Here is a 115,343-nt window from a genome sequence, read left to right on the forward strand (position 1 = left end):
AAATGCGCGGACGGAATCCAACGGAAGTAGTTTAGACACCACCGTATCCATCGGCAGTGAATCCCGGACCTCCGAAAGGTAGGTCGGAGACAACAGAGTGTCTACAGGAATGCGTGAAAACCCCGGGTCACCAAGCCAAGCAGCTGCGTCGGTGCGTGCTTTCCGAATCGCTGTGGCCACCGTATGAATATAATCCGGTGTCAATAAACCCTTTCCTTGAATGTCATACGGTTCAAGCAGCTTCAGTGTTTCCAGCAGAATTAATCCTCCTCCTGCTGGCGGGGATGTCGTTACTATCTCATAGTCGCGATATCTAACGCGAAGCGGTTTCCGTTCTACTGGTGCATATCGATTTAGATCGGACTCAGACACAAACCCACCATGGGACTTGACGGCACTTGATACTTGAGCGGATACAGGAGGAAAGTAGAAACTCTCAAGGCGTGTATGTGACAGGAACTTGAGCAATGCGCTTAACTTCGGTTGAGTCACGCGAAATCCTGCAGGCGGCGGCAAGCCCTCATCAAGAAAGACACGTGCAAGATTTGAGTCTGAGGAAAGCGTCTCGAGATTGTCAAGAATGATGGAGCTTTGTTTCTCCGAAACCAAGTAACCAGAATCGGCGACTGCTACTGCGTCCGCAAACAGCTCAGCCAGAGTCTTCGTGCCGAACCGGCGATGCAAGGTTTGCCATCCAGCAGGTGCACCCGGAACAAGAACGGACGTCCCACCTGTGCGTTGCGCCAATCGCAACGTGTCAAGCGGATTGAAATAGACCGACCTGCTCATTCTTGCCGGCGCAGTCTCTCGATAATCCAAGAGGAAAGTTGAGTCGGCTGCCGCGTCATAGTATAAAGCGAAACCGCCGCCACCTAACCCACTTGCATGAGGCTCGGTAACATTGAGCATTGCCAACGCAGCCAGCGCGGCATCTACGGCATTTCCACCGGACTCCAGCACACGCTTACCAGCGGCAGCAGCAAGCGGATGTGCACAGACCACCATTCCATTGTTAAACGCTGATAAATCTGCGCGGACGAAATTCGTATCCAGCGGCGCAGGCAAAGGCTCGACAACTGCCGGGGGCTTTGTCGAGGCGCAACCTAAGACGAGCAGGACGCAAGTGGCACCAAGCAGCTGGAAAATTATTCTTTTCCAAGCATTTGTGGGGATAAAATGGAGACATGACATAGGCCTTAAATGAACAAAAATCAAATGCTAAAAGCAAGGAATTCTGTGTCTCTCGGAACGTGCTTCAAGTGGCAGCAAGCCTCCAGAAAATTCAGTGAAACATCGCGAAGTTAACAAAAACAATATCTTACATTTGAAACAATATTTGACTATTTCAAGTTTCACGCTTACATTGTCCGACCTTACATAAATCATTTGAACTCTGTTTGAGGGTTTGCTTTGAATTATAATCCGGATGAAATTTTCCCCTTCTGGGTCAACAGGACGGCTTTCATTTTTCGGGCACTTTTTGAACAAAGAGCCGAGCCGTTCGGCCTGAAGTGGCTCGAGGGAGTAATTCTCCTCAAGCTCGGCATGGGTCATGATACCCTTGCCGATCTGGCCCGAAATCTCGACCAGTCCCACCCTGCTATCCTCCGTCATCTCGACAAACTCGAGGAATTGGGCTTAGTTGAACGAACCAACCATCCTGAGGACAGACGAGTCAAGATTCTCGTGTTGACCAAAGCAGGGAAGTCCCGTGTTGCGGAGCTACAGGACATGACCAGCAGACTCTCGAATGAGTTCCGCGCGAGATTTGGCAGCGATCGGATCGCTCAGGCCATCACACTAATGAAAGAGGTGGTAGCGGCATACGCTGAAGACGGTCTTCAGAGTTGCCCAATTGACGAAGAACATCATGACTCAGATAAGCAGGCAGGACATGCGTAACTTCTACTTACTCTCGCTTGGCATGGCGCTTCTGGCTGGAGGGTGCGGATATGTTCAAAGGCATAATGCACCACAAATCGCTGACTTACCTTCAAACTATCACACCAGCTCGGAACTGAGCGAGTTTCGCGATGAAGCATGGTGGGTCGAGTTTGGAGATGAGACTCTAAATCAGCTCATGAATGAAGCAATTTCAAATAGTCCGAGTCTCGAGGCAGCCTTGGCGCGACTGCAACAGTTCCGTGCCCAGAGCAGAGCGACGCGGGCGAGCCTCTTCCCAACTCTGACCGCTTCCGGATCCTATCAAGACGGCGAGCGCGCATTCGGAGGTTTTGGGAAAATCGAGCTGGGATACTACGACGTTAACATAACAGCTCAATATGAGATTGACTTATGGGGAAAGCTGTCGGCTCGGCGGAGGGCCGCATTTGGCGATTTATTGGCTTCGGAAAACGACGCGCGTGCGGCCTTGCTGACATTGACGTCACAGATTGCGCGGACGTATTTTCAAATTCTTGATCTTCGCGAGCAGCAGCGACTGATTGACCAGACCATCGCTGCAAATCAGAGCGCTTTTGATCTTGTGAAGAGTCGCTATGCATTGGGCATCGTCACGTCCCTCGATGTCTATCAATCGGAGTCCAGCCTGGCACAATCACGCGCACAGAGATCAACTATAGAGGCTTCGCTGGCCGCGATGGAGCATTTGCTGTCCGTCTTGCTCGGGCGCTACCCTGAAGCCGGAATTGCAGGTAATATGATTTCTCTCCCGCCGGCGGTCGTAGACATCGGGACGGGATTGCCTTCTGACTTGCTTGAGCGCAGACCCGATATACGATCTGCACGGGCACGGCTGCTCGCTTCGGATGCGCGTTGGGCATCTGCAAATGCCGCCCTCCTCCCGAGTTTTACGCTTACCGGATCTTATGGGAACATTAACAAGAACCTGGAAGACGCGCTTGACCCCGAGAACTTGCTTTGGAATCTTGTTGCGGGCTTAACGGCACCGATTTTTCAGGGCGGTCGATTGGTAGGAGAAGCGCAGCGATCTGAAGCTGTTTTCTATGAAACTGCTGCAAACTACAAAGCGGTCGTGCTGAATGCTTTTAGGGAGGTTGAAGACGCGCTGGTCCGGGGTGAAAAACAGAAGGAACGCATTCTCGAGCTGGAAAGGCAAACTGCCGCTGCCGGTAACTCACTCCGAGTCGCGGAAGATCAGTATCGGCAAGGCGTCATTAACTACCTGCAAGTGCTGATTGCACAAAACTCTTACTATCAAGCTCAAAGTGCCCTAATCAGCGCGCGGCGAGAACTTATTCAGAATCGAATTGACTTAGCGTCCGCGCTCGGCGGCTCGTGGACGGACGAAATACTGGGGAACCGTGAGCCGTCGCCGAAACTGCATACGGAGGTTCGTTGAACATGACTGCCGAGAAAAAGAAGTTCAAAATACTTTTGCCTGTCTTAATCATCGTGGGTGGCTTCCTCCTCATGATGGGACTGATTGCGAGCCGCAAGAAGCCGGAGTCGAGCATTCCGAGCTTTGCCGGCGTGCTGGTTGAAGTGCAATCAGTATCGAAAGAATCCCACCGCGCAACGGTCAGCGGTAGTGGAACCGTGCGAGCTAAGCAAGAAGTCTCTCTATCTCCTCAAGTAGGAGGGAAGGTGGAATGGGTAAGTGAGCAGTGCGCCGCCGGCGGCGAGTTTCGCAAGGGCGATATCCTATTCCGGATTGAGTCGATTGACTACGAGCTTGCGGTTGAGCAAGCTCGGGCACGAGTCGCGCAATCGGAATATCAGCTTGCAGTCGAACAGGCACAGGCGGACGTCGCCAAGCGGGAGTGGAATCGAATGGAGGAAAGCAAAGCCGCTGTCGCCGACACACCAACTTCACTCGTCCTGCGCGAACCCCAACTAAAGCAAGCGGAGTCCAATCTTGCGTCTGCAAAGGCCGCTCTCGAGCAAGCCGAACTCGCGCTCGAGAGGACAAGAGTTCGTGCTCCTTTTTCAGGACGAATACGTCGTGAATCCGTTGATGTGGGCCAGATGGTCTCGCCGGGTATGCCGGTGGGCAGTCTGTACTCGACTGATGTCGTGGAAATTGAGGTCGGATTGCCTGTTGAAGAACAGAGGTGGCTTGAGATTCCGGGTTCACCTGCGACAGTGACATTGAAAGTTGATAGAAACGACTTCACCTGGAGTGGCAAAGTTGTGCGTTGGGTCGGTGCGCTGGACAGCGTGGGGCGACTTGCACGTGTGATAGTGGACGTTGCAGCACCTTATGCAGAAAGAGAAGACGGCGGGCCGGTCCTTGCGGTCGGCAGTTTTGTGAACGTGGATATCCTTGGAAGAGAGATGCCCGATGTTGTACAACTTCCGCGTTCAGCCGTTCACAGCAACGACATCGTCTGGATCGCAAGGCCGGATAACACTCTCGAGTTGAGGCCCACCACGTGCATTCTAAGAACCCGCAACTTTGTCTATCTCAGCCAAGGGCTTGATGCGGGCGAACGTGTTATACTGACCAGTATTTCCGGCGCAGCGGACGGTATGAAGCTACGCATTGCAAACGGAGGCTCGAACGGATGAACAGCTGGATAAAGTGGATGGCCAGCAATCAAGTTGCGGCAAACATCCTTATGCTAACCTTCATCGTCGGCGGCTTCCTGCTGGCTCCTCAGATCAAGCAAGAGGTTTTTCCCGAAATTCAACTGGACCAGATTCGGGTCGCTGTGACTTTTCCGGGGGCCGGGCCTCTGGAAGTCGAGGATGGAATCGTCAGGCCGATTGAACAAGCCGTCTCGGGTGTCGATAACGTTAAGCGAATTCGCGGTTCAGCTACGGAAGGCCGCGGCACGGTGACCATTGAATTGCTGGACGGTGCCGATGCCGACGTTGCGCTGAACGACATCAAGTCTGAAATCGATCGAATCACGACTTTCCCCGAACAAGCTGAAGAGCCGGTCGTCAGTAAATTGACGAATCGGCAGGAAGCTATTTCTTTCATGATCTACGGGGAGGCCTCGGAGCTTGCGCTGCGACAACATGCAGAACGGATTCGTGACGAATTGCTGTCAATGCCGGAGATTTCCCAGGTTGAACTTGCTGCCGTGCGACCGTACGAGATTTCAGTGGAAATTTCGGAAGCTACTCTGCGCGCCTACAACCTGACTCTCGCCGACGTTGCGGCGTCTATTCGGCGCTCCTCGCTCGACCTGCCCGGCGGCACGGTCAAGACGGAGGGTGGCGAAGTGCTCATTCGCACGCAAGAGAAGAAATACACTGGCAATGAGTTTGGCCGCGTTGTCGTGGTCACGCGGCCCGACGGCACGGAGATCACACTTGACCAGATTGCTAAAATCAAGGATGAATTTGAGGAGACTGACCAACAGGCATTCTACGATGGGAAGCCTGCGGTTATGCTCAAGGTTTTCCGGGTCGGAAAACAGAAGCCGACCGAAGTAGCACGTGTTGTTCGCGAATTCATAGAAACCTATCGCGCACAATTGCCGCCTTCCATCTCCATTGACGTCTGGCAGGACTGGTCCGTCATCTTTCAGCAGCGCATGGATCTCTTGCGCCGCAACGGTATCATGGGTTTGATCCTCGTAGTAGCGATTCTTGCCATGTTCCTCGAGCTGCGGCTGGCCTTCTGGGTCTCCATGGGAATCCCGACGTCATTTCTTGGCGCGTTGATGTTTATGCCTGCTTGGGATGTTTCCGTAAACATGCTTTCGCTATTCGCGTTCATCCTCGTACTCGGTATGGTAGTTGACGATGCGATTGTGGTCGGCGAGAATATCTTCCGGCATCGAATGATGGGTAAGTCATACTATCAGGCTTCGGTGGACGGTGCGACCGAAGTGGCAGGACCCGTGCTGTTCTCCGTTTTAACTACTGTAGCGGCGTTCCTCCCGTTGATGTTCGTGACCGGAATGATGGGTAAGTTCATGTTCGTGATACCGGCGATCGTCATTTCTGTGTTGGCGATTTCCGTAATTGAAGGATTCTTTGTGATTCCCGCACACTTGTCCGGCAAGTTAAGTCAGAGCAAGGCGCAATTCTGGACGAAGATTGAACGTGTTCGTCAGCACTTTGATGAGTGGCTGCAGACGTTCATTGACAAAGTCTATGTCAAGCATCTCGCGTGGGCAACGCATCATCGCTATGTCACTTTCGCCATGGCAACCGCAGTGCTTTTGCTAACGGTCGGCGTGATCGCCGGCGGTTACATCAAGTTCGAATTCATGCCTTCCATTGATGCGGATGTGATCAATGTCCAAGTGACCATGCCCCCGGGAACTCCGATCGAAGAAACGAGAAAGGTCACGGAGCAAGTGCGACTTGCCGGCTTACGCGCCATTGAGTCTTCAAATAGAAACCAGAAGGACGGTGCGTCTAATCTCAAACACGTGTTCATGGCCACCGGTTTTCAGGTGTTTGAAGGAGGGCCGGGCGGAGTGAGAGAAGTCGTCGGCGCGAATCTCGGACAGTTGCGCATGCTGCTGATTGATCCCGAGTTTCGAAGCATGCGAACGCCCGACATTGTTAATCTGTGGCGGAAAGAAGTCGGTGAGATTCCCGGCGTCGAGCAAATCCAGTTTCAGGCGGACTTGATCGCCTCAGGCGCAGACATCGGCATTGAGCTATCGCACGAGGACTTTGATGCTCTTCTCGCTTCGGTTGATCGACTGAAATCCCATCTTGCTTCCTATAACGGCGTTTACGATATCTCGGACAGCCATCTTGAAGGCAAGCGCGAGCTTCAACTGAAATTAAAACCGGATGCTCGGACGTTGGGTGTTTCCGAGAGCGACTTGGGGATGCAGGTGCGCTCCGCGTTCTTTGGCGCCGAGGCCTTGCGCCTGCAGCGCGGACGGGATGAGGTAAAGGTTATGGTCCGCTATCCAGAGGAAGAACGCAAGTCGCTCTCGAACGTGGACAATATGATGATTCGAACGCGAACCGGCGGAGAAATTCCGTTTCACGCCGCGGCAAGCGTGGTGGACGCCGTCGGTTACAGCGGTGTCTCGAGAACAGATCAAAAGCGCGTGATCGTGGTCAACGCGTCTGTCGATGATGCCACTGCCAACGCCAGCGAGATAACCGCTTCACTGGAGGCGGGCATCCTGAAACAGCTCAAGAGTGACTATCCGGGTCTACAGTTTGCCTACGAAGGACAGTCATTAGACAGACAGGAGTCAATGCAGAGTCTTGCGGTTGGATTCCTGTTCGCCTTGTTCCTGATTTTTGGTCTAATCGCCATCCCGCTGCGCAGTTTCACGCAGCCAATGATCATCATGAGCGTGATTCCCTTCGGGTTCGTGGGTGCCATTCTTGGACATCTGGTCTTCGGCTTCAATATGAGTCTCATGTCCATGTTCGGTTTTGTGGCGCTGACCGGCGTGGTGGTAAACGGCGGAATCGTGATGATCGACTTTATCAATCGCGCACGCGAGGAAGGCATGTCGGCACGGGAAGCCATTCTGCAGTCCGGTGTGCGGCGGTTTCGTGCGATCATGCTGACATCGTTTACAACCTTTTTTGGACTATTCCCTTTGATCCTTGAGAAAGAGATGCAGGCACAGTTTCTCGTGCCGATGGCTATCAGTCTCGGTTTCGGCGTCCTGTTCAGTGGATTCTTCATCACGCTAATCGTCTTGCCGACGATGTACATGATCCTCGAAGATATCCACGACCTCTTTGGCGCGAAGAGCCGTCACATGCAGGGTGAAGGCAGCGATGTGTTTGAAGAGGAGATGAATCCTTCACCCGTCAAGGCGTAGAGTTCTTGATTGTACCGTAACGCTGCGGGCGGCCATTGGCCGCCCGCAAGTGTTTAGAATTCGGGGCTAACGGATCAGCTGCATCCGCTCGTGCTGCCGCACGTCGTGCACTTCAGACAAGTACCGTTGCGCACCATTGTGAAACTGCCGCATTCACTGCACGCGTCGCCTTCATAGCCTTGGCGGCGGGCGAGTTCAATCAGCTGCGACTTGCTCTGTCCTGCTACGTGTCCGTTCGTGTGGTGGTTTTCGCCGTAGGAAGCGGTTTCGTGAGATTGCGTCTGGGATTGAGCTTCTTCCACTGTTGAAGCAGAAGCAGTTGCGTAAGCCTGCGTCGAGGGGGAGTCTTCTTCACGGTCCGCTTTCTCCTCTATGGTGTCGTGGGCGATCGGAACGACGGCGACTTCGCCTTCGGGAAGGCGCCGGCTGCCGTTGATTGCGTCACTTCGCGAAGTTTCGGTTTGTGCGTCCACCACGTGCGCGAGATCATGGCGTTCAAGATAGCTGATCGCCAGTTCGCGGAACACGTAGTCAATCACCGACGTCGCATACTTGATGTGGTCATTACCTCCGACCGGACCATTGGGATCGAATCTCGTAAACACAAACGCGTCTACATACTCTTCAAGCGGAACGCCGTGCTGCAGACCAAGGCTCACCGCGATCGCAAAACAGTTCATCAGGCTGCGGAACGACGCGCCTTCCTTGTGCATGTCCAAAAAGATCTCGCCGAGCATTCCGTCTTCATACTCGCCCGTGCGCAGATAGATCTTGTGACCGCCGATACGCGCCTTCTGTGTATACCCGTAGCGGCGATCCGGCAGACGGCGGCGGCGGGTAGTCGTGACAATCTTCTGCACGGTCTCTGCAACCACATCGCGTTCAGCTGACTCTTCCTCCAGCCCGAGTGAGGCGATGCCAAAGTCGTCGGCGGTGGCATTCAACGGCTGGGAGAGTTTTGAGCCGTCACGATAGAGCGCCACAGCCTTCAACATCATGCGCCAACTCTGGTAGTACGCATCCTTGATGCTCTCCACAGATGCGTGACGCGGCAGGTTAATTGTCTTGGAGATTGCTCCGCTGATGAACGGCTGTGCGGCACCCATCATCTTGAGGTGCGCCAGCGGCTGTATGTATCTTTGGCCGTAGGCCCCGCATTTGTTAGCGCAGTCGAATACGGGAAGATGCTCCGGCTTCAAGTGCGGCGCACCTTCAATCGTCATCCTTCCACACACATAGTCATTGGCCTGACGGATTTGCTCTTTGGTGTAACCCAGAGCCGTCAGCAAGTCTCCGCCCGCGACCCGCAAGTCGCTGTCAGATATTTTCAAACGGTCGCGAACGACATCCGCCCCGATTATCCACGGTGCAACCGCGAAATTCAGGCTGATCGCACCCTTAATCTGCTCCTCAATTTTGTCAATGGAAGCATCCGGCAGCCCTTTGGCGCGCAAGCTCTCACGGTTGATGTGTGGCGCGCCGTCAAGCGTGCTCATTCCTGACACGTACTGAGTAATCTGGCGGATTTCTGCCTCGCCGTAGCCGAGGTTTTCAAGGGCGATCGGAACGCTACTATTGATGATTCGGAAGTAGCCGCCTCCGGCCAGTTTCTTGTATTTCACCAGCGCATAGTCGGGCTCGATGCCTGTCGTGTCGCAGTCCATAACAAGTCCGATCGTACCCGTCGGCGCCACAACGGTCGCCTGCGCGTTTCGATATCCGTTCTGAACACCGAGCGCAAGTGCTTCATCCCAGACGTCGCGAGCGGCGTCTGCGAGATACTCGGGGCAATGCGCAACGTCAAGCGGGATGGGCGGGACGCTCAGCCCTTCGTACCCGTCCAAGGTTCCACCGTATGCCGCGCGCCGATGGTTGCGAATGACGCGCAGCATGGGCTCATGATTGCGCTGGTAGGCAGGGAAGGCGCCTATCTGACCCGCCATTTCAGCCGACGTGCGATACGATTCGCCCGTCAGAATTGCCGTGAGCGCCGCGCACCACGCGCGGGCATCTATGCTGTCGTAGGGAATGCCCATGACCATGGCGAGCGTGCCAAGATTGGCATATCCCAAACCCAGCGTGCGATACTCGTAGGAGCGACGGGCAATATTCCGTGACGGGAATTGCGCCATCTCGACCGAGATATCGAGCACGGTCGTCCAAATCCGAATGGCATGGCGATACGATACGACATCGAACGTTCGGCTGGCCGGATTGAGAAACTTCATCAAATTCAGGCTTGCCAGATTGCACGCCGTATCGTCAAGGAACATGTACTCACTACAAGGATTCGACGCTTCAATTCGACCGTCCACCGGGCAGGTATTCCACTCGTTGATCGTCGTGTCGAACTGCAATCCCGGATCGGCGGAGGCCCAAGCGGCTTCCGAAATCTGTTCCCACAAGTCGCGGGCGCGCAGCGATTTGGTGACGCGGCCATCAATACGGGCTTTCAAGTCCCACTTTTCGTCACGCTCAACTGCGCGCATAAACTTGTTGGTCAGGCGAACCGAGTTGTTCGAGTTCTGGCCGGACACCGTTTGATAGGCGGCGTTGTTCCAATCCGTGTCGTACGTGTCTATCCGCATCGCGGTATAGCCCTGAGCGGCGAACTGGAGTGTTCTGTGAATATAGGGATCAGGAATGAAATCCCTGCGGGCGCGCGTTATGGCTTGAGCAAGCCTAAGATTCTGTTTGGGATTCAGACGGGATTCCTGCGACAACGCTGGGTCATGTGCTGCGGCAAGAATTTCGTTGAGGCGGGCTTCACATACTCTGGAGCCGGCAACGAGTGCGGCGACTTTCTGCTCTTCTACGACTTTCCAGCTAATAAACTCTTCAATATCCGGGTGGTCTGCGTCGAGGCAAACCATCTTTGCGGCGCGGCGCGTCGTGCCGCCCGACTTAATTGCGCCTGCGGCGCGATCACCAATCTTTAGAAAGCTCATCAATCCGCTCGAGACGCCGCCGCCGGAGAGTATTTCGTCTTCGCCACGCACCTTGGAGAAGTTGGTACCCGTCCCCGAGCCATATTTGAAGAGCCGAGCTTCGCGCACCCAGAGATCCATGATCCCGCCTTCGTTGACGAGATCGTCTTCGACAGACTGAATGAAGCAGGCATGCGGCTGCGGCCGCTCGTAAGCGTTTTGCGAGCGCTCAAGCTCACCGGTCCGGGAGTTCACAAAGTAGTGGCCCTGCGCGTGTCCCTCGATGGAGTAGGCCCAATGCAGACCGGTATTGAACCACTGCGGGCTGTTGGGAGCGCAGAATTGGGCGGCCAGCATATACTGCAGCTCGTCGAAGAAAACCCGGGCATCGTGTTCACTGTCAAAGTAGCCCGATTTCCAGCCCCAATAGGTCCAACAACCGGCCAAACGCCGGAACACTTGCCGCGAATCGCGCTCACCACCGAAGCGGCTGCTTTCGGGCATCTTGTCCAGAATCGACCAATCCGGTTCATGGCGAAGCAACCATTCCGGTACGCCCTCTTCCCAAACCGGCCGGGTGGCCATAGGGACGCCCGCTTTGCGCAGGTACTTTTGAGCGAGCACATCCACCGCCACCTGCGACCACGTTTCAGGCGCGTAAACGTCTTTTGCTTCAAACAGAACCTTACCTTCTGGGGACGTCAGCTTGGACATCCAAGGGATGAACCGAAGGCCCGTATAGGCCTCTTGCCCCTCAATTGTATGGAAACGAGAAAACTTCAAGCGCGGCTCCTTGAACCCGGTGTGAACAATCCTTCTCCCTGCACCAGACGCTACCCTTGTTCATCCGCGCACGCCTCTCGCACATACTTATCATACTGTATCTATACATTCTCTAACTCGAAACCACAATATCTGGTATTACGTAGCTGGGGCCGTAATATAGGCGTGAGCCGGCAGTCAGTCAAGGGATATAACACTATTTCGCAAAATGTTTTTGGCTTAACAAGTACACAAATCACAATATATTCCACTCGTGATTGAGGAAAATCAATAGGATGAGGGTGAGGTGTTAGTTAATTTGAGGTGGATTCTGACTTTGCGAGCTAAGATCATGTAACATTTTGCAAGATATGTCTTTACTGTGCATATGAGCAAACCTCTCTACTTAGCATTTGCTAACACTTTCAGGGGAGAGTATACGAGTTTTTGTTCATATGTGCAACTCCTTCGGACAAGATTTTCGAGAAAAACACATGCTAATGACCCACATCTTTCTGCACTTGGAGCTTGACAATATCAGGTAGGTGCCGTATATTTCGGAGCTTTGGCATACAGGGTCCTGAGAGGGCCGCTTCGAGATCATACCAAATTTTTCGCAATCCTCATGGCAAAGATTCGCACTAACCTGTCCCGGAAGCCGTCGTACCTGGCGGAGCACGGAATCAAGCATATTGACTACAAGGATATCAAGCTGCTGCAGCGGTTTATTGCCCCGAACGGCCGCATCCTGCCCCGCCGCTTGACACGACTCACCCGTCAGGAACAGCGCGTGATGACGCTGGCGATCAAGCGTGCCCGCCATATTGCTCTGTTGCCGTTTGTACAGGACGCGGAAGCGTACTGAGTTCCGGACCGAATTTAAAACACCTATTTGAATCATGTCTCGAGTTTGCCCAATAACAGGACGCCGCCGCCATAAGGCACATAATGTCAGCCATGCGAACAACAAGAGTCGCAAGTGGCAATATCCGAATCTGCGTACGAAGCGCTTCTTTGACGAAGCGACCGGTCAGTGGATTCGCGTACGCGTATCGGCGCGCGGTCTGAAGACGCTGACGAAGAATGGCCTGCCCGCCGAGTGGCGCAAGGTCCTTGAGATGCACGCCCAGCTGCAGGGCTAAGGAGTAAGAAGATGGCGAAGAAAGCAAAAGAAGGCCGCATCATCGTTACGATCGAGTGCACAGAAGCGCGGGGACAAGGCCTGACGCCGAGCCGCTACAGCACGATGAAGAATCGTAAGAATACGCCGGATCGTCTGGAGTTGATGAAGTACAATCCGAACCTCCGCAAGATGACGCTGCACCGCGAAGTGCGCTGATTCATCGGAATAGACGGAGACACACGTTTGAACGGGCCGACTTTTGTCGGCCCGTTTTCATTTCAATGCAAAGCCCCCGACACTTTGATGTCGGGGGCTTTATAGTCAAGGCAAATTAACAGACGCCGCTACTTGCACCGACTTAGCTTTTGGCCGGTCGTTCTACTTGTCGCGTAACGGGACCTGTGCGGGACGGCAGCCACGTTATTGTCGAACCCGTTATGGTGAAGCGAGCTACTTCGATAGTCTCGCCATTATTGATTGTCCGGGCGTAGGTTCTCGTATTGCCTCTCACGACCGTACGGACGTTGATTGACTGTGATGCGATACCATTCCCACAGTCGGAGTACCAGTCCACTTCGACTTTGTATTCTCCCGCAGGCGGAGACGTCGTCCAATAGATATTCTCGGGACGGCCGTTCTCGTAGTTTCCACAAAGGTTGTCGCGATCCAGAATTCCACCGGTGCTTGATGGGTTGTTTCCATAATAGCACATCACGCCTGTGGGGTCTGTCACCCAGAGGTCAAGGTCGAGCGAGAGGACGTTAAACCATGTGAGTGTGACTTGAATGTCTCCTGTTCCAACCGGCGTGGTCGCAGTGGGGATGCACGCGCAGCGACCGGTATCCGCACCAACGAAGTCACTGGACAGCAGATCAACGCAGTCCGGCGAGTTATAGTGCCAAGCGTTTGCAATGGTAATTGGTTCAGTGAAGCGATGATGATACTGGCCCGGATTTAAGGGATCCTGACGCTGCAGGCAGAACGTATAGGTTCCTTGAGCGAGATACCAGTTACCGCGATTGGTCCAGCCGATTTCACCGGGAGGTGCATAGAGAACACCCTGTCCAACTTCCGGAATCCAATCGGCCTGATAGGGATACTCCAGCTCGTAGGTCTCGACACAGAGATAGAGCCAAGTGTTGCCGATGTTGTTGACTTCCAAACAACCGCTGGCATCATCCACCAAGCCTCGGCCCGTGATGTACCACGGGGAGAGTTGATAGGTCTGTGCCTTGACCGTACGCGTCTCAGGATCGTATTCCGTGCCGAAATACTCAGGCTGTCCGGTGGTCGGGTTCTGTCTCCACAAGCTTAGCTCACCGGGGTCACCGTCGCCGGGCACCGGAATGGCGATTTCCACCGGTCGCGCGAAGGTGAAGCCCTCAGGGCCGAAAATGTACACGTCTGAGAGTCTGTTCAGATTCTGAGGCGGAGTTACTTGCACGTCATTGTTCCGCTCGATTGAAAAGACAACCGAGGCAGGATCCCCGTTGGCCATTGGCGGCACGGCTCCCACAGGCACGACGATGCGGGCGCCCGCAGGTGTCTCGATCGTGCCGGATGTCGTACTGGTTACCGTTCCGCTCGCATTCTCGGTCTGCGGCTGCGGGTTATTATTGTTGTCTTCATCGTCGTCGCTGGGGCATCCAAGGATCAGCAATAGTGATGTCAAAAAAATTGCGAGATACCACTTCGTCTTCATCAGGCACCTCCGTCATAAAAGTTATTAGGATAAAATGAAGTTGTTCTTCGCTACTATAATTTAATCCGTAGAATGGCGTAGACAAGAGGCCGGATTGTGTCCTATTGAGCGTATAGGAGTTTGTTTGAGACGAACAGACAATTATGGAGAGCGATTGTGCGTCCTCGTAATTGACGGGAAATGATTGTTTGTCACATATCATTTCTGGAAGCGATGCCAAAGAAAAAGGGGCGGCCATTTGGCCGCCCCTCGAGCGAGTTTGTCTGTCAATCCTATTGGGTCGGGCCGGTCGCCGCCTTTTTAGGGAACGGCGGCATCGGAGGATACTCCATCGGGTTGTTCTTGATCTGGTCGCGGCACCACTTAATTGCATAATCGAGTTGGTCGTCCTTGCCTTCCAAAAGGTTCTTGGGAAGATTCTCGACTTCAACAGTCGGGTCAACGCCCGGTCCCTCGATTAGCCATTTCCCGTCAGCTCCCCAGCCAGTGAACTCGGGCTGAGTAGAACCGCCGCCATCAATAAACGGCTTGCCTCCGCGAATTCCAACCCATCCACCCCACGTGCGCATTCCGACCAGTGGTCCTAAGCCAAGTCGCTTCCAACCTTCCGAAAACGTCTCGCCATCCGAACCGGTTTGCTCGTCACAGAGGGCAATTTTATGTCCGAAGAACGAAGTGTAGGGATCGTGATCAACGGCACCGTTGCGAGCCATCCCCCATGTCCAGATCTTCCGGTCAATCTGAGACAGTATCCAGCGAGCGATGTTGCCTCCTCCGTTGTTACGCACGTCAAAGATGAAAGCCTTCTTTCCGTAGACTTGCGGATAATATTCGCGCATGAACTGCTCCATGCCAGCGCCGCCCATGTCCGACAAGTGAAGATACGCGATGTCGTCGCCACCGTGTTTCTTCACGTAGTCCATTCGACCCTTTACCCAGTCCCAGTAGCGTAAATCGCCTTCACTGCGCATCGTCCGCACGACATACTCGCGTGCACCATCCAGCGAGGGTTTGTCGTTCACGGATACCATCACGAGCTTGCCGCCTTTGTTCGAGAGCAGTTCGAAATAGTTCTTGACCGAATTCACCGGTTTACGATCGATGGCAACAAGGTAGTCACCCGCTTTGACATTGATGCCCGGCTGCATAAGCGGGCTGGAGCGATCTTTGTCCCAGGGATCTGGAGCGAGGATGCGGTCGATTTTGTAATAGCCATTAGATTCGCGGGTGACATCAATCCCGAGCAATCCGACACTTATCCCACGAGCAGATTCGCGGTCACCACCCATAATGTATGCGTGTCCGGCATTCAGTTCACCGAAGAGCTGGCCGAGCACGTCATTCAATTCATCGCGATTTGAGATACGATCCAGGAGCTTGGCATAGTGTTCACCCTGTTTCTTCCAGTCCACGCCGTGCATTCCGGGATCGTAGAAGAAGTCGCGCTGCAGGCGCCAAGCTTCCCAATAGATTTGCCTCCACTCAGCCTGCGGGTCAACGTCATGCGTCCATTCGTCGAGCTTTAGACCTTTGTCCTTGTCATCCTTGTCCGGCTCAGGCTCCTTTGTGTCACCGGCATCCAACATGGTGAATCCGCCCTTTGTGCGAACCACCAGTTTCTTACGGTCGAGCGAGAACGAATACCCGCGCACATCGTCAATGACTTTGTGCTCCTTCTTCTTCTTGATATCAAAACAGCGCAAAGACACAGCGGGATTCTCATCGTGGACGTTGCTCTTCCAGCCGCGTACATCAAACGCCACGTAGTAGAGCTTGCCCTCCACAGCGCCCAACCCTGTGTACCGGCCTGGATCGGCAGGCAACAGAACGATTCGATCAACCAGGCCGTCCCAGTCAATCTTGACCTCTACTTTCTTCTCTTCCTTCTTGTCTTTGTCGTCCTTCTTATCCTTCTTGTCCTTCTTGTCTTCCTTCTTCTCGTCATCCTTTTTCTCGTCGTCTTTCTTGCTTCCCTCTATCGTGTTGTCATCATAGAGATAAGGACTCTTGGTGTCCTTTGACAAGGCAAGGGCGAAGAGCTGGCTTGTGCCCAACGTGATGAAGCTGTAATCATTCTCGCCGGAGTAGGGATTCATGAATCTCTGAGAAACAAAGTAAAGCCACTTGCCGTCCGGATCCCAAGTCGGAGATCCGCTGTCAAACATCGGATCTGTGACCAAGTGGCTGACCTTCTCCTTCATGTCATAAATCTTGACTCCGCCGAACTTATTCGGCAGCGACACACCATAGGCTATATAACGTGAATCGGGGGACCATTCGTATGAACTGATCTCCCAATCCGAGGTATCGATGACGGAGGTGGCGCCGGTTTTCAGATTAATCAGTGCGAGTCTGCGATCCTTATTACCGGCAACCCCCCACTCCCCGTCCGGCGACATCTCGATGCTGAAGTTGTAAGTTGACGGACCGGGTGCGACTTTGCGGGCTTTACCCTTGCCGTCTGCAGGATAAGCCCACAGCGTTTGTTCGCCCTCTTGATCCGTCCACGCGTAGATCTCCTTGCCATCTTTGCTGTAGAAGGGGTTCTTCTCGCGCGCACCCGGAGACTCGGAGACTCGCAGTATTACGCCGCGACGCTCAGTGGAGGCTGTAAACAGTTCTCCTCGGGCACCCAGAACAATCCGCTTGCCGTCGGGCGACAGGCCGAAGTCACTGGTGTAGTCGTCAGGGCTGACGAACTTATCACGGGCCTGTAAACGTTCGCCTGGTAACTGGACTCTGACCAGCGTTTCATTTCCGGAAGCAAGGTCATAAACGTAGATGTCGGGGCCAACGGAGTATGAGATCTTGCCATCGGCGATGCTCGGCCAACGGAGGTCCCAATTCGTGTGCCTCGTAAGCTGCTCGATTCCTGTGCCGTCAGGATTCATGCGATAGAGATTGTCGCGGTCGTCGTTATTGCGAACGTAATAGATCTTATCCCCAAACCACATCGGCGTGGCATCATTTCCCTTCCACGTCGTCACTTTCTTGTAGTCATGGCTCTTCGTGCTGCCAACATATATGTCTTCGGCCCAGCCTCCCTGATAACGCTTCCACGTCCTGAATCCCAATGAGAAGCGGGTATATGCAATCCGGTTGCCTTTTGGCTCGAATGCGATGTGTGCTGCCTCGGGGACTTCCACCTTAACGGGCCAATCCCCATCCACAGATACAGTGAAGATTTCACTGTTGTACTGGCCGTTCAAGAATGCGGTGCGATAAGCAACTTTGCCGTCCGGTGTCCACGCCGCAACCCATTCAGCACCGGGATGATAGGTGAGCCGACGTGGTTCACCGCCGTCAGGTGAGATGACGTAGACGTCGACGTTGCCATCATAGTTCGCGCTGAAGGCGATCCACTTGCCATCGGGTGAGAACATTGCGAAACGCTCTTCACCGCTGGCGGAAGTCAAGCGGCGGGCAACTCCGCCCGAGAGCGGTGCAATCCAGAGATCATTGTCCGCCACGAAGGCGATCTGATTTCCGTACGTGGTTGGCCATCGGTAGTAACCGTCCCACGGCGCGGCGAGCACTGTAAGTGCGGTAACCCAGAGAAAGGCGAGAGAGGCGAGAAGTAACTTCATGGAAATACCTTATTTGCAGGACAAGGAGAAAGGACTATGGGAGCAATCTGTTTCGAGTGAATTGCTTAAGACAAAATGGCCCCCGAAGTATAGGACTCCGGGGGCCAAATTAAGTTGCATCAACCTACTTCAGCAACATCATCTTGCGGACGGTTGTGAAGTCACCGGCCTGCATGCTATAGAAGTAGATTCCTGACGGCAGATTGGCACCGTTAAACGAAGCGGTGTATTCACCTGCAGACAATGGTTCATTTACGAGCACGGCCACTTCCTGACCGAGCATGTTGACCACCGTCAAACGAACATCAGCCTGCACCGGCAGCGAGAAACGGATATCTGTCTGCGGGTTAAAAGGATTCGGATAGTTCTGCTTCAGCGAGAATTCATTCGGAATCGGCAAGTTAATGTCGCGAACAGCGGACGCTGTGGTATCGCCACGACCACGCAGCAGGACCGGGAAGGCCGGGTTGTTTCCTGCATTGCTGTTGATGGTAATGATGCCGTTCCAAGTGCGATGAACCGGCGGGTCGAAAGTAATCGATACATCACGGCTTTGTCCGGCGGCAACTGTGAAACTCGTCGGCGATATTGAATATGCAGGCGCAGTTGAACCCGGGGTAATCGTGATGCTCGTGACGTTAAGCGGATCAACGCCGCCGTTGTTGAAAACGGTCAGAGTCTGCGTCACAGCAGGAGCGGCAGGATGCACGTCACCGAAGTCGACCGTATCGCGATCGGTGTCAATCACGGGGAACGGCGGAACCGCGGAAGAGGTGTCAAAGTAAACCTGCATCAAGAGGTTGCCGCCATCGTCTTCGAAGAACTGTGCACCGTTATTCGAGACTTGGAAGGCAGTCACGCCCATCGCAACATTCTCCGCTGCGTTCGGCGGATCTTCGTCGTAGCCCATCGTGATACCAGTCTGGAACAGGTATGCTGCGGCAATCTTCTGTCCCGGGAACAGCGTGACGTTGGGAGTCACGTTAATGGTGTTCCAACCCTGCACGACAGCGGGAGTTGCGGTCCACAACGGGTTGCCGGCGGGCAGACCGGTCGCGTTGTCGATCATGTAGAAGCGGAAGTCTCCGTTGCCCGGACCGCCAACATTGACACGGAATTGCGTGATCTTCGCAGGATACTCAGCCGGAACGAACTTCAACGCCCAACCTGAGCCAGCGCCAAAGCCAATGTAGCTGTCCGCAGTCTCTTCATTGTCGTCGTAGCGGTACCAGCGGTGATTCCCGCCTACAAAGAAACGCAGCCAAGTCGTATCGTTCTCGGTATTGTTATCTTCACCCGTCAGGACGATAGAGCGGGCGATGTACTCGCCTTCCGCGGCCGGCGTAAAGACATTGCCGGTCGAGAGTGTCGTCGTAGCACCGACGGCGAGTGCGCCGCCGATCAAATCTTCAGAGAAGACTTCGCTGCCACCCGGTCCCGTCACGGAAAGTTCAACCACGTACGCCGTGACAGGCGACGTACCAACATTCGAGATCTCCTGATCAAACAAAACGTCTTCGCCAAGCAGGAAATCGAACGCCGTTTGATTGTTCACATCATTGGATAGGTCCCCTGCAGCCAAGTCCGTGAAGACACCGCCGGAGACGCCGCCGATGCGCAGCATCCAGTCGCCGAGCGTGTTGTTGTACGTTCCGAACTTGCCCTGAGTGGAAATCTGGCTGCGACCCGCCGTATTGGCATTGTCATAGACCGGATTCCAGTTCGTGTCAAACTGTGGACCGCCGGGAACGGGTCCGAACAAGACCCAGAAATCCGAACCGCCCGTTACGGTAACTGAATTATTGAAATTCACATCGATCCAGCCAAAGTTCGGCAGCGGAGCTGCACGAACGGCGACAGCTTGCTCACCACCTGGTGCAGGGGTCGCGGTATACACAATCAACGAGCACGGAGCAGGCGAGCTCGTTCCGTCAATTGCATACATGTATCCGCTCAGGATGGTAAAATCCACCGGTGCGGTGAATCGCACACGGCACCAGTAGTTCAAGGATGTGATGAGTCCGCTTGGCGAATTGTTGTCATAAAGCAACGTATCCGGCTGCGGGTCATCGAGGACTCCGGTGATTTCGATTGAGCGGTCGCCCTGTCCTTCAGGCCAAACGATAGCAGCGTTGTCCGAAGCCATGGCGGACAGCGCGGTAGTCAGGCAGAGGAGCAGGATCCATTGGGTCCAACGCATGGGATGCCTCCAGTTCTTGGTATCTACAAACATAACAACGATTTCCGGGATTAAACCACCTATTGATTGCAGGGAATCAAAATAACGGAATTCTTGAAGATAAGGAATTTGTCAGAAAAAGGGAAGCCCTAATCGTTCGAATAGAGTCTTTGTTCAGCAATATAGTTGCGGACTGCTGCAGGAAGCCATTCTGATGTGTCGCGGCCTGCTCTGATTGCTCGGCGAATGTCTGTTGCTGAGACTGGAATTAGTGGTGTTTCCAGAAGTCTGACGCGGCTCAAATACTTGTTGGGGGCTTCATTTAAGTCAATCCCCGGGCGGCGCAAGACGGCAACTCTTGCATGCGAGAAGAGGTCTTCGGGGTTCTTCCAACGGGGTAGCTCAACCAGCGAATCCGCGCCCACGATTAGCCAAAGGTCGTGTTCGCCGGGAGGAAGGTCCGCTAAGACTCTCCGAATAGTTTCCGTCGTATATGCTGGGCCGCTGACCCGCTCTTCGGTATCAGACAGTTTAAGTGCGGGGAATTCCTGCAAGGCCAGTCGCAGCATTTCCTTGCGATGGCGGTATTCAGTCAGCGGTTTGTGCAACTTATGGGGGGGATGCGGATTGGGCAGCATCCACACTTCGGGCAGGCCAAGTTCGATTCGCGCGGCTTCGACTGTGCGCAGATGACCGTAGTGGACAGGATCAAAGGTGCCGCCGAAAAGTCCGAGGTGAATCATGGAGCTTTTGCTTGCCCGGCATCCGATTCGAGTTGGCGGCCAAGATTACCGACTGCCTGTCGAAACCTTCCCTGCGGAAAGCGGCGATTGTAGTCAGCAACGGCCGCTTGCGCACGCACATTTTCCTTTAGTTTCATCAATGCACGAATCTTATCGTAAGCTGCTTCGTCCGCAAACGACGTATCATAGTAGTCGGCCAGTATAGCATCTGAGTAAATCACCACAGAGGCATACTCTTGCAGCTTCAAGTACAGCTTCAGCCCCGCAAACTGCTTACGGGCAAGTTTCTCACGGCATTTTGAAAGGTAAACATAGGCACTGTCTGTATACTCGTTCTGCGAATACTCCTCAAGAAACCGCTGGAAGCCGCTGAGTGCCTGTTCCGTATAGGTTTGGTCCAGCCTATAATCAGGGGTCAACTCGAACTGGCAGCGCGACTCGTAATAGGCCGCGCCAGCCGCCAGTGGGCTGGAGGGAAACTGTTGCGCGAGTCTGCGAAAGTCGTCCGCAGCGACAATGTAGTCGGCCTGCTCGAAACCGGCAAGCCCGAGATAGAAATACGCCGAGTCGATGATCGACGAACCCGAATAGTTCAGGGTAATGTCCCGGAGCAACTGCTGAGCACGATAGTAACGTTCCCGCGCGAACAGGTCTTTTGCGCGCTCCCAATCCGCATCCACCCCTTTATCGGAGATGAAGCGTGTTTGTTGCGCGCAGCCAAAGACAAGTAAGGTGAGAAGCGTAACGAAGAAGCTGCGACTGGATATGGTCATTGAGGAGGTATGAACGGAATTCTGGAGCGCAACTTCTACCTGCTGCGCGTTGTAAAAAGAAGTATAAACAGTCCGGCGGTGGCCCCGACGATTGCCACCGGCAATATCCAAGTCGTCAGAGCATTCTGCGAAGACAGCCCAATGGTGTCGGCACTCTGAACCACTGAAACTGTATCGCTAACCAAAGAGTCAGGCGCGGTCTGTTCCAATGCCTGAGCAAAAAGCATCTCCGACAGAACGAGGAAGAACGCTGACCGGATTAAAGTCGCCATGCGAGGGTAAACGCAGTATAGCCTTCTACCGGTCTTCCGCTTTCGTAGATTAGAGCTGCGGCAACCGATACGACGTCTTCCGGCATCCGTAAGCGATCCTCTTTGCTTCGAAACCAATTCGCGTCAAGCAGCCCCACTCCTCCGGTTAACGCAGCCCTGCGGCTTCGTGGAAACAGAATTCCGCCCGTACGTAATGCGACGGCCCGCACGGGGCGCCACTCGGCACCAACTCGCGGCTCGAGGAAGCCCAAATCATCCGATTGAGACAGATTCATCAGCTGAAAAGCGATCGAGTATTCCTGCTGCTGGAGTGCGACGGATGCAGTAGTGCCTTGATCAACTCTGCGGTCTAACGGATGGAGCCAGCGCTCACCAGTCGCGGGGTACCGCTGATAGTGTAAACCCACTTGTACCCCCCGAGGTTTCAGGATGATTCCGTAACTGAAACCCTCGCCGTCACCCTTTTGGTCCCGTGAATAGAAGTCGACCCTTCCTCCTACCTGCACACGTTGATGCAACAAAAGCGTGGCCAACAAACTTGTCTGATACTCCGTCAGTGCATATTTGTCGGGCGGTTCGCGGAAACGAGTATGGTCTGATCGTCGCATCACCGGCTCTCCGAGGATGGCCGTAGCGCCGGCCCAGCGAAAGCGAGCCGAAACTGATCGCACAAGCAGGCTCGAAATGTCCCCGATCTGCTGCAGAGAAGAACGTGTGTCGGCTGTTTGGTCGAAGTAATCCTGAAGCTGGAAACATCCGTTTCCATTCAAGACCCCCGCCGCACTGATACGGCGCTTCTGCGGGAAGGCTACAAATCCGGCGGGATTTTGCGAACCAGCGGAGGTTGAGCCATACATCGCTCCGGTGGCTGCGCCCATAGCCAGATCTCGTGACACACCGGGCTGTGGAAGAAGTGCAATCCATTCCACCGCTATCGCTTGAAGAGTGCATAGAAGAACGGCGATGATCAGTCTCATGTCTGATCCGACGCTCCGTACCTGCGAGAGCGCATCCAGAGTGCTGCTACAACTATTGACAGCAAGCCGTAATAGATAACAGGCCACGTTCGAGCCAGACGAACGGCGAGCGTTATGTCATTGCGTGCAGGGAGTTCACCGAGGATGTAACCCGCCTGGTCATATCCAACAGTCGCAAGGTAGCGGCCACTTGGCAGAACAAGTGCGCTTATTCCCGTATTCGCAGCACGGACAATCGCCCGACGAGTTGCCACGGCTCTAAGTCTGGTCAGCGCAAGATGCTGATACGGACCGCTGCTGTGACCATACCACCCGTCGTTGGTGATATGTCCAAAGAACGTTGCTCCTTTCATCACGGCATCCGCCGCAACTTCAGGGAACACGACTTCAAAGCAAATCAGGCACGCGAACGCTGGAAGATCTTTTGCAGGAAAGACAACAACCGAATCCGCAGGTCGAAACTCCGCTTGTCCAAGATGCAGACTTCCCAAAAACGGAAACAGCTTCTGACCGGGAATTCGTTCACCAAATGGAACAAGATGAACTTTCGCAGAACTCTCGAGCTGTAGTGAGTTGGGCCGAATGACAAACGCGGCATTCAGTGGAACCTGTTCGCCGTCGGCATCAATAGTGTAGTCGGTAGCCCCTGTCAAGATCACGGATCCAATTCTCTCTGCGAGGGCGAGAATCGAATCAGCCGCCCAGCCGCGATACCGTAATGGCATCGGTACGGCAGTTTCGGGCCAACTCACGAAATCGACATCCTGGCCCTCTAACTGGCGGGTCAGATCAAGATGATCGTGAAGGATATCCGCGCCGCTCATCTGCCACTTAATTTCGGCTGGAGTATTGGCTTGAACAGCGGCCGCGCGAAAAGTCGATGGCGACCAGTCAGTTTGAGTTGAACGCCATGTCCCAAAAATCACCGGAACAACGATCAGGCATATTGCGATATAGGCAAGATCCCTACGGCGGGCGCTCCAAGAGACAAAGAACAATGCATTGGACGACAGAACCCAAAACGAAAGACCGGGCACGTCGATCCATTCCGCAATCTGAATGGCCGATATCGATGCGGAAAGAGTCAGTCCCCACACCGCCCAAGGGAAACCCATCTCGCCGGTTCCCCAGAAGATCTCCAAAGCAATATAGAGCACGACAAAAAGCGTCGCCGCTTCCACGACGGAAAGTGCCTTGGCAGTTCGATGCACCGCCCAAGCGACCACGCCCCAAATGGTTGCCAGGATGGCCACCATTAACGCGGCAGCGACGGCGGACATAAGCCACGGTGCTCCGGAGTTCAGGCCTACCCAATAGAGGATCCCTGCAAAGAACAGATAGCCTGCTCGCCAAGCGCGGCCAAAGACTTTTGCTTCCGAAGTGTCAGTCGCAGACCACAGGAAGGGAATCAGTGCGACGAACGCCAACGGCCAGAGCGAAACAGGGGGAAAGGCCAGGGCTCCCAGGACGGCCGACAGCCAAAACCCCCACCTGCGATTCATCGCTAACTTTCCGCGCCGATCAGCACTTCGCGGTTTTCGGAGGCGGAACGATACGTTGCCTCAATCACTTCGAGAATATGGGCGGCATCATCCGCTGGTGAGACGAGCTTCGCTTTGCCGTTGATGACATTGTAGAAGTGCTCAAACTCATACTCGAAAGACTTGTTGTACAAAGTTTGCGGCCGAAGCTGCGGGCCTGCTGGCGTTACATTGACCAAGCTGCCGTGAATCTCTTTTGTAATTTTCAAAGGATTCAGCTCTGCGAGTCCTTTGTTTCCGCTAAACACCGTCATTGCCGCAGACTCGTCCGACAAGTAGGCCCACGTCGCGTTAAGTTGCAGTGCCGCGCCATGCTGGAAACAGTAGTAGGCCGAAAACGTGTCTTCAACTCGAAGACTTAGACGATCCTTGGATGTCGTCGCCGTAACACGCTTGATCTTCGGCTTTCCCAACACCCACCAGCACATGTCCAGCAGCTGGAGTCCGAGGTCCATCAGGACTCCGCCGCCCGAGATTCGAGATTCATGCAGCCATGGACTTCGTGACCAAGTTTCTTTGCGCTTCAACCAATTCGCACGCACCACCCGGACGGTTCCCAATTCTCCCCCCTGAACGAACTCGTGGAGCACCATGACGTCAGGACGAAAGCGAAGATTCATTCCGACCATGAGTACACGTCCGGAGTCCTTGGCAGCCTCTGCCATCCGCCTTGCTTCTTCCGACTTACGGGCCATCGGCTTTTCAACCAGCACATGCTTGCCAGCGTAAAGCGCACCGAGGGTCAGGGCGAGGTGGGAATTCGTCGGTGTATTAATATGCACGGCATCAATTTCCGGATCGGCAAACAGCCTCTCTGCGTCACCATAAAACTTGGGAATGCGTTCCCTTTCCGCAATGGCCGCAGCTTTGGCGTAATCGTTATCAGCAATCGCCACGAGGTCAGCGAGACCACTCTTCTTAATAAGTGGAATGTGAAAGAGCTGGCTGACGCCGCCTGCCCCAACGAGTCCGACTCTGAGTTTTTCGGGCATTCTTGGTCTCTGAGTTACTGAGGACTTTCCTCTTCATCCAAAAACGACTGCAGCAGCAATATCGCTGCCGCCATGTCGAGTTTACCGCGTTGTTTGCGCTGCGAAATTCCAATACTGGAGAGCGATGCACTTGCCGAATGCGAAGTGAAGCGTTCGTCATGAAGTTTCACGGGAATGCCCAGCTTTGCAACACTGTCGGCAAATCGGCGAGCCGCCAATGCGGAAGCCCCCTCACTGCCCTTCAGTGAAACGGGCAAACCCACGATGATGAGGTCGATATCTTCCTCACGAATCGTCTTGGCAAGCAATGGATAAAAAGCAGACTCTTCGGCAGGCCAGACTGCAAGTCCAACCGCCAGTCGCCGTGCTTCATCCGAAATCGCAACTCCAATGCGGCGCGTTCCCCAGTCCAATCCGAGAACGCGCGGCATTGCTACAGTTCGCCAGCCGGAATCTGGTCCAGAGGAGTTTTCAGAGACTCCTTGAGCAGCTTGCCCGGTTTGAAATGCGTTTTGCGGCGCGCCGCGACGTAGATGATTTCATTTGTCTTGGGGTTGCGCGCCTTTGGCTTGGGTTTGGTCTTCTTTACCTCGAAGACCCCGAAATCACGGATTTCAATCCGCAATTCCGGCTCGTCTCCCGCCATAATTTCGCGCAGCACGGTAAACGTATCGTTTACCACCTTGGCAACCGTGTCGGGCCGCTCATTGCTCCGCAGGGCTACACGCTCTACCACATCTTTCTTGATGTAAGTTCGCATTCAGCCTCCTCCGCTGATCCTCTGAGAGTTTCTATCTGTTCTCTTGCGCAATATTCAATAAACCTTGCTTACTCGGACTACATCGGCATCATGCCGGACGGAATCTCCTCGTCGAGTCGTTCAACATGGACAACTCCGGGGATGGCCCGCATACGTTTCAACACTCGCTGCAAATGCTGCAGTGATTTCACTTCCAGTACGAACCGGCCAACCGCGAACATGTCTTCCCGCTTCATTTCGATGTACATGATGTTCACATCTTCCTTGGACAACGAAACCGTCAGGTCTCCCAGCAACTGCGAGCGGTCCTCAGCCATGATCCGCACGCGTACGTTGAACTTGGCTTCGCGGTCTGCATCCCATTCAACTTTAATATTGCGCTCGGGATGACGCATCAAAAATGGGACATTCTTGCAATCCACGCGATGCACGACAACGCCCTTGCCGGTGCTGATGAAACCGGTTATCTGGTCGCCCGGCAAAGGCTGGCAGCAGGTGCCGAAACTGATAGCAACCTGGCCCATGCCCTGGATGCGAATGCCGGCTTCGCTTCCCTTTACGCGACGGATGACCTTTGACAACACATTGGCCACCGGACTTGACGGCACCGGCTCGGGCACCAACTTGCGGACGACGTGCTCAAGTGTCAAATCACCCGCTCCAAGTGCTGCGAAGAAGCTGTCCAACGCGTTATGACCGAAGAGCTGAGCCGCTTCCGTCAGCTCCTTATCGGTCTTCTTGTTCCGCAGTCTTGTCAGTTCTCGAGTCAGCATTTCGCGGCCGAGTCGTTCAGACTCTTCAAAGTGCTGCTCCTTGAGCCACTTCTTGATCTTGTTGCGCGCCCGACTTGTCTTGACGAATTGGAGCCAGTCGGGATTAGGTCTTTGATTCGGCGAAACGATGATCTCAACCACGTCACCGGAATGCAATGCCGTTTTGAGCGTCGCAATCTGTCCGTTTATCTTCACCGCCATCGCATGCAGTCCGACATCGGTATGTACTGCGAAAGCAAAGTCCACCGGCGTCGATCCAACGGGCAAAGTCAAGAGTTTTCCGCGCGGGGTGAAGACGAAGATTTCGCCCTCAAACAGATTGATCTTGAGGTCCTCAAGATACTCGCGCGAGTCATTGGCCTCGGACTGATTGTCCAACAAAGAACGTAACCACTCAATTTGGCGATCGAGTTCCTTGCGGCTTTGGTCGCCCTCTTTGTACCGCCAGTGCGCCGCAATTCCGAACTCTGCGCGGCTGTGCATATCGTCCGTGCGAATTTGAATCTCAATCTTGCGCCCGTCCGGTCCGAACACTTTCGTGTGCAGCGACTGATACATGTTGGACTTGGGCGTTGCAATATAGTCCGTGAACTTGTCTTGGATCGGGGTGTATAGCGAGTGCACGATTCCAAGCGCGTAGTAGCACTCTTCGGACTTCGGGACGATAATGCGGATGGCCAGCAAATCGAGAATTTCTTCGAATGAATAGCCGCGCGTCTTAATCTTATTATAGATCGAATAGAGGTGCTTCGGTCTGCCGATTACCTGACCCTTGATCCCTGCTTTCCGCAATTCGGCCTGAATCCGCGCCGTTTCGCGATGAATGATGCGCTCCCGCTCGTTGCGCTTCAGCGAGACTTTTTCGGCGAGCTCATGATAGGCCCGCGGATTAAGAACCTTAAAGGCGAGATCTTCGAGTTCCCATTTGACCTGATAGACTCCGAGCCGGTGCGCAAGGGGAGCGTACACGTCCATCGTCTCGTGCGCGATGCGCTCTTGCTGCTTTCGACTCATGTGGCCGATCGTACGCATATTGTGTAACCGGTCGGCAAACTTGATCAGGATCACCCGCAGGTCATTGACCATCGAAAGCAGCATCTTATGCAGATTCTCCGCCTGCTGCTTCTCTTTCGATTCATATTTCAGCTCGGGGATCTTGGTAACACCGTCCACCATCTTGGCAACGCCGTCACCAAACGCCGCGCGCAGTTGGCTCATCGTGGTTTCCGTGTCTTCCACGACGTCGTGCAGCAAACCGGCGGCAATCACGTCCTCGCGCATATGCAACTCGGCAAGGATCTCCGCGACTGACAAGAGATGCGTGATGTAAGGCTCGCCCGAGAGTCGCCTCTGGTTCTTGTGCGCATCATAGGCGAAATGAAACGCCCGTTCCACCAGGCTGAAATCGGCCTGCGGAAAAACCGTCAGCAGTGCGACGCGAATAGAATCGAGCGCGCGCACAAACTCCGGCTCGATCCGCTCATACTGCGGACCGGCAAGCGGAGGAAGGACAGTCGCACTGTTTTGTGCTTCTGCTTCCACGAGTTTACGCGCGGACTCGGCCATGTTTCGAACAATACTTCCAAATTCAATTAAAACGGCGTGTCATCAATTGGCGGCAGCGAATTATCACCATAATCGGCGCCTCCTTCTGATGCGACTGCTTCGTGTGATACTTCACCCGATTCCAACGGCGCGAACATGGTATACTCTTTCAAGAAAGTCAGCGCCACAGACCCTGTCGGGCCATTTCGATTCTTGGCAACGATAATCTCAGCAAGTCCCTGGATCGGGTAAGAATGACTTCCGATTTCGTAAGTCGGGTCTTTCTTCCCCTTGTAGATATCCTTGTAGTATTCAGGACGGTAAACAAACATGACGACATCCGCGTCCTGCTCGATTGCGCCTGAATCGCGCAAGTCAGACAGCATCGGTTTGCGGTCTCCTCCCCGCGACTCCGGAGCGCGAGAGAGCTGGGAAAGGCAGATAATGGGAATCTTTAGCTCTTTCGCAAGATTCTTCAAAGACGCAGAAACATAAGCGATCCATTGCTGCTGATTATCCGGCATCTTAGGCGGAGAGATCAACTGCAAGTAGTCGATCACTATGAGATTGATTCTGTGCTCAAGCCACAACTGCCGTGCGCGGGCACGGAGGGTACTCATGTCCAAACCTGGCGTATCGTCAAAGAACAACTGATAGTCGGCGAGCCGACCTGCTGACATTGACAGACGGCTGTACTCTTCCCGCGTCATTCGACCTGTCCGCACGCGCTGCAAACTGATGTGCGACTCTCCTGAAAGCATTCGGAGCACCAACTGTCGCACGTCCATTTCAAGGGAGAATATTGCAACGCTGGCATTCCCGCGATGCGCGGCTCCGACCGCGATATTCATGGCAAGTGCAGTCTTCCCCATAGAAGGCCGAGCTGCTATGATAATCAATTCACCAGGGTTAAAACCGGTCGTAAAGTCATCGAGTCTATCAAAGCCCGAAGTCAACCCGTGCAAATGGCCCTCTCGGGTTTTCATCACTTCAATGTGATCGATCGTCGACTTGACGGCATCCCAAGCGCTTATCGCATTGCGACCGCGCCTGCGGCCAATCAGATTCACAAGATCGCTTTGCACTTTTTCAAAGACCACATCGGCTCGCGCAGTGGGATCTGTAGCCGCAGTCGCAGCCTCGGCACTTAACGCGATAACATTTCGCAGGAGCGCCTTTTCATGCACGATTGCCGCATAGTGCTCTATATTCGCCGAAGTCGGCACTTCAGCCGCAAGCTCACTGAGAAACGGGACTCCGCCCACTTCCTCAAGCTTACCAAGTCTCCGCAACTCCTCAGTGACCGTGATTAGGTCGATTGGCTCACGACGAATGTCAAGCTCGCCCATACACTTGAAGAGAGATCTGTGGTGCGGGCGATAGAACGATTCGGGTTCCACCAGATGTGCTATTCGAGCAAACGCAGCGCCGTCGGAGAGCAGGGCACCCAACAGGGCACGTTCCATCTCGGGAGATTGCGGCGGAACCTTCACCCCGGTAAGATCTGGCGCTTGTGCGCGTTCTGAAACAGCGGGATAGGTCACCGCGCAATAACTCCTATCGAAATGACCGGTGAAGCATTACTTTGTCTTTGGATTCACTAAAGGCAAAGTGTTACTCCGGACCGGCAAAAATATTACAACTTGTCGAAGAGTTCGCGCAACATCCTGAAGTCGGCATCCCCATAAAGCTTCTGGGTCATATTGCGCAGATAGTACGCGGGGTGATAGGTCACCAGCAGTTTCATTCCCTGCCACTGCATCACACGACCTCTGAGTTCCTTCATCGGGAGGTCAGTACCAAGCAGCTCGTTTGCCGCATGCTTACCAAGACAAACGATGATATCCGGGCTTATCAGAGAAAGCTGAGTGCGCAAATACGGTCGGCAAGTGGCTTTCTCTTCGGGAAGAGGATCGCGGTTTCCCGGCGGACGGCATTTCAACGTATTGCAGATATAGACGTCCCGGCGATCAAAACCTGCCGCTGCGAGCATCTCATTCAGCAATTGACCGGCCCGCCCGACAAACGGAATGCCGGTTTGATCTTCTTCTTGACCCGGCGCTTCGCCGACGAAAACTATTCGCGCTCGCGGGTTGCCATCGCCAAACACGAACTTGGTTCGCGTATTGCCAAGTGAACAACGAGTGCAGGAGTTTATATTCTTCTCGAATTCCGCAAGAGAGTTGGGAAGAGGAACAACTGCGCCGTCAAGCACTCTCAATTGAAGCAACTCGGGTTCTACGTACTTTCTCAAACTGCTCTCTGGCAAATAGACTTCATCTTCAAAGAGCGAGAGTGTCCTGAGATACTCAATTGCGGCTCGGCCGGAACTCATGCCACAGGTTCAGTCTTGGCAGCCTTCTTCTTGGCTCTCTTTGCAGTCTTCTTCTCCACCCGTTCTGCGACTGCCGGCGTAACCTCTGCCTTCTTTTCCGCCTGAGGTTTGGAGACTTTCTTTGCGGATTTCTCTGGTGCGGCTGTTGGCACGGCCGCCTTCACCAGAGGAACTTCAACAGGCTTTGCGACTTTCTTCTTGTCACGTGGAAGTTTCTTCTTCGGCGACTTTGGCGTTTCAGCCACAACTGGTTTTGGCAAACTTACGACTGTTGATTCCGTCCTGACAGCGCTATCGGGTTGCGGCGTCATCTGCTTTGCGCCCATCGCGGCGGCTTGCCGCTCCCGACGTTCGCGTGCACGGCGGCCGCCTCTGCGCGACTTCTTTTTGCCACCCTGCGCGGGCACAGTCATGTCTGCCTTTGGCGCCACGCCGTTCAAAGGCTTGGCGGTCTCTTCAACCTGTTCTTCAAGATCAAGGCCTGCAAGATCCACAAGTCCCGGTCCGGCGGTTGGCGCAACGTATGTCAATTCTTCAGCGAGGTCGCGGTCAAGTTCGAGATCCTGCTCCGGTTCCGGCAGCGGATTTCGATAGATCTCCATGACCGCGTTCAGAATCTCGCGCGCAACCTCACGCTTGCTTTGAAGCGGCAGATCCTGCACATTGCCCGTTCGATGAATAATGAACACCTGATTTGTTTCGCCCTGAAACCCGCTCCCTTTGGCCAAGGGGTTATTGGCAACCACGATGTCGAGGTGCTTTTCACGCAGCTTGCGCAGCGCGTTCTCCAAGACGTTTTCAGTCTCCAGCGCAAATCCAACGATGATGCGGTTCCCTTTGTTCTGAGACATGCTTTTCAGGATATCTTCAGTTGGCACCAAATGCACGTCAGGATCCGGCTCGCCCTTTTTTATCTTGTTCGTCGCAGTGGAAGCAAATGTGTAATCACTCACAGCTGCCGACATCAAGAGTATGTTGCAGTGCGGAAACTCGCGTTTAACCGTTTGAGCCATTTGTGAGGCTGTCGTAATACGCAGCAATCTGACTCCGCTCGGGGGAATGACATCCGTCGGCCCACAAATGAGCGTGACTTCCGCACCGCGCTCACGGGCTTCTTCAGCGAGTGCGAAGCCCATTCGGCCGGATGCACGGTTTGTTAAAACCCGTACCGGATCCCAGCTCTCTTCGGTTCGCCCGGCAGTGACAAGCACGCGCACACCTCGGAGATCTTGGGGAGCGCTTAGCAAATGATGAACTTCAGCAAAGATCGTCGCTGGCTCAGCCAATCTGCCGACGCCCGGGTCCTCGCCCGGACGTGCCATTTCTCCAGATTCCGGAGGCACGATTCGATAGCCGTGGCGCTTCAGCGTACTGACATTTTCCTGCACTGCGGGATTGGCCCACATGCGCGGATTCATCGCTGGACAGAGAATTCGACGGCGCTCGCAAGCGAGCAGAATTGTAGTCAGAAGGTCATCGCCCAAACCATTCGCGACACGTCCCAGGTGATCGGCTGTCGCGGGCGCAACCACAACGATGTCCGCCCACGTTGAGAGTTCCGTATGCCATGGCGATTCCTGCCCCGGCCCGGGAAACATCTCGACGAAAACGGAGCGTGCGGTAATCGCCTCGAATGAAAGCGGAGCTATGAACTTGGTCGCGGCAGGTGTCATCACAACCTGCACTTTTGCTCCGGCCTGAATAAATAAACGTGCGAGTTCCACCGCTTTGTAAGCGGCAATTCCCGCCGTCACGCCCAGCAGAATCCTCCGACCGGCGAGGTCCCCACTCGGTCTCAGATCCCTCTCAGGGCGGCGGTTACTCTTCATACTTTTTCTGAATCTTTCCGTCTACCATTTCGCGCAGTGAGAGTACAACGGGCTTGTCGAACACGAGTTTCTCGCGTTCAATTTCTTCAATCTCTACAGAATCATCGCCGCTTTCGGCACGCGCTCGCGCCGCAGCCTGCTCGAGCATCTCAGTCTGACCCAGATGGCGATCAACGCGCCGTTTTTGCAGCTCTCCAATTTGGCGTGCGCGGCGCGCAATGATTAACACGGCTTCGTATACATTTTCTGCTTTGCCGACAAACGATTCGGGATGGGTGTCAAGTGAGTAAGGCATGTCTTCCTTGTTTAGTTTCCTGTTGGAGTTCCCCCCCGTTTCCGGGAATCCACCTCTTTTGCTATACCGAGGGCCAACGCGCTTCAATGCAGGTCAGCACGTCAGTAACGGCCTGTTCAACTTCCTGATTTATGACTACACAGTCAAAGCACTTTGCCTGTGCCAATTCCATTTCGGCTCGGGCGAGTCTTCGCTCGATTATGTCTGGTGCATCCGTTCCGCGCCTGACCAATCGTTCCTTGAGGACTTCCAGCGATGGTGGCTGAATGAAAATGGTCAGAGCTTGAGGGTAAAGTCGCTTGATACTTGCAGCTCCCTTGACGTCCAAGTCCAACAGCAATGTCCTACCGCTTTCAAGCGCGTGATCAACGTCAGACTTAAGCGTTCCATAGAGATTGCCGTGCACGTTCTCGTATTCCAGAAACTCACCAGCGGCAATCTTTTCTTCAAACTTCTCCCGAGACAGAAAGTGATAGTCTTCTCCGTCTCTTTCCTCGTCGCGAGGCGGCCTGGTTGTTGCACTGCAAGAGAATTCCCACTCGGGGTGCTTCTGGCGAATATGCCGGATGACAGTGGTTTTACCTCCGCCGGCAGGAGCCGCAAATACGACCAGACGACCCGTTCTATTCAAGATTCTGGACTTGCTCTCGCAACCGCTCGATTTCCTCGCGGATGCTGACCGTCAAGTGTGACACTTCGAGGCTTGACGTCTTTGAAGCGATTGTGTTAGCCTCGCGATTCATCTCCTGCAGCAGGAAGCCCAGCCGCTTACCGACTTGACCCGTTGGACTAGTAAGAGTTTTGCGAAACGCGGTTAAGTGTCCATCAAGCCGGACGCATTCTTCCGTGATGTCGAGGCGATCAGCAATGAGCGCAAGCTCAAGTTCGAGCCGATTTTCATCGTAGGATTCGTTGCTGACCAAGCGCTGGACTCGATCCTTTAGCTTCTCCAAAGTGCGAGTCGGCAATCCCTCCTGCGCCAGCTTAACCTCACTTAACGCGGCCGAAATCAAATCCAGCCTGCCAAGCATGTCCCGCATCAGTACGTCGCCTTCCTGCCGCCGCATCAGTCTAAGATTCTGAATCGCCAGTTCTGTCGCGGCCAAAGATAACTTCAAGAGTCGATCGGTGACTTCCGGCGCATCAACAGGAGTGGTAACCTCCGGGAACTGAAGCAAATGGTCGAGATGCACGGTTTCACTGATGCGAAGTTCTGCACAGAGCTCCTGCAACTGTCCGGAAATCCGCTTTGCCGCATCAATGTCGATGCGTGCAGCTGTGGGCAGTCCACTGCGATTCTCGGTCAAGGTCAGCGAGATCTTTCCGCGCTCTACGCCTTTCCTGCAGAGTTCGCGCAACTCTGCTTCAAAGATCAGCAATGTCCTCGGTGCACGGAATCCAAAGTCAAAGTATCGGTTATTGAGCGTTCTCAGTTCCGCGCCGACTGTCAGTCCGTCTTCAGTGACTTCGCCCCTGCCGAAACCGGTCATCGAGTATATCATGATCTGCGTAATGGCGAAGTGAGGTTGTCCATGGCAAGCTAAAATATCACCCCAACCGAAACGCGATGCGTCAGGCCGAGGTCTTCGTGGTCTTCCAATGCGGCATGTACGGCCAGACTGCCGAAGTGTAACCCTGCGCCAGCCGTAAATCGTTCTCCGTTCATCCCGCCCCGTAGCGCAACGGTGTTCGCAATCAAGTACTCGGCGCCGATGTGCGGCTCGATCGAGACAGGTCCTGCGTCTACGACTTCCGCTTCACCACGACTCTCAAATCGCGTCTCTGCATCAGCTGCAAGAGTGAGTTCCGCGTTCATGGCATGCAACGGAGCAGACCAACTTCCTCCAACTACGAGGCTCGGCAGAATTGACTCTGTTCGACCTGTTGACCAAGCCATCGTCGACGTAGTCACGTCTTTGATTACGGCTCCAATTTCACTGCGATCGCCAACTGTTCGGTGAACGCCAACGTCGAAGCCTAAACCGATTGCGGTCTCACTCGCCACTGTCTTGTTCAAGAGCTTGGCTGTTCCGCCGACGTCCCACCCACGGCCAAGAGTCTTTCCCCCGGAAGCCATCACCGCCCATTCATGATCTCCCGTTTGTCCATCTGCAATTACGCGATTCGCGTCGGAGAGTGGCTGGGTAGGATCTTCAAGCTTCGTGAGCGGAATATCTGTGACCCTTGAATACAGAACTGTCACGGCACCAGCCACATGATTGTGCATCGGGGTGGCGTATGCCAAGTAATCATAAGTAAAAAGGTTGTCAAACTGGGAAGCATGCATGAATTCAACTGAGCGCTTCGACAGTCCGGCAAGGCTTGCGGGATTGTAGTAACCCGCAGTTGCCGGCAATGGGGATGCAGTTGCTGCACCGCCCATAGCAAGTGCGCGTGCACCTGCCCCTAGGTCCAGAAACTCCCCAGCGTAGCGACCGATAACCCATTGCGCACAAGCGGTTTGGGTCATAACCATGAGGGCCACAACAATCCCCCAGCATCGCATGATCAGCATGCCTTGCTCCAATCGTTGCATCTTAAGTCCATCGTCAACACGCGATACACAACGATTACAAACTATCATAATCTTGCATATTGAGCGGTGAAGTACAAAGCTGTGATCAATAATACTGTGGCGGAGTTCGCCGATGGCCCTCCACTTATTTGGCCTATATTCTGTAAAAATAAGGATAAACTGATGGAGAGTCAAGAACTTTTGGACGGCTTTGCACTCTCGCGATTTTCAACTAAACTCTTAATTTCATATAATTTAGCCAGTGCATCGCGAGGAGTTAAGTCATCCAGATTGAGGCTTCGGAGGGCATCCGTTACTCTCTGAGTATCGGATTCAAATAGAGTTAGCTGGACACGGGGAGTGTTTATTGGGGGTGGTTGATTGGACTTGGCGGGGTTTTCTTCCCAGCTTGGAAGCAGTTCCCGCGCTCGCTTGACGACTTCGTCAGGCAATCCGGCCAAACGTGCGACTTCGATTCCATATGAGCGGTCAGTTTCGCCGCGTGAAATCCGATGGAGAAAAACAACGCGATCCCCCCATTCCTCAACGTCCACCCGCGCGTTAAAGATCCGAGGGAAAAACGTGGTCATCTTATTTAATTCGTGATAGTGTGTTGCAAAGAGCGTTTTGCCGGCAACTTCTGAGTGTTCATGAAGATACTCCGTGATTGCCCATGCCAATGAAAGTCCGTCATAGGTAGATGTCCCGCGGCCAACCTCGTCAAGGATCATCAGCGACTTGCGAGTAGCATGCCGCAGAATGTTTGAGACCTCTGACATTTCCACGAGAAAAGTCGACTCACCTCCGGCAAGATTGTCACCTGCTCCGATCCGCGTAAAGATGCGGTCTACTACTCCAATTTCTGCAGACTCAGCCGGAACAAACGATCCCATCTGTGCGAGCAAGACTATCAGAGCGGCTTGACGCAAGTAGGTGGACTTACCTGACATATTCGGTCCAGTGAGGATCATAATCTGCTGTTCGTCCGGATCCAGGTAGAGATCGTTGGGAATAAAACCGCTTCCTTGCGAGACCAAGTGTTCGACGACTGGGTGACGGCCTTTCGTAATACTTAGTTTCACCCCATCTCCCACTCGAGGCCGAACAAATTGACGCTCACGAGCAATCATCGCCAAACTGACAAGAACATCTAACTCTGCAAGCGCGCGTGCGATCTTTGTGAGTTCTTGAGCGCGGCTTACCAGTTCTGCGCGCAAGGATTCCCAGATTTCCTCTTCAATACCGGCGATTTTCTCGTCGGCGTGAAGAATCTTTTCTTCCCATGACTTCAGTTCAGGTGTAACATAGCGCTCGGCGCCTGTCAACGTCTGTTTGCGAATATAGTCCGCCGGTATGCGGTCCTGATGAGCGTTGGTCACTTCAATGTAGTACCCGAAGACCTTGTTGTAACCTATCTTCAGCGATGGTATACCGGTTCTATTGCGCTCCTTGACTTGATGCTCCTGCATCCAAGTCCGTGCTCGTGTTCCAATGGTTCGCAATTCGTCGAGTTCTGCGGAGTAGCCGACTCTGATGGCCTTGCCCTCACCAATCATCGCTGGCGGATCTTCAACAAGGATTGATGAGATCAGACCAGTGATTTCCTGCGGCATGCGAAGCTCGCTTTCCAAACGACACAGAGGAGATCCCGATTGTTTTGTCAAGAGCTTTAAAACAGCCGGAAGTTTCTCAAGCGTGTTTCGAATCGCCACTGCGTCGCGCGGGGACGCACGCCGAGTTGTCAGGCGGGAGAGAAGTCGTTGCAAATCCGACGTATCACGCAACTGGTCGGAGAGCTGATTGGCCAGTTGTGCATCCAGATAAAGCGTCTCTACTGAGTCCAGGCGCAGATTGATCTCAGCAATGTCCGTCAGAGGAGCGAGTAGCCACCGACGAAGAAGTCGTCCGCCAGCCGCTGTGCGTGTGCGATCTATCGCCGCAAGCAGCGTCGCATCGCGCCTGCCGCTAAGTGACTCCACCAGTTCGAGATTCCTTCGTGTGGATGCGTCGAGCACCAGCTCACGGCCGACACTAAACACTCGAAGGTCCGGAAGTAACTCCACCGGGTTCTTATGCTGAGCTCTCAAGTAGTGCAAAAGCGCACCCGCAGCTTGCACGGCAGGAGACATGTCATTCAATCCATAGCCTTTCAGATTCGCAACATTCAGGTGCGTCCGTAAAGCTCGGTCTGCTCCGTCTTCTGCAAAGTGCCAGCGCGGCACAGGCGTGATTGTGCAATCCGGTAGTTCAGTCAGCAACTCGCGCGAGCGTATCTCTTCCTCCGCTGACACGATCAACTCTGCCGGTTCCAACGCCTGCAAGCGAGCTGGAAGCTCGGACAGGGGTAAAATTCCAGCAAAGAACTCCTGCGCGGTTACATCTGCATAGGCCAGACCGCAATGCGCTTCATCCAAATACAAAGCTGCAAGATAGTTGTTTCGCTGCTCTTCTAACTGATTGACCGAAAACGTCGTTCCAGCCGACACAACTTCGGTAACACCACGCTTGACGATACCTTTAGCTTGCCTGGGGTCCTCCAACTGATCGCAGACTGCGACACGGTATCCTGCACGTGTCATTCTGCTAAGATAGTTTTCCAGCTGATGGTGCGGAAATCCCGCAAGTGGAACATCGCCTTCTTTGCCGTTGTTGCGTTTGGTCAGCGTCAACCCAAGCACTTCCGAGGCAGTTCTTGCGTCATCGTAGAAAAGCTCGTAGAAGTCACCCATGCGGTAGAACAGGATCACGTCCGGGTACTGGGACTTGATCTCAGCGTACTGTTTGAGCATGGGTGTTGACATGATATTGAAAATACTTCAGTCGTGAAACGCCGCCCCTCGGGGACGGCGCGGTAAATGAGATAGGTTTCTACTGAGGAGCTAAGGTGAAGTTACCAATACAGCAGGGCAATTGTGCTTCGCTTTGATCTGATCCCCGATTCGGCGAGCAATCTCCTTCTTTGCATACCCACCCACGCGAACTTGCAGCAAGTGATCCTTTGGCACCAGTTCAACTCTATATCCGTCTTTACGAAGTTTCTCGGCAAATTTGTTCGCGTTCTCGTGGTTGCCAAAAGCACCGACCTGGATGTACCACTCTCCTGCATCCGTTGCATCGAAATCAATTGGAGTCGTAGGCTCCGTTAGAACTTGGACATCTGGAGTGACTTCCTGCTGCTGCAGAGCTGCCGGCACGTCTGTTTCGGCGTTCGGCTTGGTCAGCTTCTTCTCGTCCTTCAGACCAGCTGCCTGCAGCTCGTTCACTGATTCCGCGGCTTTCGCATTGTAGTCAAGCGTAAAACCTGATTCTGTTGCCTCGCGTGACTTCGCTTCTAAGGAGTCGGGCTGTTCAGAATGCTGCTCCTCGCGGGCCTGACGCGAGGGATCCAGCCTTTCCACGTTTGACCTTGTGGATTTCGCAATCAGCGGCCTCTCGACCTCATACGCAGAGGGTGAAAAGTTCTCCGGTCCACCGGTCGACTTCCCGGGCGCAGCTTCCAACACGAGCGCCGAAATGTCGATTCCCATGCTTGCGGCTTGCAACAATCTTTCCTGTGCAAACTCGTCGCAGTCGGTACCGGGGAATCGTGCAGAAATCTCTCGATAGATAAAACACGCCTCAATTGCATTAGGCTCACGAAGAGCGTCAAGCAGAAGCTGGTACCGCTCTGGAGCGCCGGACTCTGCGATGATCTGTTGCGCCTCCAGTATGCGGCCCTCACGAAGCAAGTCAACTGGCGACTTTTTCACCGACTGGGCCAGACATGCCGAAGACAGCATGAGCATTGTCAAACAAAGTCTAAACATTGTACGTGTCAACTTTGTGACATTGAGGACACAACCAAATCGGCTCGCGGGAGACATGGCCGCAACTCGAACAGGAATACTCGTAATTCTCCTTCATCACACGCGAAAGCACGTCGCGCGACATGTTCAGTACTCCGTCCACATCATGCACGTCATGATAAAGGCGAATCAAGCGGCGTCGCAGCCAAAGGCTGTCGGGATTCTGCTCCAGCCCATCGCGAAGAACGGTAATCGCTCCACCAGCATCACCTTTCTTGCGCAAAAAGCGCGAAAGAGCCGCGTAAGCATGGACGTTTTGCGGGTAGCTTTGAATCACGCTGCGGTATATCTGCTCGATTTCCGAGAATCTACCCAGGTCGAATAGCTGCGATTCCAGTCGCTCGAACGCCACATAGCTCTGTGCGGGATTCACGTCAATCAATCGACGCCAAATCTTGACGGCATCTTCTATGCGCCCCTCACGAACATAAGAATCGCCCCAGTAGAGATACGGCGCAACCAGCATAGCATCATGCTTAATCGCTTGACGAAATTGGATGCGGCCGTCACGTTCTTTGCCGCCTGAGCAGATTCGCTGGCCTTCGAGAGTCTTGAGAATCGCGAGCCTTCTTGCCGCAGACGATGTACTGAGACCATTGAGCTTTTCGGCGGTCTCATAAGCTTGTTGCCATTGGCCCTGAGATGCAAGCAATTCGCTTTTGTTCTGCAGAGCCCAAGCATCCTTCTTCGAAACACCCAACATCTGATTCACGCACTCAAGAGCGCGTCCGGTATCACCGGCACGAAGATAGTCATCCGTCAGAGCCCGATAGACATCGAGCTTCTGGCGGTCCGAGATATCACCGCGCAACGTCAAGGACCGATGAATCTTTATTGCGCGGGCAAGATCTCCGGATTGAGCGTAGAGTGCTCCAAGCCTCAGGTACGCATCAATATTTTCTGTGTCAGACGTTACGGTTTCGCGCAACTTTTGTATTGCGCGAGCGGTATCGCCGTCCAGCACAGCTTTCAATCCCTCCGCGTAAGGCGTAGTCTGGGAGACGCTGCGACGGACTTTCCAGTCTTTGAAGTAAGTCGCAGCACCAATTCCACCGGCGACCAACAGAAGTAAAAAGAGAAACTCAAAGAAGCTCATGACGGATTGACTCCTGTGCCGGAAGTGTCTTCTTCAAGCGCGAAATTCCGCAGGCGCTCAAGCTCGTTTTGCAGCGCTTGATTTCGTCGCTTTTGCGCAGATATCTCACTTCGTAAGCGCAATTGATTTACAATGGCCACAAGCATGCTGGCCGCGTATCCCACTAATGCGGCCAGAAAGAGCATGAAGGAAAGCGGCAGATCCGGCGATTTCCATCCTATCAGCTCAATATGCACCTTGGGATCGGCATTCTGAGATAGAAAACCGACCAAGAAGAATACTACAATCAGAATTATCAGCCAGCGAAGAATCCACATGGCAATATCTCCATTTGTTGCGCGTCAGGACAGGCGCGCGCCGTGGAAGGTAAAACCCGACAATGCTTCCAATCGCACCTGCACAAGGTCCCCGACGCTCTCGCCATTCATTGAAAGAACTACGGGTCGAAAATCGGGTGTGCGGCCCGCCCACATGTTCTTATCCTTTGGCGCAGTGCCCTCTATCAATACGCTTGTCTGTTTTCCAAGTTGCGCCTCGTTACGCTCACGCGCGATAGACTGCTGCAGAGTGATCAGACTCTCGAGGCGCTCTATCTTAACATTCTCTGAAACATCATCCTTCAAGCGCGAGGCCGCCTTGGTGAGGGGACGTTCCGAGTATTTAAACATGAAGGCCGTATCGTAGCGCACTTCTTGCATCAGTCTAAACGTATCCAGGAACTCGTCGTCGGACTCTGTGGGAAATCCTACTATTACATCCGTTGAAAGCGCGAGATCAGGAATAATCTTTCGTGCCAGCTCAATGATCTCAAGATACCGCTCTCGAGTGTAAGGGCGGTTCATTTCCTTCAACACGCGATTATTCCCTGATTGCACAGGCAGATGCAAATAAGGGCAAATCTTCTCGTGGTCTCCCATGGTACGTAACAATTTCTCGGAAATATCCGAAGGATGCGACGTCATGTAACGCACACGGGAGATACCAGAAATGCCGGCTACTGCAAGGAGGCAGTCCGCAAAATCGCGGCCTTCCCAGCGATAGGAGTCCACGTTTTGACCCAACAGCATGACATCACGAACGCCCTGTTCGACCAAATGTTCGACTTCACGCAGAATGCTGGGCAGAGGGCGGCTGCGTTCGCGTCCACGAGTTCGAGGCACCACACAGAAGCTGCAGAATTTGTCGCAACCTCTGATGATCGTCACGAAGGCTGTCACTCCACCATGATGCCGCGGTAACACATCATCGTAAAGTTCTTCGCGCAGCAACGTGGTTTCCAGCAAGCCTGGAGTTCCGGGCGGGGAGATGAAACGCTCTTCAAGCAGAATCGGTAACCGGCGATATGAGTCCGGGCCGACCACCATGTCCACGTAGGGATGCGACTCCAACACCTCTTTCCGCTTGGCTTGCGCGACACATCCAAGTATCCCTATGACCATTGAAGGATTCTGCTTCTTGAGCGACGAGAGATTTGCAAGCTGTCCCAACGCCCTTACTTCAGCGGTTTCGCGTATCATGCACGTGTTCACGAGCACCACATCGGCCGAATCAGGCGAATCGCAAAAACGATAGCCGGCCTCGCCAAGCATGCTTTCAATCGTCTGCGAGTCCGAAACGTTCATCTGACAGCCGTACGTCTGAATGAAGATGCGCGGGCCATTGCCGTTTACTCCGGCCAACGGGGCTCGTGCCGTCTCGGGCAGGTTGTGGGAAAGCGTAACTAACTCGTGCACGGTTTACAAATCAATTGTGATGGGTTTGTTTAATCTAATTTCCGACTCAGACACGAAAGCTTGCATTGCGAGGAGCTTCACTCCTGTTTGATAAGCATCTCGCAGTGTTGTCCCGTATACCGGATCAATTTCGTCAGCAGGTGAGAATTTTCGCGCGAGGTGGTGCTGTACAACGTAGAGCATGTAGGCTTCGCGGCCCGACAAGACAAACTCCATGAGTTCATGCAGGTGTCGCGTTCCGCGCTCGGTCACGCTGTCGGGAAACTGAGCAATTCCATCTTCGACCAAAGTCACGTTCTTGACTTCAAGCAGCGCGTCCTCGTCGCCCAACATGAAGTCGATCCGAGATCCGCTTGGTAACTTATGTTCGCGGCGGAATCTGGTGAACTTTGAGAGTTCCGGAATTGCACCCTGCTCGAGTGCTTCCGCCGTTATCACATTCGGCACCTGCGTATTGATGCCTACCCATGATCCGGCAATTTCAACCAACTCCCAAGTGTAGGGAATCTTGCGCGTCGGAGAATCCGAATAACTGATCAGGACGGGTGCACCGGCGATACACAGACCCTTCATGCTGCCCGTGTTCGGTGTCACTGCCGTTATCACGCCGCCTTCATCAAGCAAGATGTCAGCCAGGAACCGTTTGTAACGCCTGACCAGTTGTCCCCGCAAAAGTGGTTTTGGCAGCAACATCGCGTGATGGAGCGAGGCAATTCCTCAGGATCCACCTTCAGTCGTGAGTCCCAGCTGCCGGCAAAGCGTGGATGCAAGTCGGTCCGCTGGAAGTGTCACCTGTTGCTGCGTTCGCAAGTTCTTGAGTGAAATTTCACCACGCGCACGCTCGTCAGGACCGGCAATAACGACAAACGGGATTCTCTGCTGATCAGCGTATGAGAATTGTTTCTTCATGCGGTCATCGTCATACCAGATCTCTACGCGTAGTCCTGCACGCCTAAGCTCCGCCGCAAGCTCAAGATAGTTCGCAACGCCCGCATCATCAAATCTCGCAATCAAGACCTGTGTTTCCGATGGTTCCGACGCAAATTTCTCAAGTTGAGTCAGCGCAGTTTGAATGCGATCCAAACCGATCGTTGTTCCGGTTGCCGGTACATTTGCTTTTGAGAATGTTGAAACCAAGCCGTCATACCGACCTCCGCCCGACAATGAACCAAGGTGCGGAAGCGCGGGCAAAACGGTTTCAAAGATCGGTCCGGTGTAGTAGTCAAGACCGCGAGCAAGCGTCGTGTCGAAGGACAGCCTGCCTTCGGATACTCCTAATTCGTGTGCGGCTTGAAACACCGTTTCAATTTCAGAGAGTCCCGCTTGTGCCGCCTCATCCCTCGAAATCATGTTGCGAGCAGACGAGAAGTCGGGAGATGTTCCTCCTGAAGCCATAAGTTCAGTAACTCGCTTACGGGCGTCTGCGGCGGGAATGCCATGTCTTGAGAACTCTTCCTCCACTCCGTCCCAACCTATCTTGTCCAGTTTGTCGAGACATCGGCAGAAGTCGAAGAAGTGTGATTGGTCGCCAGTGATCAAGTGCGAAAGGCCAGCAAGGAACTTGCGGGATGAGAGCCGAATTCGGAAATCCTCAAATCCAATCGACGCAAGGACCTCGTGTGTCAGTGCGAGTATTTCCGCGTCTGCGAGTGGTGATTCCGTTCCAAGAATGTCGGCATCACACTGCACAAACTCACGATATCTACCCTGCCGCGGCTGAGGCCGGTCTGCTCTCCACACCGGCTGAATCTGATAGCGTTTGAATGGCCGAGGCAGTTCCGCATACTGTGCGACCACGCGAGCCAAAGGAACCGTTAAGTCATACCGCAATGCTATCGCACTTTCTACAGAGTCCTCTGCGTCGCCACGCGCCCGCCGAATCTCGTAGATCAGTTTGTCATTTTCTTCCGACTTTCCGGTCAGTATTTCGAGATATTCGATTGCCGGCGTTTCCAGAGGCTGAAAGCCGTATCGCCGGTATGCCTCTTCAATCACGGCCAACAAGCGCCGTCTGGGAATCAGTTCAGAAGGCAAGAAATCGCGAGTACCGCGAAAAGTGCGAGGCTCGATTCTACTCAAATTGTAAGCTACTGTTTAGTATAAATAAAAAGCCCCGCAAGCAGGGCTGACGTGGAGCACATTGCCTCCCACGGTTTAGGTCCACCCAGCTTACCTATCCAGTCAATATCTGAGTTTTGAGCCGAAAAATCAAGGGTATAGCTCTTACTGCAGGGCTAATTGTCCGGAACCGCAAGGTCGATCACGGAGAACTTCTCGACGTCGACCAGCCCATGATCTGTTAACTTCAGGCTTGGGATCACGGGGAGAGCGAGAAAGGAAAGCGCCATAAACGGTGAAGAGAGTTTGGAACCCAGTTCTCGTGCCGCATGATGCAACGCTTCAATCTCGGGTGTCACCTCTCTGGCGGACTTATTTGTCATTAAACCTGCGACGGGCAGGGACACCGAAGCGGTTACTTTCCCATCTCGAACCACCACCCAGCCGCCCTGAATCTCGGCAAGTCTTTGCGCCGCTATGAGCATGTCTTGATCATCCATGCCCACACAAATGATGTTATGAGAGTCATGACCAACGGTGGACGCGAGCGCACCGTCCTCCAACCCGAATCCGCGAACAAATCCCTTTCCCACATTGCCATTCTTGCCGTGCCGTTCAATCACAACAAGTTTTGCGATATCTTGCGTGGAATCTGCGTGCAATACTCCGTTACGGACGGGGAGACTGGCAGTCGAGCGGCCGGTCACAATCTGGTCAGGGATCACGTCAATGACGTTTACTTGCTTTGTCGACGCATTGACTACAAAACTCTCGGTGGAAAGTGGCGGGAGGGTTACCGTTTCGGATACCGCTGAGACATCACTTTTTTTGATTGGAACGAGCAATTCGCCTTCACGAGCCACTTCGATACCTCGTCGGAAGACGCGCAGGGGGCGAAATTCCTTCAGGTCTTCAAGCACGACCAAATCCGCATGGCGTCCCGGCAAAACCGCCCCGGTGTGTCTGACCCCAAATATCTGTGCAGTGTGAGTGCTCGTCATGGCAACAGCAAGAATAGGATCTAACCCGAGTGATACCGCCTTTCGCAGTGTTGCATTCATATGTCCTTCAATAAGCAGTTCGTCTGCATGCCGATCATCAGACACAAATGCGAAGCGATGAGCATTTTCCGGTCTAACCAGCGGCAGAAGGTTTCTCATGTTCTTCGCGGTTGATCCTTCACGAATGAAAACCGCCATGCCGCGGCGGAGCTTCTCCTGTGCTTCCAGAAGCTGCGTGCTCTCATGATCCGTGGCAATACCTGCGGCAGCGTACGCATTCAACCACTTGCCGCTGACACCAGGAGCATGTCCATCGACCGGTCTGCCGTTTGCCAAATCTACTTTGCGGAGCACAGACTCATCGCCCAGAATCACGCCGGGGAAATTCATGACTTCCGCGATGCCGAGAACTCGGGGATGAGTCAGAAATGTCTGCATGTCCTTCCACTCAAGAACTGCGCCGGCTGTTTCCATGTGTGTCGCGGGAACACAAGACGGAATCATGACCCAAACGTCCAGAGGGAGATTCTCTGAACTGTCCAGCATGAACTGAATGCCGCGAACGCCAAGCACGTTTGCAATCTCGTGCGGGTCGCAGAACACACCACCAGTGCCGAACGGAACGACCGTACGGGCAAACTCCGGCGGTGTCATCAATGTTGACTCGATATGAATATGCCCGTCTAAGAATGCGGGTGCAAGATAACGACCTTTAAGGTCAATCGTCTCGCGTGCTTCGTAGTCACCGATTCCAGCAATCCGGCCTTCGAATACTGCAACGCCCGCCTCTTCAATCTCATAGGAAATCGTATTGATCAGGCGGGCGTCTTTCAAGAGCAGGTCGGCGGGTCGGTCGCCTCGGGCGACCTCGAGCAGACGTTGCTTGGAGGAAACATCCACTATGTGGTTCCCATGTTTAGAAAATCACAATCTTCTGGCGCATACCCTTGGTTCGAAGATGATGCGACAGAGAGTCCACCTCAATCAAAGTTTCATTCAAACGATTATATAGCTCATCGTCGGTGAGTAATTTGCCCATTGTGCCTTCGCCTGAGTTGATTCTGGCCATAAGCAACCGCATTTGGTCGGCCGCCGCCGTCAGCGAGGTCATAGCAGAATCTACTCCGGCCAGCGTGCCGTCAGACTTGTCGTTGAGTTTCTCAGTCAGTTCGCGTGCCGAGGCCATCGCAGCCCGCAAGTCTGATAACGATGCCTCGAGAGTACGGCGATTGGTTTGCAGCATTTCATTGCTTTGCTCCGCAACTCCTGCCGCATTGCGCATCAGTCGATTGAGATTGCTTTGATTGGACGTATCTCCGAGCACGGTATGAACATCTAACAGGACAGAGTCCAGGTGGCCTAACGTGGTTTCCAAACGGTCGGTGAACTCCTGGAATTTCCCCATAACAGCCCCCACACCCTGCGGTTCAGTACCGCGCAGAGGTTGAGAAATATCTGCAAGGGGAAGTTCGCTACCGGTGTAGATCGAAAGAACTTGTCCTGCCATTACCGTAGGAGATTCGATGGTGGCGACATAGTCTGAGTATAGCTTTACGTCTTCATCAATGCTCGCTGTAACCCTGACGAATCCGTCAAAGAACTGAATGCGGTTCACTCGGCCTTTTACCACACCGTTGGCAAGCGTGTTTGCGCCGTTCTCAAGACCACCTGTCGTCTTAAAGATTATCGTCACTGTATAGCGCTTGGCATTCAAGCGGTAGCCCTTACCCCAAATGATCCCGCCGATCAGAATGACCAGCGATGCCAACACCGCCGCACCGACTTTGATTTCCTGTTTCATTTACTTATCCGCGATAGGCCACCGGTTTGGTGGCGGGAAGGTCTTGACATGAGATGCGAACACCCCGTCGGAGCATTTCATCGAGTGCCATGCGATCCCAATTAGATAGATAGACATAGGGGACAAGCTCTTCAGAACCCTCGCGGAAATGCAATCCGCCGAGGTGCAGTTTTTTTAAACCTACGCCCTTGTGAATCAGCTTGAGCGCGTCGCCAGGGCTTTCCAGTACAAGCATGGACTTCGTTGCGGCATAATTGCCGTTGGTCAATCCGGCTACGGCGTCATCCATGGAGACAATTTCCACGCGAACATCGTCAGGAACCCCCGCTTTGAGTGCTGCGGAAAGCCCCCGATCAGCTACGACCCGATCATTTGCAAGGACTAGATGCTCCAATCCCAACGCATGCGCCCAACCCACGACCACCTGGCCATGAAGCAACCGGTCATCAATTCGAATGATGGGGAAGTCGCTTTTCTTGCGACCCCAGGGAAGTGAAATCATGCAGGGAGGCGAGACTGAATACCGCGCATCGCATCACGCTCGATGGTTTCGGCAAGTTCAGAGAGTGGAAGTTTGTCCCGTTTCGTGAAGAAGGACAGTAACATGGGCAAGTTCACCCCAGATACAATTGAGGCTTTCCCCGGCAGGTGAACAAGCCCGCAACACGCCATGAACGGCGATCCGCCGCAAAGGTCTACCATGATGATCGTCGGCTCGCTGGTGAGCAAGTCTCGGACGCGGGATTGGATCTGGTCGAGGGACAACCCGGAGTTTGAAAGCACGTCAACACCTTCCTGAGGTCCCAGGACTGAAACCGCGGCATCGTACAAAGACTGGCCGAGCGAACCATGGGTGACTAGAATCACGTGCGTCATATCAAGGGTTACTCGAAGTCTTTCTCAAGGTAAGACTGCAATCTCGATTTGTTGTCCATGACTTCCGTCAAAGTCCTGCTGAATTCGCGTGCAGGGTGGAACCCATAGACCTTCAAATGCAGGTTCAAAGCAATAGCCTCGGCAATCACCGTGATATTCTTGCCGGGATAGATTGGAAGCACGACGTGGGGGATTTTGACACCGAGATACTCTTTGAAATTCTCGTCCAACCCCGTCCGCTCATAGTCCATGTCCGCGCGCCACTCGACCAACTCGACCTCAGTCTCAACGCGCTTCTGCTGGCGAACTGCACGAACTCCAAACATGGCGGCCACATCAATAATCCCAACGCCGCGAATTTCCATGTAGTGTTTTAGAAACTCGCGGCCGTGTCCCATCAGAACATTTTCCGCAGTGCGGGTTAAAGAGACAATGTCGTCCGATACCAGTCGATGTCCGCGTTCAACCAGATCCAAAGCTACTTCTGATTTGCCGATACCGCTGCGCCCCGTGAAAATCAGCCCTGTTCCGTAGACGTCCACCAATGACGCATGAATCGTCGTAGACGGAGCAAACTTCTGATCCAGATAGTCGGAAAGCAGGTGCGTAGTCTCGGTCGTTGTCAACGGCGACGAGAATACTGCGACACCTGCTTTGTCCGCCGCCTCGCCCAATTCCGGGAGCATCGGATTATCGTTCGTGATGATCAGGCAAGGAATCTCGAATTCGAAGAATCTTGAGAGAGATTTCTTACGATCAAGCGTCGACAGTGACTCGAGGAACTTCACCTCGGTGTTTCCCAGAACCTGAATCCGGTCGTACGTAAAGAGCTCTATGAACCCAGCCAATGCGAGCCCGGGCCGGTGGATTTCCTTCTGTGTGATTTCGCGCGTCAATCCCCGCGGGCTGTTGCGGAGCTTAAGATTCAGTCGGTCCTGGTTTTCTTGATAAAACGCGCTGACCTGCAGTCGCTCGGCCATACTTGCGCTCACAACTTAGTGGCGTGTCTGCAATCTATCTTTATGCTTCTTGATCTGTGCTTCGAGTTTGTCCACTGCAAGGACTATTGATTTGCGGAAGTCTTCGGATATGGCCGAACCTATCAACACAGTGCCATCCACGCTAACCCGCACATTGGCACGTTTCTCTTGCTTGTTAAAAGTGAACTGGATTTCGCAATTCAAAATGTCATCCGCAAACTTCAAGAGTCGTTGAACTTCCTGTTCGGCAAATTCCCGTAAGCTGTCCGTGGCGTTGAAATGAACTGCGGTAATCTGAGTTCTCATGGCTCTGTCCTTTGGGGGGTATTGTCCCCGCCGATTTCGTCTGTGGTTTTGGTCTCGTCGGCATGCGGGTGAGCCTGTTGGTAGGCTTTTCGCAGGCGGCGAGCTGTCACGTGCGTATAGCGCTCGGTCGTCCGAACTGATGCATGACCGAGCAATTCCTGTACCGCACGAAGGTCTGCACCTCGCGCAAGTAAGTGCGTTGCAAAACTATGTCTTAGCTTGTGCGGACTGGCTTCCGGTAAAAGGCTGCCCAGCCGCGACTTGATGATTTTCGCTGCCCTGAAGCGACTGAGCGGTTTTCCGCGGTCAGATAGCCACAGAGGGTCCGACGGACAATCAGGAAACTGCCGTCCACGACTTGCCAGGTAGTCCTGCAGGGCCTGAAGCGACGCCAGGGAGAGCGGGACGACCCTTTCCTTGCTTCCTTTGCCTAAAACGCGCGCAGTTCCGCGACGTATGTCGATGTCCGACAAACTTAATCCTAAGGCCTCGGAAATTCTGAGTCCCCCGCCATATAGTAGCTCGAGAAGAGCTCGATCCCGCACATTCGGCCATGTATCACCAAGACTATCCAGAGACTCGGCTAACGCAGATTCGGAGAAGATATGCGGTAGCGGCTTCTTCACCCGAGGAGGGTCAAGCAGTGCAACGGGATTCTGGGTAATTGCGCTATTCCGCAAAAGAAACTTCGAGAAGTCACTCAATACGGCGCGCTTGCGTTGCAGCGTCGAGGGGGCTAAGTCGTCGGCGGCCCAGCGATACATGATGTCTCGCAGGTTCTCATACATCCAATCAGCGATTTCGGGAGTACGATCAAGCTGACTCTTGAGGCTCGCGATAGCTTGAAACAGGTCACGCTTGTACGCAGCTTGAGTGTGCGGCGAGCGTTTGCGGCGAGCAAGGTCCTGCACATAGGCGTCCACGAAGGACCCAAGACTTATGACTTCGCCGCCTGCTCTATCTCGATTTTGTGCTTGCATTTCGGACATTGGTGGATAAGACCTGCTTTCAGGTTCTTCTCCTCCATATAGTTGTTCCCGCAGGCCGGACACTTTTCCGCGATCGGTCTGTTCCAGCTGACAAAATCACAGTTGGGATAATTGGAGCATCCGAAGAAGAGTTTTCCCCGTCTCGATTTGCGTGCACTGATCTTTCCGCCACAGCCTTCGCGGGGACAGTCAATGGCGTTGGGGTCAGGCATGGGCAGGATCGTCTTGCACTCGGGATAGCCTGTGCAACCTAAGAACCAGCCGAAGCGGCTGCGCTTGGGCGCCATCTGCTTCCCGCATTTCGGGCAGGGAGTTTCCGGCACTTCAGGCGCTTTCTCCCCTTCCAGCGGCTCAGTATAACGGCATTCGGGGTAATTCGTGCATGCGATGAACTTGCCCGCACGACCCCACTTCATGACCAATTCTCCGCCGCACTCCGGACAAGGCTTGTCCAGCACTTCCTGAGTGCCTTTCTTTATCTCGTCACGATTCTGCTTCACACGTTCGAGGTCGGCCGAAAATGGTTTGTAGAAGTCTTTCACGACCTTCTGCCACTTTACACCGTCATTCTCAATGGAGTCCAGCTCTTCTTCCATTTGAGCAGTGAACGACACGTTAAACACGTCCGGGAATTGCTCAATCAAGACCTTGTTGACGGCCTCGCCAAGCTCGGTCGGCTGGAAGCGTCGCTGCTCATTTGTGATGTACTTGCGTTTAACGAGTACCGAGATGATTTGAGCGTAGGTGCTCGGTCTTCCAATCCCGAGTTCGTCCAGAGTTTTCACCAAAGAGCCGGCATTGTATCGGGGAGGCGGCTCCGTGAAGTGCTGCGTGGGGGTAACTCTCTCCGCTGGATACTGCTTGCCAACCTTCAGTTCGGGCAGCTCATTGGTCATTTCCGTTTCAAGCTGCTCGCGCGCATCATGCGGCGTTTCGTCAGCCACTTCCGCAAGGACTTGCAGATGGCCCGGGAAAAGCATACGACGGCCGTTGGCGCGAAACTCGTACTTCCCGACCTCAAGCGTCGCGGTCGTCACTTCAAAGCGAGCCTCTTCCATTTGCGACGCAACAAAACGCTTCCAAATCAATTCGTATAACTTGAATTGTTCAGGCTTCAAGTATTTCTTGACTGACGACGGGTCGCGGGTCACATCCGTCGGACGGATCGCTTCATGCGCGTCTTGAGCCGCGTTCTTGGTCTTGAACAGGCGAGGATGGGCGGGCAGATACTCTTTTCCGTAGCGGTCCACGATGAACTCACGCAAGTGGGTCAAGGCTTCCGGAGAAACTCGCACGGAATCCGTACGCATGTACGTGATTAGTCCGACCGAACCATCCTTGCCCAACTCCACGCCTTCATAGAGTTGTTGAGCCGCCGACATGGTTCTATCGTTGGAGAAACTTAATCGCCGTGCCGCATCCTGCTGCAGAGTCGATGTCGTGTACGGCGCGGAGGGCGAGGACTTGGTTGGGCGGGACTTGAGGTCCGTTAACTTGAACTCTTTTCCCGTGCATTCCTTGACAATTGCCTTCGCAGATTTCTCGTCCGAGACTTCCGCCTTCTTGCCGTCGATCTTTGAGAGTCTGGCTTCGAATGTCTCTTGCTTGCTTGCTGTAAGCAAGGCGGCAATCGTCCAATACTCCATCGGAGTAAAAGCGCGAATTTCGGCTTCTCGTTCACATATAAGCCGTAATGCAACCGATTGGACTCGGCCTGCCGACAGGCCACGAGCAATGATTTTCTGAAGCAGGGGAGACACTAAATAACCTACGAGGCGATCCAGCACACGGCGCGCCTGCTGCGCGTCCACTTTCTTACCGTCCAACTCACCCGGACGCGAGAGTGCCTTCTTGACGGCATCCCGCGTGATCTCGTTAAAAAGAACTCGGCGAATCTTCGTCTTGTGCTGAGGGTCTATCTCCTCTGCTATGTGGAAGGCGATCGCCTCGCCTTCGCGGTCAGGGTCCGTCGCAATAAACACTTCCGAAGCATCCCGCGCATTTCGGCGGAGCATCGTCAAAACGTCTTCTTTCCCGCTTATCGTGACGTACTCGGGTTCGAAATTATTCTTAAGGTCAACTCCGAGTTTCTTCTCTGGGAGGTCGCGCACGTGGCCTACTGATGCGGCCACCGCATATTCCTTCCCGAGATAACCCGACAAAGTGCGCGCCTTCGCCGGTGATTCGACAATAACGAATTTGCGCCCAACCGCTGACACTTCGTGCATTGCAGCACTGCGGGACGGCCTCCTTGTCGCCGCGCCCGTTCGCGCAGCCGATGCCTTTTTTGAGGAAGTCGCTTCTCGCGACACAGACTTCTTTGACACCTTTTTTGTGGCGGAGGACGTCTTCTTTGCCGCAGTTTTTGCGGATTTTGACGCGCTTTTCTTCTTTGTTGTTTTCTTGGTCGGCATATCCTTCAGAAAGCAAAAGCTTCGAGCACAGGCTCAAAGCTTAGTGAGTAACGTTACGAATGGCAGCCGAATTGTGCGGCTAATTCCATGAAAATCCGTGGATTCTGCCCGTTTTTCAGGCAAGCTTCCGTCTTAATGTATCAGTTCAGGCGACATGCGAGCCGAGGCAGCCGGCATCATGCTTTCACCGGGAAGCAACTCTTTCTCAAACAGATGGGTGGCCACCATGAGTTTCATCTCAGAAACATCGGCGGCAGGCGATCCCATCATCACGCATCGCTCAATGAGCTCTTCAGTATCGCCGTGAGTCAACACACCCAAACGGAGTAACTGCAGGATATGGCCCAGAGCTTCACTACTGATGTAATTGGATTCAATCTCGTGCAGGACACGATAGGCATTGGGATTGACCGGCTCCTGAATCTGCGAACGCTGCCTCGTCCCTGCCATGCGGTGATTGAACACCGAAAAGGCCGTCGCCACTTCACGCCGAGAAAAACCCTGTCGAATCAAGTCTTCAGAGATACCATCAATTTCATCCAGATTTACACGGCGAGATTCAATTTCGCCGATTACATACAAAATAATCTCAACGATCCGTTGGTCCATGCAGTGGCCTTCCTTGTTACCTCCGAAATCGGGGGTTGGTTCCACGGTAAAGCTGCCGGCATTCTAAGTGAAGGGCAGTATTACTTTTAGCCATCAGTCTCCCTGCTACCGCCTCATTGTAAGGAAAAAAACTGCTAAAGGCAAGCCTTCTCAGCCTGAAACTTCTTCGGTCGCGCCGTGGCACTTCTTATACTTTTTCCCGCTTCCACAAGGACATGGGTCATTTCTACCCACGCGAGCCCCGACCCTTACCGGTTCCTTCTTTCCGACCTGCGTGGCACCGCCAGCTTGCGCAGAAGGCTGGCCGCCCCCTTGTGTGGACGCTTGACTATAGGCTAATCCTGCCGCGCTTGCATGGGAATACGTCATAGCAGGAGTCCTGCTTACTCTCGGTTGCGACGGGATTTCACCGCCCTGCTGCTCCGCCTGGAGGCGATAGCTGAAAATAATTCTAAGTGCATCGGCGTTGACCTCGTCCAACATCCCCTGGAAGAGCTTGAAACCCTCCTTCTTATACTCAATCAACGGGTCCTTTTGACCATAGGCGCGCAGACCGACGCCCTCTTTGAGACCATCCATCGCATACAGGTGGTCTTTCCACTTCATGTCAATAACGCGGAGGATTGCCTGTCTCTGCAGTTCACGGAACAATTCCTCTCCAAGCAGGGCTCCGCGGTTGGCTCGTGCCTCTTCAATCTTGCGGGTCAGACTATCATGCTGTTGTGCAGGGGAAGAGTGGAAGAATTCCTCATCGCGCGACAGATCGATGAGAAATGTCCGCATAATTTCTTCGGTGAAGGCTTCGCGATTCAGGTCATCGCCCTCACCGTGCTTCTCGAAAATGTAATCCACATAGTCGCCGATCATTTCGTCGATCAGCGCAGAGGGGTCTTCGCCTCGCAAGGCGATGTTTCGGCGCGAGTAAACAACCGAGCGCTGCTGGTTCATTACATCGTCGTATTCCAGCAAGTGCTTGCGGATAGAGAAGTTATATTCTTCGACGCGCTGTTGAGCACGACTAATCGAACGGGTTATCATACCCGCCGAGATGACCTCTCCTTCCTTCAGTCCAAGGCGGTCCATGACGGAGGCCATCCGATCCGAGCCAAAAAGACGCATCAAATCATCTTCAAGGGAAACGTAGAACTGACTGGATCCGGGGTCACCCTGACGACCCGCGCGGCCGCGAAGCTGACGGTCAATCCGGCGAGATTCGTGACGCTCTGTTCCCAGAATGAAGAGACCGCCCTCCGCATTGGATTTGTCGTTCTCATCGCCAGACCAGTTGACGACGCCCGGTCCCAGTTTGATATCTGTGCCGCGACCGGCCATGTTGGTCGCGATCGTGACCGCACCGATTTGACCTGCCTTGGCAATGATTTCCGCTTCCTTCTGATGTTGTTTAGCGTTTAACACCTCATGCGGAATTCGACGACCCTTCAGCATGCGCGAAAGCAATTCTGAAGCTTCAACCGACGCAGTTCCTACGAGCACGGGTTGGCGATTCGTGTGCAGCTCGGCAATGCGTTCGACAATTGCGTTATACTTCTCGCGCTTCGTGCGGTAGATGAGATCGTTCATGTCATTACGACGTATCGGCTGATGCGTCGGAATGACCATAACTTCAAGCTTGTAAATCGAGTAAAACTCAGACTCCTCCGTCTCCGCAGTTCCCGTCATGCCCGCGAGCTTGCTATAGAGTCTGAAGTAATTCTGCAGTGTGATCGTGGCGATCGTCTGTGTTTCCCGCTCGATCTTGACGCCTTCCTTGGCCTCAATCGCCTGATGCAATCCGTCAGAATACCTGCGTCCAGAAAGGATGCGGCCCGTGAACTCATCCACGATTTGCACCTTACCATCCTGAACGACGTACTCTACGTCCTTTTCGTAAAGGCAATAGGCTTTCAGAAGCTGCGCAACATTCTGGACACGCTCTGCACGGTGTGCGTAGACGCTCTGCATTTCGGTCTTCTTGGCCGCACGCTCCTCCGCGGAGAGGGATTCATTCGCGTCCAATTTCGCAAATTCATCCGCGAGGTCCGGGAGCAGGAAGAGATCCGGGTCGCCGCCATAGTATTTGGTTAACTGCAGGCGTCCCTGCTCCGTCAAATCGGTCTGATGCGATTTCTCTTCGATCGAGAAATACAGCTCCTCGTCGAGCTCGTGCATCTTCTTGTCGCGAAGATACTCATTTTCAACGCGTTGACGTAGCTGGACGTTCGACGGCTCCTGAAACAACTTCAGAGTGCGCTTGTGCTTGGGGTAGCCGCGATGAAGTTTCAGCAATCGCTTGCCAACTTCATATTCATCGAACTTCGGCTCAGTCAACATCTTTTCGACTTCGTCGGCAAGTCGAATTATCAACTGTGATTGCAGCCGCACCAGCTGTTCAACCGGCGGTTTCATCTCGTCAAACCGCTGTGTGGAGTGCTCGACCGGCCCAGAGATAATCAGCGGAGTACGCGCTTCATCAATCAGCACGCTGTCCACTTCGTCGACGATTGCAAAGTGATGTCCGCGTTGCACAACATAGTCCATGTGCAGGGCCATGTTGTCGCGCAAATAGTCAAAGCCAAACTCGTTGTTTGTGCCGTAGGTGATGTCCTTGCCGTACTCTTCTCTCCGACGATGGGGCGGCATGTCCGAAGTAATAACACCTACAGACAACCCGAGCATTTGAAAGACCGGACCCATCCATTCGGCGTCGCGTTGAGCCAAGTAGTCATTGACCGTGACAAGGTGCGCACCTTTCCCGGGCAATGCATTCAAGTACAATGCAAACGTTGCGACGAGAGTCTTACCTTCACCCGTCGCCATTTCAGCGATTTTCCCTTGATGAAGTGCAATTCCACCAATGATTTGCACATCATAAGGAATCATGTTCCACGTCACCTTTTGCCCGCGAACTTCGTATTCGTGGCCAACTAATCGACGGCAGGCATTCTTCACGGCGGCGTACGCTTCGACCATCAGGTCATCAAGTGTTTCCCCGTCTGCCAAGCGCGCCCGAAACTCATCAGTTTTCGCGCGGAGTTCATCGTCGGTCAGCGATTGGAATTCAGCTTCCCATTTATTCACGGCTTCAACCAGAGGACGCAGCTTCTTTGCCGCGCGGTCGTGCTTTGTGCCGAATATCTTGGAGAGGATTAGGTCGAACATGATCCCTTAGGTGTCGTACTTTGAGGAATGATTCGGGCGGCACGTTTGCCGCCCTTCCGTTGCTGCAACAGATTTCCTTACATTCCGATGAATAATCTTGAGGCCAGAAACTCCGGCAATCCCGCGTCGCGAATCGCTTGTGCGGCTTTCAGGATGTCGTAGCTAACACGACTCCAGCGAAAACTGCCGGTCTCCGTGTCAAAAACCACATAGCTTGCCTGTGGATTTCTGTCCCGAGGTTGACCGACTGATCCAACGTTGATAATGCGACGATTCTCAGGGCCGGCAAAGTGTGCTGGAATGTGAGAGTGCCCAATGAAGGCAGTACGGCCAGGCGGCATTGCGTCAAAATGCTGAATGGCTTCGTCGGGGTTATGAATGTAGTTCCACGCGCCCGGGTCCTTGGGAGTCGCATGAACACACAGTACACTCTCGACAGAATGAACGAGCGGCAGACCTTTAAGCCAGTTCAGATGGCTGTCGTCCATCACGTTTACCGACCATTCAATCGCAGAACGCGCGTACGCATTAAAGAACTGCATCGGTGTCAAACCGCAAAGCGCAGAGTCATGGTTACCCATAACGCAGGCGAAGCATTTCTCGCGTACAAGCTCGCAACAGTCATTAGGACTTGCACCGTATCCAACAATGTCGCCAAGGCAGATGATTGACGCGAGGCCCTGGCGCTCACAATCTTCAATAACCGCTTCGAGGGCAGGCAGGTTCCCGTGAATGTCTGAGATGATTCCAAGTTTCATTGGGGTTCCGCAGCAGCGTGCTTCTGTTTGCGTGTATCAGTCTTCTTGAGCTCCGCGCAAACCGCATCGAGAATACCGTTCACGAAGCGACCGCTCTGCGCGGTTGAATACTGCTTCGCCAGTTCGATTGCTTCATTAATCGTGACTTTGAACGGTATGTCGTCAAAGTACAAGAACTCGGCTATTGCCATACGCAGAATAATCAGGTCAAGAACGGCGAGCCTTGCGAGGTCCCACTTCTGGACCGCTCGGCGAATTGCTTGGTCAATCTGCTCATCTCCTGAAGCCGCGGCGTCGCAGAGCTTGCGGCAGAACTGCATATTCTGATCCTGCCGAGCGCCTTTCAAGATATCCGTAAAGCACTGTTCAACCGGATAGCCCGTTAAGCGCACCGCATAGAGTACCCGTAGTGCCCACTCGCGCGCCGATCGTCTGCTGCGCATGAAACTCTTTCTTTTAAGCCTTACAGCCAGTAATGTAAGCCGAGCGCGTCATCCCGGCGTCCTTCGATCATGTCGAAGTATGCGGTCTGGATTCTCTTCGTTATCGGTCCGGCCTTGCCTTCTCCGACGATGACCTTATCCACCGATCTTACGGGAGTGATTTCCGCTGCGGTTCCCGAGAAGAATACTTCATCCGCTATATATAGCATCTCGCGCGGCACCAAACCTTCCGTCAGAGGAATGCCCATCTCATGTGCCAATTGAATCACGCAAGCACGCGTAATCCCCGGCAGCACCGATGCTCCGAGCGGCGGAGTAACGATCTTACCGTCGCGAACCACAAAGACATTCTCGCCAGAACCTTCGGAAATGTAACCGTTTGTATCAAGAGCAATGCCTTCGGTGAACCCGAAATTGGTCGCGTCAATGACGTGCAGCTGTGAGTTAGCGTAATTGGCCGCCGACTTGGCGAGAGCAGGCATGGTGTTTGGCGCAATGCGACTCCAGCTTGAAACCATGACATCCACTCCCAGCTCAAGTGCTTCAGTTCCCAAGTACTTCCCCCAGCGGAGCGGGATCACGACGCACTCGGTCGGACACTCACGGGGGTGAACTCCCAGCGAGTGATACCCCCGGAACAACAAGGGACGCAAATATGCTTCATCCATGTTGTTCGCCAACACAACCTCGGCACAGGCCAATTCAATCTGCTCATGCGTAAACGGGATGGGCATGCGATAGATCTTTGCCGAGTCAAGCAAGCGGCGAATGTGCTGCTTCAAACCCCAGATTGTTGTACCGCGCCCGGTTTTGTATGCACGAATGCCCTCAAATACGGCTGACCCGTAGTGCATCGCGTGAGTTGCCACATGAACGGTCGCTTCTTCCCAACGGATCAGCTTGCCGCTCATCCAAATCTTTAGAGTTTCGTCAAAGCGGGACTTTGCCACTTTCCGCTCCTCTTGTATGGTCGTTTCCATTAGTTGCTCAATAGGTTTCTTGCAATAATTGTACGTTGTATTTCAGAAGTGCCTTCATAAATTTCCGTGACTTTTGCATCGCGAAGCATTCGCTCGACCGGGAAATCCTTCAGGTATCCATTTCCGCCATGAATTTGGACAGCTTCCATCGCGACACGCATGACGATATCCGAAGCAAAGAGTTTTGCCATCGCGGCTTCGTGAGTAAAACGCTGACCGGTGTCCTTCTTTCGAGCGGCGCTGTAATTGAGTAGTCGTGCCGCTTCGGTTATCATCTCCATATCCGCAAGCTTGAATTGAATCGCTTGAAACTCTGAAATGGGGTGGCCAAACTGCTCGCGGATTTTTGCGTATTTGACGGCCTCTTCGAGCGCACCTTGCGCCAACCCGATTGCCTGAGCCGCTATCCCGATGCGGCCGCTGTCCAGCGCAGTCATCGCCACCTTGAAGCCGTCGCCTTCCTTCCCAAGCATGTTCTTGGACGGTACTCGGCACTCTTCAAGAATGATCATGCAGCAGTCCGAAGATCGAATGCCCATCTTCTTTTCATTTGCGCCTCGTCTGAAGCCCGGCATCGTCGCGTCAACGATGAAGGCTGAAATGCCTTTTGCCTTCTGTGCTTTATCGGTCCGAGCCATCACAATATAGGTGTCAGACATCAGACCGTTGGTGATAAATGCCTTTTCTCCGGTCAAGATGTAGTCATCTCCGTCCTTTACGGCTGACATCATCAATCCGCCTGCGTCCGAGCCGACTCCAGGTTCAGTCAAACAAAAGGCACCAAGCAGCTTGCCTTCGGCAAGTGGCTTCAGGTATCTCTCGTGCTGATCCGGTGTTCCAAACTTCTGCAGTGGATAACAGACGAGCGAATTATTCACGGAGACAATCACACCTACTGAAGGATCTACTCGTGAGAGTTCTTCAATGACGATCGCGTAGGTGACGGTATCCATACCTGCGCCGCCGAGATTCTCCGGAGTGTTGACCCCCATAAATCCAAGCTCACCTATCTTCTTGATTATGTCCTTGGGAAATTCGCTGCGCTCATCGCGTTCTGCCACGGTCGGGCGGATTTCCCTTTCAGCGAAGTCACGTATAACGCTTTTGACCTCAAGCTGCTGTTCAGTTAAGAGATGATCCATTTATGATAGTTTGCTGAATGAGGAATGATGTCTAATTCTGTATTGACCAAACACTTGTCACGCGGAAACCTTGACAGCAGTTCCCGAGGCGGAAACCATCAGCATTGATCCGCCTGATCCAATGACTTCGTAGTCAAGATCCACCCCAACGACCGCATTCGCGCCGAGTGCGCGGGCATTTTCCGAGAGTTCCTGCAACGCAAGATCACGTGCTTTTCTCAATTCATTCTCATAGGCGGCGCTGCGCCCACCCACTATGTCACGAATTCCCGCAAAGAGATCCTTAAAGATGTTTGCTCCTACTATCGCCTCACCGGCAACAACGCCAAGATAACCTTCAATTTTGCGCCCTTCGACGGAAGGAGTAGTTGTAATAATCATCTCTGCAGCTCAGTTTGCATAGTTATAGAACCCGCGCCCGGACTTGCGGCCCAAGTAGCCGGCGGCAACGTACTTTCTAAGCAGCGGGCAAGGACGATACTTTGTGTCGCCCAAATCTCGGTGCAGCACTTCCATGATCGCCAAGCAGACATCCAGACCAATCAGATCGGCCAATGCAAGCGGGCCCATAGGATGGTTCATGCCGAGTTTCATGACACCGTCGATGGCTTCGGCTTCGCCGACGCCCTCCATCAGACAATAGACTGCTTCATTGATCATCGGCATCAGAATCCGGTTGGAAACGAAGCCTGGGAAGTCGTTAACGGTGATAGGCGTCTTCCCCAGTGCCTCAGCGAACTTGACCACTGCTTCATGCGTAGCATCATCCGTTGCAAGTCCGCGAATAATCTCAACCAACTGCATCATGGGCACTGGATTCATGAAGTGCATTCCAATGAACTTTTCAGCACGTTTCGTTGCTGCGGCAATCTGAGTGATCGAGATTGTGGAGGTGTTTGAAGCAAGAATAGCCTCAGGTTTTGCCAACGCGTCAATCTTGCCAAACAGATCTTTCTTTACGGCCTCATTCTCAACGATTGCTTCGATGATGATATCCGCCCTGGACACATCTTCGAGCTTTAAGCTTACATGAAGCCGGCCGAGTGTCGCTGACTTCTCTTCCTCGGTAAGCTTGCCCTTACTGACTTGGCGCGCGAGGTTTTTGTCAATAGCACCAAGAGCGCGATCGAGCAGCCCTTGATTCACTTCAATCAGATATACATTGCATCCATTCTGGGCACAAACGTGAGCAATACCGTTACCCATTGTGCCGCCGCCGATGACGGCTACAGTTGAAATACTCATGAGGATTCTCTTATGGTCTCTCCGGTTGGATTACGGAATTCCGTCCGGAACAATTTGTGTGATTTAGCTGCACTAATGAGGTCTACAGCATCTCGACTGCCAATGCCGTCGCTTCTCCACCGCCGTTACAAATTCCAACTATGCCGCGCTTTCCGCCGCGATCCTGAAGTGCATGAATCAGTGTTACCAAAATACGGCAACCTGAAGAGCCGATGGGATGGCCCAGCGCGACTGCTCCTCCCCAGACATTTACCTTCTCAGACTTGACGCCAATTTCCTTCGCGTTATAGAGACCAACAACCGCAAAAGCTTCGTTCAATTCGAACAGATCTACATCCGTTGCCTTCCAGTCAATCCGGCGCAGCAGTTTCTGCACTGCCGGAGCCGGCGCTGTAGCAAACCACTCGGGGGCATGGCTGTAGGTTGTGTAGCCGACGATCCTTGCAAGTGGCTTGAGGCCACGTCGCCCGGCTTCCTCGGACGACATCACCATAACAGCCGAAGCACCGTCATTTATCTTGGAGGCATTTGCAGCAGTGATCGTTCCGTCTTTCTCAAAGGCCGGTTTTAGCTGCGCCATCTTGTCGAAATTCACTTTGCCTGGTTCTTCATCCACATCGACAGAGACTTCGCCTTTCCTGTCCTTAATGACAACCGGCACGATTTCACTATTGAATTTGCCGTCTTTAATGGCTGCCTGTGCTCTGCGATAAGATTCAGACGCGAACTCGTCTTGCTGCTCACGACTAATCTTGTGCTCGCGCGCGCACATTTCTGCACACTGTCCCATGTGGATGTTCTTGTACGGATCCCAGAGACCATCGAGGATCATCATGTCATTAAGCGCACCGTGTCCGAGACGATAGCCACCGCGGGCACGGTCCAAAACGTAGGGAGACATCGACATGTTTTCCATTCCCCCAGCAAGCATAATTTTCGCTTCGCCAAGCGATACCGTCTGTGCAGCGGACATGACAGCACGTAGGCCGGATGAACAAACTTTGTTCACCGTCCACGCCGACGACGTGTCGGGAATTCCGGCAAATAGTGCCGCCTGTCGCGCGGGCGCCTGTCCGACGCCGCCCTGCAGGACTTGACCAAGAATTACTTCGTCGACTTCGCGAGGCTCAACTTGTGAACGATCGAGATTTGCCTTAAGGACATGTGCGGCCAGCGCTGTGGCCGGCACAGCCGCAAACGATCCCATGAAAGATCCAATGGCCGTGCGCGCTGCGCTAGTAATAACAGGTGTGTTTGGGTGCATGACTTTAAAATCACCGATTTATAGTTGTAAATTGAACGGAATTGTCAGTGTGGAAAAAACTACAAGGTTAAGTGTTGAAACTTGAATTCTCCGGGAGCTATCTCTCGCAGGTGTCCGACTCGGTTGCGGGGCGCATGGACGAGGACGACAGCGTCCATGTCTTTAGCAGCCTGCGTCATAAACTTCAACTTTGCCTGTCTTAACTCTTCTGGATTCTGGTCGTACGACATTCCGCTTTCAAGTGAAAGTTGTGCCGTCGTGGGAAGCACGTCGCTGAGGTACATCACACGCTTTCCTCCTTGCGGACCGATCCGCACAACCTGATGGCCGGGCGAATGACCGCCACTCCAATGAACGCTTAGCCAAGGCAGAATTTGCTGGTCTTCCTCGTCAATCAAGTCAAGTCTGCCCATGCTAACGAGTGGTTCGAAATCCTCCGGCGCATAGCCGTCGTCTCCGGCGGCGACGCCGTCGCGGGCACCTTGAAGCTCTCGGCGCTGCAGGACATAACGCGCCTTGGGAAACGTGGGTTCAAGCTGGCCTCCGTGTCCGACAGTCGTGCACGCTCCGGCGTGATCCCAGTGCAAATGTGTCAATACGACCGTATCAACCTGTTCGCGACGAACACCAAGCTCTTTTAGCTGCGACAATACTCGGCGCGGCCAATCGAGATTGTAGTTTCGTCGCTGCGCAGCGCGCTCTTTGTCTCCGGTACCAGGGTCTATCAGCACTGTCCTATCTTCGCTTCGGACAAGAAGACTATTGAAGCCTACCTTGATTCGAGGACGAAATCTGGTTTTGTCAAGTAACTCGGCACTGCGACCTCTTGAAATCTTAACAAACGTCTCTGGTCGCAACTCGAATAGCCCGTCATCGAGCAAATCCAGACGAAGGCCACCTAAGTCAAATTTCACGTCATGCCTCTGCTTGCGAATACCAAGCTAAGCCTTGGCACCATTCCCCAAAAGCGCTCAGGACTGATCCCATTCTTTAAGAATCGAACGTGCGATCACCATGCGCTGAATCTCGGATGTTCCTTCGCCGATTTCCGTCAGTTTGTTATCGCGAAACATGCGTTCGACAGGGTATTCACGTACGTAACCGTATCCTCCGTGAAGCTGTATCGCTTGAGACGTTACGCGAGCGGACATCTCGCTGGCAAAGAGCTTTGCCATAGCGGCTTCCCTTGAGAAGTCTTCTCCGTTATCTTTCCGCCGGGCGGCATCGAAAATCAGATGACGCGCGGCTTCGATTTGCACGTGCATGTCAGCAAGTTTAAACTGGGTCGCTTGAAAGTCCGCGATCCGCTGATCAAATGCCTTGCGACCGGTGGTATACTTTAGAGTTTCGAGATAGGCACCTTCCGCAAGTCCCAAGGCCATCGCTCCGATTGAGATTCTGCCTCCATCGAGCGTCATGAGCATCTGTTTAAAGCCTTCGCCGGGTTTGCCTAATAAATTCTCTTTGGGGACCTTGACGTCATTGAAGTGTAAGACCACCGTATCAGATCCACGGACGCCAAGTTTTCGTTCTTTCTTCCCGACAGCAAATCCTTCCCAATCTCGTTCGATAATAAAGCAGCTTATTCCCCGTGTACCTTTACCCTTCTCGGTGATCGCGCTTACGACGTAGGTCTTTGAGTGAGAACCGTTCGTGCAGTAAATCTTCGTGCCGTTGAGCAAATAGTGATCACCCATATCCACGGCAGCCGTTTTGGTCGCCCCCGCATCGCTACCAGCTTGAGGTTCCGTTAAACCAAAACCTCCCATGTGCGCACCAGCACACAGCTCAGGCAAATATTTCTTCTTTTGCGCCTCAGTACCAAACAGATAAATCGGCCCGCAACCTAACGAGATGTGCGCGGCCAAACCCAACGCAGTAGAGCCGCATACTTTTGCGATCTCCTCGACAGCGAGCGCGTAGGACACATAGTCCATTCCGGCGCCGCCATACTCATCAGGATAAGGTATTCCCATCAATCCAAGCTCACCCATTTCCGCAAAAATCTCTTCGGGGAATCGCTCGGTTTCATCAATTTCGGCGGCTATGGGCTTGATTTTAGTCTCAGCAAAATCGCGCACCATGTCGCGCAGCATTTTCTGCTCTTCAGTTAGTGGCAGTCTGTCGCCCAGATTCATCGAGTTTTGTCTTCTTTAAGGTTCGTCGTAGAGATTGTCTAATGGATTATCGCCTGCGCCCTCGTTGCGCTTGCGATTCTTGCGCAACTCCTCCCGCAAGGCTTGATACTCTTCTGAAGAGATATCTGCATCACGCAATGCGCGTTCGAGCCTCTCGATCTCAGCGCTTCTTTGCTTTTTCGGAGGCAGTGGTTTTTCGGTGTTAGTCATTTCTAAGAGGGAGTAAGGATGCCAATACTTGTTCAAGATAGTCATTGGATGCCTTCGCATCCTCGATGGACACTTCCAATGTGACGGAAGGGCGCGCACCTCTGGAAAGCAATGGTCCTATCACAGAAGCGATGTTGACAACGCCTTTGCCGAGCGACCAATGCAAGTCGGCGTTTCCGTCGTTGTCACTTAAGTGTAAGTGAACTATTTGCTCTGAAAACCGCTCAATCCAGTCTGTAGCAGGAATCCGGGAAAAGCATGCAGCATGCCCTGTGTCAAAACACATCCCGAGATACGGATGCTGGATCCGCGCAAAAATGTCTTCGAATAGGCTCGTGTCCGGTTCGTACGTATTCTCTACGGCGAGCACAATGCTGTTCTCTGAAGCAACCTCAAGGAGAATACGCAGTTTACTGCAAAAAGAGTCAAGCCACTTTTCGCGTGCGGTCGGCGGATACTGCGGCAAGAAACCAGTGTGAAGCACCATTAGCGGCGAACCAAGTACACGCGAGGCCTCGATCCCCGCCGCCAAAGATTGAAATGAATACTCTGCAATATGATCGTCTTTGCTCGCAAGCGCAAGACTATTGAAGGGTCCATGACAAGAAACTTGTATCTGAGCGTCAGCGAGATCATCCGCAAGTCCGAGAAGCACATCCCACTTTGTCTTCGGCCATAACGACTCCGTACTCCCGAACATCACTTCCACACCAAGTCCAAGTTCTACGAGCTGCGGAATTGCATCCGTCACGCTTCGACTGTCCACGTACACACAGCGCGGAGTCAACGTGCTATTCATCTGACTCCAGACTAATCAAAAGGGCATCTGCAGAAACAGTCTGACCGACCGCAATTTCAACCTTTGATATCTTGCCGTTCCGCGGTGCGCGCAAATTATGCTCCATCTTCATCGCTTCAAGGACAGCCACAATGCGGCCGGCCTCGACAGCCTCACCGACCGCCACATTCAATTGGATGATTGTTCCCGGCATCGGTGAGCGAATCTCATTCTGAGACCCTCCGACAGCTGATTCCAAAGCACTTACTTCAACTTCCAGAAGGTCAAGTATCCGGCCGTCGATCCACACAAATATTCGGTCTTTCTGGCGTGCGGCAAGCGTTCGATAGCGTTTTCGATCGCCATCCAGTATGAGTTGGCGACCACTGCAATCGCAACGAAAAACCGCCGTTTCATCGCCTCGCGACACTTCGATCACATCGGGCGACCTGTGAACGATCGTAGCGGTCAGTTGCTGATTACCCAATCGAAACGATTGACTCACGCCCCAGCTCCAGCGGTTCTCCAATCTCCCAAGGTATGCCATGGCGATTTAGCTGACGGCTCGCCTTCGACTGTGTTGGCCGCAACTCTCATTCGGGAAGATTCATGCGCGGATGCAAGCAACGCTGCAAGCGCCTCGGCTGTTAAAACTGGCTCGGACCAGTTAGAAAAATGTTGCTCGATGAAATGCGTCGAGAGATTGCCAGCCAGAAATTCTGGGTGCGCAAGAACATCTTGCATGTACCCAAGAGGTGAGCGAACCCCCAGCAAAATGTAGTGTTTCAGGGCATCTCGCATGCGCGCGATCGCGTGATCTCGGTTGTCAGCCCAACAGATGACCTTACTCAATATCGGATCGTAGAACACCGGCACATCAAAGCCTTCACGGATACCAGAGTCGACGCGCAGCCCAGGCGCATGCGGCTCTTCCAACCTCAAGATCGTACCACACGAGGGCAAGAATCCATTCGACGGATCCTCGGCGTATACACGACACTCTATGGCGTGGCCGCGAAACTGAATCTCATTCTGTGTCTTTGGAAGAGGCTCGCCCGAAGCCACGGCAAGCTGCCAGGCAACGAGGTCTTCACCGGTAACCATTTCCGTAACGGGATGTTCAACCTGCAGGCGGGCATTCACTTCGAGGAAATAGAATCTATCCCCATCCAGAAGGAATTCGACGGTACCTGCATTTAGATAGTTTGCGGCTTTTACAATGCTTATTGCAGCTTCACCCATGCGTTCCCTCAGCTCCGGGGTGAGTGCAACGCTTGGTGACTCTTCAATAATCTTCTGATGTCGCCTTTGAACAGAGCACTCTCGTTCGCCAAGATGCACCGCGTTCCCGTGCGCGTCACAGAATACTTGAAACTCAACGTGTCGAGGGTTGTCAATGTACTTTTCGAGATACACTGCTTCGTCGCCGAAGGCTGACTTCGCTTCCCGGCGAGCCGCGTCAAACGACTGCTCGACATCCTCGGGAAATCGAACGATTCTCATCCCCTTGCCGCCGCCACCTGCAGCAGCTTTAATTAAGACGGGAAAGCCAATCTTCGTAGCTTCGTTCAGGGCTTGTTGCGCCGTCGCATCAGGCAACAGTGCGCCGGGCGTGATCGGCACCTGCTGTGCTGTTGCTAATTCACGCGATGATATCTTGTCTCCCAGTCGGCGCATCGCGATTGCAGGTGGTCCAACGAAAATCAATCCGGCGAGCTGCACCGCCTCGGAGAATCGAGGATTTTCTGAGAGAAACCCGTAACCCGGATGAATAGCTTCGGCGCCATGTTCCCGAGCCGCAGCGATAATCTTCTCGATATCCAAGTAGCTTTCTGAGGCGGGAGAGGCTCCAATATGCACTGCTTCGTCCGCGATCTCCACGTGCAGCGCGTCACGATCTGCATCACTGTATACCGCGATTGTGCGGATTCCCAGAGCGCGAGCCGTCCGCATGACTCGCACTGCAATCTCGCCGCGGTTTGCAATCAGCAAAGAACGGATCACCGAGGCGGACTCCAAGACGGCGGCCGTTTCTCCAACAGGGCGGAAAGCCCTTCCTGTCCTTCCGGACTGACTCGTTGTCGAGCAATCCTGACGGCTGTGAAGTCGCGTGACTCTGTTATCGTTAGTCGTGGCACTTCTCGAAGTAGTTCTTTTGTCAGAGTCTGAGCAGATGATGCCGAAAGCAGCAACTCGTTGACCCACCGATCGACCGCGTCATCAAGCTGATCCTCGGGAACGACCTCGTTCGCAAGTCCTATTCGTAGGCAATCTTCAGATGATATTCGACGGCCCGTCAGGAACAGCTCTCTCGCACGACCTTCACCGATCTTGCGTAGAACGAATGCTGAAATCGTAGCCGGGACAATTCCCAGCCTCACTTCACTAAATGCGGTCTGCGCATCACTTGCCATGATCACAATGTCGGAACAGCAAATCAAACCTGCACCGCCTCCAAATGCGCCGCCTTGAACTCGCGCGATAATCGGCTTAGGAAACTCATATGTTGCGCGAAATAGATCAAACAGCCTCTTTGCATCGCGCAGATTCTCTTCTTCAGAGACGCCAATCTGTGAGCGCATCCAATTTACATCCGCGCCGGCGCAGAAGGTCGGCCCGTCTGCGGCGAGGACAAGCACCCGCAACTCAGGGTCGCTTGCAAGGTGTGTTATGGACTCCGTCAGTTCGGCAATCATTTCCGCGTTGAATGCGTTGCGAACGTCCGCTCGCATCAGCATGAGCCGCGTAATCGGTCCGCTCTTCTCAATTCGCACGAAGCTCATCGGGCACTCTCGCGTCTTGCGGTTTCAAGCGCAAGTTGGAGTTGCTGAATCCTCGCGGATCCCACGACATAATGGCGCTTACCGGTTCGGATAGCCAAGCCTTCCCCAAGTCGCATGTTGTAGTAGATCTTTCCGCGAAACTTGTGAATCCCCACACCCGCCAACAGTGGAATTTGCTCTGGGCCAATGACTTCGATCTCGGAAATGGGAATGCGCCGTGTCCATAATTTTGGCCCAAATGAAAGAACTGCGGACGTTACAAGTGTGTGCATTCGCATGAAAGCGCCGATAAACGTACTCATGCCGATACCACATGCAAACATCAACAGAATCAGCGGGAGAGGCATGGTGGTGAATAGCGGAATCACAAAGAAAGCGGCGCCTGACATAAAAGCGAGCGGACCGCGCAAGGGAATTTCCTGAGATTCTTCAAAGATCGGTGTCTCCATACCTACATGCGGTAGACACCCGGCTGATACTCTGGTACCGGTGCATTGGCGGACATGGCGATACCGAGACCAATCGCGTCACGGGTGGACAAAGGATCCAGTATGCCGTCATCCCAAAGGCGTGCTGTTGAGTAATAGGGATTCCCCTCGCGCTCGTATTGCTCAAGCACTGGCTTGCGAATGTTCTCGGCGGCTTCGTCTGAAAGAGTCTGCCCCTTCGCCTCCAATTGCTCACGTTTGACTTGAACCAACACGTCTGCAGCCTGTTGTGACCCCATAACGCTTATTCGAGAATGCGGCCACATCCAGAGAAGCCGAGGACTATAGCCCCTTCCACACATGGCATAATTCCCCGCACCCGCCGAGGAGCCTATCACCACGGAAAACTTTGGAACATTGGCGCATGCAACCGCGTGCACCATTTTTGCTCCATCTGAAGCGATTGCCCCGTGCTCGTATTCTTTGCCGACAATAAAGCCGGTAATGTTTTGAAGGAACACCAGTGGGATCTTACGTAGACAACACAGCTCGATGAAGTGTGCACCTTTCTTGGCAGACTCTCCGAACAGAACGCCGTTATTCGCAATGATCCCGACAAGATAGCCGTGAATCCGTGCAAACCCGCATATCAAAGTTGTTCCATAACGAGCTTTGAATTCCTGAAAGCGAGATCCGTCCACGATGCGGGCGATGACTTCCTTCATGTTGAACGGTTTGCGCACGTCCACCGGGACAAGTCCGAGCAACTCTTTAGGATCGTAGTAGGGTTCTTCCGGCGAAGTCTGATCAAACTCGAATTTCGGCCTTGGACCAAGCGATTCAATAATCGAACGCGCAATGTCGAGCGCATGCGCATCGTTCTCGGCAAAGTGATCGGCAACTCCGGATACCCGAGTATGAACGTCCGCACCACCAAGCTCCTCAGCGGTGACTTCGATGCCAGTCGCTGCTTTAACGAGAGGGGGTCCTCCAATAAAAATCGTACCGGTTCCCTTTACGATCACGGTTTCGTCTGACATCGCGGGTACATATGCGCCACCCGCCGTACACGATCCCATGACGATTGCGACTTGCGGAATTCTCTGTGCGCTTAAATTTGCCTGATTGAAGAAGATCCGCCCGAAATGGTCGCGGTCGGCGAAAGTTCCCGCCTGCTCAGGCAGAAAGATACCCCCCGAGTCCACCAGATAGACGCAGGGCAGATGGTTGTGCAGCGCTATTTCCTGTGCCCGCAGGTGTTTCTTGATCGTCATCGGGAAATACGTTCCCCCCTTGACGGTAGCGTCATTTGCTACCACGAGAACCTCGCGGCCATGCACAACACCAATCCCTGTCACGATTCCCGCTCCGGGCGCTTCATCTCCGTACATTCCAATGGCCGCAAGGGGGCTTAGCTCGAGAAAGGGAGAATGAGGGTCGAATAGGCGATTTAGCCGCTCGCGAACAGGCAACTTGCCGCGTTCAACGTGACGATCGATATGCTGCTGAGGTCCGCCGGCCGGGAAAAGCAAGTTCAGCTTGGCGCGCAATTCGTCGACGAGCGCACTCATCGCCTTCGCGTTTTCAGCAAAGCCCGGGTCGGAGGTGCGAATGTTGGTCGAAAGCCGTTTCAATGAGCGCCTGTGGAATCAGTTTGCTTCGTTGGACTTGCGAATCGTAATTGTCCCATTGGCCGTGCTACAGTCTACCTTGTGTTGGCCACCATTGACTATGAGTTCCAAGTTCTCGCCTATTATGCCGCCATCGTTGGCGTCGCCCCAGTCTGTCTTAATGGACCCCTTGACCATGGAACTTCCTTTAATAGTGAAGCTTGACGATTCCGGCACGGCGATGTCAATCTCACCATTTGCGGTCGATGCGAAAATATCTCCGGCAAGCTGCTTCAGGATTCTGACAGACGCTCTGCCATTCGCTGTGCTCACATGGCAGCTGCCATGCAAATCTGAGGCTTGGATCGCGACTTTGCCGTTGGCGCACGAAGCATCAAGTCGTCCAGTGACGTTGGCGTCACTGATAAAATGGATTTCTCCGTTCGCGCAAGACAACTCTGCATCGCTCGTCATCTCGCGCACGTTGAGAGTTCCATTTGCGCAGGAGCCTTGCAGTTTCACGGTGCCCGGAGCTCTTACATCAAAATCAAGATTCGCAACAACGTCTGCGAGGTCTTTCGCAAATTTGGGATACACACCAGCGATCCTGACTTCTGCGCCCTCTTTCCTTACTGTGGGCTTTAGCCCCTCGAGATATCTTTGCCCTTCCTCAAGGTCTTGTGCGCGGACCTCAACGTAAGCGACCACGGAAATCGCTTGACGTTCTTCACCGCTCAGATCAAGTCTTCCATTGACCAATTCGCAGGCGAGAAACTTTACGCCCGCGGCCGATTCTTCAAATCGGACGGTATCCCGATAGACATACTCATTGCCTTCCTTTACGAATTCTGCGGCAAGCAGCTGCGAACAAAGGAGTGCAATACCAAGCGTGACGAAAGTCTTCATGAAAAATCCCGACTTATCGACTGGTTGGGAGCGGTACTTCAAATCTGGGTTCAACATCAACCGCACGGTCACGCAAGTTTAAGCAATGCGTCCCGTACCCCAAGCGCACGAGACCAAGTGGTGGGATTCCCGTACTACGATAGGCGACCACCTTCGCGCCCTCTGCGCCGGACCCCCGGTACACAGTCACTGGAAATGTGCCGGAATAGAGTTTTAATTCTGTCTTCTCTCCGGGTCGCGGCTGATCAAGCCGATCATCATCAAATACACTCTGCGGCAAGACGAAGCTGACATTGGAGAATGGCTCTTTGTTCATCCGCCAAAGTCCGCGATAAACCTCGCCAATCTTCTCCCCGCGTTCTACAACAAGATCGAAGTCCACGCTTGGTCGATCGGTCTCGAGGCTCTTGTAGGTTGCTTGCAGCCAAGCGGCATTCTTGCCCATCCAGGATACGCCACCGTGATATGTGATCGAAAGATGAGCAATGACAGGGCCGAATGGACCGGTAGACTCTTTCCATTCCGTCAATGCATAGACCGCCATTACGCCTGACACCTCGTCATCAAGAAATCCGCGATACAGCAGGTGACGAACCCACGTCAACGCCTGGGAACGAAGTCGTGCAGCGGGATCATCTTGTACCGCCTCTTCCTGAACAGGCTGTGGTATGGAGTCAGTCCGCAGCGTATCGACGACCAGCGTGTCTAACTGCGCAGGCTCCAAGCTGTACGGATACTGTGCAAACGCAACGGTTGCAATGAACAGCCACAGAGCAAGTATTTGAGTGCAACGGCTACGCAATCTTAGAACGTCGCGTTTCTTGTATTCTTTATGAGCACTTCGGTCATCTTTTTCGGCTCGACCACAACGGCTCCCTGAACCCCGTCACCGTCCCATCCGTTTGCGTACCAGCTGTCCCCGTCCTCAACGAAGAGGCTGTACTTTCCCTCTGAAACGGGGATAGTGAATCGCCCTTTTTCATCACAAACCGTCTCGGCAACCAGCGGAGAAGCAATGGAATCAGCGCTCACCCCCGGGAGTCCCTTTACCGGCTCATGTAGCCTGACACGCAGTCCCGCACCGGGTTTAATCTGATTATTGCGCCTTGCCTCATCCACCGGCGGCATGAAATTGCCCTCCCAAATCTCGACGCGACCCGTTACACCACTTATCGGCGCAGGCGCGTCCTGATTCTTAGCCTCGCGTCGTCCCATCCCAATTACGCTGGCAGCCAATAGAAACATGGCCACGATCTTTAATGGTCTCTTGCTCATCGCAGGTCCTTAATGCGGAGTTGCGTCGTCTTGCGATTCTGGTATTCGTTCTCTTCAATTACGTATACCATCTCGAACTCACGGCGGCCATTCATAAAACGATCGATTCGCTCTCCAAGATTGAATCCGATGGCCTCGAATTGCAGACCGTTTTGTGTTGCTACTAACTTTAGATGGTTCTGGCCAACAATGCGGGGAGGATATGCCGTCCCGAGGTCCCGAGTTACAAATGTCGGACGTGTATTCTGAGGTCCGAATGGTTCAAAACGTTTCAATGTTTGAACAACTTCGGGTGTTATCTCGTCCAGCGAGATTTCGCTCTCGATCCGCACCTTGCGCACCAGGTCGTCTTCAGTCATCAGGTCTCTGCAGGCTTCCTCGAATCGCTGCTTGAATGCGGAAATATTCTCTGCGGGAATTGTGAGACCCGCAGCATATTTATGTCCGCCGAACTGTTCGAGCAAATCTGAGCACGCCTTCAGCGCATTGAATATATCGAAATTGGATACCGAACGAGCGGAACCTTTCCCCATACCGTTCTCGACTGAAATCATGACCGTTGGACGATAGAATCGTTCGATGAGTCTCGACGCCACGATTCCAATAACACCTGAATGCCAGCCTTCCCGAGATAGCACAATCGAGTGACGCTCCTGCGGGTTCATCGTATACCGGATTTCCTCAAGCGCCTGACTGAGCGTATCGTTGTCGATTTCCTTGCGGCGGCGATTCTCCTGCTCCAAGACTTGAGCTACCTCACGTGCCTGCTGGGCATCGCGCGTAGTTAGGAGCTGCACGGCTCGCATTGCGCTTCCCATGCGACCAACCGCATTGATCCGCGGAGCAATATTGAAGACTATCTGCCCGACATCAATCTTACCCCCTCGCACTCCCGCTGACTCAATCAGGCTCGCGAGTCCCACTTCCGGAGAGACATTGAGCTTCTCAAGCCCCTCTTTTACCAGCACCCGATTCTCATCAATCAAAGGAACGATGTCCGCAGCGGTCCCGAGTGCCACAAGGTCTATGTAGCGGAAAGCGTAATCCGAATCGAGGCCGAGAGTCTTGGTAATGCCTTGTGCGAGCTTGAACGTCACCCCTACGCCGGCGAGTTCGCTGAAGGGGTAACTTGAATCCTTGCACTTTGGGTCAAGCACTGCAAGTGCATCGGGCATTTCGTCGGCCGGCTCGTGATGGTCACTTATGATCAAATCGAGGCCGAGCGATTTTGCGTAAAGAGCCTCCGCCACCGATGTGATGCCGCAATCCACGGAGATGACCAGATCCGCTCCCTGCTTCTTCACTTCGTCGAGACCGGCCTGCGATATCCCGTAGCCTTCATTCTGCCGATCGGGAATATAGGCCACAACGTCGCCGCCGAGGTCGCGCAGAAACAAATAGAGCATCGAGACCGAAGTTATCCCGTCTACGTCGTAATCACCGTAAATCGCGATGCGTTCGCGCCCCTGAAGGGCTTCAATAATGCGATCCACGGCGCGCTCCATACCTGGAAGGAGGAATGGATCGTGCAGCTGCGAGGGCGATGGATTGAAAAATCTATCCACCGCATCAGGTGTGTCCATTCCGCGATTCAATAGAATCCGCGCAATGGTATAGGGGACTTTGGCTTGTCGGCTTAAGCGCTCGATCTCCTCATGTGGCCGACTCTCCACCATTTCCCATTTGGGTTGCATGGTTATTCCTGTATGTCATATAAACAAAAATCTTGGTTGAGTGTTGGTTACTCGTTCCGTGGTTTGCGACGAGACGTCGAAAACTGTGTCCAAAAAAAAATGGGGTTCGCCTGTAAGCCGAATTCTGTACCCTTGCGGGTGGTGATCATCTGTCTGGGTTGATGATTACTCATCACCTCGGGCGGCCTACCCACCGGATCCTATGCTCCGCGAGCAACGGAGACTCCCGGCATACTTGGCCTTGCTTCGAGCGGGGTTTTCCCTGCCGCATCCATTACTGAATGCGCGGTGCGCTCTTACCGCACCATTTCACCCTTACCCTTGCGGGCGGTGTATTTTCTGTGGCACTTTCCGTTGCGTTGCCACACCCGGCTGTTAGCCGGCGCTCTGCTCTATGAAGTTCGGACTTTCCTCGCCTGACAAGTCAGGCGCGATCACCCGGCGAACCCTGCAATCTTACTCATCGCTTTTCCGCGTCATCCAAGGCCCGGTTAACCAACTTGTCGGCGTCCTTATTTTCTTCCCTGCGAACATGCCGGATGCGCGGAGTCAGGCCGTTTAGCAACTTCTTCTTCTGCTGGACTTCGCTGTTCAGTTCCTGCAAGCGTGGTTCCTTGATCTTCCACTCTCCCAGTACCTGGTTGACGATTAGCAGACTGTCACACGCGATTCGAAGGACCGATGCTCCGCTGCCTTTGATCAGAGGGTTGGCGGCGCAGACTTCCAGCAGTCTTATCAGCGCACGATACTCCGCTTCGTTGTTTGTCGCGCGGCCAATGTAGGAACCTTCTTCATAGAGAAGTGTGCCGTTGTCGTCATGAACAACGACTCCGATTGCCGCCGGGCCGGGATTGCCGCGCGCGCCGCCGTCAATGTGCGCGTGAAGTTCGATGGAAGACTTACCCAAGTGCATGCGCGCTACGACGATTTCGACGGAGGCTAATCGAGATCAGCAGGGGCGACAAATCGGCCACACGCCTCACAGGCATAAATATCCCGCGATTGGCGGATCACGACCTGAGTCTGCGGTGGAATCAAGGCAAAGCAACCGCCGCAGGCCTCACCAACGAGAACCGCGATGCCGCGACCGTCCTTCGCATCCCGAATGCGCTCATAATGAGCAAGCAGCCGCGGATTGATGCTTTGAGCAAATCCTGCCCGACGCTCGAGAAGACTTCTCTCTTCTCCCTCAGTCTCTTTCAACTTCTGCTCAAGCTCTACCTCGCGCGCCACTTTGTCTGACTTCAATTGCTCCAGCTCAGCTTGCTTGTCCTCGACCACTTGAGCCAGTTCGATGGCCCGTTCTGTGTTCGTCGAAATCAGCAACTCAAACTCCGCAATCTCCCGCCTTGCAGTATCCTGCTCAAGCGTGATTGCGTCGTACTCGCGAGTCGTGGTCACAGCATAAAGCTGTTGCTGATACTTGGCCAGCAAGTCTCTCGCAGTAGCCAACTTATGGCCGCTCTCGCCAGCTACCCTCTCTGCCTTCTTGCGTTCCTCTTCTTTAGCGGTGATGTACTCCTCGTACTCTGCGATTTGAGCCGCCAAGGCTTCCACCTGTTCTGGTAGTCCTCCGCGCTCCTCCGCAATGTCCGCCAATTCTAAATCAATCTCCTGAATCTCGGTCAGCGCCTTGAGCGTCTGCCGAACTTCCTCGGGCGTTGCTTCCTGAATGATCACTCTTTCTGCCTGCCTTCAACTTCGTGGTGCCCAAAAACGAGAAAAGGTGCGCGAAAACTGGTCCGCACACCCTGTTCGAACTACATTTCCCTGCCCACGTGCCATAATTCGGTTTCCAACCTGTTTTCCCGACGACAGCGTGGTGCGCAAGACAAGGAACTCCTTTTCATCGCTGATACCGGTGGTTGCCGCACGGTGGGCCCACCAGGATTCGAACCTGGAACCGACGGATTATGAGTCCGCTGCTCTAACCGTTGAGCTATGAGCCCTGCATTCGCCGGCCGCCCCGCGCCTCGTGCAGGCGATGGCCAGGTTCTGCCTCACACTTCACACAGCTCCGCAGCTCCAAACCAGCGTAGACTCTTAATATACAAACCTCCCGTGACTTGTCAAGCCAAAATTCTCACCCATGAGAACACATAAACTTAATTAAATAAATAATTTAGCGCGACAAAGCCCTTCCAGCGAGAGGGAGCCGCACGCTTTTGTTCGCTCACAAATCATACCTTATGAATAGAGTCGGGTGAAGATACCACTTGTGGTACTCAAAACCGTCCTCTTCAGTATATGCACCCGCGAAATTGCGCGACAGTTCCCACTCTGTCCCGAATGCAAGGTGCTGATGCCTGTATTGAAACTGAGGCTCGGCTTGAACGGAGACAGGATTGTCGCCGTAATTGTTTGAATTCCAATCCACATACCCTAAGAACTCGAATCTGGACTTTTTGATTGGCAGGAACCAGACACCTGTCAACTGCCAGCCCAAGTCTGACGCAAACTCTTGACGCAAAAGAGTTTGCAACTCGATTACGGCACTTCCTATTCGCAATTCTGTTAGCGCAAGTCCTGCTAACACCGTGCGGGGAATGAGTTTCCCTCCAGTTTTGTCAAAACCGGTGACCCCGTCATTAAACTGGATTGTTGCGTTAAGATCTGTCCGTTTAATCTTTGCAAAAGCGAAATGCCGGGAAACTTCGAAATAGGACTGAGTTTGCCCTGTTTTCCCGAAATCGAAGTCGGCAAAGAAGAAACTTGAGCCCAGCCGATCTCCGCTCCAAATCTCAACGGTTGACGTGAAGACTTCACGATTGAAGTCACGATGAAGCTGGCCGTTCACGAACGTGTCCGCGGCGTGGGCTGCAGCAGCAATCAGGAGACTAAGTGCCATCAGGCGCATATCCGGTTTTCCTTGTTAACTTTGGGCCTTGGAGGTTTTCCGGGACTCTCAAGCGAGGGAGGCAATACATTCATATTAAGATAGTCTGACTTTCACAGATAATCAATCCTTAAAGCATCCGCCTTGACTATCTCGCTGTCCTGTCTTAAATTGCATTGGTATAGATATGAAGTTGCTTGTTTTCGACATAGATGGCACCCTAACCCACCTTGACGGCGCGACGCGCAGAGCTTACTGGCGAGCGTTCCGCGCGGTCTTCGGCGTCGAACCCGTCACGGATGGCGTGTCGATGCACGGCCGGACAGATCCCCTGATCTTCCGCGAGTGCTTTGAAAGGACAGGTTTGGGCGGAAACTGGCGCAACGCGTATCAGGAGTTTAAACCTCGATATCTCGAGGCGCTTCCAGAATCCATTCGTAATACAGAGAGGACTCATTTGCACGTCGGTGTGCGTGAGTTGCTTGTTTCCCTTTCAGAGCGTCCGCACGAATTTGCATTAGCTCTCGGCACCGGCAACATGGAAGCGGGCGCTCGAGTGAAAATCGGCTATTTCGGTCTGAATGACTACTTTCCCGTAGGAGGTTTTGGAGACGAGCACGAAGAGCGTCACTTGATTCTACAGGATTCTATCACCGCCTCACATGCCTACTACGGGCGATTGTTTTCGCCGGAAGAGACTTGGGTTATCGGTGACACAGAGCACGACGTTTACGGTGCGCAGCGGCTCGGCCTGCGCACCCTGGCGGTTGCAACGGGGGGAAAATACTCGGTCGAGATGCTGAAAGCGACAGGTGCGGAAGAGGTTCGCGCAGACTTGAGCGCGACGGCGGAATTGCTTGAACTCTTCCGAAACTAAGGCTGTCCTATCCCGCCGGCTGACGCTTTTCCTGCTCATGCTCACTCATGTCGGAGTGACTGGCTTCGGGTATGTCGTCAACAAGCTTGCGCTTCGCGAGTTCAATCCTTTCGCATATGGATTCTGGCGGTTGCTGATCGGCCTCTTCGGGCTTTCAACATTAGTTATTGTCACACGGTCGTGGCCAAGAATCGACAAGGTAGACTGGCCCAGGGTTTTAGTGTTGGCGCTGGTCGCCGTGCCTGTCAACCAGTTGATCTATCTGGTCGGGATGAGCAAAACCATGCCTTCCCATGCCTCTTTGCTCTATGGCACGACCGCTGTATTTGCGTTGTTTCTGTCTTCCGCTTTGGGCTACGAGCGTATTCGTCGGCATAAGGTCGTGGCGATCATTATTGCACTTTGCGGACTCGCTTTAGTCGTTACGCAGGGAGGAGCTATTGACACAAGCTCGGATCTGTTCCTGGGTGACGTCTTGATATTTACAGCTGTGCTGGCTTGGGCAACCTATACCGTGGTCGGCAAGCCTTTGGTCAAGAAATACGGCGCCTTGCCGTCGACATGCGTAGTATTGATAATCGGATCAATCATCAGCCTGCCGTTCCTGGTAATACCGGCGCGTATGCAGGATTACACAGATATTACGTGGATTGGCTGGGGCGGCACTTTCTACGCAGGAATTGTGTTGACTGTTCTTGCCTACAATGTCTGGTACAGGATTCTGTCGATGGTCGACCCTTCGCAAGTCGCAATTCTGACTACCCCGCAACCGGTGGTCGCAACTACTCTCTCGACCTTTCTTGTCGGTGAAGTTGTCGGCTGGCCGTTAGCACTGGGTGGAGCCCTTGTGATTGCCGGAATTGTGCTTATGGACGCTCCTGCCTTCGCGAAGCATGCCGGAAATTTACGAAGAAGAGTCACGGGATTGCAGTAAGAGGTTTGAATGTCTATCGCTGGCAAAAAAGTTGCGGTGCTCGTGGAACATCACTACCAGGATCTTGAAGTATGGTATCCCGTGATGCGCTTACGCGAAGCCGGAGTGAAAGTTCACTTGATCGGCACTGGATCTGCACCCGAATACGCAGGCAAATTCGGATATCCTGCTAAAGTGGACAAAACTGCAGACAAGATAAAGGCTGCCGGTTATGACGGGCTCGTCATACCTGGTGGTTGGGCTCCTGACAAACTAAGGATGTCCGAAGCGGTCTTGTCTCTCGTGCGCGAGATGGATCGCGCAAAGAAACCGATTGCGTGTATTTGTCACGGAGGATGGGTACTCGTTTCCGCAGGCGTTTTGCGCGGACGGAAAGTAACGAGTTATGTGGCGATTCGCGATGACATGGTGAACGCGGGCGCGAAGTGGGTAGACGAAGCCGTCGTGGTGGACAGGCACCTCATCACCTCGCGCAAGCCTGACGACCTGCCGGTTTTCATGATTGAATTTTTGAAGCAGCTTGCCGCCTGACGCATGACTCGCGGTGAAGTGGTTGCATTGCTGGAGGAGTACGCGCTGCTTCTCGATTTACTTGATGAAGAGGCGTTCCGCGCACGCGCTTTCGCGAATGCGGCCCGCCAACTCACGCAAGTGTCTGCAACTCTCGAAGAGCTTCTGATCGGCTCACGCCTGAAGATGGTTAAGGGTGTAGGTGCCGCGATTGAACAAGCGATACGCGACATTGCAGAGAGCGGAACATTTACTGAACTCGAACGTGCGAGGGACCGCGTTCCCCCTGGCGTATTAGACTTAATGCGCGTTGATGGTCTCGGTCCCAAAAAGGCTCGCGTACTGTGGCGCGAGGCACATATCTCTTCACTTGAAGAGCTGGACTCGGCCATCATGGCAGGCAAGCTTTCCGCTCTTTCAGGCTTTGGGGGCAAAACCCTTGAAAAATTCCGGGCCAGCATTGCTTTCCTGCAAACAATCGGCAAACGCAGGCTCCGGCATCATGCCAAAAGAATTGCGGCGGCGCTGACTGAACAAATCTTGGCACTTCCGCACGTCGACTCAGTTCACTTCTGTGGAAGCCTGCGTCGCAACTGTGAAACGATTGGTGATCTTGATTGCGCCGTGTGCGCATCACGTGAGCATCATAAGACCTCACGAGAGCTGATTTCGAGAATCGACGCTATCACGTGGAACAACAAGGACGGAGAGATTTGGTCTGGACGCACGACGGAAGGAATGGACATCGAGTTGTCCGTTTGCGCTCCCGATGAACTTGGGACAAGGCTTGTGCTCGCCACCGGTTCAAGAACTCACGTTGCCGAACTCCTGCGCCGCGCGGGTGAACTGCCCAACTCGCCGACTGAAGAACAGCTATACGGTATGCTCGGGCTTCAATTCGTTCCACCTGCACTGCGAGAGCAAACCACAGAGCCACGATTGTTAGGGGAACCTACGTATCCGTGCCCTGTTGAGAAGAAAGACATTCGAGGAATATTGCATATTCATTCGAACTACTCTGACGGACATCACTCCATTCGACAGATGGCAGAAGCCGCGATGCTGCGCGGCTATGAGTATATCGGGATTGCCGACCACTCCAAGTCGGCGGCTTACGCGGGAGGGCTTTCCACGGATCGCGTTATGGAACAGTGGGAAGAGATTGACTACTTGAATGATGAGCTTGCGCCGTTTCGCATTCTCAAAGGCACTGAATGTGATATCCTTGCTGACGGAAGTTTGGACTACGATGACGGTCTTCTGCGGGGATTTGATTACGTCGTTGCGTCAATTCATCAGGGTTTTCATATGTCCGAAGACGAGGCAACGACTCGCTTGTGCCGCGCTCTCGAGAATCCACACGTAGACATTCTTGGTCATGCCACCGGGCGTTTGCTCCTCAGGCGTGAAGGTTATCCAGTCAATCACGAAAAACTTTTGGAATGCGCGGCCGAGTACGGGAAATCGATCGAGTTGAACACGAATCCGCATCGTCTGGATCTTGACTGGCGGTGGTTCAAGCGCGCTATTGAACTCGAGATTCCCATTCCTCTGAACCCTGACGCGCACGCCGCAGATGGACTCGACGATATTGAATACGGTCTTGATCTGGCTGCTAAAGGACCGATCACGCAAGCACTTTGCCCTTCCGCATGGAGTGCTCACGAGTTCCTGCAATGGTGTCAAACTCACCCCCATCGATGACGAATCAATCAGCATCAAGGCTCTTCCAAAAACTCCCCGATGCGGACTTCCGTTCTCGCTGCCAGACATTGTGTGAGTTGCTTCGCCGAGATAACTCGGCATACGACTGGGTGGGCATCTACTGGGTAGACGGTGACGATCTCGTGCTCGGCCCCTGGTCGGGGAAGCAAGCAACTGAGCACACGCGCATTCCGATTTCACAGGGCATCTGCGGCGCAGCTGTTCGCGAGGGGCAAACCATTATCGTGGAGGACGTGCAGAATGATCCGCGATACCTTGCGTGTTTTCTCGAAACTCGCTCGGAAATCGTCGTTCCAATTCGTGCCGACGGCCTAATCATTGGCGAAATCGACATTGACGGCAAGCGCGTACGCGAGTTCGACGATAGAGACCAGGAATTTCTGGAAGAGCTATCGGAACTAATCGGTCGCGAGTGGCCGGGGCGATGGTGAACGACTCGCCGCTGATGATCTCCGTATCCGGAGTGCGCGGCATCGTCGGGCAAAGCATGACTGCCGAGGTTTGTTTGCGGTGGGCACAGGCATTTGGAAATCAATGCGCGCCCGGACCAGTCGTCGTGGGTGGCGACAGCCGTATCAGCAAGACAATGATGCGTGCTGCCACAATCTCCGGCTTGGCATCAGCGGGCGCTCGGATAATTGATATCGGAGTAGTCGCGACGCCCACAGTCGCACTTGCCGTGGAGTATCACCGAGCGAAGGGCGGTATTGCAATTACCGCCAGCCATAACCCGGCTGAATGGAACGCGCTGAAGTTTTATGGCGAGGACGGGTTATTCATTGACGAGGACCGTGGCAAGTTGCTGCACACGGCCGTAGCCTCAACACAGGCATACGACGTTGATGCTTTTCGCGTCGGACGTTATGAGCGCGACGAACTTGCGGTTGAGAGACACTTGAATGCCGTGCTCGCGATGCCTTTCTTGCGCGTTGACGAACTGAGGGGGCGGAAGTTTCGCGTCGGGCTGGACGCTGTGAATGGTTCAGGTGGCGAATTGCTCAAAAGGCTGTTGGAAACTCTCGGTTGTGATGTCGTGGGCTTTCATCTTGAACCAACTGGCAGGTTTCCTCGACAACCTGAACCGACTCCTGAAAATATCCGCGACGTGTGCCAAGCTATGCAAGATGCGCGTGTCGATATCGGCTTCGTTGTTGACCCCGATGCAGACCGACTTGCAATCATCCGGTCCGACGGTAAACCGGCGGGTGAAGAATTGACAATTTGCGCTGCTGCGCTGGCCGCGCTTCCTTATGTTCCCGGTCCCGTTGTCGTCAACTGCTCAACCAGTCTCGCAATCAGAGACATAGCAAACTGCTTTGAACGAACTGTCTATGAAACACGAGTTGGCGAGGCGCACGTTGCGCGGCGGATGAAGGAAGTTGGAGCGGCAGTTGGAGGGGAAGGTAACGGTGGAGTCATGCTGCCTTTGGTACATGCTTCCCGTGACTCGGCAGTAGGGGCGGCCTTAGTCTTGCAGGCCCTGCTTTCAGCAGACACTGCTTCTGCCGAATTCTTTGACGGAATGCCGCAGTACCATCTTGTAAAGCGAAAGCGCGAATTCTCTACGTTGATGGAGCAGGCTCGTGCTCTCGAACGTCTCGCGCAAATCACTGACCTGGGCGAAGCTGACACGCTGGACGGATTCAAGTGGAGAACGGTAGACGCATGGGTACAGGCAAGAGCCTCCAACACTGAACCGATTGTGCGAGTATTTGCAGAGGCTCCGACTCAAAGTGACGCAGAGCGGCTTGCGGCGAAAGTCTTAAATTTTCTTGATACACAATAACCACATCATAAATTTCTTATGGACAATGTAGCGGCAGTCATATTAGGCGGCGGACGAGGCACAAGATTGCATCCGTTAACCAAGCCCCGTTCAAAACCGGCCGTTCCGTTTGGCGGCATGTACAGGCTGATCGATATTCCAGTCTCAAATTGCCTGTATTCTCAACTGAGCAAGATTTATGTCATAACTCAGTTCAACTCTGCATCATTGAATCGCCATGTTTCAATGACGTACACGTTTGATGCATTCAGAAATGGATTTGTGACGATTCTTGCTGCTGAGCAGACCATTGATACAAGCGATTGGCTGCAGGGGACAGCCGATGCCGTGCGCAAGAACTTGCGTCACATTCGACCTGCTGAACCCACGGACGTTTTGATTCTTTCAGGAGATCACATCTACTGGATGAACTATCAGGGCATGCTCGCCCTTCACCGTAGAGCAAGAGCCGACATAACAATTGCAACTTATCCTGTTGCGCTCGAGGACGCCAAAAGATTCGGGATCATGAAGGTCAACGATGATGGTCGCATCGTGGAATTCAAGGAAAAGCCTGAATCCCCGAAAGACATTAAGAATTGGACACTCTCGGGTGAAGTGTTCAGGTCTGCCGACTTTGACTCCGAGGGACCGGTTGTTATGGCGTCAATGGGCATCTACTTGATACGCTGGGAAGCAATAGAACAACTGCTCGCTCCTGATACGGGATCAGATTTCGGAAAGCATGTGATTCCTTCAGCAATCAACACACATCGTGTGTTTGCCTACCCCTTCAGCGGGTATTGGGAGGACATTGGAACCATCGAATCCTACTATGATGCCAACCTCGCTTTGACGGATCCTCAACCAAAGTTCGCTTTGTTTGATCCGAACTACCGGTTATTCACGCGTCCGCGCTTTCTGCCCGGTGCGAGTATGCGCGAGGTGTATTCGAAACGGGCGTTAATCTGTGCCGGCTCACGAATTGAGCATGGTTCCATTGAGCATTCTATCCTCGGTACGCGTACGGTTGCAAAGTCAGGCATCAAAATCATTGACTCGGTCGTATGTGGCGCAGACTTCTATGAAAGTTCGGAGTCGTTGCAGTTGAATCGCGAAACGGGCCGACCGGACATAGGGATCGGCGGCGATACGTCAATCAGGAAAGCTATTGTTGACAAGAACGCCCGGATTGGGTACGGCGTGCGAATTGACCCAAGCGACAATGTTCCTGATCATGACGGCGAGGGTTACTCTGTGCGAGACGGAATCGTGATCATCGAAAAGGATGCCGTGATTCCTGACGGCGCCGTTATCCCTGGCAAATAGTGTGAATGTTGCAGAACTCATTGCCCGAAAACAAGACGGGGGCGGACTGTCAGACACTGAGATTACTGCGTTGATTAACGGATTTGTTGATGGAACGGTTCCCGACTATCAAATGTCCGCGCTGCTTATGGCGGTTTACTTTCGCGGGCTAAGTGATCAAGAGGGAAGGTGTTTTCTTAACGCGATGATCAGATCCGGCGAAGTGCTGTCGTTCCCGGATATCTCAGCCCGCAAAGTGGATAAACATTCCACTGGTGGCGTCGGCGACAAGACTTCATTGATTGTTGCCCCCGTTCTTGCCGAAGCAGGTGTTCCCGTCCCCATGATTTCAGGACGGGCACTCGGGCACACAGGCGGGACTCTTGACAAGCTTGAAAGCATTCGCGGATTGCGCGTTGTGCTGTCGCATCAGGAATTCTCAAGCATATTGCGCGCGCACGGCTGTGTGTTTGGCGCTCAGACGGACAACCTGGTTCCTGCCGACAAAAAGCTGTATGCCCTGCGCGACGTTACCTCCACCGTCGCCATCCCTCCGCTGATTGCCGCGAGCATTCTCTCGAAGAAGATAGCCGAGGGTACGAATGCACTCGTTATGGACGTCAAAATCGGCCCCGGCGGATTCCTGCCGACAGAGGAAGAAGCTCGGGAGTTAGCGCAGAGGCTTGTGACGTGGTCGGCGGACTGGAACGTCGAGACGATAGTCTATGGCACGGACATGCACGAACCGCTCGGCGACACAGCTGGCAACCTCATTGAAGTTGTCGAGTGCTTGAGCATACTGAAAAACGGCATCGGCGACGCAAGGTTGATCGAGTTGTGTGGTGTTCTTGGAGGTGCAATGCTGAAGCTCGGAGGGATCGTCCGCGATGTCGAATCAGGCAGGAAAGAGTTCCATAGAGTGCTGCAGAGTGGGGCTGCATACAGGCGTTTTCAGCGGATTGCCGAAGCACAAGGGGCGGATCCTTTCGTATGGAAGGAGCTCGAGTCAGGCGTAAACTCGGCATGCTCGCACGTGATAACTGCAGCGAGCAATGGAGTGCTCTCCGAGATTCGACCTCGTCAGATCGGACTCGGACTCGTCGAGCTGGGTGCGGGGCGACGAGTTGCTTCAGATAAGGTCGACCCTTTCGCCGGCATTCGATTTTTGAAGAAGCGTGGCGATTCGGTCAAGATTGGCGAACCGATTGCAATCGCACATTGGAGCGGCGCACCTTCCGGCAAGCCGCAAGGGATCTCACTTCTATCGGGAGCCTTTGAGATCTCCGATGGTCCGGCGGAGAATCGACCACTGGTTTATTTCGAAACTGCATAAGCGCTCGCGGCTGTAGCCGAACGTATCGAGCAGAAAGTGAAAGACGTATGGATGACTCTATTGAGAAGAAGGTTCGCACGCTCCGGCTGAAACTCCTGATGGCGGAAAGAGAGTTGCATGCTGCATCCGGCAAATGGAGACTTGGTGCGTTGCTGAAAGCTGGACACGCAAATGCTATGAATCGGGAGGTAGATAAGGTTACGGACCGATTGGAAGCAAAGATCGACAAATTACGCGCAGAAATCGCCGAGCTGACAGGAGAACCATTGCAAAGCGCGAATCCGGGCAAAGTGGTCGCTCCTGCCTCCAAGACAGCAGCGAAGAAGGAACCGGCGAAAGCTCCCGCTGACAAAAAGATGCAGACGCAAAGAACGGCGTCAAAGAAGTCCGCTGTCAAGAAAACCACTACGAAAAAGTCCGGGAAGAAGTGAGCGCGAACCACCTTAAGTAAACTAATAGGGCCGCGTTATTCGCGGCCCTTGTTCTCATTCGTGCAATAAGAACTTATTGAGCATGGTTGCGGAACTTCTCTTCGAGCTTTGCTTTCGGGAGAACTCCGGTTACAGTCTCGACGAGCTGCCCATTCTTAAAAAAGAGCACCTGCGGGATGTTCAGTACACCGTATTTGCGCGGCGTTTCCGGGTTGGCTGCGATGTCAATCTCGCCAATCACTGCCTTGCCATCCCAGTCAGGCGCAAGGTCTTCAAGTATGGCATGTATTTTCTTGCAGGGTGCGCACCATTCCGCCCCAAAGTCGAGAACGGCAAGTCGGTCGGCACGCAGGATTGTCTCTTCAAAATTTGCGTCTGTAACAGTGACCAAATTGGACACGTCAGCTCCTCTATTGTTGCAGTGTGTTAAAGGTTGTGGCGATCCAACAGGGCTATGAAGTCTTTTGCGGGCTTGAATCCCGTGAACCGAGTGATTTCGCGGTCGCCTTCCTGCAAGATCACTGTTGGCATCCCCGTGATCTTATACTTCTGCTTCATCTCCTTCACCCACGGGGTTTCTTTGGTGAAGTCAAGCTTTAGTCTGACAAACTCATCGACACGTTGTTGGACTGCCGGCACAATCCAGGTCTTTTCGTCAAGTTCTACACAAGCGACACACCAGTCGGCATATACGTCGATCAGCATGGGTTTGCCCGAGGATTCGGTCAGCCGCAGAGCTTCTTCCTCTTTGTTGACCATCCACTCTAATTCAGTTAGTGGGCCGGCGGATTCCGTCGTCGCGCCGATCGCATTTGGATAGAACGACTTGAAGAGGAATATCCCGCCGATCAAGAACACGATAAGTGTGAATGTTTTGCCAAGCCTCTGTTTCGCCGTGGCTTCGTCAGTTAATGAGTCGAAAGCGCCGGAAAAGACGGAAAACGCAATCAGCAGGACCGACCACGCCGCATAATATAGGTGTTCGGGAAGTGTAAGCCGGAGCATATAGATTGCTCCCGCCATCAGTATCCAGCCAAAGCCTTTCTTGACGGTTTCCATCCAGGAGCCGGCCCGAGGCAGTGCCTGAATCGCACCGGCAAAAGTTCCGATAACCAGAAACAGCAAGCCAAGCCCCAGTGAAAACGTGAATAGCAACGCCCAGCCGTAGAAAAGATCACCCGTGCGAGCAACCCACGCGAGCAGCGCGACGATCACTGGACCGACACATGGCGCCATCACCAAGCCTGAAGCCATGCCCAGCAAGAGCGGTCCGAAAAATCCTCTTTTTGCTGCGCCACCCGTCAGACTGGACTGCAGCGCGGCAGGCAACGCAATATCAAACGCGCCAAGCATGCTGATTCCCATGATGCCAAAGACTATCGCGATGACGATATTCACTACCGGGGATCCGGAAATCGAACCAAACAGCGTCCCCGTGGCGGCGGCAAAGAGTCCAAGTCCACTATAGACGATGGCGATGCCCAAGGCGAAAATCGTTGAAAGCATGAGGCCCCGCAACGGTTTCCCTGCACTTGAACCGCCGATGTATCCAATGGTTATTGGAATGACCGGATACACACACGGCGTGAAACTTGCGAGGATTCCGCCAAGGAAAGCAACAAGAAACGCCGTCCACGAGCCGCCCTCAAGCGCTGCGAGCAAGCGCGCTTCAAGTCCCTTTGGCTCTTCTTGTTCACCTGTTGCTCGGGCGTCCGCAAAAATCCGTTCGTTGGCGGCGATGACTTGAGAACCCGCAGCGCGAATCTCAAGCGAAGTTGTGAGCCTCTTTTCTTCAGGCAGAAAGCATACTTCCTGTCCGTACTCTTGACAAATCTGATAGCCGGCCTCGACTGGAATTACATGTGTCCCAAGCACGGCGTCAGGTGCGGCGGTAACCGGAACGCGCACGAGCACGTCACCGCGATAGCAAACCTCATCGTGGAATGGCTCCCCCTTCGGAAATTGCGGTTCGCCAAATAGAAGGCCCAGCGTATCTGAAACCGTTACATAGAATAGCCCAAACTCGACGTCCGTAATGTGGTGTTTTGCTGGTACACTGAACAGCAGGCCGAGTTCCGAGGTGCCGTCCGCCGCGATCGCATCTGTGCTCCATATCGCTCGCACCGGCACGCCGGGCGAGACTGGCCCGCCGTCTGCATCTGCCCTGAGAGGTGCCGAACCTAAAAGGGTCGCTACGACAAGTACAAAGGGTGCAATCCAAGCCATGTGCTGTTGAAACTCAATTATATTTAGATAATCTTATATACACGATTTACTATTCGGAGGTTCCCTTGAAAATCATACTAAAGCACTCAGGCCAAATGGCCTTTCTGGCGAAAGCTGATTCAAATCACTGGGTTCCCGTGGATGCTGGCCCGGTTTCGGGAGGCGGAAACGGGGCATCTTCCCCCATCGAGATGCTCGTGATCGCGGCCGGAGGCTGCGTAAGCATGGACATGGTCTTTATCTTCGGAAAGAGCCGCAAGCCCTTCACCCGCTTTGAGATGGAAGTAGAAGCGAACCGAGCGGAAACTCATCCTCGCAGAATTATTTCCCTTCACTTTCATGCGCAGGTTGAGGGTCCCGAAATGACGCCGGACATGATTGAAAAAGCACTCAATCTGTCGCTAACGAAGTACTGTTCTGTCACGCTCTCCCTCGACCGTTCCGTCGTCCTGCGGGCCTCGTACACTTGCAACGGCCAGCCAGGAGTGGAATGGGAAGTGGAGCGAAACGCGGAAATCTATCAGTAGCTACTCAGCATCCGCGCCAACTCGAGTCCCTCCGTGCATCATTGCAAGGTAGGAGAGAAATCCGCCTGTGGAGGGGCGAGGCTTCCGCGCGGGACGACCACGCAAAGGCCAGTTATCTCTTAGCCACTCTTCCACAGTTTTGTAGACAGGAAATAGTCGCTCCGCGGCGCGAAACTCCGGCGTGTGAAAGCGTCTGCCCCCTGTGGGACCCTCTGTGATGCCAAAGTACAGATGCAGCATCTCGTGGTGCATCACACCCGCAACCACCATTTCAGGAATTCGTGCATCATCCAACGCGGAGTTAATCGTAATCACGCGCTTCTCCACGTCACAAAGACCCAGCGTGTAACGCCAGCGATTCCGGCTCCAGCGAATCACTGGCTGCCGAAGTTCACACTTGAACATCACGTCGTTTATGACGTCAAAGCAGTTCTGAAGATCGTAAACCAACCCTTGCGGTTTATGTCGAGGACCGCGGCGGGAGGAAGCCAGTGGCGGTTCCGGCGGGAGCGGAGTGGAAATTGTCTCTGATATCAGTCCAAAAAGTTCAAACTGATACGGGTCGGGAACAGGTCGGGTGCGTCCTACGGCTCCCACGTGGTTCCGTCAGCGTTAGGCAACAATCTCTCAACAGTCGGTTCCGGCAATTCGTTCTGGGCACCCTCGTGTTGAATCCCGTCGAGCTTGCGTTCCAATTGTCCAAGATCTCGATTGGCTTGCTCCATGTTGTTCCCCGCTTGCAGGACCTGCTTTGTGGCCTTCTGAAAGCTGTCCTTAACCTTCGAGAGGTCGCCCCCCAGACCCCTTAAGAGTCCCGTAATGTGCCTTGCACTTTCCGAGATTTGCATTCCCTTGAACCCAATGACTGTGACTTGCAGCAAAGCCCAAAACGACGTCGGAGACGTTGGATAAACACCTTTCTTGCGAGCGTGCTCCATCAGGTCAGGGATTGACAGCATCTCATAGTACACCCCCTCGGCGGGAACATACATGACGGCAAACAGCAAGGTCTCGGGTGGCCGAATGTACTTGTCGGCGATGTCGTCAACATGCTTCTTAACCGCTCGCACAAACTCTTTACGCGCCACCTCTGCTTCTGAATCATCCTGCGCAGCCCGCAATCGGTTGTAGGCTTCGAGTGGAAACTTGCTGTCAACAGGCAGCCAACCGTGGGGGTTCTTGATCACGGCATCGACGCGCCCAGTGCCTAACGGGTATTGGATTTCAAACTGACTCGGATGAAGGCAGTCGCGCAGCATCCGCTCCATCTCTATTTCACCCAATTCGCCGCGCAACTTCGGGGCTTTGAGAATCCCCTGCAACTCCTCCAGTTCTTGAGAAAAGCGTTGAATCTTCTCGTTCGTTGTGTGCAGTTCTACAAGTCTCTCGGTCACGCCCTTAAAGAGACCTTCGTTGCGGGTGATAGTTTCTGAAAGCTTCTCGTCTACCTTCTTCTGAATCTCGGCCAGCTTGGCTTCGTTGGACTGCTGCAGCAGCCTGAACTGTTCGGTGAGCGACGTGACTCCTTCGCTTAGGGCTTGTCGCGACTCGGCACGTGCTTTGGACTGGTCTGCGCTTAGTGTCTCACGTAGACCTTCAAGGCTGCCGCGGAATGTCTCAATACTCTCCCTCAACTCCTTCCGTGCAATCTCCTGTTCTCCCGCAAACTCCTTCCTCGATTCACGCAACTCTGTAGACAAGGTCGCTTGATTCTCTTGACGCGTACGCTCAATGCTCTCCTGAAGCGCGGAGATTCTGCTTTCCAAGCTGGCAGTTCTCTCCCGCTCGACATCTGAACGATTTGAGAGGCGGGTCAATTGCACCCAGAGGGCCAATCCAAGCACGGCAATCGCCGCCAAAAGGAGATAAGTAGAAATGTCCATGATTAGTTAATCAAATAAGTTAACGAACTAACCCCTAATCCGCAACGGCTTGGATGGTCGAAGCGTTCGTGTTTATCGTTAAATTCTCATAAATAGTTATTTATTATTTGCTTAATATGGGGATGTTTCAATACTTTGAGAATGGGAATGACTTCTAAACCCCGTGAGAAGAGGACTTCAACGGTCGCGTTGGACAAGGTGGTGAGAATTGAAGCATCCAAAACGGGAATAGCCCTCCCTGCCGTGATTTCCGGTTGATTTTCAGAGTTCAAATCACGATAATAAGGAATAGAGCATATTTACTGATTGCCTTAAATTCATCCTCACAGGGTCGACACAAATGTCATTGATTCACGAGAAATTATCAAAAACGCTACCGGCCTACCAGGAGATTGTAAAATCCCTCGCCAAGACCCATGGCGACAAGGTCATCGATTCGGTTACGGTTGGCGCACTACTCGGAGGCCAGCGCGGCATAAAGTCCTTGCTTTGCGATACCTCTGAGGTTCCAGCCGACAAAGGTTTGATCATCCGCGGCATACCCGTGATGGAACTGGTGGATAAACTCCCCGAAGAAGTCATGTGGCTTCTATTTACGGGTGAAATGCCCACAGCTTCAGAACTCGCGGATCTACAGAGTGATCTTGAAAAGCGCCGACACGTACCGGACTTCGTGTGGCACGCGATGGAAGCTTTGCCCAAAGACAGCCACCCTATGGCAGTCTTTAACCTCTTGATCTTAACACTCGAGCGGGATTCGGTATTCCGGAAGCGCTACGACGAAGGCATGGGCAAGGAAGAATACTGGAAGGCAGCACTTGAAGACAGTTTGAACCTGATCGCGCGCATTCCTGAAATCGCCGCAGGTGTGTATCGCTGGCGGTACGATCTCGGGCCGCGGATTGCGCCCAAGCCAGGACTTGATTGGGCTGCAAACTATGCTCACATGTTGGGCGTGGAAGACAAAGATGGTGGCCTCAAGAGGCTAATGAGGCTTTACATGGTGCTGCACACTGACCATGAAAGCGGCAACGTCTCGGCTCACACTTGTCATTGCGTAGCCTCCGCACTCTCTGACCCGTACTACGCTGTCAGTGCAGGGTTAAATGGACTTGCCGGTCCGTTGCACGGTTTGGCAAATCAAGAGGTCCTGCAGTGGTTGCTGGATGTTCTGAAGAAATTCAATGGCAACCCCTCTGATGAACAGCTTGACGCTTTTGCTCATGAAACTCTTTCGTCCGGCCGCGTGATCCCGGGATATGGTCATGCAGTTCTCAGAGTGGTGGATCCGCGTTTCACAGCCTTCCTCGAATTCGGGAAGAAGGAATGTCCTGACGGTCCCGTCTTCAAGCTGGCCGAACAGGTCTTCCGTGTCGTCCCTGAAATCCTCAAGGGGATTCAAAAGATCAAGGATCCGTGGCCGAATGTCGATTCGATTTCCGGCAGTCTGCTGCACCACTACGGTGTTACGCAGCCTCGCTATTATACGGTCATGTTCGGTGTTTCGCGGGCCATAGGCATGTGCTCGCAGATTGTGATGAGCAGAGCCTGGGGTGAGCCGATTCAAAGACCCAAATCTATTTCCATCAGCCAATTGAAGAAACTCGCCGAAGCTTAGGCGAGTAACTCCCCAGAGTAAAAGCCCGGCGTTAGCGCGCCGGGCTTTTCTTTCCGTTACTGTGAACTGCTATTGCGAACCGGTGCGTAACGGTTTGAAGCGCGAAGCTGGATCACACTTGCCAACCAATGCGGCCTCAATACTCCGAGTCACAGCATCGCGAAATCCCGTGAGACTAACTAACCCCGCAGCTGTTTCAACCGGACACCCTCCAAGATGAATTGAGTCTTCAGCCAGCCGCTCTAACAAGTCTGCTGCGCGCCGAGCAGTGCGGGCTTCATCATCCGGATGAAGGACCCAAACTCGTACGTCTCCAGTGTCCAACGTTCCCCAAACGGCAACGTCCAGGCTTCGGTCACGCGCAAGTTCATCGACACGTTCATCAAAGTCGACAAGTGCTTCGGCCGGCAGACGGAACCTTCCACGAGATCTGTGGGGGAACAACCTCGTCAGAGTTCGCGGCAACCTCAGAAGGTTTTGCCATATCTGGTTGACTCGGGCGGCTTCGTTCGTCGTCGTGTGCTGCACGTTCTGCAGTGCGTCCAATGTAAGCGACTCGTCCCACTCAACGGCGAGCAGCGTCACCGCGCGATCTGTAACGAAATTGTCGTTCCCCTGTCGAAGTGCTCGGGTTGCGGTCTTTGTGTAGAATGGAATCGCCGACGGCTGCGGCGACTGAGAACGCCATACTCGATACAACTCGCCAAGCTGCTCCACGCTCTCGCACTCAGCCAACAACAGAGTCCGTGACTTGGGAAGCGACTCAATGGCCAGCTCGAAGCGAGTGAAAACCCCGTAGCGCGCTTGACTTCCAAACAAAAGCGGCGAGACATCCACTCCGTCGCTGCTCAGACCTGGCCCCGTATGGAAAATAGTTCCGTCGTAACCTATCCACTCCATGCAACGAAGGTTTGATAAGACCCCACCGCTCCGCAGGCAGCGCAGTCCCTCCTGCGCGTTTGCAAACAAGGTTCCCAATGTCTCGCCAGGTTCAATCGGGTGCAAGGGCGGCCATGTTAGCCCCCGTTGCGCCAAATCCACCGCCATTGACTCAAGCAGATTTCCAGAAAAAAACCACATTCCTTTCCCATCTGAAGACAACCTACAGGGTCCCACAAGTTTGTGCGTGAGCACAAGCATCGCACCCTCTAACTCCTGAACGGCGGCAGGATGCTGTCCGGACGCTACCGCTACTCGAATCTCCTTTTCCGCCGCAAAGCGCAGGGCTGCTTGAAGATCTTCGACTGAAGTCGGCTCAATAATCAGATCCGGCAAGTCGTTCTTCCGCAATGATCCGCTCAGCAGTGCGAGCATGTGTTTCTGTGCAGCATGCACAGTCATGCCCGGCGCATGCTTCTTGAGCTTCGCAAATCGGTCAAAGATGATCACGTCTTGCTCGCTGCGCCTTGCGTCGACCCGCTGGACTCTTTGCTATCAGAAGAACTGCTTTTGCTTGAGTCGCTGCTTCCACTGGGTGATTTCTTAGCGTAGTCTGTAATGTAGAAGCCCGAACCTTTGAAGATGAGTCCACTTCCCGCCGAAATCCTGCGCTCCGCGCGCCCGCCGCAGATCGGACAAACTTCGAGTGCAGGATCGAGCATGCTCTGAAATTCCTCAAACTCATGCTTGTTTTCACAAACGTATTCGTAGGTCGGCATGGGGTGATTCTTGTTAAGACTTGATATCTGAAACAGCTGCGGCGATTCGATTCACAGACTCGATTAAGATTTCATCCGATGTTGCAAACGACAGCCGAATGCAGTCCGGTGCTCGAAACGCGGTGCCCGGAACGATCGCCACATGATACTTGTCCAGCAGATACTCGGCAAAGGCCGTTGCTTCCTTTAGTGGTTTCCCATTGATTGACCCGGTCATCATGGCCGGTATCTGCGGGAATGCATAGAACGCTCCCTCCGGCTTCGGGATTCGAATTCCCGGGACATCCTTCAAGGCTGCATGACAGATATCGCGCCGGCGTACAAAATCCTTGTTCATCATCTCAGGATAAGCAGTGCCGCTTTGAATTCCCGCTAACGCCGCCTTTTGTGAAATCGAACACGGCGAGGAAGTCATCTGGCTCTGAATTCGCGCGATGGCGTCCGATACTTCAAGTGGTGCGGCCCCATATCCAATCCGCCAGCCGGTCATTGCGAAACTCTTCGATACTCCATTCACGACGACCGTTCGCTCCATCATGCCCGGGAAATGCGCAGGGCTGACGTGCTCCCGCCCGTCAAAACGTAAGTACTCGTATATTTCGTCCGAAATCACATAAGTGCGATGACGCCTCAGAACAGTTGAAATCGCCTCCATTTCCGCGCCGGAAAGCACTGCTCCTGTGGGATTGCATGGACTGTTCAGCATGATTACTTTGGTTCTCGGAGATATCAACCGCTCCAAGACTTCCGCCCGCAAATGGAACCCGTCCTCCACTTTCGTCGGAGCGAAAACCACTTCCCCACCCGCCAGCCATACCAGTTCAGGATAAGAAAGCCAGCACGGTTCGGGAATGATCACTTCATCACCGGGCTCCACCAGCGCGAGCAGTGCGCTGGCCAGTATGTGTTTGGCGCCGTTGCCCACCACAATCTGTTGCGGAGCATAGTCGAGGTCGTTATCCCGCTTGAGCTTCTCGCAAATCGCTTGGCGAAGCTCCATGATGCCCGAGGCCGCGGTATACTTCGTGAAATTATCGTCAATCGCTTTATGACCGGCCTGCTTAACTTCCGGCGGGGATGGGTGGTCCGGCTCACCGACAGACAAATCGTAAATCTTCACCCCCTGCTTTTGCAGAGTGCGCACCTTTTCAACTATCGCCAACGTTTGAGAAATCGACAGGCGAGAGACACGGGACGTTAGCACGTTATACCTTTCAATATAAATTAGAATTCTTCCTGCCAGAACAAGACGCGAAACCGATCGTCGGCAGGTTTCATTACTGTAAATCTTGCAAACCCAATGAGCGGCGATAAGTTGTCCAGAACAAGCTGATACTGCGCTCGAAACTCAATCAAACTGTCCGAGGTTGCGAGCTCCAACGTTTCGCTTGGGATTCCCGCCCAAATCAGAGAGATGCGATCATATGCACGGAATAGTCGAGCTGTTGCACGCAAATCTGTTTCGCGAAACCAGCCGTCGTGCCGCTGCAAGTCGAGATCAAAGTAGCGGAATTGAAACGACTCATCCAACAGCTCTGAGTAACGCAGGGAATCCTCAAGCTCATAGGCAGTGACAAAATTCTCCAGCAACCCGCCGACAGTCTGCGCGTCAGACCAAATTGTGCCCGCATCGCCGCGCAGTGCCGGCGCAAATGGATTCGTGCAGCTTGTCGCGACGACGGCAGCAAGCAGAATGGTCAGCGCGATTGCACGAGTGCCTTGAGATCGCTCCATGAGGCAAGCTCCTCGGTTCGACGATCGGACCACCCGACGATCTCCCAATACCCCTGACTCCCAATTCTCATTGAAAACTCAGCTTCTCCGGCCATCGGTCCGGGTGCACCGCTTAGCGCGACCTGAGCCGTTAGATCGTATCGAGTCGTCACGCGAGCTGTATCACCTATGACAGTCTGTTCCGTTGCGGTAAACAAAACGAAGATAACGCTGTCCCGCGGCAGCACACCCTCACCAAGCAGACTGTTAATATGTGCCAGTTCACGTGCATAGTCCCAATCAGCGATTGAGGGCTGCTGCAATAGGACCTGCGGATCAGCGAAAAAGGCAAAACTGTCCGGCTGAAATGAGCGCATATAGTTTGACGCGTTCCGCTCAAACAATGCCAAAGTCAGATTGGTCAGAACTTCCGATGGCGTGAGAGGAACCTCCCAACTTCCACGCGCACCGACAGGGTCTTCCGGGTCGCGAGTCTGAAACAGATCGCAACCAATGACCAGCACGGCCGTCAAGAGGAAGATGGATACAGCAAGTTTGCTCAAATTACCATGAACCAGGTCAACAGCAGCACCGGCGCGAGAAACGGCAGCGAGTACTTGACTATATACTCAACGAAGGTTGGCGTCGGGAGCTTCTCGTGCTCGGCGATTGCTTTGCACATGAAATTCGGACCGTTCCCGATATACGTAACCGCACCGAAAAACACAGCGGCGATTGAAATGGTTCGCAACATGTCTGGGTGTTCAATCGCGAATCGCATGACTTCTGCCTTGCTTCCGACGTCCATATCATAGAGTCCCATGGCGGTCGTCAGGAAATTCAAGTACGTCGGCGCGTTATCGAGTGCGGCGGAGAGGCCGCCAGTAAGCCAATAAAACTGCGTGGCTGTTTGAATACCAAGTGCACCCGCATTGTGCGCAAGCCAATCCAGTGCCGGCATCATCGCGGCAAATATACCGAAGAACAGGATTGCAACTTCCTGCACGGGGTGGAAGTTGAAGTTGTTGCGTTCGTGAATATGCTTCGGCGTAAGGAAGTAAGATCCGACCGCGGCACCTATCATCAGGAATTCCCGTACAAGCAGAGGCTTTTGCACAAACGCTGCGCCAATGATGATTGCCAGAAACGGCAAATTCACAAGCCCGCGAACGCGGAATCTATCTTCCAGTTCGGCAGCTTCGTGCTCGAACTCGGAGTGCTTATCATATTCGCGCTTGTCCAGTATATAAAAGAGGAATAGCAGGATCGAAATTGCAATGGCCCACTTGTACCAAAGCATTTCAAAGACCCAGAAGAACGGTACACCTCTTAGATAGCCGAGAAACAACGGCGGATCGCCGATCGGCGTCAGCGCTCCACCGCAATTGGATACGATGAAGATAAAGAACGCAATGTGATACTTCTGGAACCGCCATGAATTGCCGCGCATAAACGGCCTTATCAGGATCATGGATGCGCCGGTTGTACCGACCAAGTTCGCAAGTACCGCGCCTATTCCAAGAATTGCAAGATTCTGATGTGGTGTCAAGCGACCGGTCATCGCGACAAGCAGGCCGCCGGAAACCACATACAGTGATCCGATTAAAGCAATAAAAGAGAAATACTCGTGCCCGACGTGCAAGACGTGCTCGGTCGCGTGTCTGCCAAGAATATAGTAACCAACAACTAGCAGACCCAAAGGCACCGTCAGCCACGGATAGTACTTCTCCCAGAACTTCGGATTGATCAACGGCCAGATGGCAATCTGGAGCAGAATCAAGGCAAAGGGGATCGCCCAGAAGAGCGTCGGTGGATCGCCACCGAGTGAAAGCAGTGGTAGAGTCGCTGGAAGAGTCAAGATTTTACGTCAGGTGTGTGACCGAGCGCCGGATCCACTCGGTAAGGGTTGGGCGAAAGTTTTCACGTGCAGCTTTTGTTTCTCTGCATCGTCGCGGAATCTCAATATGCATTCCAATTTGACAGACATCTCGGTGTAAAGAACCAAACTGCTTGGCGCGCATTGCAAGATATCGCAGTTTGTCTATCGGTTCAATGGCAAGCTCAGGTGCCCCGGCCTGCAACTTCGCAACCTCGTAATAACTCTGTTTGATCGCGTGAGCGGTGCTGGAGTCAATGCCAACGGTTGCAACTTCAATGTTCGCATGGCGACGATGGCCGTGCAACTCGATCAGCAACGTGAGCGGAAATCCTCCGCACGCCTCTTGCAATGCCTTCACGTACGCTCGAAAGACAATTCTAGCGCGGTCCGTCTCATGTTCAGCGCTTCCTCTTCCTTCCGACTCGGTGGGACGGTTCACGTGAATGTGTCTGCCGATTGAAGCTGGAATCCGGTTCCCGTCATCATCACGAAAGTTCCTTGCAAGCACTTCGCCGCAACTCAAGTCGGCAGCCAGTCGATTTGCGAAATACTCCGTCCAGTTGTCGAAGCTCACGTGAGGTGCGGCCACCACAATCGCCGGTACTGTGTCGCAGATTCGCTTAACGACAATTTCGGTGGGAATCAGTTCCTGCAGTTTCTCCCGCAGACCTTCGCGCGTATACTCCCTCCCATCGCTCGCTGAGTAAAGCGCAACACCAGACCTAAGCGCAGACGACAGTTCCGTGATCAAGCGATTGTCAGCGTCATCCATCGTTCATAGCGGTCAAATACTTCCAGGAGGCTCTCGCTAAGGTATCCAAAGCCGCGCTCGTCTTGGGTCAGAACGTCGCCACTCGCAATTTCTTCACGACTTGCCCAGATCCACTCTGAATGCTCGCGGCTGAGTATAGGTTCTCCGCTTTCGGATCGCGCCACGTAATTGATGCACAGGAGTGGTTCAGACTCGCTGCTGATTCTGCCATACCAGGTATGAGCTACACCGATGATCTGAACGTCAAGTCTTGTTTCCTCCCGAATCTCACGAAGCACACCTGCGACCGGATCTTCCCCGACCTCAAGGCGGCCGCCAGGCGGCGCAAATACAAATGGAGAAGCCGTTCGCTTCAGCAGAAGTAGCCGGCCGTTTCGGAAGACGTAGGCCGCCGCTGCCACGCGGTGCGTAAGTGTTGACATCAGATGCTGTCCAGTATGCTGACGGTTGTGTCGCCGAATACTCGAGACTTGCGAAGTTTCAGCCCCACAATATCTGGCGGGGCCTGCCGTTTTGAGTGTTCAAACACGATTACTCCTCCTGAAGCCAGAAGCTTGGAATCGAGAATCTGATCCATTAAATCAGCAGGATTTACCTTTTCGTAGGGAGGATCTGCGAAGATGATGTTGAAAGGTTCGGTAAATCGACCAGCGGTATGCAGGAAATGCAGAACGTCTTCGCAGTGCACGACTGAGCGATCTTCAAGGTGATATTGCAGGAGCGCGCGCTTCATCCGCTTCTCGGCTTCGCGCGATTTGTCGACAAATACAGCGACGTCTGCACCTCGCTTCAAGGCCATCACTCCATAGGATCCGACGCCTGCATACAAATCCAGCACACGGGTACCTGGAATGTCAGCACGTAGCATGTCAAAGACCGACTCCAGTGTCCTCGCCGAGGTGGGGCGCAACTCGATGTGCCCCTTTCCGCGGCGCAAACCGGCGGAGATGCGGACTGCCATGTTCAGTCTCCTTGCAAAAGACCACTCCAAGTGGTCGATGTCACAGTTGAGTAATCGTAACGCGCTCGCGCAAGACAGCCAACTTCTTCGGCCCGATACCCGAAACATTTTCGAGCTCGTCAATTGATTGAAACGGACCATTCGCGTTCCGATAGGCTATGATGCGCTCAGCGAGAACAGGGCCGATGCCGGGCAAATGCTCCAACCGCTCCGCGTCTGCGGAATTTAGATCGACGGGCTTTGCGAGTTCCATGGATCTGGCCCGTAGAGCAGAATCTGCCAGCGCGACCAATTCAGGGTTGCGGCCAAGAGACACAAGTCGCGCCTTTCCAGCTGAACTCCTGCCTGTCCATTGCTCTCGCAGCTCCAGCGCAGTTCCAGTCAGAAAACTCAACCCCAACAGCCAAAGGAGTGCACGACGACTAAAGTCAAATTTCCAAATCACTGCCCAAATGCTTCTTTGACTCGACCAAAGAACCCCTTCTCATTGGTTTGGACTTTGAAGTTCTCGCTGTCACGGAGTTTCTCGATCATGCCCCGTTCCGTGGAGCTTAGTTTCCTCGGCACGTGAAGATCTATTTCCACCAGTTGATCACCGCGACCGTATCCGTTCAAAGCCGGCAGCCCTTTGCCCCGCATACGCAGTATCTTTCCTGGTGTTAATCCGGCTTCTAACTTCAATTGTGCTTTGCCGGACAATGTCGGCACTTCAACAGTGTCGCCAAGAAGTAGCTGAGGAATTGAAACTCTCAGCTTGTAGATAATGTTGTCTCCATCCCGCTCGAAATACTCATGATCCCGTTCTTCGATCAAGACAATCAAATCTCCTGCGGGGCCGTTTCGCGGCCCCGAATGCCCTTCCCCACGAAGCGTCAAGTACTGTCCACTTGCGACGCCCGCCGGAATGTCAACATGAATCGTGTCCTCGACACGCACACGACCTTCTCCGTTACATGTCTTGCAGGGATTTGCTACAACCTTGCCTTCTCCGTGACATTGCGGACAGGTCTGAACATTGACGAACTGACCGAGAATTGTCCGTGACACCTGACGGACTTGCCCTTGACCGCGACATGTGGGACATTCCGTCGGCGCGCTTCCTGATGCCGCACCGCTTCCCTTGCACGTTTCGCATGGCCGCAATCGCTTGACCCGAATTGTCTTGCGGACACCTTCAGAAATCTCCTCAAGCGTCAAGGATAGCTTCAGCTGTAAATCATTTCCCCGCACACGAGCCGAACCACGCCCTCCCCCGCGCGACTGACCGAAAAAGTCGCCAAACATGCCGCCTTCCATGAATTGGCGGAGCGCATCTGATAAGTCAAACTCAAAACTTCCGCCTTGCTGCCCGGGTCGAAATCCTCCTCCAGCCATGGCATGCCCGAAGCGGTCATACTGTGCTCGCTTATCCTGATCTGACAACACTGCGTAGGCTTCGCCTACTTCCTTGAATTTCTCTTCGGCGGTTGCATCGCCTTTATTACGGTCCGGGTGATACTGCATCGCGAGCTTGCGGTAAGCCTTCTTAATCTCCTCCTGTGTCGCACCGCGATTTACACCCAGCACCTCATAATAGTCGCGCTTCGCCATCTACTCTTGATCCTCCCCTTCTCGCTGCTCCTCTTCCGGCTCGCAAGAAACGATCACTTGTGCGTGACGAATCACTCGCTCCCCGAGCCGATAGCCCGGCGTTACCTCCTCCAGCACCACGTTCGCTGGAAAACCTGCACGCGGCTGCATCATGATCGCATCGTGTTCCTCGGGATTGAACACCTTCCCTCTGCACTCGAGTTTCGTAATCCGCTGCGATTCGAGGTAACTCTTGAACTTCTGCTGTATCAACTCAATCCCGCGGCGCAAGCTCGCTTCATCAGCACTCGCATTCTCCACCGTGCGATTCATATCATCGTAGACAGTCAATAAATTCAGGAGCAGACTCTCCGCGACGCTGTCTCGCAGCAATTCAATTTCCGCTCGCGTACGCTTGCGGAAATTGTCAAACTCCGCAAGAGCGCGGACATATTTGTCTCTCCACTCCTCCGCTTCGCGACGAGCAAGCTCCAGCTCGTTACTCTGAGACGACTCGAGCGATGGGCCTTCCGACGTAACTTGGGTCTCGTCGATTCCCAGAGAATCCATTACTTCACGGTCTTTGTTGTTAGGTTCGTTCATATCTATCTATTACGAAAGGCGTTTTGTGACCACGCGCGCGGTGTATTCAAGAAGCGTCGTCAGCCGCGAATAGTCCATCCGCGTCGGACCGATCACTCCAAGTTTCCCTGCACTGGAAGCCGTCTTGTAGTCCGCGGCGATCACAGACAGCTCTTTGGCTCTTGAATCGAGATTCTCGCGGCCAATCGTTATTGATATCGGTCCCCGCAGATCGGGACTCTGCAGCAAGTGAATGATGATATCTTTGTCTTCCACTAGCTCGATAATCCCGCGCATCGAACCGGGTGTCGAAAACTCCGGCTGATTGATGACCTGTGCTCGTCCGCCGATCTTCACATTATCTGTTGTCGAAAAGTTAAACAACTCGTCTGTTGACTCTACGAATAGCCTGATCAGGCTTTGGGGAGTCTCCCCGAGATTCTGCATCCGCTCCGCGATCTGCCCGCGAATCTCGCCAACCCTTAATCCTGCGAGGCGGCGATTCAGAGCCCTTGTCACCTCGTGAACCGACTTCTCACTCATCTCCTGATCAAGTTCGAGCATGATCGACTTCATCGGGCCGGACTTCAGGCTGATGACAACCAGCAATCTGCGCTCGGACAAGCGCGCGAGTTCAATCCGGTCCAGCACCGCGCTCTGCAGCTCAGGAATCACGACCACGCCTAATAAATGAGAAGCGGACGCCAAGACACGCGTCGTCGCGTCAAGCACTGACTCGAGTTCAGCGGGAACCGATTCAATTTCACGCTCGATACTCTCGCGTTCTTCACCTGACAAGTCGGCAAGCTCCATGATATCGTCCACGTAGAGACGGTACCCGAGATCCGAGGGCATCCGCCCCGCCGAAGTGTGCGGATGACTAAGAAGCCCCATTTCTTCAAGATCCGCCATGACATTTCGAATCGTCGCAGCAGACAGATTTATCCCGAACTTTCGCGCAATATGCCGGGATCCCACCGGATTTGCCGTCAGGATAAAGTGCTGAACAACTGCGCGCAGGATCAGCCGCTCACGGTCAGTCAGCTTCGGATTTGGTCGTTGTATCGTCATTGGGCGTATTGAGTCTAATCTAATAAGATAACGAGATATCGGCCCATTGTCAAGCCCAACCGATATACCCAACCACTATACAATTAATTACTTGCACGGTTTCGAGCACCTTTGGGACTTTTGCCTGCGGATTGTTGCCGACGGCCGGTCAATACCCACTCTGCGCCTCTCTTACCCGCGGCTGCCTGTCAAGTTCCCAAACGAAAACGCCCGGCAGGAAACTGTCGGGCGTCGCACATCGTACAGTGTGATTCGCTAAATGCTGCCGGTGATGTGGAAACCGAACACGACTCCTGTCAGAGTGAAGCAGTAAACATCCTCATTCCCCAACCCAAATGCTTGAAACTTCCCTACCTGAATCGCCTCCACCAAGCGGTCGGTGTTCTGCAGCATCTCAATCGTTTCGCGACACAAGAACTGGCGCGTTTGATTCGGGGCCAAAGCCAGCCCCTCAAACACCTTAAATGCGTCCGATCGGCTCCGTACCGCAACCGGGTTGCCGGCGGGATCAAAGTTCAGATCCATCACGATCCAAATCTCCCCTGACACCGGAGTGCTCAGGTGATTCTCGGCCAAGACGCTGATGCAGCCGTCCTCGACGCCTTCAATGGTGAAGTCGCTCCAGTCGCTATTGTCTGTCAGGTCCACCGTCACGCCTTCCATCTGTGCATCCAGCACTCCCCCGCCGCGTACCGACGTGCTGCGTGTGTCAGTCGTAATCGTTCCGTCCACCTCTTGCGAAACGAAGGCAGTGCCCGAGACAAAGCCGCATCCGCTAACGAACAGCAGCAGGGCAGCCGAGCATGCTAAGTAGATTTTGTTCATTTTGCTCTCCTTGTCGCTTAGTTGGAGGATTTGGCTTTAATCGGAATGAAATACTGGACGCCGAGCATTGTCTGCCAGTTCTTCCGCGAAGCATTGTTGTCATGGAACGGCATAACCAAAAGAGACGTCATCACATCAAGATAGATCTTCCTCTGGTAAAGGTTGAAACCTGCACCGAAGCCTCCGCTCATGCCGGTGAGTGTCTCATCCTCCTTGTAGTCCGCACCAGCCGCAACAGAGTTGGACGACACTCCAAGATGGAGGTACGGCCAGAAGCTGGCAGGGTCCTTTTTGGCCAAAAGGAGGTTCAGGCCAAAACCGGTGAGCGTTCCGCCCGGAATCGTCAGCGTAGGTTCACCCGGAAAGTCGATGTCCTCTTCAACGTCTCCCTGCGAGCTGCTCCTGAAGAGTACCTGACCGTGCAGCGGCCCAACAATATTTCCCCGAACCGAGATCCCGAACATCGGTCCTTGGCCTACATCCTCCTGGATGACAGGAAGATCAAATCCGCCATGCAAACCCACGCCAAGTGGGTAGTCGGCCAGAGCTGGCAAGGCCAACAGCCCTGTCACCAAAAGGATTCCCAAGATTCTCATTAACTTGCTCCTTGAGTAAAGTGGAATTCACAGGCAATGTACAAACAGATTGTCTAAGTATCAACAATTTCTAACTATTCAAAAACTTTCGTCGTGTTCGCTTCCGAGTTTGTTTTCCTCCAACAGGTTGACTACATTGTGACTTGCCTATCTGGAGGAACCTCTATGTTTCTTGCTTGTGTACTCTTCTCTTTTGCTCTGGTCCTGCCCGCAGTCGCCGACCCGGGCGATACGACTGTCGTCATCACCTTTACCCAAGAACTGCACAACTTTGCCGCGGGCGGCCGCGATAACATCGCCACCTTTACGTTCCCTGAGCCAAGCCTCGAGTGCAGTCAGATTACGATGGTCTACCGTCTCGACTGTCCGAGCGCCCCAGGCGACTGCGACCCATGGGACAGAACTGCCCGCCTTTATGTGCAGCGTGCCCTGACCGACTCGACCCACGAAGACATCGAAATCGCGCGCGTCATTACTCCCTATGACATAACCGGCAGCGGCAGGCCGGGCCATTGCCAATGGGAATTCGACATGATGGAGTATCAGTCTCTGTTGCGCGGCGAGGTGACTCTCCACAGCTTTGTCGACACTTGGATTGGCGGCAATCAAGGCTGGCTGGTCACCTGTACTTTCTACTTTGTGGAAGGGGATATGGCCATCACACCTTATCGAGTTGAACAGCTTTGGAACTACGGCGGGCTGGTGTATGGGAATCCGGACAATCCCATTGACAACTATCTTGACTTCTCGTTTGTGCCCGTAGATGCGCAGGCAGAGTTCGCCACCGTGCGGCTTTGGACCACCGGACACGGGCAGGGCAACACCCACAACGCCGCTGAATTCTCGCAGAAAAGGCACGGGGTGTGGGTTGGACTGGATTACTATGAACACCTGCTATGGCGTAACGACTGTGCATCTAATCCGTGCAGTCCGCAAGGCGGTACATGGCAATTCAATCGTGCCGGCTGGTGTCCGGGTGACCGCGTGTTCCCGTGGGACATCCCTTTTCTCCAAGTTGAACCCGGCTCCACAATTGATATCTGGCCGACCATTGAGACATACGAAAATCTCTGTCGACCAAACAACCCGGATTGTGTTTCCGGTGTAACCTGCACGGACTGCAACTACAACAGTACGGGTCATACGGAACCCGTCTATATCACGGCAGGGCAGGTCATCTTCTGGACCACCCAAAGTGTGGACGCGGGCGAGACACCTATCCCTGTTCCCGCGTCCGCAGTTCTACACCAGAACTTTCCGAATCCGTTCAATCCTCAGACTACGATTTCCTTTACGCTTGCGTCAGAAGGGCAAACACTATTGCAGGTGTTTGATGTCCAGGGACGTGAGGTACAGACTCTGCTGAATCGTAACCTCCCTCGTGGACAGCATCAAGTGCGCTTCGATGGCACCGGCTTGGCCAGCGGCGTCTACTTCACAAGATTGGAGACTCGAAACGAAGTCTTCACGCGGAAAATGTTGCTGATGAAGTGACAGAAACTCGCTCCATCGGAAAGCCCCCGCGTGCGCGGGGGCTTTTTGTATCGACAATTGATTGTCTGCTATTTGTGCTTGCCCGCTGAGACATAAGGAGCGAACGCCTCAAACACGAAATGGCTCCACACCTTATCCACGATTGCGGCAAGTTCCTCGTTCACTTGACCGAGCATTTGCACCGTGACTGTGAGCTGCGTGCTGTCACCGTCTGCAGAAAATTCGTAAGTCACCACGTTCGTCAGTGCCCGACCCGAAAGACCCAGCGGTCCTTCGTAGCGTATCATTGCCGGTCGGTCAGCAAGTATGACTGTCGCATGAAGTGCGCCGTTGCCTTGATCGTCAAACTCCTCGATGAATCGGCCACCCACCCAGGGTTCGAGGCGCAGAGCGTGCGGCTGTTCGCGAAAAGAGTGATCCCACCAACCCGAGATGTCCCCTGTCATTGCGTCGAAGATTTCTGTGGTCGATCCCGGCAGTTTTGCCTTCTGCACACTCGTGAAACTGCCGTCCGAGTTGATTGTCAACTCCGCGCGACTCCCGATGGCGAACAACAGGATGATTGTGAGTCCCGCCTTTCCCATACTCTCCCTCCTGAATCGAAGTTTATGGCAATGTGACTTGATGCTCGGACTTGATTGTCCAACCCGAACCGAACCCGCTGATTCGCAAAGCCTCTTCCCAGTTGAATCGGGAGAGCCTTCGCAACAGGGCCGGATTGCGGAGCGTGTAGCTTCCGTCGCTCCGGACCGTAATCCCCCAAGTTATGCCAGCCAGCTGAGTCACCGACTTTGGCCCGGTGCGTTTCACTAACCACGACTCGAAATTAAAACCGCTGTCATGGGTCGGGCGGTCCAATAACCAGTATCTTCCATCCGCAAACACTCTGCTTGACAGAACTGGATTAGTGTAGTCTTTAACAGAGTAGTATGCAGGGTCCTCGTCTTCGCCTCTTGCTCCCGGCAGGCCTGATCCCCCGCTCTGAGGATCAATTCGCGGGTAGCCCGGCCTATCTTGTCGTTCCGCAAGCTGCCACCACTCGACTTCTTGTTCGCGAATTCCCAGTTCGCCGTAAGGCTCGAAAGCCAGTCGCAAATCGCCCTCAGGACCCAATGGCCGAACTATGATCCATCCAAGTGTGTCCTGCCCCGCAATGACCGCGAAAGCATCGCCGCTTGCAGAAGAATCAGCCCCATTCCTCGCCATGCCCTGCAAAATGATCAAAGCCGCCAGCCCAATCCCCGCACACAGCAAGGTCAGTTGGCTGCGTGGGCGAAGAAATATGGGCTTAGCAGGGAGAGGAGTTATAGTTTCGTAGATATGTGACACAGGTTACAGAACAGCCTACGACTTGTTTGTAACTACAAGATAATAAAGTAAATCTTTTGCCGCACAATCTCTTACAGCTTGATCTGCAACTTGCGAACCTCCTGTTAATTTCGTATACTGTGTTCCAACAATGAACACTGTTCAGAGGGTATGAGTGGCGATAGTTGACCGTAAGTTGCGGGAAAAAGCTGAGATGCGCTCCAGAATTCTGGAGTCTGCTAAAGCTTTGTTCGCGGAAGACGGTTTTCAAAATGTCTCTATCCGTAAGATTGCCGACAAGATCGAGTATAGCCCGGCGACTATCTATCTGTATTTTAAGGATAAAGACGCTATTCTGTTCGCCCTCCATAATGAAGGGTTTCGCGCGCTGTTTACCCGTCAACGTGATTTTGTCAGAATCGCTGACCCAGTCCAGCGACTTCGCAAACTTCTCAGCGGATACCTCGACTTTGCCTTGGAAGAGCCTGAATATTATGATCTTATGTTCATGCTTTTCACGCCTCTTCCTAAGCTGCTGAGAACATCTGAATGGCGGTTCGGACGAAGGGCCTATAGAACGTTGCATCATACCATTGTCGAGTGTCAGGGTCGAGGATACCTCGCAGGGACATCTCCGGACGCCGCGGCACTTGGCATGTGGGGCGCCGTTCACGGAATCGCCGCGCTACTCCTGCGGCGTAGGGCTTCCATGCTGCCTGAGGAAGACCTGCCACGACTGGCTCGTGAGGGCGTGGCCATGCTTGAGCAGCATCTGCTGCCCGCGAAACCAAAGTAGAATTTCTCCTGTTAATTAATCGTTCCAGTAAGATAGTCGGTAAGCGATTTATCGCTTGCCCACGGGCCGCCAAGGTTACCCGGCCGCAACGACCCCGTGTCAATCCACTCCACCGGGTTTAGGAAGGACACCATGAAGAAGACGTTGTTTGTAGCTCTTTGGGTCGCACCGCTGCTGTTCTTGGCGGGTTGCGCTGAACCGCCGAAGGCGGAATCTGATGCCGCCAATGCCGCTTTGCAGGCTGCTAAGACTGCAGAAGCTGATCAGTATGCCGGTCAGGCATACAATGCCGCGCGTGATACGCTGAATGCCGCGTTGGCCGCAGTGAAGGAGCAGGATGGCAAGTTCGCGCTGTTCCGCAACTACGACGCCGCCAAGGCGCAGTTGGTCAAGGCCACTGAAATGGCCAATCAAGCCGGTCAGGCCGCTGCCGCTGAGAAGGATCGCCTGAAGAATGAACTCACAACCATGCAGATGGAGCTTGTCGCTGCTTTGGCTGCCGCTGACACCGCGTTGATGAAGGCTCCGGTCGGCAAGGGCAACAAGGCTGACATCGAGTTGATAAAGAGCGATCTGTCCGCCGCACGCACGGCCTTTGATGCCGCCGTGGCTGATTTCAATCAGGGCAAGTATCTGACCGCGCGTACCAAGATGCAGACTGTCAGACAGCGCGTCACGAACATCACCAACGAAATCGCAACCGCGACTGAAAAGGCCAAAGGCAAGAAGTAGGATTCATGTGCCGCGTATGCGGCATCTGAAGTGATCGAAAGCAGGGAGCCGCACACCCGGTGCGGCTCCCTGTATGTTCAAAGGACAAAAACTCTCAACGACTTTCTCTCTCTATTCGGATGCCCCGCCTCTACGTCGCTGTTTTGCTCATCTCCCTCGCCATCCTTGGCGCAGGGTGTGATACTCCGCCGCTCGCAGATATGGTTCGGGCCGAGTCGGCGCTCGTCCGCTGCCGCACCGGCATCATAAAACAGTATGCCTCCGCTGAAGTTGAAGCCGGCGAAGTTGCAATGCAGAAAGCCCGCGAGGAGATGGCTTATCAGCAGGGACGCTGGTCATTGCTTCGCAAGTACGACTCGGCGGACTCCCTGATTGCCTACGCTCGGTCGCTGATTCAGATTGCCGAAGACTCAGCGGCCGTCCGGCGAGCGACGGCCTATGCGTACGCCAAGAGCGAGATTGATGATCTCGGCGAAGATCTCTCGCTGTGGCGCAAATCGCTCGACCAGAAGTTGACTCTTTACGGCGCTGAAAAACTCTGGACTCTCGCCCAGATGAGTCAGGCAAATGCCATCAGCTTGATGACACAAGAGGATTTGGAAGGTGCACTGGAATCCGCACAAGAATGCCGAGAACATCTGGCCGCGCTGCGAGACGCCCTGAATAACCACGATGTTGATGAGCAAGAGCGAATTCGCATGGCCAGAACATGGGTCGCGCATACGCTTGAGAACAGCCGGCGGAACGGAAACGTCGCGATTATCGTTGATAAAGAAGAGAAGATGCTCCACGTCATTGATAGTGGAAAGAAAATAAAATCATATCGTTGCGACCTCGGTTTCAATGCCGCGTATCAGAAGATGTTCGCAGGCGACGGCGCGACGCCAGAAGGCCGCTACCAAGTTACCAAGGTCGTGCATTCAAGCCGCTACTTCAAAGCGCTCCTGCTTGATTATCCTAACGAAGATGACAAAAAGCGCTTTGCCGCAAACAAACGCTCTGGTCGAATCTCTCAGCGCGCGGGTATCGGCAAACTTATCGAAATTCACGGACACGGCGGACAGAACAAAGACTGGACCGACGGATGTGTCGCCCTTGCCGACCGTGATATGCTCGATATTCTGAAATTCGCGACAGTCGGAACACCCGTCACTATCGTGCGAAAATTGGAGGGCTTCCAATGATCAGAATTGTCCTTATTATTGTCGTCGTGATCGGCGTGCTGGTCTCGCTGGCTTTTGCGCTCTCCAGCAAACCTGCCGAACTCCCAACGCCGCAAATTATCGCACGGATGGACTCTCTGCTCGCAACACCGCCTGATGAGAAATCGCTGAGCAAGGAAGTCAAGCAGTTGCGCAAGGAGCTTGAAAAAAGTGTTCCTAAGTCAAAGTATGTCGTCATTGACCGAAACAGCAATACAGCCTATCTCCGCACAGCTGATTCCGTGTTATACAAAGCGGTTTGCTCCACCGGTTCGGGGGGTGAGTTAACCGATCCCAAGAGCGGCCGCAAATGGGTCTTTCACACTCCCAGCGGTGTCTTTGCCATCAAAAACAAGATCGTTGAACCGTGGTGGCGCAAGCCTGACTGGGCCTTCATTGAAGACAATGAGCCGATTCCCTCCAACAATTCTGACCGGTTGGACCCGAACGTCATGGGTGACTACGCCATGGGATTTGGTGACGGTTACTTTATTCACGGCACTCTCTACGAAAGACTATTAGGAATGTCGGTCAGCCACGGCTGTGTTCGACTCGGCTCGGATGACTTGAAATACATCTACGACCGTGTCCCCATCGGGACAGGAGTCTATGTTTACTAAGTGGGGACTTACCGCCGCCTTACTGATTGCAAGCTGTCACGCTGCTCTGGCACAGTCCGACAGCTTACTCAAAGAGTGGCGCTCTCTGACTGTGCGCAACGAGCTGGTCAAGTCGAACGCTCCTTACCTTGTGCTGGATTCCCAGTCACAGAGGGTAGAGATTCGATTGGGTGGCGGCGTGGTCTGGGAAATGGAAGAAGACTCCGGGACGGCCAAACTGAATGTCAAGAAGTTCATCGAGGACTTTCATCCCGATTCCGCGCTTGTCTATAGCGTCGCATCGGTTCAGCTTCTGAAATATGAACCTCGCTTCCCCGATTCATTGCTCGAAATCGTCAGCGGAGCTATGGATATGGATCCTTCTCTCTTGCAGCGTGAGATTCCGGTGATGTTCGAAGTGCAGTGGAGGCACGGTCCAAAGCTCTTGGTTCATTCCAAGCCGGAAGGACAGCCCATTCCAGTCCAGATCTCTTGGCGCGTGAAACTTGATCGTTGGCTGTCTAAGTTCGGCGGGTCGGCGGTGTATGATGTGCAGATCGATCGCGAACATGCATTGACTTTGTATCGTGTCCTGCGCGAAGGCGCGCCCCTCCTCGTTATCCGATAGAATTTCGACTTCCTTAAACATGAACGGGGCCTCCCAAATGGGAGGCCCCGCTGCATTGCTTATGCGGCCCTGCTTACTTTAGCAATAGCATCTTGCGCGTTGCCGTGAAGTTCCCGGCATCGAGGCGGTAGAAGTACACTCCGCTCGGCAGTGATGCGGCATCAAAGGACACCGTATAGGAACCGGCAGTCTGGCTGCGGCTCACAAGCGTCGTCACTTCTTCGCCCGTGACTGTGAAAATCTTCAACGTCACCTTGGCGGCATCCGCCAGCGTATAGCTGATGTTCGTCTCGGGGTTGAACGGGTTCGGGAAATTCTGCGCCAATGCAAACTCGCTCACTGTCCCTGTTCCGCGCGGTGTCGCGCTGGCGATCTGCGAATGCACGCTACGGCTGCCATCAAGGTCAACGATCGTCAAGCGATAGTTGTAAGCCGTGCCGGCAACGACGTTGCCGTCGGTGAACGTATAATGTGTCTCCGACGAGCTTTCACCGCGAGCTTGCAGCTGAGCGACGGTCGACCACGCATTCAGGTCGGTCGAGCGGTCCAGTATGAAGTGACTGGTCGCTTGCTCAGTGGCAGTGCTCCAATTCACGCGAACCGCATTCTCCAGACCGACGGCGCTGAACGATGCCATCTGCACGGGCAGAATGTCGTCAATCGTGATGCAGAAACAACCTGCGTAGTCGTCGCCGTCCGGTGGAATCAACTGCCGATTTGCGTCAGCGAGCAGACACAGCACGAGATACCAGTTCATGTCCTCGCCTTGACGAATCTCCCAGCTGATCTCGCCGCTGCCCGGCGAACAGTCCGGAACATCACACTCAATGCAGCCCGGAACGTACGTGAAATCCGTAAACACCGGCGGATTGTACGGTGTGTTCAAGTGAATCCACAGTTCCTGCGCACAGCAACACAAACTAACACAGTAGGAACCTGCTCCGGAAATCTCACCCGGTCCCCACGTCTCGCAGCAGTAAACCTGAATGTCGAGCGTCTGCGGTTGGCCGTTGTCAACAATACTGGCAAGGCGGTTGCCGCCGCATTCCCAATTGCAAACTCCGCCGTCATTGCGCTGGAACTTGTATTGAATCGAGGGATTCGAGCCACCGACAAAGACAAACGTGCCCTCCCAGATTCCGTCGTTGTTGAAATCGTTCATTGCGCCGTTCGGATTGCACATGCTCCAGCCGAGGAAGTCGCCTGTGAAGAACACGCCGCCTTCGAACAAGTCGGGGTTCACACAGTTCATATCCACGCGGAACGTAACTGCCACATCGGCCGAGAGGCCCGGCTGAATATGCAGCGTAAATGGCGGGCTGTTGCCTGCCTGATCCTGCGCGCCTTCATACCAGCTATCGTCAGAGATGTCGCGAATCCTGACATAGAAATAGGTGTCTTCTCCACCTACTGTCGAACTGGAGGGAATCGTCCCCCACCATTCATCGTTGTTGCCGATCTCCACGTTGTAGGCCATCATCACGGAATCATAATCTGCGGCGCTGGCGGTCTTGTAGTACAACCAGCCTTCTACGTCTGCGCACGGGCCGGGCGAATCCGTACAGCCGCCCTTCCAAACCTGCACGTAGACTCCGATGTTGTCGGTCGGGAGATAAGTTTGGCCGCTCGTGGGCCAAATCTGGCCGGCCCAGCCAATTGCTGCATGAGCACTTGTTGTGCCGAGGGCCATTAGCGTTAAACAGATAAACAAGGTCTTAAAAGATTTCATAAAACTGCTCCGTATCCTTTCATGGTGACATGTTGTTGCAGACGCAGTATAGCTAATATATTCTTCATGGACTCTGATGTCAATATGTCGGTATACTAATAATGATTTTCATGGCAGTTTGCCCGTTTCGTCACAGGAATCAAACCTCTTATTAACCGGATGTTTATTCTATATCTATGGCTTTTGGTTGGTTTGCAAACGGTGCAAATACATTGCTGAACAACAATGACCCACTCTATTGGGAGGCGTGAACTTGAGACTTCCAGAAACTTGACAGTCCACTTTCATCTGAATATCTTCCGTCAGCCTCTGGCATGCATGGTTAACTCCCGCATATTCTCCAACTAATTCCCTTAATTTGATTTTCATTCTCGACAATTACGATTCATTTACTTTTAATCTCGTCCAAGCTGTCAACAGACTTGGAGTTGAAACAGTCACCGCGAGAAATGACGAAATCACCGCCGCAGAAGTCCTTGAGTTAGGCCCTTCAGGAATTATCCTCTCGCCCGGGCCGGGGAGACCCGAAAATGCGGGAAATATGCCGAAAATACTAAGTGCTGCGCTGGATAAAGTCCCGATTCTCGGCGTCTGTCTGGGTCACCAAATGATCGGTTTGCTGTTGGGGGCACAAGTGGTAGCTGCTTCCAATATCGTCCACGGAAAGTCAACAAGAATACACCATGACGGACTTGGCGTGTTTCATGGCCTGCCCAATCCGTTTTCCGCTGGTCGGTACCATTCCCTAATCGTTTCCCCGGAGGCCCTACCCGAAGACTTAACAATCTCGGCGCGAACTGACGGAGGCGAAATCATGGGGTTACGTCACCGGAGGCTACCCGTTGAGGGAGTCCAATTCCACCCTGAATCGATCCTGACCCCGGAGGGCGATCTGTTGCTTCTGAATTTTGTTCGGTTAACTTCTGGTTGTGTCTGACGTCCCCTGCAGACCCGTGAATCCTTCTCTAAGTTCTTGTTTGGATTAACCAAACATGGGATGCGTTGAGTGCGGCCGAAAGCTTGTAAGTCCTTCAGAAAATCTGTATCTTCTGAGACTTGGAACAATTGGCCATGTGCCTTCGTTAACCTTCTGATCCCTCGGGAGCCGACACGATGATGTCAAACAAAAATTCACACAAGGTTTTGCAAATCACTATGAAGACACTTTTCTCCCTGATGCTGGCGACGTTCGTGCTCGCTTCCGTCGGTTGCGGCCAATCGGGCGCCAAGCAGGAGGCCGTCAAGGTTGCCGATGCAAAGAAACTGAATTTCACCTACCAAACGACCGAAGGGCAGACGGTGGACGCACGCCAATTCTACGGCAAGGTCGTCATCGTCGACATTTGGGATACGTGGTGTGGTCCCTGTCGGAAAGGTATTCCGCATTTCGTCGAACTTTACGACCAGTACAATGGGCAAGTTGAAATCGTGGGTTTGGCCTTTGGCCGCTATGGCGCACCGAAAGTCAAGGAATTCGCGGACCAGATGAAGATCAATTATCCTAACGGTCTCTTTAGCGACGAAGCCGCTACGCAGTTTGGTCGCCCGCGCTCGATTCCCACCTGCTTCATCATTGACAAGAAAGGTGAAATCGTCGAGACTGTGGTTGGCTATCGCCCGAAAGAGTATTTTGAGGAAAAGATTCAGGCTCTGCTGAAGTCTTAATCCCCGGACAAGTATATATTGCAAATTATTGTGGAGTTTCTATCATGCCGAATACCGCTGCAGCCGCCGTGCTGAAGGTTACTGATCAGTCCTTCGGTGATACCGTTAAGTCAAACAAACTGTTGGTCGTGGATTGTTACGCGGATTGGTGCGGCCCCTGTCGCATGATTGCGCCGATCGTTGAGGATCTTGCCAATGAATACGCAGGTCGTGTGGCATTTGCAAAAGTAGACGTGGATCAGTCTCCCGATGTCAGCCGTCAGTTCCATGTCAGTTCGATTCCCACCCTCTTGTTCTTCAAGAATGGGGAAATGGTGGATCGCCAGATCGGTGCCCTGCCCAAGCACGCCTTGCAAGCTCGCGTCGAGTCGCTGCTCGCAAATTGATCCTCATTCCGTAGTTCTCATGTTATTAGCCCCGTGAGATCATGGGGCTATTCATTTCTCTACAAACCAAACTCTCGGGGAGAAACATGTCCGACAAAAAGACAATTGCAGTTATGGGGGCCACCGGTGCCCAGGGTGGCGGATTGGTACGAGCCATACTCGCCAATCCGCAAAGTGGCTTTACGGCTCGAGCCGTGACTCGCGATCCCAATTCCGAAAAGGCCAAGGCACTTGCCGCACTCGGTGCTGAGGTGGTAGCCGCTGATATTGAAGATGTCGAGAGCTTAAAGCGCGCGTACAACGGCGCCTACGGCGTCTTCGGCGTTACGTTCTTCTGGGATCACTTCAGTCCGCAAAAGGAAACAGCGCACGCTAAGGCTATGGCTGACGCAGCAAAAGCGGTTGGTGTCAAGCACTTCATTTGGTCAACTCTTGAAGACACGCGGAAGTTCATGCCGCTCAGTGACACGCGCATGCCCACGCTGCAGGAAGCTTACAAGGTTCCGCACTTCGACGGAAAAGGCGAAGTGGATGCCTACTTTGCGGAAATCGGTGTGCCGACAACCAATCTGCTAACCAGCTTCTATTGGGACAATCTTGTCCACTTCGGTCTTGGCCCGCAGAAGACTCCGGAAGGGAACCTTGCCATCTTTATTCCCATGGGCGACAAGCTCCTTCCGGGAATTGCAGCTGAAGATATCGGCAAGTGCGCATTTGGTATTTTCCAGCGCGGAGAGGAGTACATCGGCAAGACGGTCGGCATCGCCGGCGACCACCTTACCGCTGATTCTATGGCAGCCGAGTTGACCCGCGCCATCGGCAAGCAGATCGTCAACGTGTCGCTGCCTTTTGAAGTCTATCGCGGTTTGGGATTCCCGGGTGCCGACGACATGGGGAACATGTTTCAATTCAAGCACGACTTCGAAAAAGAGTTCGTCGGTGCGCGTGACTTAAACGTCTCACGTTCGCTGAATCCCGAACTCAAGAGCTTCGCTCAATGGTTGAAGGAATACGCATCGCGCATCCCGATTCCTGAATAAGACTGCTGTGATCCCAGCGAAAGACCTCCCCGAAGGGACTCTTGCGCTCCAAGGCGATGAACATGTGAGAGGCAAAACAGAGAACCCCGGCCATTGGCCGGGGTTCTTAATGTTCAACTTCTCAATTTAGTTGCGTTTGGCTACAACTCTAAAACACTCCGCTTCTTCACTCGCGAAGATGACCAGCTCCGTTCCCGTTGTTGTCATCGGCGGATTCGGCCAGGTTCCGTACTCGGTTGATGCATAGACATCATATGCCGTCGCTCCGAATATCGGAGTCCAGCGCAGATGCAGACTGTCTCCTTCAACTTGCATCGTCAACTCAG

The 115,343-nt window shown here is 53.6% G+C and carries 112 protein-coding genes, 1 tRNA gene and 1 other RNA gene (2 of these 114 only partly in view); 29 read left to right on the forward strand and 85 right to left on the reverse strand.

The window, feature by feature from the left end; all coding sequences use genetic code 11:
• Positions 1-1,065, reverse strand: the 5' portion of a protein-coding gene (ggt, locus tag KJZ99_09220; GenBank protein ID MCL4306082.1) for a gamma-glutamyltransferase. 564 nt of this gene lie to the left of the window's left edge; the window shows 1,065 of its 1,629 coding nt (coding positions 1-1,065); it begins with the start codon at positions 1,063-1,065; the stop codon falls past the left edge of the window.
• A 345-nt stretch (positions 1,066-1,410) separates the two neighbouring features.
• Between ggt and KJZ99_09225 the strand changes: the two genes are divergently transcribed.
• Genes KJZ99_09225 through KJZ99_09240 form a run of 4 tightly spaced genes read left to right on the forward strand, consistent with a single transcriptional unit; the run spans position 1,411 to position 7,688 of the window.
• On the forward strand, positions 1,411-1,902 hold the full coding sequence (locus KJZ99_09225) for a MarR family winged helix-turn-helix transcriptional regulator (protein ID MCL4306083.1): 492 nt from the start codon (positions 1,411-1,413) through the stop codon (positions 1,900-1,902).
• On the forward strand, positions 1,895-3,322 hold the full coding sequence (locus KJZ99_09230; protein ID MCL4306084.1) for an efflux transporter outer membrane subunit: 1,428 nt from the start codon (positions 1,895-1,897) through the stop codon (positions 3,320-3,322). The genes KJZ99_09225 and KJZ99_09230 overlap by 8 nt, the downstream gene beginning before the upstream one ends.
• Positions 3,323-3,324: 2 nt before the next feature.
• Positions 3,325-4,491 (forward strand): efflux RND transporter periplasmic adaptor subunit, encoded by a 1,167-nt coding sequence (locus KJZ99_09235; protein ID MCL4306085.1) that lies wholly within the window; start codon positions 3,325-3,327, stop codon positions 4,489-4,491.
• Positions 4,488-7,688: an efflux RND transporter permease subunit gene (locus tag KJZ99_09240; protein ID MCL4306086.1), complete on the forward strand. Its 3,201-nt coding sequence runs from the start codon at positions 4,488-4,490 to the stop codon at positions 7,686-7,688. The genes KJZ99_09235 and KJZ99_09240 overlap by 4 nt, the downstream gene beginning before the upstream one ends.
• Positions 7,689-7,762: 74 nt before the next feature.
• On the opposite strand, the gene KJZ99_09245 is transcribed toward KJZ99_09240, so the two are convergent.
• The gene (locus tag KJZ99_09245) at positions 7,763-11,398 is read right to left on the reverse strand and encodes a vitamin B12-dependent ribonucleotide reductase (GenBank protein ID MCL4306087.1); all 3,636 of its coding nucleotides are present in this window, start codon (positions 11,396-11,398) and stop codon (positions 7,763-7,765) included.
• A gap of 604 nt (positions 11,399-12,002) precedes the next feature.
• Between KJZ99_09245 and rpsR the strand changes: the two genes are divergently transcribed.
• The 3 genes from rpsR to rpmG are packed head-to-tail and all read left to right on the forward strand — an operon-like array spanning position 12,003 to position 12,716.
• On the forward strand, positions 12,003-12,242 hold the full coding sequence (gene rpsR / locus KJZ99_09250) for a 30S ribosomal protein S18 (GenBank protein ID MCL4306088.1): 240 nt from the start codon (positions 12,003-12,005) through the stop codon (positions 12,240-12,242).
• Positions 12,243-12,276: 34 nt separating this feature from the next.
• Positions 12,277-12,519 carry a 50S ribosomal protein L28 gene (gene rpmB, locus KJZ99_09255; GenBank protein ID MCL4306089.1) on the forward strand — a complete coding sequence of 81 codons (243 nt, stop codon included), beginning with the start codon at positions 12,277-12,279 and terminating at the stop codon, positions 12,517-12,519.
• A gap of 11 nt (positions 12,520-12,530) precedes the next feature.
• On the forward strand, positions 12,531-12,716 hold the full coding sequence (gene rpmG / locus KJZ99_09260) for a 50S ribosomal protein L33 (protein ID MCL4306090.1): 186 nt from the start codon (positions 12,531-12,533) through the stop codon (positions 12,714-12,716).
• 142 nt (positions 12,717-12,858) lie between these two features.
• Here rpmG and KJZ99_09265 read toward each other — a convergent pair whose 3' ends face one another.
• The 5 genes from KJZ99_09265 to bamD all read right to left on the reverse strand — a co-directional run bounded on the left by KJZ99_09265 (position 12,859) and on the right by bamD (position 21,484).
• Entirely contained in the window at positions 12,859-14,202 is a 1,344-nt protein-coding gene (locus KJZ99_09265; GenBank protein MCL4306091.1) for a hypothetical protein, read from the reverse strand.
• Positions 14,203-14,474: 272 nt separating this feature from the next.
• A complete protein-coding gene (locus KJZ99_09270) occupies positions 14,475-17,789 on the reverse strand; it encodes a PD40 domain-containing protein (GenBank protein ID MCL4306092.1) in 3,315 nt (1,104 codons plus the stop codon).
• Between the two features lie 124 nt (positions 17,790-17,913).
• On the reverse strand, positions 17,914-19,989 hold the full coding sequence (locus tag KJZ99_09275; GenBank protein ID MCL4306093.1) for a choice-of-anchor D domain-containing protein: 2,076 nt from the start codon (positions 19,987-19,989) through the stop codon (positions 17,914-17,916).
• 128 nt (positions 19,990-20,117) lie between these two features.
• Entirely contained in the window at positions 20,118-20,711 is a 594-nt protein-coding gene (gene nadD, locus KJZ99_09280) for a nicotinate (nicotinamide) nucleotide adenylyltransferase (GenBank protein ID MCL4306094.1), read from the reverse strand.
• The gene (gene bamD, locus KJZ99_09285) at positions 20,708-21,484 is read right to left on the reverse strand and encodes an outer membrane protein assembly factor BamD (protein ID MCL4306095.1); all 777 of its coding nucleotides are present in this window, start codon (positions 21,482-21,484) and stop codon (positions 20,708-20,710) included. The genes nadD and bamD overlap by 4 nt, the downstream gene beginning before the upstream one ends.
• Before the next feature lie 9 nt (positions 21,485-21,493).
• Here bamD and KJZ99_09290 point away from each other — a divergent pair, with 9 nt between their 5' ends.
• A complete protein-coding gene (locus tag KJZ99_09290; protein MCL4306096.1) occupies positions 21,494-21,643 on the forward strand; it encodes a hypothetical protein in 150 nt (49 codons plus the stop codon).
• Between the two features lie 100 nt (positions 21,644-21,743).
• Here KJZ99_09290 and KJZ99_09295 read toward each other — a convergent pair whose 3' ends face one another.
• From KJZ99_09295 to KJZ99_09565, 55 genes are all read right to left on the reverse strand, one after another.
• Positions 21,744-22,733 carry a hypothetical protein gene (locus KJZ99_09295; protein MCL4306097.1) on the reverse strand — a complete coding sequence of 330 codons (990 nt, stop codon included), beginning with the start codon at positions 22,731-22,733 and terminating at the stop codon, positions 21,744-21,746.
• On the reverse strand, positions 22,730-24,235 hold the full coding sequence (lnt, locus tag KJZ99_09300; GenBank protein MCL4306098.1) for an apolipoprotein N-acyltransferase: 1,506 nt from the start codon (positions 24,233-24,235) through the stop codon (positions 22,730-22,732). The genes KJZ99_09295 and lnt overlap by 4 nt, the downstream gene beginning before the upstream one ends.
• Positions 24,236-24,237: 2 nt before the next feature.
• Complete coding sequence (locus KJZ99_09305) at positions 24,238-25,266, reverse strand: Gfo/Idh/MocA family oxidoreductase (protein ID MCL4306099.1); 1,029 nt, start codon at positions 25,264-25,266, stop codon at positions 24,238-24,240.
• 14 nt (positions 25,267-25,280) lie between these two features.
• A complete protein-coding gene (gene ruvX / locus KJZ99_09310) occupies positions 25,281-25,697 on the reverse strand; it encodes a Holliday junction resolvase RuvX (protein ID MCL4306100.1) in 417 nt (138 codons plus the stop codon).
• Positions 25,698-25,699: 2 nt separating this feature from the next.
• Positions 25,700-26,026: an integration host factor subunit beta gene (locus KJZ99_09315; GenBank protein MCL4306101.1), complete on the reverse strand. Its 327-nt coding sequence runs from the start codon at positions 26,024-26,026 to the stop codon at positions 25,700-25,702.
• Between the two features lie 77 nt (positions 26,027-26,103).
• Entirely contained in the window at positions 26,104-28,365 is a 2,262-nt protein-coding gene (locus KJZ99_09320) for a bifunctional (p)ppGpp synthetase/guanosine-3',5'-bis(diphosphate) 3'-pyrophosphohydrolase (GenBank protein MCL4306102.1), read from the reverse strand.
• 26 nt (positions 28,366-28,391) lie between these two features.
• Positions 28,392-29,888, reverse strand: a complete 1,497-nt coding sequence (gene dnaB, locus KJZ99_09325; GenBank protein MCL4306103.1) for a replicative DNA helicase — start codon at positions 29,886-29,888, stop codon at positions 28,392-28,394.
• 92 nt (positions 29,889-29,980) lie between these two features.
• A complete protein-coding gene (locus KJZ99_09330; protein ID MCL4306104.1) occupies positions 29,981-30,679 on the reverse strand; it encodes a uracil-DNA glycosylase in 699 nt (232 codons plus the stop codon).
• A complete protein-coding gene (gene coaBC, locus KJZ99_09335; GenBank protein ID MCL4306105.1) occupies positions 30,676-32,508 on the reverse strand; it encodes a bifunctional phosphopantothenoylcysteine decarboxylase/phosphopantothenate--cysteine ligase CoaBC in 1,833 nt (610 codons plus the stop codon). The genes KJZ99_09330 and coaBC overlap by 4 nt, the downstream gene beginning before the upstream one ends.
• Positions 32,498-32,803, reverse strand: coding sequence for a DNA-directed RNA polymerase subunit omega (locus tag KJZ99_09340; GenBank protein ID MCL4306106.1), 306 nt, complete (start codon positions 32,801-32,803; stop codon positions 32,498-32,500). The genes coaBC and KJZ99_09340 overlap by 11 nt, the downstream gene beginning before the upstream one ends.
• A 61-nt stretch (positions 32,804-32,864) precedes the next feature.
• Positions 32,865-33,434 (reverse strand): guanylate kinase, encoded by a 570-nt coding sequence (gmk, locus tag KJZ99_09345; GenBank protein ID MCL4306107.1) that lies wholly within the window; start codon positions 33,432-33,434, stop codon positions 32,865-32,867.
• Positions 33,427-34,305 (reverse strand): YicC family protein, encoded by an 879-nt coding sequence (locus tag KJZ99_09350; protein ID MCL4306108.1) that lies wholly within the window; start codon positions 34,303-34,305, stop codon positions 33,427-33,429. The genes gmk and KJZ99_09350 overlap by 8 nt, the downstream gene beginning before the upstream one ends.
• Before the next feature lie 38 nt (positions 34,306-34,343).
• Positions 34,344-35,318 (reverse strand): hypothetical protein, encoded by a 975-nt coding sequence (locus tag KJZ99_09355; protein ID MCL4306109.1) that lies wholly within the window; start codon positions 35,316-35,318, stop codon positions 34,344-34,346.
• Positions 35,319-35,509: 191 nt separating this feature from the next.
• Entirely contained in the window at positions 35,510-38,119 is a 2,610-nt protein-coding gene (mutS, locus tag KJZ99_09360; protein MCL4306110.1) for a DNA mismatch repair protein MutS, read from the reverse strand.
• 78 nt (positions 38,120-38,197) lie between these two features.
• Positions 38,198-39,097, reverse strand: a complete 900-nt coding sequence (locus KJZ99_09365) for an SPOR domain-containing protein (protein MCL4306111.1) — start codon at positions 39,095-39,097, stop codon at positions 38,198-38,200.
• Between the two features lie 19 nt (positions 39,098-39,116).
• On the reverse strand, positions 39,117-40,259 hold the full coding sequence (locus tag KJZ99_09370) for a tetratricopeptide repeat protein (GenBank protein MCL4306112.1): 1,143 nt from the start codon (positions 40,257-40,259) through the stop codon (positions 39,117-39,119).
• Complete coding sequence (locus KJZ99_09375; GenBank protein MCL4306113.1) at positions 40,256-40,576, reverse strand: DUF1049 domain-containing protein; 321 nt, start codon at positions 40,574-40,576, stop codon at positions 40,256-40,258. Before KJZ99_09375 ends, KJZ99_09370 begins: the two co-directional genes overlap by 4 nt.
• Positions 40,577-40,600: 24 nt before the next feature.
• Positions 40,601-41,992: a tRNA (N6-isopentenyl adenosine(37)-C2)-methylthiotransferase MiaB gene (miaB, locus tag KJZ99_09380; protein ID MCL4306114.1), complete on the reverse strand. Its 1,392-nt coding sequence runs from the start codon at positions 41,990-41,992 to the stop codon at positions 40,601-40,603.
• A gap of 3 nt (positions 41,993-41,995) precedes the next feature.
• Positions 41,996-42,685 carry a DNA/RNA nuclease SfsA gene (gene sfsA, locus KJZ99_09385; protein MCL4306115.1) on the reverse strand — a complete coding sequence of 230 codons (690 nt, stop codon included), beginning with the start codon at positions 42,683-42,685 and terminating at the stop codon, positions 41,996-41,998.
• 24 nt (positions 42,686-42,709) lie between these two features.
• Entirely contained in the window at positions 42,710-44,071 is a 1,362-nt protein-coding gene (gene hisS / locus KJZ99_09390; GenBank protein MCL4306116.1) for a histidine--tRNA ligase, read from the reverse strand.
• A 155-nt stretch (positions 44,072-44,226) separates the two neighbouring features.
• The gene (ade, locus tag KJZ99_09395) at positions 44,227-45,951 is read right to left on the reverse strand and encodes an adenine deaminase (protein MCL4306117.1); all 1,725 of its coding nucleotides are present in this window, start codon (positions 45,949-45,951) and stop codon (positions 44,227-44,229) included.
• Positions 45,952-45,967: 16 nt separating this feature from the next.
• On the reverse strand, positions 45,968-46,852 hold the full coding sequence (locus tag KJZ99_09400; GenBank protein MCL4306118.1) for an MCE family protein: 885 nt from the start codon (positions 46,850-46,852) through the stop codon (positions 45,968-45,970).
• 4 nt (positions 46,853-46,856) lie between these two features.
• On the reverse strand, positions 46,857-47,354 hold the full coding sequence (locus tag KJZ99_09405) for a PTS sugar transporter subunit IIB (protein ID MCL4306119.1): 498 nt from the start codon (positions 47,352-47,354) through the stop codon (positions 46,857-46,859).
• Positions 47,351-47,719: a hypothetical protein gene (locus KJZ99_09410; GenBank protein MCL4306120.1), complete on the reverse strand. Its 369-nt coding sequence runs from the start codon at positions 47,717-47,719 to the stop codon at positions 47,351-47,353. The genes KJZ99_09405 and KJZ99_09410 overlap by 4 nt, the downstream gene beginning before the upstream one ends.
• Before the next feature lie 17 nt (positions 47,720-47,736).
• Entirely contained in the window at positions 47,737-48,708 is a 972-nt protein-coding gene (hprK, locus tag KJZ99_09415; GenBank protein ID MCL4306121.1) for an HPr(Ser) kinase/phosphatase, read from the reverse strand.
• Between the two features lie 15 nt (positions 48,709-48,723).
• Positions 48,724-49,014: a ribosome-associated translation inhibitor RaiA gene (gene raiA, locus KJZ99_09420; GenBank protein MCL4306122.1), complete on the reverse strand. Its 291-nt coding sequence runs from the start codon at positions 49,012-49,014 to the stop codon at positions 48,724-48,726.
• A complete protein-coding gene (locus tag KJZ99_09425; GenBank protein MCL4306123.1) occupies positions 49,011-50,003 on the reverse strand; it encodes a tyrosine-type recombinase/integrase in 993 nt (330 codons plus the stop codon). The genes raiA and KJZ99_09425 overlap by 4 nt, the downstream gene beginning before the upstream one ends.
• Entirely contained in the window at positions 49,952-52,417 is a 2,466-nt protein-coding gene (topA, locus tag KJZ99_09430; protein ID MCL4306124.1) for a type I DNA topoisomerase, read from the reverse strand. Before topA ends, KJZ99_09425 begins: the two co-directional genes overlap by 52 nt.
• Before the next feature lie 132 nt (positions 52,418-52,549).
• Positions 52,550-53,026: a DUF494 family protein gene (locus KJZ99_09435; protein ID MCL4306125.1), complete on the reverse strand. Its 477-nt coding sequence runs from the start codon at positions 53,024-53,026 to the stop codon at positions 52,550-52,552.
• A gap of 150 nt (positions 53,027-53,176) precedes the next feature.
• The gene (secA, locus tag KJZ99_09440; protein MCL4306126.1) at positions 53,177-56,185 is read right to left on the reverse strand and encodes a preprotein translocase subunit SecA; all 3,009 of its coding nucleotides are present in this window, start codon (positions 56,183-56,185) and stop codon (positions 53,177-53,179) included.
• Positions 56,186-56,262: 77 nt separating this feature from the next.
• A complete protein-coding gene (locus KJZ99_09445) occupies positions 56,263-56,943 on the reverse strand; it encodes a metallophosphoesterase family protein (protein MCL4306127.1) in 681 nt (226 codons plus the stop codon).
• Entirely contained in the window at positions 56,940-57,386 is a 447-nt protein-coding gene (nusB, locus tag KJZ99_09450; GenBank protein MCL4306128.1) for a transcription antitermination factor NusB, read from the reverse strand. Before nusB ends, KJZ99_09445 begins: the two co-directional genes overlap by 4 nt.
• Positions 57,387-57,406: 20 nt before the next feature.
• Entirely contained in the window at positions 57,407-58,366 is a 960-nt protein-coding gene (locus KJZ99_09455) for a branched-chain amino acid transaminase (protein ID MCL4306129.1), read from the reverse strand.
• Positions 58,366-59,508: an acyl-CoA dehydrogenase gene (locus KJZ99_09460; GenBank protein MCL4306130.1), complete on the reverse strand. Its 1,143-nt coding sequence runs from the start codon at positions 59,506-59,508 to the stop codon at positions 58,366-58,368. The genes KJZ99_09455 and KJZ99_09460 overlap by 1 nt, the downstream gene beginning before the upstream one ends.
• A gap of 57 nt (positions 59,509-59,565) precedes the next feature.
• Complete coding sequence (locus KJZ99_09465; GenBank protein ID MCL4306131.1) at positions 59,566-59,889, reverse strand: heavy metal-binding domain-containing protein; 324 nt, start codon at positions 59,887-59,889, stop codon at positions 59,566-59,568.
• Positions 59,890-59,898: 9 nt separating this feature from the next.
• Complete coding sequence (locus KJZ99_09470; protein ID MCL4306132.1) at positions 59,899-60,753, reverse strand: 3-hydroxybutyryl-CoA dehydrogenase; 855 nt, start codon at positions 60,751-60,753, stop codon at positions 59,899-59,901.
• An 82-nt stretch (positions 60,754-60,835) separates the two neighbouring features.
• Positions 60,836-62,017 (reverse strand): thiolase family protein, encoded by a 1,182-nt coding sequence (locus KJZ99_09475; GenBank protein ID MCL4306133.1) that lies wholly within the window; start codon positions 62,015-62,017, stop codon positions 60,836-60,838.
• Between the two features lie 59 nt (positions 62,018-62,076).
• A complete protein-coding gene (locus tag KJZ99_09480; protein MCL4306134.1) occupies positions 62,077-62,931 on the reverse strand; it encodes an MBL fold metallo-hydrolase in 855 nt (284 codons plus the stop codon).
• Between the two features lie 57 nt (positions 62,932-62,988).
• Positions 62,989-64,155, reverse strand: coding sequence for an acyl-CoA dehydrogenase (locus KJZ99_09485; protein ID MCL4306135.1), 1,167 nt, complete (start codon positions 64,153-64,155; stop codon positions 62,989-62,991).
• Positions 64,156-64,170: 15 nt separating this feature from the next.
• A complete protein-coding gene (locus KJZ99_09490) occupies positions 64,171-64,365 on the reverse strand; it encodes a hypothetical protein (GenBank protein ID MCL4306136.1) in 195 nt (64 codons plus the stop codon).
• On the reverse strand, positions 64,358-65,164 hold the full coding sequence (locus KJZ99_09495) for a sugar phosphate isomerase/epimerase (GenBank protein ID MCL4306137.1): 807 nt from the start codon (positions 65,162-65,164) through the stop codon (positions 64,358-64,360). The genes KJZ99_09490 and KJZ99_09495 overlap by 8 nt, the downstream gene beginning before the upstream one ends.
• On the reverse strand, positions 65,157-65,648 hold the full coding sequence (locus tag KJZ99_09500) for a hypothetical protein (GenBank protein ID MCL4306138.1): 492 nt from the start codon (positions 65,646-65,648) through the stop codon (positions 65,157-65,159). The genes KJZ99_09495 and KJZ99_09500 overlap by 8 nt, the downstream gene beginning before the upstream one ends.
• Positions 65,645-67,144: an acetyl-CoA carboxylase biotin carboxylase subunit gene (locus KJZ99_09505; GenBank protein ID MCL4306139.1), complete on the reverse strand. Its 1,500-nt coding sequence runs from the start codon at positions 67,142-67,144 to the stop codon at positions 65,645-65,647. The genes KJZ99_09500 and KJZ99_09505 overlap by 4 nt, the downstream gene beginning before the upstream one ends.
• A complete protein-coding gene (locus tag KJZ99_09510; protein ID MCL4306140.1) occupies positions 67,144-67,926 on the reverse strand; it encodes an enoyl-CoA hydratase/isomerase family protein in 783 nt (260 codons plus the stop codon). The genes KJZ99_09505 and KJZ99_09510 overlap by 1 nt, the downstream gene beginning before the upstream one ends.
• Positions 67,923-68,375, reverse strand: coding sequence for a hypothetical protein (locus KJZ99_09515; GenBank protein MCL4306141.1), 453 nt, complete (start codon positions 68,373-68,375; stop codon positions 67,923-67,925). Before KJZ99_09515 ends, KJZ99_09510 begins: the two co-directional genes overlap by 4 nt.
• A gap of 2 nt (positions 68,376-68,377) precedes the next feature.
• Positions 68,378-69,925 carry a methylcrotonoyl-CoA carboxylase gene (locus tag KJZ99_09520; GenBank protein ID MCL4306142.1) on the reverse strand — a complete coding sequence of 516 codons (1,548 nt, stop codon included), beginning with the start codon at positions 69,923-69,925 and terminating at the stop codon, positions 68,378-68,380.
• A 78-nt stretch (positions 69,926-70,003) separates the two neighbouring features.
• Positions 70,004-70,870 carry a hypothetical protein gene (locus tag KJZ99_09525; GenBank protein ID MCL4306143.1) on the reverse strand — a complete coding sequence of 289 codons (867 nt, stop codon included), beginning with the start codon at positions 70,868-70,870 and terminating at the stop codon, positions 70,004-70,006.
• A 13-nt stretch (positions 70,871-70,883) separates the two neighbouring features.
• Positions 70,884-71,672 carry a hypothetical protein gene (locus tag KJZ99_09530; protein ID MCL4306144.1) on the reverse strand — a complete coding sequence of 263 codons (789 nt, stop codon included), beginning with the start codon at positions 71,670-71,672 and terminating at the stop codon, positions 70,884-70,886.
• A 2-nt stretch (positions 71,673-71,674) separates the two neighbouring features.
• Positions 71,675-72,145, reverse strand: coding sequence for a hypothetical protein (locus KJZ99_09535; protein MCL4306145.1), 471 nt, complete (start codon positions 72,143-72,145; stop codon positions 71,675-71,677).
• A complete protein-coding gene (gene recJ / locus KJZ99_09540; GenBank protein MCL4306146.1) occupies positions 72,142-73,839 on the reverse strand; it encodes a single-stranded-DNA-specific exonuclease RecJ in 1,698 nt (565 codons plus the stop codon). The genes KJZ99_09535 and recJ overlap by 4 nt, the downstream gene beginning before the upstream one ends.
• Before the next feature lie 97 nt (positions 73,840-73,936).
• Positions 73,937-74,289: RNase P RNA component class A (rnpB, locus tag KJZ99_09545), an RNA gene on the reverse strand.
• Positions 74,290-74,299: 10 nt separating this feature from the next.
• Positions 74,300-74,752, reverse strand: a complete 453-nt coding sequence (locus KJZ99_09550; GenBank protein ID MCL4306147.1) for a ribonuclease HI family protein — start codon at positions 74,750-74,752, stop codon at positions 74,300-74,302.
• Between the two features lie 26 nt (positions 74,753-74,778).
• Entirely contained in the window at positions 74,779-75,519 is a 741-nt protein-coding gene (locus tag KJZ99_09555) for a hypothetical protein (GenBank protein MCL4306148.1), read from the reverse strand.
• A 196-nt stretch (positions 75,520-75,715) separates the two neighbouring features.
• Positions 75,716-75,788 (reverse strand) — tRNA-Ile (locus KJZ99_09560).
• A gap of 224 nt (positions 75,789-76,012) precedes the next feature.
• A complete protein-coding gene (locus KJZ99_09565) occupies positions 76,013-76,687 on the reverse strand; it encodes a DUF5020 family protein (protein MCL4306149.1) in 675 nt (224 codons plus the stop codon).
• Positions 76,688-76,862: 175 nt separating this feature from the next.
• On the opposite strand from KJZ99_09565, the gene KJZ99_09570 reads away from it, so the two are divergent.
• From KJZ99_09570 to KJZ99_09610, 9 genes are read left to right on the forward strand one after another with little or no spacing between them, the layout of a single operon-like run.
• Positions 76,863-77,552, forward strand: a complete 690-nt coding sequence (locus tag KJZ99_09570) for an HAD hydrolase-like protein (GenBank protein MCL4306150.1) — start codon at positions 76,863-76,865, stop codon at positions 77,550-77,552.
• Entirely contained in the window at positions 77,533-78,486 is a 954-nt protein-coding gene (locus KJZ99_09575; GenBank protein ID MCL4306151.1) for an EamA family transporter, read from the forward strand. Before KJZ99_09570 ends, KJZ99_09575 begins: the two co-directional genes overlap by 20 nt.
• 9 nt (positions 78,487-78,495) lie before the next feature.
• A complete protein-coding gene (locus KJZ99_09580; GenBank protein MCL4306152.1) occupies positions 78,496-79,017 on the forward strand; it encodes a type 1 glutamine amidotransferase in 522 nt (173 codons plus the stop codon).
• A gap of 3 nt (positions 79,018-79,020) precedes the next feature.
• A complete protein-coding gene (locus tag KJZ99_09585; protein ID MCL4306153.1) occupies positions 79,021-80,700 on the forward strand; it encodes a DNA polymerase/3'-5' exonuclease PolX in 1,680 nt (559 codons plus the stop codon).
• A complete protein-coding gene (locus KJZ99_09590) occupies positions 80,673-81,152 on the forward strand; it encodes a GAF domain-containing protein (protein MCL4306154.1) in 480 nt (159 codons plus the stop codon). Before KJZ99_09585 ends, KJZ99_09590 begins: the two co-directional genes overlap by 28 nt.
• Positions 81,134-82,507, forward strand: a complete 1,374-nt coding sequence (locus tag KJZ99_09595) for a phosphoglucosamine mutase (GenBank protein ID MCL4306155.1) — start codon at positions 81,134-81,136, stop codon at positions 82,505-82,507. The genes KJZ99_09590 and KJZ99_09595 overlap by 19 nt, the downstream gene beginning before the upstream one ends.
• Before the next feature lie 18 nt (positions 82,508-82,525).
• Positions 82,526-83,815: a glucose-1-phosphate adenylyltransferase gene (locus KJZ99_09600; protein ID MCL4306156.1), complete on the forward strand. Its 1,290-nt coding sequence runs from the start codon at positions 82,526-82,528 to the stop codon at positions 83,813-83,815.
• Position 83,816: 1 nt separating this feature from the next.
• A complete protein-coding gene (locus KJZ99_09605; protein MCL4306157.1) occupies positions 83,817-85,127 on the forward strand; it encodes a thymidine phosphorylase in 1,311 nt (436 codons plus the stop codon).
• A 47-nt stretch (positions 85,128-85,174) separates the two neighbouring features.
• On the forward strand, positions 85,175-85,558 hold the full coding sequence (locus KJZ99_09610; protein ID MCL4306158.1) for a hypothetical protein: 384 nt from the start codon (positions 85,175-85,177) through the stop codon (positions 85,556-85,558).
• A gap of 73 nt (positions 85,559-85,631) precedes the next feature.
• Here the strand turns inward: KJZ99_09610 and KJZ99_09615 are convergent, their stop codons facing one another.
• Positions 85,632-85,958: a thioredoxin fold domain-containing protein gene (locus tag KJZ99_09615; GenBank protein ID MCL4306159.1), complete on the reverse strand. Its 327-nt coding sequence runs from the start codon at positions 85,956-85,958 to the stop codon at positions 85,632-85,634.
• Positions 85,959-85,984: 26 nt separating this feature from the next.
• Positions 85,985-87,784, reverse strand: coding sequence for a sulfite exporter TauE/SafE family protein (locus KJZ99_09620; GenBank protein MCL4306160.1), 1,800 nt, complete (start codon positions 87,782-87,784; stop codon positions 85,985-85,987).
• A gap of 65 nt (positions 87,785-87,849) precedes the next feature.
• Between KJZ99_09620 and KJZ99_09625 the strand changes: the two genes are divergently transcribed.
• Entirely contained in the window at positions 87,850-88,311 is a 462-nt protein-coding gene (locus KJZ99_09625; protein MCL4306161.1) for an OsmC family protein, read from the forward strand.
• Here the strand turns inward: KJZ99_09625 and KJZ99_09630 are convergent, their stop codons facing one another.
• Together KJZ99_09630 and rmuC are read right to left on the reverse strand one after the other, a co-directional pair.
• On the reverse strand, positions 88,312-88,908 hold the full coding sequence (locus KJZ99_09630; GenBank protein ID MCL4306162.1) for a SprT-like domain-containing protein: 597 nt from the start codon (positions 88,906-88,908) through the stop codon (positions 88,312-88,314).
• Complete coding sequence (gene rmuC / locus KJZ99_09635; protein ID MCL4306163.1) at positions 88,896-90,194, reverse strand: DNA recombination protein RmuC; 1,299 nt, start codon at positions 90,192-90,194, stop codon at positions 88,896-88,898. The genes KJZ99_09630 and rmuC overlap by 13 nt, the downstream gene beginning before the upstream one ends.
• A 340-nt stretch (positions 90,195-90,534) precedes the next feature.
• Here rmuC and KJZ99_09640 point away from each other — a divergent pair, with 340 nt between their 5' ends.
• Positions 90,535-91,812, forward strand: coding sequence for a citrate (Si)-synthase (locus KJZ99_09640; protein ID MCL4306164.1), 1,278 nt, complete (start codon positions 90,535-90,537; stop codon positions 91,810-91,812).
• Positions 91,813-91,881: 69 nt separating this feature from the next.
• Here the strand turns inward: KJZ99_09640 and KJZ99_09645 are convergent, their stop codons facing one another.
• The 15 genes from KJZ99_09645 to KJZ99_09715 form a co-directional block, all read right to left on the reverse strand.
• Positions 91,882-93,201 carry an FAD-binding protein gene (locus tag KJZ99_09645; protein MCL4306165.1) on the reverse strand — a complete coding sequence of 440 codons (1,320 nt, stop codon included), beginning with the start codon at positions 93,199-93,201 and terminating at the stop codon, positions 91,882-91,884.
• Complete coding sequence (locus KJZ99_09650) at positions 93,198-93,470, reverse strand: zinc ribbon domain-containing protein (GenBank protein MCL4306166.1); 273 nt, start codon at positions 93,468-93,470, stop codon at positions 93,198-93,200. The genes KJZ99_09645 and KJZ99_09650 overlap by 4 nt, the downstream gene beginning before the upstream one ends.
• Positions 93,471-93,483: 13 nt before the next feature.
• Positions 93,484-94,674, reverse strand: coding sequence for a pyridoxal phosphate-dependent aminotransferase (locus KJZ99_09655; GenBank protein MCL4306167.1), 1,191 nt, complete (start codon positions 94,672-94,674; stop codon positions 93,484-93,486).
• 20 nt (positions 94,675-94,694) lie between these two features.
• Positions 94,695-95,204 carry a hypothetical protein gene (locus KJZ99_09660; GenBank protein MCL4306168.1) on the reverse strand — a complete coding sequence of 170 codons (510 nt, stop codon included), beginning with the start codon at positions 95,202-95,204 and terminating at the stop codon, positions 94,695-94,697.
• Positions 95,168-95,746 (reverse strand): hypothetical protein, encoded by a 579-nt coding sequence (locus KJZ99_09665; protein MCL4306169.1) that lies wholly within the window; start codon positions 95,744-95,746, stop codon positions 95,168-95,170. The genes KJZ99_09660 and KJZ99_09665 overlap by 37 nt, the downstream gene beginning before the upstream one ends.
• Complete coding sequence (locus KJZ99_09670; protein ID MCL4306170.1) at positions 95,743-97,017, reverse strand: sodium:proton antiporter; 1,275 nt, start codon at positions 97,015-97,017, stop codon at positions 95,743-95,745. The genes KJZ99_09665 and KJZ99_09670 overlap by 4 nt, the downstream gene beginning before the upstream one ends.
• 28 nt (positions 97,018-97,045) lie before the next feature.
• Positions 97,046-97,834: a hypothetical protein gene (locus KJZ99_09675; GenBank protein ID MCL4306171.1), complete on the reverse strand. Its 789-nt coding sequence runs from the start codon at positions 97,832-97,834 to the stop codon at positions 97,046-97,048.
• A complete protein-coding gene (locus KJZ99_09680; protein MCL4306172.1) occupies positions 97,810-98,256 on the reverse strand; it encodes an NUDIX hydrolase in 447 nt (148 codons plus the stop codon). Before KJZ99_09680 ends, KJZ99_09675 begins: the two co-directional genes overlap by 25 nt.
• On the reverse strand, positions 98,256-98,795 hold the full coding sequence (locus KJZ99_09685) for an RsmD family RNA methyltransferase (protein ID MCL4306173.1): 540 nt from the start codon (positions 98,793-98,795) through the stop codon (positions 98,256-98,258). The genes KJZ99_09680 and KJZ99_09685 overlap by 1 nt, the downstream gene beginning before the upstream one ends.
• A 40-nt stretch (positions 98,796-98,835) precedes the next feature.
• On the reverse strand, positions 98,836-99,048 hold the full coding sequence (locus tag KJZ99_09690) for a ComEA family DNA-binding protein (protein ID MCL4306174.1): 213 nt from the start codon (positions 99,046-99,048) through the stop codon (positions 98,836-98,838).
• Between the two features lie 188 nt (positions 99,049-99,236).
• Positions 99,237-100,385 carry a molecular chaperone DnaJ gene (gene dnaJ, locus KJZ99_09695; GenBank protein ID MCL4306175.1) on the reverse strand — a complete coding sequence of 383 codons (1,149 nt, stop codon included), beginning with the start codon at positions 100,383-100,385 and terminating at the stop codon, positions 99,237-99,239.
• Complete coding sequence (locus tag KJZ99_09700) at positions 100,386-100,967, reverse strand: nucleotide exchange factor GrpE (protein ID MCL4306176.1); 582 nt, start codon at positions 100,965-100,967, stop codon at positions 100,386-100,388.
• 9 nt (positions 100,968-100,976) lie between these two features.
• Entirely contained in the window at positions 100,977-102,017 is a 1,041-nt protein-coding gene (hrcA, locus tag KJZ99_09705) for a heat-inducible transcription repressor HrcA (protein MCL4306177.1), read from the reverse strand.
• A gap of 255 nt (positions 102,018-102,272) precedes the next feature.
• Positions 102,273-102,842, reverse strand: a complete 570-nt coding sequence (locus tag KJZ99_09710) for a hypothetical protein (GenBank protein ID MCL4306178.1) — start codon at positions 102,840-102,842, stop codon at positions 102,273-102,275.
• A gap of 17 nt (positions 102,843-102,859) precedes the next feature.
• The gene (locus KJZ99_09715; GenBank protein MCL4306179.1) at positions 102,860-103,438 is read right to left on the reverse strand and encodes a hypothetical protein; all 579 of its coding nucleotides are present in this window, start codon (positions 103,436-103,438) and stop codon (positions 102,860-102,862) included.
• A gap of 165 nt (positions 103,439-103,603) precedes the next feature.
• On the opposite strand from KJZ99_09715, the gene KJZ99_09720 reads away from it, so the two are divergent.
• Positions 103,604-104,932, forward strand: a complete 1,329-nt coding sequence (locus tag KJZ99_09720; GenBank protein MCL4306180.1) for a T9SS type A sorting domain-containing protein — start codon at positions 103,604-103,606, stop codon at positions 104,930-104,932.
• A 68-nt stretch (positions 104,933-105,000) separates the two neighbouring features.
• Here the strand turns inward: KJZ99_09720 and KJZ99_09725 are convergent, their stop codons facing one another.
• Both KJZ99_09725 and KJZ99_09730 read right to left on the reverse strand, forming a co-directional pair.
• Positions 105,001-105,516, reverse strand: a complete 516-nt coding sequence (locus KJZ99_09725) for an SRPBCC domain-containing protein (GenBank protein MCL4306181.1) — start codon at positions 105,514-105,516, stop codon at positions 105,001-105,003.
• Positions 105,517-105,538: 22 nt separating this feature from the next.
• Entirely contained in the window at positions 105,539-106,138 is a 600-nt protein-coding gene (locus KJZ99_09730; GenBank protein MCL4306182.1) for a hypothetical protein, read from the reverse strand.
• 277 nt (positions 106,139-106,415) lie between these two features.
• Here KJZ99_09730 and KJZ99_09735 point away from each other — a divergent pair, with 277 nt between their 5' ends.
• From KJZ99_09735 to KJZ99_09755, 5 genes are all read left to right on the forward strand, one after another.
• The gene (locus KJZ99_09735; protein ID MCL4306183.1) at positions 106,416-107,036 is read left to right on the forward strand and encodes a TetR/AcrR family transcriptional regulator; all 621 of its coding nucleotides are present in this window, start codon (positions 106,416-106,418) and stop codon (positions 107,034-107,036) included.
• A 132-nt stretch (positions 107,037-107,168) separates the two neighbouring features.
• On the forward strand, positions 107,169-107,768 hold the full coding sequence (locus tag KJZ99_09740) for a hypothetical protein (GenBank protein ID MCL4306184.1): 600 nt from the start codon (positions 107,169-107,171) through the stop codon (positions 107,766-107,768).
• A gap of 119 nt (positions 107,769-107,887) precedes the next feature.
• Entirely contained in the window at positions 107,888-108,952 is a 1,065-nt protein-coding gene (locus KJZ99_09745) for a L,D-transpeptidase (protein MCL4306185.1), read from the forward strand.
• Positions 108,949-109,590: a L,D-transpeptidase gene (locus tag KJZ99_09750; GenBank protein MCL4306186.1), complete on the forward strand. Its 642-nt coding sequence runs from the start codon at positions 108,949-108,951 to the stop codon at positions 109,588-109,590. The genes KJZ99_09745 and KJZ99_09750 overlap by 4 nt, the downstream gene beginning before the upstream one ends.
• Positions 109,580-110,197: a hypothetical protein gene (locus KJZ99_09755; protein MCL4306187.1), complete on the forward strand. Its 618-nt coding sequence runs from the start codon at positions 109,580-109,582 to the stop codon at positions 110,195-110,197. Before KJZ99_09750 ends, KJZ99_09755 begins: the two co-directional genes overlap by 11 nt.
• Before the next feature lie 73 nt (positions 110,198-110,270).
• Here the strand turns inward: KJZ99_09755 and KJZ99_09760 are convergent, their stop codons facing one another.
• Positions 110,271-111,926, reverse strand: a complete 1,656-nt coding sequence (locus KJZ99_09760; GenBank protein ID MCL4306188.1) for a T9SS type A sorting domain-containing protein — start codon at positions 111,924-111,926, stop codon at positions 110,271-110,273.
• Positions 111,927-112,284: 358 nt separating this feature from the next.
• On the opposite strand from KJZ99_09760, the gene KJZ99_09765 reads away from it, so the two are divergent.
• The 4 genes from KJZ99_09765 to KJZ99_09780 all read left to right on the forward strand — a co-directional run bounded on the left by KJZ99_09765 (position 112,285) and on the right by KJZ99_09780 (position 115,017).
• Positions 112,285-112,863, forward strand: coding sequence for an aminodeoxychorismate/anthranilate synthase component II (locus tag KJZ99_09765; protein MCL4306189.1), 579 nt, complete (start codon positions 112,285-112,287; stop codon positions 112,861-112,863).
• A gap of 218 nt (positions 112,864-113,081) precedes the next feature.
• A complete protein-coding gene (locus KJZ99_09770) occupies positions 113,082-113,591 on the forward strand; it encodes a TlpA family protein disulfide reductase (protein ID MCL4306190.1) in 510 nt (169 codons plus the stop codon).
• A gap of 44 nt (positions 113,592-113,635) precedes the next feature.
• On the forward strand, positions 113,636-113,977 hold the full coding sequence (gene trxA / locus KJZ99_09775) for a thioredoxin (protein MCL4306191.1): 342 nt from the start codon (positions 113,636-113,638) through the stop codon (positions 113,975-113,977).
• 86 nt (positions 113,978-114,063) lie between these two features.
• Positions 114,064-115,017 carry an NmrA/HSCARG family protein gene (locus tag KJZ99_09780; protein ID MCL4306192.1) on the forward strand — a complete coding sequence of 318 codons (954 nt, stop codon included), beginning with the start codon at positions 114,064-114,066 and terminating at the stop codon, positions 115,015-115,017.
• 126 nt (positions 115,018-115,143) lie between these two features.
• Here the strand turns inward: KJZ99_09780 and KJZ99_09785 are convergent, their stop codons facing one another.
• Positions 115,144-115,343, reverse strand: partial view of a hypothetical protein gene (locus KJZ99_09785; protein MCL4306193.1) — the end only. 1,930 nt of this gene lie beyond the right edge of the window; 200 of the gene's 2,130 nt are visible here — the last part of the coding sequence; its start codon lies beyond the right edge, outside the window — the gene reads right to left on this strand; the stop codon is at positions 115,144-115,146.

This window comes from bacterium, assembly GCA_023382385.1.
Taxonomy (GTDB): domain Bacteria; phylum Electryoneota; class RPQS01; order RPQS01; family RPQS01; genus JABWCQ01.

Coding starts and splice junctions, on each gene's coding strand:
- KJZ99_09460 (MCL4306130.1), bottom strand. CDS start 59,508: ATGGATCATCTCTTAACTGAACAGCAGCTTGAGGTCAAAAGCGTTATA.
- KJZ99_09675 (MCL4306171.1), bottom strand. CDS start 97,834: ATGGATGACGCTGACAATCGCTTGATCACGGAACTGTCGTCTGCGCTT.
- KJZ99_09720 (MCL4306180.1), top strand. CDS start 103,604: ATGTTTCTTGCTTGTGTACTCTTCTCTTTTGCTCTGGTCCTGCCCGCA.
- coaBC (MCL4306105.1), bottom strand. CDS start 32,508: ATGAAGAGTAACCGCCGCCCTGAGAGGGATCTGAGACCGAGTGGGGAC.
- KJZ99_09330 (MCL4306104.1), bottom strand. CDS start 30,679: ATGAGTTCCGGCCGAGCCGCAATTGAGTATCTCAGGACACTCTCGCTC.
- KJZ99_09470 (MCL4306132.1), bottom strand. CDS start 60,753: ATGAGTATTTCAACTGTAGCCGTCATCGGCGGCGGCACAATGGGTAAC.
- KJZ99_09370 (MCL4306112.1), bottom strand. CDS start 40,259: ATGAGCTTCTTTGAGTTTCTCTTTTTACTTCTGTTGGTCGCCGGTGGA.
- KJZ99_09755 (MCL4306187.1), top strand. CDS start 109,580: ATGTTTACTAAGTGGGGACTTACCGCCGCCTTACTGATTGCAAGCTGT.
- KJZ99_09495 (MCL4306137.1), bottom strand. CDS start 65,164: ATGAATAGCACGTTGACTCCGCGCTGTGTGTACGTGGACAGTCGAAGC.
- KJZ99_09550 (MCL4306147.1), bottom strand. CDS start 74,752: ATGCACTTGGGTAAGTCTTCCATCGAACTTCACGCGCACATTGACGGC.
- KJZ99_09305 (MCL4306099.1), bottom strand. CDS start 25,266: ATGCCCGAAAAACTCAGAGTCGGACTCGTTGGGGCAGGCGGCGTCAGC.
- KJZ99_09320 (MCL4306102.1), bottom strand. CDS start 28,365: ATGGCCGAGTCCGCGCGTAAACTCGTGGAAGCAGAAGCACAAAACAGT.
- KJZ99_09375 (MCL4306113.1), bottom strand. CDS start 40,576: ATGTGGATTCTTCGCTGGCTGATAATTCTGATTGTAGTATTCTTCTTG.
- KJZ99_09265 (MCL4306091.1), bottom strand. CDS start 14,202: ATGAAGACGAAGTGGTATCTCGCAATTTTTTTGACATCACTATTGCTG.
- KJZ99_09515 (MCL4306141.1), bottom strand. CDS start 68,375: ATGGAGACACCGATCTTTGAAGAATCTCAGGAAATTCCCTTGCGCGGT.
- KJZ99_09520 (MCL4306142.1), bottom strand. CDS start 69,925: ATGAGTGCGCTCGTCGACGAATTGCGCGCCAAGCTGAACTTGCTTTTC.
- rpmB (MCL4306089.1), top strand. CDS start 12,277: ATGTCTCGAGTTTGCCCAATAACAGGACGCCGCCGCCATAAGGCACAT.
- KJZ99_09400 (MCL4306118.1), bottom strand. CDS start 46,852: ATGAAACAGGAAATCAAAGTCGGTGCGGCGGTGTTGGCATCGCTGGTC.
- KJZ99_09405 (MCL4306119.1), bottom strand. CDS start 47,354: ATGATTTCACTTCCCTGGGGTCGCAAGAAAAGCGACTTCCCCATCATT.
- KJZ99_09680 (MCL4306172.1), bottom strand. CDS start 98,256: ATGTCAACACTTACGCACCGCGTGGCAGCGGCGGCCTACGTCTTCCGA.
- KJZ99_09355 (MCL4306109.1), bottom strand. CDS start 35,318: ATGCTGATCATGCGATGCTGGGGGATTGTTGTGGCCCTCATGGTTATG.
- KJZ99_09585 (MCL4306153.1), top strand. CDS start 79,021: ATGACTCGCGGTGAAGTGGTTGCATTGCTGGAGGAGTACGCGCTGCTT.
- KJZ99_09580 (MCL4306152.1), top strand. CDS start 78,496: ATGTCTATCGCTGGCAAAAAAGTTGCGGTGCTCGTGGAACATCACTAC.
- bamD (MCL4306095.1), bottom strand. CDS start 21,484: ATGACCATATCCAGTCGCAGCTTCTTCGTTACGCTTCTCACCTTACTT.
- ruvX (MCL4306100.1), bottom strand. CDS start 25,697: ATGCCGCGCGTTCTCGGATTGGACTGGGGAACGCGCCGCATTGGAGTT.
- rpsR (MCL4306088.1), top strand. CDS start 12,003: ATGGCAAAGATTCGCACTAACCTGTCCCGGAAGCCGTCGTACCTGGCG.
- KJZ99_09445 (MCL4306127.1), bottom strand. CDS start 56,943: ATGAAACTTGGAATCATCTCAGACATTCACGGGAACCTGCCTGCCCTC.
- KJZ99_09485 (MCL4306135.1), bottom strand. CDS start 64,155: ATGAATCTGGGCGACAGACTGCCACTAACTGAAGAGCAGAAAATGCTG.
- KJZ99_09315 (MCL4306101.1), bottom strand. CDS start 26,026: ATGCGAACTTACATCAAGAAAGATGTGGTAGAGCGTGTAGCCCTGCGG.
- secA (MCL4306126.1), bottom strand. CDS start 56,185: ATGTTCGACCTAATCCTCTCCAAGATATTCGGCACAAAGCACGACCGC.
- recJ (MCL4306146.1), bottom strand. CDS start 73,839: ATGCAACCCAAATGGGAAATGGTGGAGAGTCGGCCACATGAGGAGATC.
- KJZ99_09455 (MCL4306129.1), bottom strand. CDS start 58,366: ATGGAAACGACCATACAAGAGGAGCGGAAAGTGGCAAAGTCCCGCTTT.
- KJZ99_09685 (MCL4306173.1), bottom strand. CDS start 98,795: ATGGCAGTCCGCATCTCCGCCGGTTTGCGCCGCGGAAAGGGGCACATC.
- KJZ99_09650 (MCL4306166.1), bottom strand. CDS start 93,470: ATGCCGACCTACGAATACGTTTGTGAAAACAAGCATGAGTTTGAGGAA.
- KJZ99_09780 (MCL4306192.1), top strand. CDS start 114,064: ATGTCCGACAAAAAGACAATTGCAGTTATGGGGGCCACCGGTGCCCAG.
- KJZ99_09565 (MCL4306149.1), bottom strand. CDS start 76,687: ATGGCACTTAGTCTCCTGATTGCTGCTGCAGCCCACGCCGCGGACACG.
- KJZ99_09275 (MCL4306093.1), bottom strand. CDS start 19,989: ATGCGTTGGACCCAATGGATCCTGCTCCTCTGCCTGACTACCGCGCTG.
- KJZ99_09365 (MCL4306111.1), bottom strand. CDS start 39,097: ATGCTGTCTTCGGCATGTCTGGCCCAGTCGGTGAAAAAGTCGCCAGTT.
- KJZ99_09730 (MCL4306182.1), bottom strand. CDS start 106,138: ATGGCGAGGAATGGGGCTGATTCTTCTGCAAGCGGCGATGCTTTCGCG.
- KJZ99_09770 (MCL4306190.1), top strand. CDS start 113,082: ATGAAGACACTTTTCTCCCTGATGCTGGCGACGTTCGTGCTCGCTTCC.
- KJZ99_09620 (MCL4306160.1), bottom strand. CDS start 87,784: ATGGCTTGGATTGCACCCTTTGTACTTGTCGTAGCGACCCTTTTAGGT.
- KJZ99_09690 (MCL4306174.1), bottom strand. CDS start 99,048: ATGGAACTCGCAAAGCCCGTCGATCTAAATTCCGCAGACGCGGAGCGG.
- KJZ99_09240 (MCL4306086.1), top strand. CDS start 4,488: ATGAACAGCTGGATAAAGTGGATGGCCAGCAATCAAGTTGCGGCAAAC.
- KJZ99_09590 (MCL4306154.1), top strand. CDS start 80,673: ATGGTGTCAAACTCACCCCCATCGATGACGAATCAATCAGCATCAAGG.
- topA (MCL4306124.1), bottom strand. CDS start 52,417: ATGCCGACCAAGAAAACAACAAAGAAGAAAAGCGCGTCAAAATCCGCA.
- KJZ99_09660 (MCL4306168.1), bottom strand. CDS start 95,204: ATGGAGCGATCTCAAGGCACTCGTGCAATCGCGCTGACCATTCTGCTT.
- KJZ99_09640 (MCL4306164.1), top strand. CDS start 90,535: ATGTCATTGATTCACGAGAAATTATCAAAAACGCTACCGGCCTACCAG.
- rmuC (MCL4306163.1), bottom strand. CDS start 90,194: ATGGACATTTCTACTTATCTCCTTTTGGCGGCGATTGCCGTGCTTGGA.
- KJZ99_09425 (MCL4306123.1), bottom strand. CDS start 50,003: ATGTCCGAAATGCAAGCACAAAATCGAGATAGAGCAGGCGGCGAAGTC.
- KJZ99_09710 (MCL4306178.1), bottom strand. CDS start 102,842: ATGAACAAAATCTACTTAGCATGCTCGGCTGCCCTGCTGCTGTTCGTT.
- KJZ99_09740 (MCL4306184.1), top strand. CDS start 107,169: ATGAAGAAGACGTTGTTTGTAGCTCTTTGGGTCGCACCGCTGCTGTTC.
- nadD (MCL4306094.1), bottom strand. CDS start 20,711: ATGATTCACCTCGGACTTTTCGGCGGCACCTTTGATCCTGTCCACTAC.
- KJZ99_09435 (MCL4306125.1), bottom strand. CDS start 53,026: ATGGACCAACGGATCGTTGAGATTATTTTGTATGTAATCGGCGAAATT.
- KJZ99_09610 (MCL4306158.1), top strand. CDS start 85,175: ATGGATGACTCTATTGAGAAGAAGGTTCGCACGCTCCGGCTGAAACTC.
- dnaJ (MCL4306175.1), bottom strand. CDS start 100,385: ATGGCGAAGCGCGACTATTATGAGGTGCTGGGTGTAAATCGCGGTGCG.
- mutS (MCL4306110.1), bottom strand. CDS start 38,119: ATGTCAACACCCATGCTCAAACAGTACGCTGAGATCAAGTCCCAGTAC.
- KJZ99_09290 (MCL4306096.1), top strand. CDS start 21,494: ATGAACGGAATTCTGGAGCGCAACTTCTACCTGCTGCGCGTTGTAAAA.
- lnt (MCL4306098.1), bottom strand. CDS start 24,235: ATGAATCGCAGGTGGGGGTTTTGGCTGTCGGCCGTCCTGGGAGCCCTG.
- hprK (MCL4306121.1), bottom strand. CDS start 48,708: ATGGCCGAGCGACTGCAGGTCAGCGCGTTTTATCAAGAAAACCAGGAC.
- KJZ99_09745 (MCL4306185.1), top strand. CDS start 107,888: ATGCCCCGCCTCTACGTCGCTGTTTTGCTCATCTCCCTCGCCATCCTT.
- hrcA (MCL4306177.1), bottom strand. CDS start 102,017: ATGACGATACAACGACCAAATCCGAAGCTGACTGACCGTGAGCGGCTG.
- KJZ99_09715 (MCL4306179.1), bottom strand. CDS start 103,438: ATGAGAATCTTGGGAATCCTTTTGGTGACAGGGCTGTTGGCCTTGCCA.
- KJZ99_09525 (MCL4306143.1), bottom strand. CDS start 70,870: ATGAAGACTTTCGTCACGCTTGGTATTGCACTCCTTTGTTCGCAGCTG.
- KJZ99_09270 (MCL4306092.1), bottom strand. CDS start 17,789: ATGAAGTTACTTCTCGCCTCTCTCGCCTTTCTCTGGGTTACCGCACTT.
- KJZ99_09510 (MCL4306140.1), bottom strand. CDS start 67,926: ATGAGCTTCGTGCGAATTGAGAAGAGCGGACCGATTACGCGGCTCATG.
- KJZ99_09295 (MCL4306097.1), bottom strand. CDS start 22,733: ATGAGACTGATCATCGCCGTTCTTCTATGCACTCTTCAAGCGATAGCG.
- trxA (MCL4306191.1), top strand. CDS start 113,636: ATGCCGAATACCGCTGCAGCCGCCGTGCTGAAGGTTACTGATCAGTCC.
- rpmG (MCL4306090.1), top strand. CDS start 12,531: ATGGCGAAGAAAGCAAAAGAAGGCCGCATCATCGTTACGATCGAGTGC.
- sfsA (MCL4306115.1), bottom strand. CDS start 42,685: ATGTTGCTGCCAAAACCACTTTTGCGGGGACAACTGGTCAGGCGTTAC.
- KJZ99_09750 (MCL4306186.1), top strand. CDS start 108,949: ATGATCAGAATTGTCCTTATTATTGTCGTCGTGATCGGCGTGCTGGTC.
- nusB (MCL4306128.1), bottom strand. CDS start 57,386: ATGCGCAGCAGACGATCGGCGCGCGAGTGGGCACTACGGGTACTCTAT.
- KJZ99_09700 (MCL4306176.1), bottom strand. CDS start 100,967: ATGAACGAACCTAACAACAAAGACCGTGAAGTAATGGATTCTCTGGGA.
- KJZ99_09490 (MCL4306136.1), bottom strand. CDS start 64,365: ATGACTAACACCGAAAAACCACTGCCTCCGAAAAAGCAAAGAAGCGCT.
- KJZ99_09535 (MCL4306145.1), bottom strand. CDS start 72,145: ATGAGCAAGAGACCATTAAAGATCGTGGCCATGTTTCTATTGGCTGCC.
- KJZ99_09725 (MCL4306181.1), bottom strand. CDS start 105,516: ATGGGAAAGGCGGGACTCACAATCATCCTGTTGTTCGCCATCGGGAGT.
- KJZ99_09235 (MCL4306085.1), top strand. CDS start 3,325: ATGACTGCCGAGAAAAAGAAGTTCAAAATACTTTTGCCTGTCTTAATC.
- KJZ99_09350 (MCL4306108.1), bottom strand. CDS start 34,305: ATGATATACTCGATGACCGGTTTCGGCAGGGGCGAAGTCACTGAAGAC.
- KJZ99_09465 (MCL4306131.1), bottom strand. CDS start 59,889: ATGATTATTACAACTACTCCTTCCGTCGAAGGGCGCAAAATTGAAGGT.
- raiA (MCL4306122.1), bottom strand. CDS start 49,014: ATGAGAACTCAGATTACCGCAGTTCATTTCAACGCCACGGACAGCTTA.
- KJZ99_09760 (MCL4306188.1), bottom strand. CDS start 111,926: ATGAAATCTTTTAAGACCTTGTTTATCTGTTTAACGCTAATGGCCCTC.
- KJZ99_09475 (MCL4306133.1), bottom strand. CDS start 62,017: ATGCACCCAAACACACCTGTTATTACTAGCGCAGCGCGCACGGCCATT.
- KJZ99_09340 (MCL4306106.1), bottom strand. CDS start 32,803: ATGCCTTACTCACTTGACACCCATCCCGAATCGTTTGTCGGCAAAGCA.
- KJZ99_09230 (MCL4306084.1), top strand. CDS start 1,895: ATGCGTAACTTCTACTTACTCTCGCTTGGCATGGCGCTTCTGGCTGGA.
- KJZ99_09600 (MCL4306156.1), top strand. CDS start 82,526: ATGGACAATGTAGCGGCAGTCATATTAGGCGGCGGACGAGGCACAAGA.
- KJZ99_09570 (MCL4306150.1), top strand. CDS start 76,863: ATGAAGTTGCTTGTTTTCGACATAGATGGCACCCTAACCCACCTTGAC.